Origin of the sequence: Variovorax sp. SPNA7, assembly GCF_033807855.1 — a bacterium.
GTDB classification, from domain to species: domain Bacteria; phylum Pseudomonadota; class Gammaproteobacteria; order Burkholderiales; family Burkholderiaceae_C; genus Variovorax; species Variovorax beijingensis.
This window is the reverse complement of sequence record NZ_CP138513.1, coordinates 4,037,134-4,143,951: the sequence shown is the minus strand read 5'-3', so window position 1 is coordinate 4,143,951 and position 106,818 is coordinate 4,037,134. Positions and strand designations below refer to the sequence as shown.

120 protein-coding genes (2 of these 120 cut by a window edge) are annotated in these 106,818 nt (G+C 68.1%); 58 read left to right on the top strand and 62 right to left on the bottom strand.

What is annotated here, in order from left to right; all coding sequences use genetic code 11:
• The 3 genes from RZE77_RS19495 to RZE77_RS19485 all read left to right on the top strand — a co-directional run.
• Positions 1-290: the end of an efflux transporter outer membrane subunit gene (locus RZE77_RS19495; protein WP_319438859.1), read on the top strand. Its footprint begins 1,084 nt before the window's first position; only the last 290 of its 1,374 coding nucleotides appear in the window; its start codon lies beyond the left edge, outside the window; its stop codon occupies positions 288-290.
• A 141-nt stretch (positions 291-431) separates the two neighbouring features.
• Complete coding sequence (locus RZE77_RS19490) at positions 432-671, top strand: hypothetical protein (protein ID WP_319438858.1); 240 nt, start codon at positions 432-434, stop codon at positions 669-671.
• Between the two features lie 29 nt (positions 672-700).
• Entirely contained in the window at positions 701-3,112 is a 2,412-nt protein-coding gene (locus tag RZE77_RS19485; protein ID WP_319438857.1) for a penicillin acylase family protein, read from the top strand.
• 10 nt (positions 3,113-3,122) lie between these two features.
• On the opposite strand, the gene RZE77_RS19480 is transcribed toward RZE77_RS19485, so the two are convergent.
• From RZE77_RS19480 to RZE77_RS19470, 3 genes are all read right to left on the bottom strand, one after another.
• The gene (locus RZE77_RS19480) at positions 3,123-3,827 is read right to left on the bottom strand and encodes a glutathione S-transferase N-terminal domain-containing protein (protein ID WP_319438856.1); all 705 of its coding nucleotides are present in this window, start codon (positions 3,825-3,827) and stop codon (positions 3,123-3,125) included.
• A 46-nt stretch (positions 3,828-3,873) separates the two neighbouring features.
• On the bottom strand, positions 3,874-4,761 hold the full coding sequence (locus tag RZE77_RS19475; RefSeq protein ID WP_319438855.1) for a phosphate/phosphite/phosphonate ABC transporter substrate-binding protein: 888 nt from the start codon (positions 4,759-4,761) through the stop codon (positions 3,874-3,876).
• A gap of 98 nt (positions 4,762-4,859) precedes the next feature.
• Complete coding sequence (locus tag RZE77_RS19470) at positions 4,860-5,699, bottom strand: hypothetical protein (RefSeq protein WP_319438854.1); 840 nt, start codon at positions 5,697-5,699, stop codon at positions 4,860-4,862.
• 218 nt (positions 5,700-5,917) lie between these two features.
• Between RZE77_RS19470 and RZE77_RS19465 the strand changes: the two genes are divergently transcribed.
• On the top strand, positions 5,918-6,571 hold the full coding sequence (locus RZE77_RS19465; protein ID WP_319438853.1) for a DUF1345 domain-containing protein: 654 nt from the start codon (positions 5,918-5,920) through the stop codon (positions 6,569-6,571).
• Here the strand turns inward: RZE77_RS19465 and RZE77_RS19460 are convergent.
• The 3 genes from RZE77_RS19460 to RZE77_RS19450 are packed head-to-tail and all read right to left on the bottom strand — an operon-like array spanning position 6,546 to position 9,654.
• A complete protein-coding gene (locus RZE77_RS19460) occupies positions 6,546-7,517 on the bottom strand; it encodes a DMT family transporter (protein WP_319438852.1) in 972 nt (323 codons plus the stop codon). The genes RZE77_RS19465 and RZE77_RS19460 overlap by 26 nt on opposite strands.
• 31 nt (positions 7,518-7,548) lie before the next feature.
• Positions 7,549-8,043 carry a methylated-DNA--[protein]-cysteine S-methyltransferase gene (locus tag RZE77_RS19455; protein WP_319427063.1) on the bottom strand — a complete coding sequence of 165 codons (495 nt, stop codon included), beginning with the start codon at positions 8,041-8,043 and terminating at the stop codon, positions 7,549-7,551.
• A gap of 6 nt (positions 8,044-8,049) precedes the next feature.
• Positions 8,050-9,654 (bottom strand): DNA-3-methyladenine glycosylase 2 family protein, encoded by a 1,605-nt coding sequence (locus RZE77_RS19450; protein ID WP_319438851.1) that lies wholly within the window; start codon positions 9,652-9,654, stop codon positions 8,050-8,052.
• Positions 9,655-9,766: 112 nt separating this feature from the next.
• Here RZE77_RS19450 and RZE77_RS19445 point away from each other — a divergent pair, with 112 nt between their 5' ends.
• Together RZE77_RS19445 and RZE77_RS19440 are read left to right on the top strand one after the other, a co-directional pair.
• On the top strand, positions 9,767-11,149 hold the full coding sequence (locus RZE77_RS19445) for a phosphomannomutase/phosphoglucomutase (protein ID WP_319438850.1): 1,383 nt from the start codon (positions 9,767-9,769) through the stop codon (positions 11,147-11,149).
• Positions 11,150-11,154: 5 nt separating this feature from the next.
• The gene (locus RZE77_RS19440; RefSeq protein WP_319438849.1) at positions 11,155-12,531 is read left to right on the top strand and encodes a 3-deoxy-D-manno-octulosonic acid transferase; all 1,377 of its coding nucleotides are present in this window, start codon (positions 11,155-11,157) and stop codon (positions 12,529-12,531) included.
• A 9-nt stretch (positions 12,532-12,540) separates the two neighbouring features.
• Here RZE77_RS19440 and RZE77_RS19435 read toward each other — a convergent pair whose 3' ends face one another.
• The 4 genes from RZE77_RS19435 to RZE77_RS19420 all read right to left on the bottom strand — a co-directional run bounded on the left by RZE77_RS19435 (position 12,541) and on the right by RZE77_RS19420 (position 15,898).
• Positions 12,541-14,079 (bottom strand): TolC family outer membrane protein, encoded by a 1,539-nt coding sequence (locus tag RZE77_RS19435; protein WP_319438848.1) that lies wholly within the window; start codon positions 14,077-14,079, stop codon positions 12,541-12,543.
• 21 nt (positions 14,080-14,100) lie between these two features.
• Entirely contained in the window at positions 14,101-14,439 is a 339-nt protein-coding gene (locus tag RZE77_RS19430; RefSeq protein WP_319438847.1) for a rhodanese-like domain-containing protein, read from the bottom strand.
• A gap of 13 nt (positions 14,440-14,452) precedes the next feature.
• Positions 14,453-15,130 carry a protein-L-isoaspartate O-methyltransferase family protein gene (locus RZE77_RS19425; RefSeq protein ID WP_319438846.1) on the bottom strand — a complete coding sequence of 226 codons (678 nt, stop codon included), beginning with the start codon at positions 15,128-15,130 and terminating at the stop codon, positions 14,453-14,455.
• Between the two features lie 90 nt (positions 15,131-15,220).
• On the bottom strand, positions 15,221-15,898 hold the full coding sequence (locus tag RZE77_RS19420) for a TetR/AcrR family transcriptional regulator (RefSeq protein ID WP_319427056.1): 678 nt from the start codon (positions 15,896-15,898) through the stop codon (positions 15,221-15,223).
• 100 nt (positions 15,899-15,998) lie between these two features.
• Here RZE77_RS19420 and msrA point away from each other — a divergent pair, with 100 nt between their 5' ends.
• The 4 genes from msrA (at position 15,999) to RZE77_RS19400 (ending at position 20,158) form a co-directional block, all read left to right on the top strand.
• Positions 15,999-16,550, top strand: coding sequence for a peptide-methionine (S)-S-oxide reductase MsrA (gene msrA, locus RZE77_RS19415; RefSeq protein WP_319438845.1), 552 nt, complete (start codon positions 15,999-16,001; stop codon positions 16,548-16,550).
• Between the two features lie 26 nt (positions 16,551-16,576).
• Positions 16,577-16,975 carry a hypothetical protein gene (locus RZE77_RS19410; protein ID WP_319438844.1) on the top strand — a complete coding sequence of 133 codons (399 nt, stop codon included), beginning with the start codon at positions 16,577-16,579 and terminating at the stop codon, positions 16,973-16,975.
• A gap of 77 nt (positions 16,976-17,052) precedes the next feature.
• Entirely contained in the window at positions 17,053-19,161 is a 2,109-nt protein-coding gene (locus RZE77_RS19405; RefSeq protein WP_319438843.1) for a TonB-dependent receptor, read from the top strand.
• A gap of 46 nt (positions 19,162-19,207) precedes the next feature.
• Positions 19,208-20,158, top strand: coding sequence for an AEC family transporter (locus RZE77_RS19400; RefSeq protein WP_319438842.1), 951 nt, complete (start codon positions 19,208-19,210; stop codon positions 20,156-20,158).
• Positions 20,159-20,247: 89 nt separating this feature from the next.
• On the opposite strand, the gene RZE77_RS19395 is transcribed toward RZE77_RS19400, so the two are convergent.
• Complete coding sequence (locus tag RZE77_RS19395) at positions 20,248-20,604, bottom strand: hypothetical protein (RefSeq protein WP_319438841.1); 357 nt, start codon at positions 20,602-20,604, stop codon at positions 20,248-20,250.
• An 18-nt stretch (positions 20,605-20,622) separates the two neighbouring features.
• On the opposite strand from RZE77_RS19395, the gene RZE77_RS19390 reads away from it, so the two are divergent.
• Positions 20,623-21,834, top strand: a complete 1,212-nt coding sequence (locus tag RZE77_RS19390) for an OmpA family protein (RefSeq protein WP_319438840.1) — start codon at positions 20,623-20,625, stop codon at positions 21,832-21,834.
• 6 nt (positions 21,835-21,840) lie between these two features.
• On the opposite strand, the gene pdxH is transcribed toward RZE77_RS19390, so the two are convergent.
• Positions 21,841-22,521, bottom strand: a complete 681-nt coding sequence (gene pdxH / locus RZE77_RS19385) for a pyridoxamine 5'-phosphate oxidase (protein ID WP_319438839.1) — start codon at positions 22,519-22,521, stop codon at positions 21,841-21,843.
• A gap of 46 nt (positions 22,522-22,567) precedes the next feature.
• Between pdxH and RZE77_RS19380 the strand changes: the two genes are divergently transcribed.
• Positions 22,568-23,125: a nucleotidyltransferase family protein gene (locus RZE77_RS19380; protein WP_319438838.1), complete on the top strand. Its 558-nt coding sequence runs from the start codon at positions 22,568-22,570 to the stop codon at positions 23,123-23,125.
• A gap of 13 nt (positions 23,126-23,138) precedes the next feature.
• Here the strand turns inward: RZE77_RS19380 and RZE77_RS19375 are convergent, their stop codons facing one another.
• Both RZE77_RS19375 and RZE77_RS19370 read right to left on the bottom strand, forming a co-directional pair.
• Complete coding sequence (locus RZE77_RS19375; RefSeq protein ID WP_124955956.1) at positions 23,139-23,681, bottom strand: superoxide dismutase family protein; 543 nt, start codon at positions 23,679-23,681, stop codon at positions 23,139-23,141.
• Positions 23,678-24,406 (bottom strand): gamma-glutamylcyclotransferase, encoded by a 729-nt coding sequence (locus RZE77_RS19370; protein ID WP_319442383.1) that lies wholly within the window; start codon positions 24,404-24,406, stop codon positions 23,678-23,680. The genes RZE77_RS19375 and RZE77_RS19370 overlap by 4 nt, the downstream gene beginning before the upstream one ends.
• A 126-nt stretch (positions 24,407-24,532) precedes the next feature.
• Here RZE77_RS19370 and RZE77_RS19365 point away from each other — a divergent pair, with 126 nt between their 5' ends.
• The 4 genes from RZE77_RS19365 (at position 24,533) to RZE77_RS19350 (ending at position 28,455) form a co-directional block, all read left to right on the top strand.
• Complete coding sequence (locus RZE77_RS19365; RefSeq protein WP_319438837.1) at positions 24,533-25,084, top strand: OmpA family protein; 552 nt, start codon at positions 24,533-24,535, stop codon at positions 25,082-25,084.
• Between the two features lie 156 nt (positions 25,085-25,240).
• Positions 25,241-27,067 (top strand): phosphogluconate dehydratase, encoded by a 1,827-nt coding sequence (edd, locus tag RZE77_RS19360; RefSeq protein WP_319438836.1) that lies wholly within the window; start codon positions 25,241-25,243, stop codon positions 27,065-27,067.
• A 16-nt stretch (positions 27,068-27,083) separates the two neighbouring features.
• Entirely contained in the window at positions 27,084-27,719 is a 636-nt protein-coding gene (gene eda / locus RZE77_RS19355) for a bifunctional 4-hydroxy-2-oxoglutarate aldolase/2-dehydro-3-deoxy-phosphogluconate aldolase (RefSeq protein ID WP_062366194.1), read from the top strand.
• A 7-nt stretch (positions 27,720-27,726) separates the two neighbouring features.
• On the top strand, positions 27,727-28,455 hold the full coding sequence (locus RZE77_RS19350; protein ID WP_319438835.1) for a haloacid dehalogenase type II: 729 nt from the start codon (positions 27,727-27,729) through the stop codon (positions 28,453-28,455).
• A 28-nt stretch (positions 28,456-28,483) separates the two neighbouring features.
• Here the strand turns inward: RZE77_RS19350 and RZE77_RS19345 are convergent, their stop codons facing one another.
• From RZE77_RS19345 to RZE77_RS19305, 9 genes are all read right to left on the bottom strand, one after another.
• Positions 28,484-29,545 carry an acyltransferase family protein gene (locus tag RZE77_RS19345; protein WP_319438834.1) on the bottom strand — a complete coding sequence of 354 codons (1,062 nt, stop codon included), beginning with the start codon at positions 29,543-29,545 and terminating at the stop codon, positions 28,484-28,486.
• Complete coding sequence (locus RZE77_RS19340; protein ID WP_319438833.1) at positions 29,542-30,699, bottom strand: hypothetical protein; 1,158 nt, start codon at positions 30,697-30,699, stop codon at positions 29,542-29,544. The genes RZE77_RS19345 and RZE77_RS19340 overlap by 4 nt, the downstream gene beginning before the upstream one ends.
• A gap of 278 nt (positions 30,700-30,977) precedes the next feature.
• Positions 30,978-31,418, bottom strand: coding sequence for a lactoylglutathione lyase (gloA, locus tag RZE77_RS19335; RefSeq protein ID WP_319438832.1), 441 nt, complete (start codon positions 31,416-31,418; stop codon positions 30,978-30,980).
• Between the two features lie 46 nt (positions 31,419-31,464).
• The gene (locus RZE77_RS19330) at positions 31,465-32,142 is read right to left on the bottom strand and encodes a glutathione S-transferase family protein (protein ID WP_319438831.1); all 678 of its coding nucleotides are present in this window, start codon (positions 32,140-32,142) and stop codon (positions 31,465-31,467) included.
• A gap of 103 nt (positions 32,143-32,245) precedes the next feature.
• Positions 32,246-32,929: an ABC transporter ATP-binding protein gene (locus tag RZE77_RS19325; RefSeq protein ID WP_319438830.1), complete on the bottom strand. Its 684-nt coding sequence runs from the start codon at positions 32,927-32,929 to the stop codon at positions 32,246-32,248.
• Complete coding sequence (locus tag RZE77_RS19320) at positions 32,926-34,578, bottom strand: ABC transporter permease (protein ID WP_319438829.1); 1,653 nt, start codon at positions 34,576-34,578, stop codon at positions 32,926-32,928. Before RZE77_RS19320 ends, RZE77_RS19325 begins: the two co-directional genes overlap by 4 nt.
• Positions 34,579-34,620: 42 nt before the next feature.
• Positions 34,621-35,679, bottom strand: a complete 1,059-nt coding sequence (locus RZE77_RS19315; RefSeq protein WP_319438828.1) for a Fe(3+) ABC transporter substrate-binding protein — start codon at positions 35,677-35,679, stop codon at positions 34,621-34,623.
• A gap of 116 nt (positions 35,680-35,795) precedes the next feature.
• On the bottom strand, positions 35,796-36,491 hold the full coding sequence (locus tag RZE77_RS19310; protein ID WP_319438827.1) for a nitroreductase: 696 nt from the start codon (positions 36,489-36,491) through the stop codon (positions 35,796-35,798).
• A gap of 17 nt (positions 36,492-36,508) precedes the next feature.
• Complete coding sequence (locus RZE77_RS19305; RefSeq protein WP_319438826.1) at positions 36,509-37,057, bottom strand: PaaI family thioesterase; 549 nt, start codon at positions 37,055-37,057, stop codon at positions 36,509-36,511.
• A gap of 53 nt (positions 37,058-37,110) precedes the next feature.
• Between RZE77_RS19305 and RZE77_RS19300 the strand changes: the two genes are divergently transcribed.
• Genes RZE77_RS19300 through RZE77_RS19290 form a run of 3 tightly spaced genes read left to right on the top strand, consistent with a single transcriptional unit; the run spans position 37,111 to position 40,239 of the window.
• On the top strand, positions 37,111-37,608 hold the full coding sequence (locus RZE77_RS19300; RefSeq protein ID WP_319427026.1) for a MarR family winged helix-turn-helix transcriptional regulator: 498 nt from the start codon (positions 37,111-37,113) through the stop codon (positions 37,606-37,608).
• Positions 37,601-38,836: an MFS transporter gene (locus RZE77_RS19295; RefSeq protein WP_319438825.1), complete on the top strand. Its 1,236-nt coding sequence runs from the start codon at positions 37,601-37,603 to the stop codon at positions 38,834-38,836. Before RZE77_RS19300 ends, RZE77_RS19295 begins: the two co-directional genes overlap by 8 nt.
• A complete protein-coding gene (locus RZE77_RS19290; RefSeq protein WP_319427023.1) occupies positions 38,833-40,239 on the top strand; it encodes an MATE family efflux transporter in 1,407 nt (468 codons plus the stop codon). The genes RZE77_RS19295 and RZE77_RS19290 overlap by 4 nt, the downstream gene beginning before the upstream one ends.
• Positions 40,240-40,306: 67 nt before the next feature.
• Here RZE77_RS19290 and RZE77_RS19285 read toward each other — a convergent pair whose 3' ends face one another.
• The 5 genes from RZE77_RS19285 to RZE77_RS19265 form a co-directional block, all read right to left on the bottom strand.
• Positions 40,307-40,630: a hypothetical protein gene (locus RZE77_RS19285; RefSeq protein WP_319427021.1), complete on the bottom strand. Its 324-nt coding sequence runs from the start codon at positions 40,628-40,630 to the stop codon at positions 40,307-40,309.
• Positions 40,631-40,799: 169 nt separating this feature from the next.
• Positions 40,800-41,537, bottom strand: coding sequence for an aldolase (locus RZE77_RS19280; protein ID WP_319427019.1), 738 nt, complete (start codon positions 41,535-41,537; stop codon positions 40,800-40,802).
• A gap of 37 nt (positions 41,538-41,574) precedes the next feature.
• The gene (locus tag RZE77_RS19275; protein ID WP_319438824.1) at positions 41,575-42,216 is read right to left on the bottom strand and encodes a 2-dehydro-3-deoxy-6-phosphogalactonate aldolase; all 642 of its coding nucleotides are present in this window, start codon (positions 42,214-42,216) and stop codon (positions 41,575-41,577) included.
• Positions 42,213-43,121: a 2-dehydro-3-deoxygalactonokinase gene (locus RZE77_RS19270; RefSeq protein ID WP_319438823.1), complete on the bottom strand. Its 909-nt coding sequence runs from the start codon at positions 43,119-43,121 to the stop codon at positions 42,213-42,215. The genes RZE77_RS19275 and RZE77_RS19270 overlap by 4 nt, the downstream gene beginning before the upstream one ends.
• 1 nt (position 43,122) lies before the next feature.
• Positions 43,123-44,859, bottom strand: coding sequence for an IlvD/Edd family dehydratase (locus RZE77_RS19265; RefSeq protein WP_319438822.1), 1,737 nt, complete (start codon positions 44,857-44,859; stop codon positions 43,123-43,125).
• Between the two features lie 151 nt (positions 44,860-45,010).
• Between RZE77_RS19265 and RZE77_RS19260 the strand changes: the two genes are divergently transcribed.
• The 5 genes from RZE77_RS19260 (at position 45,011) to RZE77_RS19240 (ending at position 50,088) form a co-directional block, all read left to right on the top strand.
• Complete coding sequence (locus tag RZE77_RS19260; protein WP_124955915.1) at positions 45,011-45,754, top strand: FadR/GntR family transcriptional regulator; 744 nt, start codon at positions 45,011-45,013, stop codon at positions 45,752-45,754.
• Positions 45,755-45,855: 101 nt separating this feature from the next.
• On the top strand, positions 45,856-47,241 hold the full coding sequence (locus RZE77_RS19255; protein ID WP_319438821.1) for an ABC transporter substrate-binding protein: 1,386 nt from the start codon (positions 45,856-45,858) through the stop codon (positions 47,239-47,241).
• Positions 47,242-47,277: 36 nt separating this feature from the next.
• Positions 47,278-48,153: a carbohydrate ABC transporter permease gene (locus RZE77_RS19250; protein WP_319438820.1), complete on the top strand. Its 876-nt coding sequence runs from the start codon at positions 47,278-47,280 to the stop codon at positions 48,151-48,153.
• Positions 48,150-49,001 (top strand): carbohydrate ABC transporter permease, encoded by an 852-nt coding sequence (locus RZE77_RS19245; RefSeq protein ID WP_319438819.1) that lies wholly within the window; start codon positions 48,150-48,152, stop codon positions 48,999-49,001. The genes RZE77_RS19250 and RZE77_RS19245 overlap by 4 nt, the downstream gene beginning before the upstream one ends.
• A 19-nt stretch (positions 49,002-49,020) precedes the next feature.
• Positions 49,021-50,088 carry an ABC transporter ATP-binding protein gene (locus tag RZE77_RS19240; RefSeq protein WP_319438818.1) on the top strand — a complete coding sequence of 356 codons (1,068 nt, stop codon included), beginning with the start codon at positions 49,021-49,023 and terminating at the stop codon, positions 50,086-50,088.
• A 9-nt stretch (positions 50,089-50,097) separates the two neighbouring features.
• Here RZE77_RS19240 and RZE77_RS19235 read toward each other — a convergent pair whose 3' ends face one another.
• Positions 50,098-51,111: an endonuclease/exonuclease/phosphatase family protein gene (locus RZE77_RS19235; RefSeq protein ID WP_319438817.1), complete on the bottom strand. Its 1,014-nt coding sequence runs from the start codon at positions 51,109-51,111 to the stop codon at positions 50,098-50,100.
• A 191-nt stretch (positions 51,112-51,302) separates the two neighbouring features.
• Here RZE77_RS19235 and RZE77_RS19230 point away from each other — a divergent pair, with 191 nt between their 5' ends.
• Both RZE77_RS19230 and RZE77_RS19225 read left to right on the top strand, forming a co-directional pair.
• Positions 51,303-51,734, top strand: a complete 432-nt coding sequence (locus RZE77_RS19230) for a hypothetical protein (protein WP_319427007.1) — start codon at positions 51,303-51,305, stop codon at positions 51,732-51,734.
• A 9-nt stretch (positions 51,735-51,743) separates the two neighbouring features.
• Positions 51,744-52,475: a hypothetical protein gene (locus RZE77_RS19225; protein ID WP_319438816.1), complete on the top strand. Its 732-nt coding sequence runs from the start codon at positions 51,744-51,746 to the stop codon at positions 52,473-52,475.
• 79 nt (positions 52,476-52,554) lie between these two features.
• Here RZE77_RS19225 and RZE77_RS19220 read toward each other — a convergent pair whose 3' ends face one another.
• Positions 52,555-54,354 carry a DEAD/DEAH box helicase gene (locus RZE77_RS19220; RefSeq protein WP_319427004.1) on the bottom strand — a complete coding sequence of 600 codons (1,800 nt, stop codon included), beginning with the start codon at positions 54,352-54,354 and terminating at the stop codon, positions 52,555-52,557.
• Positions 54,355-54,653: 299 nt separating this feature from the next.
• On the opposite strand from RZE77_RS19220, the gene ettA reads away from it, so the two are divergent.
• Positions 54,654-56,315, top strand: coding sequence for an energy-dependent translational throttle protein EttA (ettA, locus tag RZE77_RS19215; protein ID WP_319438815.1), 1,662 nt, complete (start codon positions 54,654-54,656; stop codon positions 56,313-56,315).
• A gap of 87 nt (positions 56,316-56,402) precedes the next feature.
• Here the strand turns inward: ettA and RZE77_RS19210 are convergent, their stop codons facing one another.
• From RZE77_RS19210 to RZE77_RS19190, 5 genes are read right to left on the bottom strand one after another with little or no spacing between them, the layout of a single operon-like run.
• Entirely contained in the window at positions 56,403-57,242 is an 840-nt protein-coding gene (locus RZE77_RS19210) for a Vgb family protein (RefSeq protein ID WP_319438814.1), read from the bottom strand.
• On the bottom strand, positions 57,239-57,664 hold the full coding sequence (locus tag RZE77_RS19205) for a carboxymuconolactone decarboxylase family protein (protein ID WP_319438813.1): 426 nt from the start codon (positions 57,662-57,664) through the stop codon (positions 57,239-57,241). Before RZE77_RS19205 ends, RZE77_RS19210 begins: the two co-directional genes overlap by 4 nt.
• Positions 57,576-58,073: a MerR family transcriptional regulator gene (locus RZE77_RS19200; protein WP_319438812.1), complete on the bottom strand. Its 498-nt coding sequence runs from the start codon at positions 58,071-58,073 to the stop codon at positions 57,576-57,578. Before RZE77_RS19200 ends, RZE77_RS19205 begins: the two co-directional genes overlap by 89 nt.
• Positions 58,074-58,107: 34 nt before the next feature.
• A complete protein-coding gene (locus tag RZE77_RS19195) occupies positions 58,108-59,502 on the bottom strand; it encodes a TAXI family TRAP transporter solute-binding subunit (protein ID WP_319438811.1) in 1,395 nt (464 codons plus the stop codon).
• Between the two features lie 7 nt (positions 59,503-59,509).
• Positions 59,510-60,562, bottom strand: a complete 1,053-nt coding sequence (locus tag RZE77_RS19190) for a P1 family peptidase (protein WP_319438810.1) — start codon at positions 60,560-60,562, stop codon at positions 59,510-59,512.
• A 40-nt stretch (positions 60,563-60,602) separates the two neighbouring features.
• Between RZE77_RS19190 and RZE77_RS19185 the strand changes: the two genes are divergently transcribed.
• Entirely contained in the window at positions 60,603-61,901 is a 1,299-nt protein-coding gene (locus RZE77_RS19185; protein WP_319438809.1) for an NAD(P)/FAD-dependent oxidoreductase, read from the top strand.
• Between the two features lie 18 nt (positions 61,902-61,919).
• Here the strand turns inward: RZE77_RS19185 and RZE77_RS19180 are convergent, their stop codons facing one another.
• Genes RZE77_RS19180 through RZE77_RS19165 form a run of 4 tightly spaced genes read right to left on the bottom strand, consistent with a single transcriptional unit; the run spans position 61,920 to position 64,234 of the window.
• Positions 61,920-62,387 (bottom strand): DUF411 domain-containing protein, encoded by a 468-nt coding sequence (locus RZE77_RS19180; protein WP_028256195.1) that lies wholly within the window; start codon positions 62,385-62,387, stop codon positions 61,920-61,922.
• Between the two features lie 13 nt (positions 62,388-62,400).
• The gene (locus RZE77_RS19175) at positions 62,401-62,679 is read right to left on the bottom strand and encodes a hypothetical protein (RefSeq protein ID WP_319438808.1); all 279 of its coding nucleotides are present in this window, start codon (positions 62,677-62,679) and stop codon (positions 62,401-62,403) included.
• Entirely contained in the window at positions 62,676-63,668 is a 993-nt protein-coding gene (locus RZE77_RS19170) for a glycerophosphodiester phosphodiesterase (protein ID WP_319438807.1), read from the bottom strand. Before RZE77_RS19170 ends, RZE77_RS19175 begins: the two co-directional genes overlap by 4 nt.
• Entirely contained in the window at positions 63,665-64,234 is a 570-nt protein-coding gene (locus RZE77_RS19165; protein ID WP_319438806.1) for a DUF1439 domain-containing protein, read from the bottom strand. The genes RZE77_RS19170 and RZE77_RS19165 overlap by 4 nt, the downstream gene beginning before the upstream one ends.
• Positions 64,235-64,407: 173 nt before the next feature.
• Between RZE77_RS19165 and RZE77_RS19160 the strand changes: the two genes are divergently transcribed.
• Complete coding sequence (locus RZE77_RS19160) at positions 64,408-65,373, top strand: DUF72 domain-containing protein (RefSeq protein ID WP_319438805.1); 966 nt, start codon at positions 64,408-64,410, stop codon at positions 65,371-65,373.
• 19 nt (positions 65,374-65,392) lie between these two features.
• Here RZE77_RS19160 and RZE77_RS19155 read toward each other — a convergent pair whose 3' ends face one another.
• The 6 genes from RZE77_RS19155 to RZE77_RS19130 all read right to left on the bottom strand — a co-directional run bounded on the left by RZE77_RS19155 (position 65,393) and on the right by RZE77_RS19130 (position 69,733).
• The gene (locus RZE77_RS19155) at positions 65,393-66,160 is read right to left on the bottom strand and encodes an amino acid ABC transporter ATP-binding protein (protein WP_319426987.1); all 768 of its coding nucleotides are present in this window, start codon (positions 66,158-66,160) and stop codon (positions 65,393-65,395) included.
• Positions 66,144-66,797 carry an amino acid ABC transporter permease gene (locus RZE77_RS19150; RefSeq protein ID WP_015866448.1) on the bottom strand — a complete coding sequence of 218 codons (654 nt, stop codon included), beginning with the start codon at positions 66,795-66,797 and terminating at the stop codon, positions 66,144-66,146. The genes RZE77_RS19155 and RZE77_RS19150 overlap by 17 nt, the downstream gene beginning before the upstream one ends.
• An 18-nt stretch (positions 66,798-66,815) precedes the next feature.
• Positions 66,816-67,472, bottom strand: coding sequence for an amino acid ABC transporter permease (locus RZE77_RS19145; RefSeq protein WP_309926567.1), 657 nt, complete (start codon positions 67,470-67,472; stop codon positions 66,816-66,818).
• Positions 67,473-67,507: 35 nt separating this feature from the next.
• A complete protein-coding gene (locus tag RZE77_RS19140) occupies positions 67,508-68,308 on the bottom strand; it encodes a transporter substrate-binding domain-containing protein (RefSeq protein ID WP_319438804.1) in 801 nt (266 codons plus the stop codon).
• Positions 68,305-69,084 carry a GntR family transcriptional regulator gene (locus RZE77_RS19135; protein WP_319438803.1) on the bottom strand — a complete coding sequence of 260 codons (780 nt, stop codon included), beginning with the start codon at positions 69,082-69,084 and terminating at the stop codon, positions 68,305-68,307. The genes RZE77_RS19140 and RZE77_RS19135 overlap by 4 nt, the downstream gene beginning before the upstream one ends.
• A 208-nt stretch (positions 69,085-69,292) precedes the next feature.
• Positions 69,293-69,733, bottom strand: a complete 441-nt coding sequence (locus tag RZE77_RS19130) for an OsmC family protein (protein WP_319438802.1) — start codon at positions 69,731-69,733, stop codon at positions 69,293-69,295.
• A 242-nt stretch (positions 69,734-69,975) separates the two neighbouring features.
• On the opposite strand from RZE77_RS19130, the gene RZE77_RS19125 reads away from it, so the two are divergent.
• Positions 69,976-71,673, top strand: a complete 1,698-nt coding sequence (locus RZE77_RS19125; RefSeq protein ID WP_319438801.1) for a long-chain fatty acid--CoA ligase — start codon at positions 69,976-69,978, stop codon at positions 71,671-71,673.
• A 77-nt stretch (positions 71,674-71,750) separates the two neighbouring features.
• A complete protein-coding gene (locus RZE77_RS19120) occupies positions 71,751-72,275 on the top strand; it encodes a thermonuclease family protein (RefSeq protein WP_319438800.1) in 525 nt (174 codons plus the stop codon).
• Positions 72,276-72,277: 2 nt separating this feature from the next.
• On the opposite strand, the gene RZE77_RS19115 is transcribed toward RZE77_RS19120, so the two are convergent.
• Positions 72,278-73,624, bottom strand: a complete 1,347-nt coding sequence (locus tag RZE77_RS19115) for an NAD(P)/FAD-dependent oxidoreductase (protein WP_319438799.1) — start codon at positions 73,622-73,624, stop codon at positions 72,278-72,280.
• Positions 73,625-73,802: 178 nt separating this feature from the next.
• On the opposite strand from RZE77_RS19115, the gene egtB reads away from it, so the two are divergent.
• The 5 genes from egtB (at position 73,803) to RZE77_RS19090 (ending at position 78,401) form a co-directional block, all read left to right on the top strand.
• Positions 73,803-75,062 (top strand): ergothioneine biosynthesis protein EgtB, encoded by a 1,260-nt coding sequence (gene egtB, locus RZE77_RS19110; RefSeq protein WP_319438798.1) that lies wholly within the window; start codon positions 73,803-73,805, stop codon positions 75,060-75,062.
• A 3-nt stretch (positions 75,063-75,065) separates the two neighbouring features.
• Positions 75,066-76,085, top strand: a complete 1,020-nt coding sequence (gene egtD, locus RZE77_RS19105) for an L-histidine N(alpha)-methyltransferase (protein ID WP_319438797.1) — start codon at positions 75,066-75,068, stop codon at positions 76,083-76,085.
• A 731-nt stretch (positions 76,086-76,816) separates the two neighbouring features.
• Complete coding sequence (locus RZE77_RS19100; protein WP_015866436.1) at positions 76,817-77,101, top strand: DUF427 domain-containing protein; 285 nt, start codon at positions 76,817-76,819, stop codon at positions 77,099-77,101.
• Positions 77,098-77,850, top strand: a complete 753-nt coding sequence (locus RZE77_RS19095) for a 2OG-Fe dioxygenase family protein (RefSeq protein WP_319438796.1) — start codon at positions 77,098-77,100, stop codon at positions 77,848-77,850. Before RZE77_RS19100 ends, RZE77_RS19095 begins: the two co-directional genes overlap by 4 nt.
• 107 nt (positions 77,851-77,957) lie before the next feature.
• Entirely contained in the window at positions 77,958-78,401 is a 444-nt protein-coding gene (locus tag RZE77_RS19090) for a universal stress protein (RefSeq protein WP_015866434.1), read from the top strand.
• Here RZE77_RS19090 and RZE77_RS19085 read toward each other — a convergent pair.
• Entirely contained in the window at positions 78,385-79,062 is a 678-nt protein-coding gene (locus RZE77_RS19085) for an RluA family pseudouridine synthase (RefSeq protein WP_319438795.1), read from the bottom strand. The genes RZE77_RS19090 and RZE77_RS19085 overlap by 17 nt on opposite strands.
• A 174-nt stretch (positions 79,063-79,236) precedes the next feature.
• Here RZE77_RS19085 and RZE77_RS19080 point away from each other — a divergent pair, with 174 nt between their 5' ends.
• A complete protein-coding gene (locus RZE77_RS19080) occupies positions 79,237-80,430 on the top strand; it encodes an MFS transporter (protein ID WP_319438794.1) in 1,194 nt (397 codons plus the stop codon).
• Positions 80,431-80,448: 18 nt separating this feature from the next.
• Here RZE77_RS19080 and RZE77_RS19075 read toward each other — a convergent pair whose 3' ends face one another.
• The 3 genes from RZE77_RS19075 to RZE77_RS19065 are packed head-to-tail and all read right to left on the bottom strand — an operon-like array spanning position 80,449 to position 81,178.
• On the bottom strand, positions 80,449-80,730 hold the full coding sequence (locus tag RZE77_RS19075) for a 2Fe-2S iron-sulfur cluster-binding protein (RefSeq protein WP_319438793.1): 282 nt from the start codon (positions 80,728-80,730) through the stop codon (positions 80,449-80,451).
• A complete protein-coding gene (locus tag RZE77_RS19070; RefSeq protein ID WP_319438792.1) occupies positions 80,727-81,032 on the bottom strand; it encodes a VF530 family protein in 306 nt (101 codons plus the stop codon). Before RZE77_RS19070 ends, RZE77_RS19075 begins: the two co-directional genes overlap by 4 nt.
• Positions 81,029-81,178 (bottom strand): hypothetical protein, encoded by a 150-nt coding sequence (locus tag RZE77_RS19065; protein WP_015866429.1) that lies wholly within the window; start codon positions 81,176-81,178, stop codon positions 81,029-81,031. Before RZE77_RS19065 ends, RZE77_RS19070 begins: the two co-directional genes overlap by 4 nt.
• Positions 81,179-81,271: 93 nt before the next feature.
• On the opposite strand from RZE77_RS19065, the gene RZE77_RS19060 reads away from it, so the two are divergent.
• Both RZE77_RS19060 and RZE77_RS19055 read left to right on the top strand, forming a co-directional pair.
• Positions 81,272-81,790, top strand: a complete 519-nt coding sequence (locus tag RZE77_RS19060; RefSeq protein WP_319438791.1) for a GNAT family N-acetyltransferase — start codon at positions 81,272-81,274, stop codon at positions 81,788-81,790.
• An 88-nt stretch (positions 81,791-81,878) separates the two neighbouring features.
• Positions 81,879-82,778 carry a DUF808 domain-containing protein gene (locus tag RZE77_RS19055; protein ID WP_319438790.1) on the top strand — a complete coding sequence of 300 codons (900 nt, stop codon included), beginning with the start codon at positions 81,879-81,881 and terminating at the stop codon, positions 82,776-82,778.
• A 24-nt stretch (positions 82,779-82,802) separates the two neighbouring features.
• On the opposite strand, the gene RZE77_RS19050 is transcribed toward RZE77_RS19055, so the two are convergent.
• Positions 82,803-83,009 carry a hypothetical protein gene (locus RZE77_RS19050; RefSeq protein WP_319438789.1) on the bottom strand — a complete coding sequence of 69 codons (207 nt, stop codon included), beginning with the start codon at positions 83,007-83,009 and terminating at the stop codon, positions 82,803-82,805.
• Positions 83,010-83,106: 97 nt separating this feature from the next.
• Here RZE77_RS19050 and RZE77_RS19045 point away from each other — a divergent pair, with 97 nt between their 5' ends.
• The 3 genes from RZE77_RS19045 (at position 83,107) to RZE77_RS19035 (ending at position 84,739) form a co-directional block, all read left to right on the top strand.
• A complete protein-coding gene (locus RZE77_RS19045; protein WP_319426962.1) occupies positions 83,107-83,379 on the top strand; it encodes a DUF2164 domain-containing protein in 273 nt (90 codons plus the stop codon).
• Between the two features lie 73 nt (positions 83,380-83,452).
• Positions 83,453-83,881, top strand: a complete 429-nt coding sequence (locus RZE77_RS19040) for a hypothetical protein (protein WP_319438788.1) — start codon at positions 83,453-83,455, stop codon at positions 83,879-83,881.
• Between the two features lie 60 nt (positions 83,882-83,941).
• The gene (locus tag RZE77_RS19035; RefSeq protein ID WP_319426959.1) at positions 83,942-84,739 is read left to right on the top strand and encodes an enoyl-CoA hydratase/isomerase family protein; all 798 of its coding nucleotides are present in this window, start codon (positions 83,942-83,944) and stop codon (positions 84,737-84,739) included.
• A 16-nt stretch (positions 84,740-84,755) separates the two neighbouring features.
• Here the strand turns inward: RZE77_RS19035 and RZE77_RS19030 are convergent, their stop codons facing one another.
• Both RZE77_RS19030 and RZE77_RS19025 read right to left on the bottom strand, forming a co-directional pair.
• Complete coding sequence (locus tag RZE77_RS19030) at positions 84,756-85,859, bottom strand: M14 family metallopeptidase (RefSeq protein WP_319438787.1); 1,104 nt, start codon at positions 85,857-85,859, stop codon at positions 84,756-84,758.
• 34 nt (positions 85,860-85,893) lie between these two features.
• Positions 85,894-86,559 carry a glutathione S-transferase gene (locus RZE77_RS19025; RefSeq protein WP_319438786.1) on the bottom strand — a complete coding sequence of 222 codons (666 nt, stop codon included), beginning with the start codon at positions 86,557-86,559 and terminating at the stop codon, positions 85,894-85,896.
• Between the two features lie 114 nt (positions 86,560-86,673).
• Between RZE77_RS19025 and zigA the strand changes: the two genes are divergently transcribed.
• The gene (gene zigA, locus RZE77_RS19020) at positions 86,674-87,867 is read left to right on the top strand and encodes a zinc metallochaperone GTPase ZigA (RefSeq protein ID WP_319438785.1); all 1,194 of its coding nucleotides are present in this window, start codon (positions 86,674-86,676) and stop codon (positions 87,865-87,867) included.
• 13 nt (positions 87,868-87,880) lie between these two features.
• On the opposite strand, the gene RZE77_RS19015 is transcribed toward zigA, so the two are convergent.
• Positions 87,881-88,348 carry a Fur family transcriptional regulator gene (locus RZE77_RS19015; protein ID WP_319438784.1) on the bottom strand — a complete coding sequence of 156 codons (468 nt, stop codon included), beginning with the start codon at positions 88,346-88,348 and terminating at the stop codon, positions 87,881-87,883.
• Positions 88,349-88,457: 109 nt separating this feature from the next.
• Between RZE77_RS19015 and RZE77_RS19010 the strand changes: the two genes are divergently transcribed.
• The 7 genes from RZE77_RS19010 (at position 88,458) to RZE77_RS18980 (ending at position 93,664) form a co-directional block, all read left to right on the top strand.
• Positions 88,458-89,129, top strand: coding sequence for an alpha/beta hydrolase (locus tag RZE77_RS19010; RefSeq protein WP_319438783.1), 672 nt, complete (start codon positions 88,458-88,460; stop codon positions 89,127-89,129).
• Positions 89,126-89,425: a putative quinol monooxygenase gene (locus RZE77_RS19005; RefSeq protein ID WP_319438782.1), complete on the top strand. Its 300-nt coding sequence runs from the start codon at positions 89,126-89,128 to the stop codon at positions 89,423-89,425. The genes RZE77_RS19010 and RZE77_RS19005 overlap by 4 nt, the downstream gene beginning before the upstream one ends.
• A 120-nt stretch (positions 89,426-89,545) precedes the next feature.
• Positions 89,546-91,102, top strand: a complete 1,557-nt coding sequence (gshA, locus tag RZE77_RS19000; protein WP_319438781.1) for a glutamate--cysteine ligase — start codon at positions 89,546-89,548, stop codon at positions 91,100-91,102.
• A gap of 180 nt (positions 91,103-91,282) precedes the next feature.
• The gene (locus RZE77_RS18995) at positions 91,283-91,663 is read left to right on the top strand and encodes a response regulator transcription factor (RefSeq protein WP_018906274.1); all 381 of its coding nucleotides are present in this window, start codon (positions 91,283-91,285) and stop codon (positions 91,661-91,663) included.
• 106 nt (positions 91,664-91,769) lie between these two features.
• Positions 91,770-92,693, top strand: a complete 924-nt coding sequence (locus RZE77_RS18990) for an SDR family NAD(P)-dependent oxidoreductase (protein ID WP_319438780.1) — start codon at positions 91,770-91,772, stop codon at positions 92,691-92,693.
• 103 nt (positions 92,694-92,796) lie between these two features.
• Entirely contained in the window at positions 92,797-93,228 is a 432-nt protein-coding gene (locus RZE77_RS18985) for a nuclear transport factor 2 family protein (RefSeq protein ID WP_319438779.1), read from the top strand.
• Positions 93,218-93,664, top strand: a complete 447-nt coding sequence (locus RZE77_RS18980) for a MerR family transcriptional regulator (RefSeq protein WP_319426947.1) — start codon at positions 93,218-93,220, stop codon at positions 93,662-93,664. The genes RZE77_RS18985 and RZE77_RS18980 overlap by 11 nt, the downstream gene beginning before the upstream one ends.
• A 16-nt stretch (positions 93,665-93,680) precedes the next feature.
• On the opposite strand, the gene RZE77_RS18975 is transcribed toward RZE77_RS18980, so the two are convergent.
• From RZE77_RS18975 to bamE, 3 genes are all read right to left on the bottom strand, one after another.
• Entirely contained in the window at positions 93,681-94,040 is a 360-nt protein-coding gene (locus RZE77_RS18975; protein ID WP_145746170.1) for an HPF/RaiA family ribosome-associated protein, read from the bottom strand.
• A gap of 100 nt (positions 94,041-94,140) precedes the next feature.
• Entirely contained in the window at positions 94,141-94,569 is a 429-nt protein-coding gene (locus tag RZE77_RS18970) for a CBS domain-containing protein (protein ID WP_015866410.1), read from the bottom strand.
• Positions 94,570-94,714: 145 nt separating this feature from the next.
• Positions 94,715-95,314, bottom strand: coding sequence for an outer membrane protein assembly factor BamE domain-containing protein (bamE, locus tag RZE77_RS18965; protein WP_319438778.1), 600 nt, complete (start codon positions 95,312-95,314; stop codon positions 94,715-94,717).
• 205 nt (positions 95,315-95,519) lie between these two features.
• Here bamE and ylqF point away from each other — a divergent pair, with 205 nt between their 5' ends.
• Both ylqF and RZE77_RS18955 read left to right on the top strand, forming a co-directional pair.
• Positions 95,520-96,491, top strand: a complete 972-nt coding sequence (gene ylqF, locus RZE77_RS18960; protein WP_319438777.1) for a ribosome biogenesis GTPase YlqF — start codon at positions 95,520-95,522, stop codon at positions 96,489-96,491.
• Positions 96,492-96,526: 35 nt separating this feature from the next.
• Positions 96,527-96,976, top strand: a complete 450-nt coding sequence (locus tag RZE77_RS18955; RefSeq protein ID WP_319438776.1) for a Fur family transcriptional regulator — start codon at positions 96,527-96,529, stop codon at positions 96,974-96,976.
• Positions 96,977-96,989: 13 nt separating this feature from the next.
• Here RZE77_RS18955 and RZE77_RS18950 read toward each other — a convergent pair whose 3' ends face one another.
• Entirely contained in the window at positions 96,990-98,615 is a 1,626-nt protein-coding gene (locus RZE77_RS18950; protein ID WP_319438775.1) for a DUF4139 domain-containing protein, read from the bottom strand.
• Positions 98,616-98,836: 221 nt separating this feature from the next.
• Here RZE77_RS18950 and RZE77_RS18945 point away from each other — a divergent pair, with 221 nt between their 5' ends.
• On the top strand, positions 98,837-99,256 hold the full coding sequence (locus RZE77_RS18945) for a PaaI family thioesterase (protein ID WP_319438774.1): 420 nt from the start codon (positions 98,837-98,839) through the stop codon (positions 99,254-99,256).
• On the opposite strand, the gene RZE77_RS18940 is transcribed toward RZE77_RS18945, so the two are convergent.
• Positions 99,192-100,433, bottom strand: a complete 1,242-nt coding sequence (locus RZE77_RS18940) for an acyltransferase family protein (protein WP_319438773.1) — start codon at positions 100,431-100,433, stop codon at positions 99,192-99,194. The genes RZE77_RS18945 and RZE77_RS18940 overlap by 65 nt on opposite strands.
• Positions 100,434-100,563: 130 nt before the next feature.
• Here RZE77_RS18940 and RZE77_RS18935 point away from each other — a divergent pair, with 130 nt between their 5' ends.
• From RZE77_RS18935 to RZE77_RS18920, 4 genes are all read left to right on the top strand, one after another.
• A complete protein-coding gene (locus RZE77_RS18935; protein WP_319438772.1) occupies positions 100,564-101,469 on the top strand; it encodes a LytTR family DNA-binding domain-containing protein in 906 nt (301 codons plus the stop codon).
• Positions 101,470-101,646: 177 nt separating this feature from the next.
• Positions 101,647-102,849, top strand: a complete 1,203-nt coding sequence (locus RZE77_RS18930; protein ID WP_319438771.1) for an ammonium transporter — start codon at positions 101,647-101,649, stop codon at positions 102,847-102,849.
• Between the two features lie 24 nt (positions 102,850-102,873).
• Positions 102,874-104,055, top strand: a complete 1,182-nt coding sequence (locus tag RZE77_RS18925) for a Fic family protein (RefSeq protein ID WP_319438770.1) — start codon at positions 102,874-102,876, stop codon at positions 104,053-104,055.
• Between the two features lie 84 nt (positions 104,056-104,139).
• Complete coding sequence (locus tag RZE77_RS18920) at positions 104,140-105,075, top strand: M14 family metallopeptidase (protein WP_319438769.1); 936 nt, start codon at positions 104,140-104,142, stop codon at positions 105,073-105,075.
• A 16-nt stretch (positions 105,076-105,091) separates the two neighbouring features.
• Here the strand turns inward: RZE77_RS18920 and RZE77_RS18915 are convergent, their stop codons facing one another.
• The 3 genes from RZE77_RS18915 to RZE77_RS18905 are packed head-to-tail and all read right to left on the bottom strand — an operon-like array spanning position 105,092 to position 106,664.
• Positions 105,092-105,448 (bottom strand): HepT-like ribonuclease domain-containing protein, encoded by a 357-nt coding sequence (locus RZE77_RS18915; RefSeq protein ID WP_319438768.1) that lies wholly within the window; start codon positions 105,446-105,448, stop codon positions 105,092-105,094.
• Positions 105,445-105,735 carry a nucleotidyltransferase family protein gene (locus tag RZE77_RS18910; protein WP_319438767.1) on the bottom strand — a complete coding sequence of 97 codons (291 nt, stop codon included), beginning with the start codon at positions 105,733-105,735 and terminating at the stop codon, positions 105,445-105,447. Before RZE77_RS18910 ends, RZE77_RS18915 begins: the two co-directional genes overlap by 4 nt.
• A 32-nt stretch (positions 105,736-105,767) precedes the next feature.
• Positions 105,768-106,664 carry a peptidoglycan DD-metalloendopeptidase family protein gene (locus RZE77_RS18905; protein WP_319438766.1) on the bottom strand — a complete coding sequence of 299 codons (897 nt, stop codon included), beginning with the start codon at positions 106,662-106,664 and terminating at the stop codon, positions 105,768-105,770.
• Between the two features lie 64 nt (positions 106,665-106,728).
• Here RZE77_RS18905 and RZE77_RS18900 point away from each other — a divergent pair, with 64 nt between their 5' ends.
• On the top strand, positions 106,729-106,818 hold the beginning of the coding sequence (locus tag RZE77_RS18900; RefSeq protein ID WP_319438765.1) for a hypothetical protein. Its footprint extends 213 nt past the window's final position; the window shows 90 of its 303 coding nt (coding positions 1-90); its start codon is at positions 106,729-106,731; its stop codon lies beyond the right edge, outside the window.

Here is a 106,818-nt window from a genome sequence, read left to right as displayed (position 1 = left end):
CCGATGCGCAAACGGCGCTCCATGCGATTGCGGGCATCGATGCGCAGGCACTGGCGCAGGCCAGCGAGCTGCGGGAGGCGCGCCGGGCGGCGGAGCTTTCGGAGCTGCGCTACAAGGCGGGCGCCGAGACGTTGCTGGCCCTGCTCGATGCGCAGCGCGTGCTGTATGCCGCGCAGGACCTGGAGATCCAGCTGCGGCAGGCCCGGCTGCAGGCGCGCGTTGTGCTGTACCGCGCGCTGGGTGGCGGATGGCGCGACGACGACCGCGTGCTCGCGCAGGGCGAGCGCTGAAACCTCTCATCCGATGCCGCCCTCATCGCACGCCACGTGAGCGCCTGCTTCTTCGGAACTGGCCGGAATGAACATATGCGTGGGTGCTGCGTCAATACCAAAGACGAAGCCAACCCCGGCACAGATTCAACGCAGTCGACGATGGCCACCAAAACTTCCGTTATCCACGAGGCAGCCGTCGACCGGGCCTGGGAGCTTTTTTGCCGGCTGCACGATGCGCCTTCGTGCATCCATGCGGACCAGCTCGTCCATTGGCTCGGCGAAGACCTTCGGCACGTGCGGGCGTTCGACGAGGCGCTCACCCTGTGGGCGCTTGCGGGCGCCGCCCTGCTGGGGCCCGTGCTCGAAGAAGCGCAGCACAACGACTCCGATCTGCAATAGCCCACGAGGCAACTCTGTTCAATCAACACGTGAAAACAACCATCAAACCCCGCGCCGTTGCGGTGGGCCGCCGCATCGCCGCCATCGCTGCCGTGGCCACCGGCCTGTTCGCTGGCACCGCCCCGGCATGGGCCAGGCCTGAAGGCCCGGTGGCGCCGGTCGAGATACGCCGCACCGGCGACGGCATCCCCCACGTGCGGGCCACCACCTGGCGAGGGCTGGGCATCGGCTACGGCCAGGTACAGGCCGAGGACGCGCTGTGTACGCTGGCCGACGCCTTCGCGACCTACAGCGGACAGCGCTCCCTGTACTTCGGCGCCGCCAGCAAGCCGGCCACGCGCTCGACCTTCGGCGAGCCGGTCAATCTCGATCTCGACTTTTTCTTCAAGGCCTTTGCAGGGCAGGATGCGGTCGAGGCGCTGAAGCGGGAGCAGCCGGCCGAGCTCGTCGAACTCATCGAGGGCTACGCCGAGGGCTACAACCGCCATGTGCGCTCGCTCCGGCAGGGCGGCAAGGACGCACGGCATGCCTGCACCGGCGAGCCCTGGGTGCAGACCATCGAACCCGACGATGTCTACCGCCGCATGATCGCTGCCGCGCTGGCGGGCGGGTACGCGCGTTTCGTCTCCGAGATCGCGAATGCGAAGCCCGCCGCGGCCGCACCGCCTTCGCCGTCGGACAAGCTCTCGCTGTCGTCCCGCCTCGATATTCCGGTGGGCGATGCACGCGGCATCGGCAGCAACGTGCTGGCCTTCGGCCAGGCCGCCACCGGCGAGCGCGGCGGCAGCGTGCTGTTCGGCAATCCGCACTGGTATTGGGGTGGTCCCGACCGCTTCTACCAGGCGCACCTCACGCTGCCGGGCAAGATGGACGTGGCGGGCGTGTCCTTCCTCGGCATTCCGGTGATCATGATCGGCTTCAACAACGACGTGGCCTGGAGCCACACGGTGTCGGCCGCGCGCCGTTTCGGGCTGTTCGACCTGACGCTGGATCCTGCCGATCCCACCCGCTACATGGTCGATGGCCGTTCCGAGGCCATGCAGTCCCGGACGCTCGCCGTGGCCGTGCGCAAGCCCGACGGAACCGTGGACCTGGTCCAGCGCACGCTCTACCGCACGCGTTTCGGTCCGGTGGTCGACCTGGGTGCGCGCAATGCCGCGCTCGGCTGGAGCGACCGCAAGGCGCTGGCGATGCGCGACGTCAATGCCGGCAATCCGCGCATCTTCCGCAACTTCCTGCGCTGGAACCAGGCGCGTTCGCTCGACGAGTTCATCGGAATTCAGCGCGAAGAGGTGGCGATGCCCTGGGTCAACACGGCGGCCATCGGCCGCGGCGACGGCCGGGTCTGGTACGCCGATATCGGCGCGGTGCCCGGCGTTCCCGATGATCTGCGCTCGGCCTGCGCCACGCCGCTGTCGAAGGCGTTTGCCGCACTCGATCCGGCAACGCCCTTGCTCGACGGCAGCCGTTCGGCCTGCGAGTGGCAGTCCGCGAAGAACGCCGTGCAGCCGGGCGCACTTGCCGCCGACCGGATGCCCAGCCTTCTGCGTGAGGACTATGTCGCCAACATGAACGACAGCTACTGGCTCACGAACCCGGCGCAGCCATTGACGGGATTCGCATCGATCCTTGGTGGCGAAGGTCGGGCGCTCTCGATGCGCGGCAGGGAAGGGCATCGCATCGCGGGTGAGCTCGCGAGGGCGGGCGCCACGTCGGCCACGCAGCTGGCGGACCGGTTGATGAGCAAGACGCAGGAAGCTCGTTCATATACCGCGGATCAGTTCAAGCGACCCTTGCTCGACATGGCGTGTGCATCCTCGGGCGAAGGGGCGCCGGCACTCGACCTGCAGCAGGCCTGCCAGGTGCTTCGCAACTGGTCGAACCGCGCCGGTGCGCAGGACCGCGGTGCGCTGCTGTGGGACGCCTTCTGGACCCGGCTGCAGAAGATCCCGGCGGCGGAGTTCTACACGAAGGCATTCTCGGCCGAAGCGCCGTTGCAGACACCGGGCGGTGTCAATGCCGCGGACCCGCGCGTGGCGCGCGCGCTGGCCGGTGCGGTCGAAGACATGCAGCAGAAGGGCTGGGCGCTGGACGCGCCGCTTGGCAAGCTTCGCTTCGTCCGCAGCGAAGGCCGCCAAGTGCCGCTGTTCGGCGGCTGCGACGCCGAGGGCTACTTCACCGTCTCCTGCGCCAACGAGGGCGACTACACCATGGGCGATCGCTCCCACGGCAACACCTATCTCCAGGTCGTGTACTTCGACCGACATGGCGTGCAGGCGCGCACGCTGCTCGCGCATGGCGAGCGCGAGACCGCGGTGAGGAACGGCAAGGGTGCGGCGCCGGTGGCGCGCTATGCAAGGAAGGACTGGCTGCGCTTTCCGTTCCGCGAGCAAGATATTGCGCGCGACCCCCTGCTTCAGCGGCGCGCGCTTCGCCCTTGAGCCGCCGAGATCAGCCGCGCTTCGGGATGCCCAGGCCCCGGACGACAGCCGGCCGCGCGACGAAGGTTTCGAGCACCCGCGCCACATTCTTGAACTCGCTGAAACCCACCAGATCGCCCGCTTCGTAGAAGCCGATCAGGTTGCGGATCCACGGGAACGAGGCGATGTCGGCGATGGTGTAGTCGTCGCCCATGATCCATGCGCGGCTCGCCAGGTGCTTGTCGAGCACGCCGAGCAGCCGCTTCGATTCGGCCGCGTAGCGGTCGCGCGGGCGCTTGTCCTCGTAGTCCTTGCCGGCAAACTTGTTGAAGAAGCCGAGCTGGCCGAACATCGGCCCGATGCCGCCCATCTGGAACATCAGCCACTGGATGGTTTCGTAGCGGCCCGCCGCGTCCTGCGGAATGAACTTGCCGGTCTTGTCGGCCAGGTACAGAAGAATGGCGCCCGATTCGAACAGCGCGAGCGGCTTGCCGCCGGGACCGTCGGGGTCGAGGATCGCGGGGATCTTGTTGTTCGGATTGAGCGAGAGGAATTCCGGCGACATCTGGTCTTGCGTCTCGAAGCTCACCAGGTGCGGCTCGTACGCGAGGCCGGTTTCCTCCAGCATGATCGATACCTTCACGCCGTTGGGCGTGGGCAGCGAATACAGCTGCAGACGGTCAGGATGCTGTGCGGGCCATTTCTGGGTGATGGGAAAGCGGGAGAGGTCGGTCATGGGCAATTCATGAAAAGCGGAGTTGGAACGCCGCGCCCGCAGGGGGTCAGATGCCCAGCCAGCTCATCAGGGCCGTCTCGACCTCGGCCGAGGGTGCGACAAAGCCAGTGTAGGTCGATGTGGCGAGAGCGCGCTTGCCGGCATCGCTTTGCGCGAGGCCGAGCAGGGTGTCGCGCGCTGCGCCGGCCGTGGCGGCATCGAGCTTGCGCGACACCAGCCATTGCTTGATGGGCACCGCGCGCGATTGCGCACACACATTGCCGCCGCCATCCTTCCAGCTCTTGACCACGCCCGATGCCGCCGTGGCGCCGTAGGCGGCAAAGCCGTTCTGCACGTAGAAGGGCACAGCGTCTTGGTAGCGCGTGTTGGTGAGCTTGAGCGCGGTGGGCTGCAGGCCCTGTTCGCGCAGCATCGCGCGCGTGATCACCGCGGTGATCGAATCCGCGTCGGGCATGACCAGGCCCTTGCCCGCGATGCTCTTCCAGTCGGAGATGGGCTGCGGCTCCTTGCACAGCAGCGACACCTTGTAGGCGGTAAAGCCGCTGGTCCAGGCCAGCGCCTGGTAGCGGCCGCCCTTGATGGCTTCGAGCGCCACGTGGGCCGGATGAATGAAGGCCAGGTCGACCTGCTGCTCCTTCAAGGCTTCGCGCGCGCTGGTGTAGGAGATCAGCACCTTGATGGTCACGGGCTGCTTCAGCGCCTTGCTCAGCGCCTCGGCAATGGGCTCGAAGCGGGGCGCGATCTGGCTTTCGGCGGCCTGGTAGCTCACGCCCTCGGTCACGCCGATGACCAGCGCGTGCGCCGGCGCGCCTGCTGCCAGCAGCAACGCCGATGCCGGGGCGGCAAGGCGAAGCGGGTTCGGACGGCGGGTGCGGCGTGCGCTGGCGGCGCTCCCGTCGAGTTGGCCGGAGCGGATGGGGGCTGGGATGTACATCAAAAGATCATAGGTGGCCGCCGCCCGGCCGCCGATGATCGCAAGCACCTATGCACGCAGCCGCCTGCCCATGGCATGGCAGCCGCGCCGAGCGGGCCTCAGAACCGCGCCTTGACGAAGGCCGAAGGCCCGTGCAGCTTGACCTTGACGCGGGTCTCCGCCGTGCTGCTCTCGCGCGCCAGGTCGATGTTGGTGACGCCATAGGCCAGCACCACGCCGACGTTCTTCACCGGGAACCACTCCACGCCGGCGCTGGCGTTGTAGATGTTGCCGTGGAAGCGGCCGCCGCCCTTGCGCACGCCGGAGAGGTCGGCAAACAGTCGCAGGTCCGGACTGATGGCATGCCGCACGCCGACCTCCAGCAGCGGCGCGATGGCATCGTCGCTCGAGTCTTCGTTCAGCGTGCCGATCCGGCCGTTCACCGCGACGTTGGCGTTCGCGCCCACGTCGATGCGGTAGTAGGCGGCGCCGGCGCCCAGGCCGAACACCGTGTTGCCCGATCCGAGCCACCACTTGTACGAGAGCTTCGCGAAGTCGAGCTTGACGTTGAGGCTGGCATTGCCCAGCGCGGTCACGCTGCCGAAGCCGCCGAAGGAATCGCTGCCCGCGGCCTGGCCGAAGTAGTCGCGCTTGTAGCGGTAGTAGTCGAACGAGAGGCCATGGCTGTCGCCGATCAGCAGGTCGGCCGTGACGCGCGGCATGGTCACGCGGCCGGGCTCGAGGTCGCGCGTGCGCAGCGCGCCATACGGCGAACTGACCGAGGCGTTGAATTTGGGATCGGCGCTGAAGGCCCCCACCGAGAAGCTGAAACGGTCCAGCGCGGGCGACGGCTCGGCCCAGGCCAGTGCGGGCGCGAAGAGAAATCCGGCGCTGGCCAATGCGCCCAGCTTCGTCAACCTTGCGGGACTGGCAAGCGGGCAGGTGCGGAGCAACAGCATGGAGAGATCCTTAAGAGGAGAAGACAAAAAAATACGCCTCGGGATCGACACGCAATTTGTGTGCGCGCCAGTCTTCCGGGCGGTTGCTCCCTGTTGATGACCGCCAAGTTAATAGCTCCGCCGCGCAGCGCCCATGCGCCGATTGCCGCTGTGCGTGTAGGACGGCGGCGACGCAAGCGCAGGCGCGCGTGACAAAGTACTAAAGCTAAGCTTCGGCCATGCGCAAACATCTTTCTGCAACCACCGGCCCCCAGCGTCTTTTCTACGGCGCCGTGGCGGGCGCCTTCGTCGCGGCCACCTCCTGGCCGCTCGATGCCGTGGCGCGCGGGCTCGCGGGCTGGTGCGCTGCGGTCGCGGTCTACCAGGTGCTCACGTGGTGGCTGGCCGACACCTTCGATGCGCAGCGCACCCGCGAGCGCGCCCAGTCGCTGGACCAGCCCAACGTGCTGATCCTGGTGTCGATGCTGGTGGCCATTTGCGCGAGCGTGGTGGCCATCGCGATGCTGCTGCAGCAGGTCAAGCTGATGAGCGGGCCGGCGCGCGCGGGCCACATCGCGCTGGGGCTGGTGGCGCTGGTGGGCTCGTGGCTCATGATGCACACGATCTACGCCTTTCACTATGCGCACCGCTACTACATCGACCAGCGCGACGGCTCGCCCGACGGCGGGCTGGATTTTCCGGGCAAGGAAGAGCCCGACTATTTCGATTTTCTGTACTACGCCTACGTGGTCGGCATGACCACGCAGGTGTCCGACGTGCAGGCCACCTCGCGCGAGATGCGGCGCATCACGCTGGTGCACAGCGTGCTCGCCTTCGCCTTCAACATGCTGGTGCTCGCGCTGTCGGTCAACGTGGTCGCGGGGGCGATGTAGCGGCCGTGCCGCCCGCGCGCGGCCACAGCTTCACGATGCCGGTGGACAGCGCCACGCCGCAGACGATCACGGCCGCGCAGATCAGCATCCATTGCGTGATGTTCTCGCCCAGGAACACGGCGCCGTAGAACACCGCGAACACCGGCACCAGGAAAGTCACCGTGAGCGCGCGCGCCGGTCCCGCATTGGCGATGAGGCGGAAGAACAGGATGTACGCGAGGCCGGTGCATGCGATGCCCAGGGCCAGCAACGCCAGCCACGCGCGCAGGCTCGGCATCTGCGCGGGCCAGAACCACAGCGCCGGAAGCGCGAGGAACAGCGTGGCGCCGATCTGGCTGCCGGTGGCGGTGGCCAGTGCGGGCACGCCGCTCAGGTAGCGCCGCGTGGCGCTGGCCGCCACGCCGTAGCTGGCGCAGGCGCCGAGGCAGGCCAGCACGGCCCACAGCGCGGCACTGTCGTCGGCATTGGCGTGCAGGCCCGCGCTGCGGCTCGCCAGCATGGCGACGCCCGCGAAGCCGATGACCAGGCCCACGATGCGCGAGCCATCGGGCCGGTCGCGAAACCAGGCCCATGCCACCAGCGCGCCGAACATCGGCACCGTGGCATTGATCACCGCGGCCAGGCCGCTGTTGATGGTCAAGAGCGCAAAGCAGAACAGCGCGAACGGAATGCCCGAATTCAGCACGCCGATGGCCATCGATGCCTTCCAGTTCTGTGCCAGGGCCGCGCCGTGGCCGCGCATGAACAGGAGCGGCAGCAGGAACAGCGTGGCCACCGCCACGCGCACCGCAGCCGCCGGCAAGGCGCCGAACTCGGCCGCGCCGATGCGCATGAAAAGAAAGGACGCTCCCCAGAGCGCGCCGAGCAGCACCAGGTCGATGAGCCAGGGCTTGGACTTGGGCGAGGGGAGGACGGTGGTGCTGTTGTCGTTTGTTGTCGTGCTCATAAGGTCTTCGCAGCCCTGGGGCGGGCTCTCTCTATTTCGCTTCGAGTTCCAGCAGCGCGGTCTTGCGGTGGAGCCCGCCAGCGTAACCGGTCAGCGAGCCGTCGGCACCCAGCACGCGGTGGCAGGGCACGATCACGCTGATCGGGTTGCGCCCGACGGCCGCGCCCACCGCGCGCACCGCGGCCGGGTTGCCCACGTTCGCGCTCAGCGCGCCGTAGGTCATGGTCTTGCCCGCCGGAATGGCGAGCAGCGCCTGCCACACGCTCTGCTGGAACGCGGTGCCGTGCGAGAGGTCCAGCTTCACGTCGAAGGTGTCGCGCCTGCCCGCGAAGTAGTCGCGCAACTGGGCGCCGGCCTCGACCAGCGCGGGATGGTCGTCCTTGGTCTGCCAGCCCGTGGTGTCGGGCCAGTGGCGCTGCTGGTCGAACCAGACGCCCGCCAGGCCTTCGTCGGTGGCCGCCATCGTGATGCCGCCGAGCGGCGTGTCGATGTGCGAGGTGTAGATGACTTTGCTCTTGAACTTCATGGCATTTCAGGCGGAGACGCCTGCCGTAGTGAGGTTGTTGAAAGGCTCTGCCGCCGCCAAGGGATTTGCCGCGGCGGCAGCGGGAGAGGAGGGCGTCGGCGCATGCCAGGCGCGCAGCACCGCATAGCTGCGCCAGGGCCGCCAGGCCTGCGACGCCTGGCTGGCCGCGCGCTCGGTGCTCACGCCCAGCGCCTTCTGCAGTGCCACGTCGCCTGCGGGAAAGGCGTCGGGCCAGCGCAGCGCGCGCATCGCGATGTACTGCGCGGTCCAGGAGCCGATGCCGGGCAGCTCCTGCAGCGCGGCGATGGTCGAAGGCACGTCGGCGCCCGCATGCAGCGCGAGCTTGCCGCTGGCGACCTCGCGCGCGATGGCCTGCAGCGCGGCCTGCCGCTGCCGCACGATGCCGAGTTTGCCGAGTGCATCGCCGCTCGCGGCCGCCAGTGCCGCGGGCGTCGGAAACAGGCGATTCAGGCCTTCGATCGGCGTGGCGATGGGCTCACCGAAAGCCTCCACCAGCCGCGAGCCCAGCGTGCGTGCCGCGGCCACGGTGACCTGCTGGCCCAGCACCGCGCGTACCGCGAGCTCGAAGCCATCGACCGTGCCGGGCACGCGCAAGCCGTCGCCGTGCGGAAAGGCCTCGTGCAGCGCGGCGTTGATGGCCATCGGCTCGGCATCGAGGTCGAGCATGGCGCGTGCGCGGCTGATCACGATCGGCAGCACCGCGGCGAGCGAGTCGCTGACCGAGAGCAGCATCTGCTCCCGCTCCATGTCGAAGCGCAGCTGCAGCCAGCCGGCGTGCACCTGTCCGCCCTGCTGCACCCGCAGCGTGCGGGCCAGGCGAACGAAGACCGGCGTGCTGCCCTTGGCGGGCTCCTTGCCGTCGGCCGTGGTGGCCAGTTCGACGCCGCGCAGCGCGCGCCGCGCGAAGAAGCCGAGCATCGCGCCCACGTCGTAGGGCGGCCGAAAACCCAGCCGCACCTCGATGGCCTTTCCCTCGCCGCCCTCGGCACCGCCGGCACGCCGCAGCGCGCTCGGGTTGAGGCCGTAGTGCTCCAGGAACGCGGCGTTGAAGCGGCGCACGCTCGCAAAGCCGCTGGCCAGCGCCACCTGCGTCATCGGCAGGCGCGTGTCGGCGATCAGCTGCTTGGCGGCCAGCAGGCGGCGCGTCTGCAGGTATTGCAGCGGCGAGACGCCGAACTGCGCCTCGAAGATGCGCCGCAGGTGGCGGTCGCTCACGCCGAGCCGTGCGGCAATCTGCGCGGCGCCCGGGCCGTCCTCGGACCACGCATCGGGCTCGTCGATGAGCCGCGCGGCCTGCAGCGCGAGGATGCGCGAGGCATCTTCGGTCGACCAGCTCGCCGCCCGCGGCGCGAGTTCGGGCCGGCAGCGCAGGCAGGGGCGAAAGCCCTCGGCCTCGGCTTGCGCCGCGTGGCGGAAGAAGCGGCAGTTCTCGCGCCGCGGCAGCTTCACGCGGCAGACCGGCCGGCAGTAGATGCCGGTGGAGGTCACCGCGGTGAAGAACGAGCCGTCGAAGCGCGCATCGTGCGTCTTCATCGCCAGGTAGCAGGCGTCGCTCTCGAGTGCTTCGGTGGATGCGTGTGAGGTAGGCATGGGCAAATGATACGGTTTCGACTCGTTTCAACTGGCCGTTTTCGGACATGTGGGCACCCAGGCGCTTGCCTACAATGGCCCGTTCTCCAGAACCTACAGGGAATGCCTCTTCATGCAACTCAGTGCGTCGATTTTCAAGGCCTATGACATCCGAGGCGTGGTGCCCGTCACGCTCGATGCCGAGGTCGCGGAAGCGCTCGGCCGGGCCTTCGGCAGCGCTGCCCGCGCCGCCGGTGAAAAGACCGTGGCCGTGGGCCGCGATGGCCGCCTCTCGGGGCCCGCGCTCGCCGAAGCACTGATCAGCGGCCTGGTGGCCACCGGCATCGAGGTGATCGACGTGGGTGCGGTGACCACGCCGATGCTCTACTTTGCGGCCCACACGCTGTGCACGAGCGGCATCCAGGTCACGGGCAGCCACAATCCCAAGGACTACAACGGCTTCAAGATGGTGCTGGCCGGGCGCGCCATCTACGGCGACGAGATCCAGGGCCTGCGCAGGGTGATGGAAGAAGGCACCGCCAGGCTCGCCCCCGGCGGCAGCGTGCGCAAGGTCGACGTGACCGACGCCTACACGAAGCGCATCGTCGGCGACATCCAGCTGGCCCGTCCGCTGAAGATCGTGGTCGATTCCGGCAACGGCATTGCGGGCGCCTCGGCGCCGGCCATCTTCCGTGCCATCGGCTGCGAAGTGACCGAGCTGTTCAGCGAGGTCGACGGCGACTTTCCCAACCACCACCCCGATCCGAGCAAGCCCGAGAACCTCAGGGACCTGATGGCCGCGTTGGCCTCGGGCGACGCCGAACTGGGCCTGGCCTTCGACGGCGACGGCGACCGGCTGGGCATCGTCACGAAAGACGGCCAGAACATCTTCCCCGACCGCCAGATGCAGCTCTTTGCGCAGGACGTGCTCTCGCGCGTGCCGGGCGGCACCATCGTGTACGACGTGAAGTGCTCGCAGCGCCTGGCGCCGGCCATCGAAGCCGCGGGCGGCAAGCCGATGATCTTCAAGACCGGCCATTCGCTCATCAAGGCCAAGATGAAGGAAATCGATTCGCCGCTGGGCGGCGAGATGAGCGGCCACATCTTCTTCAAGGAGCGCTGGTTCGGCTTCGACGATGGCACCTACGCGGGCTGCCGCCTGCTCGAGATCCTGAGCAAGACGCCCAATGCGAGCGACACGCTCAACGCGCTGCCCACGAGCTTCTCGACACCCGAGCTCAACGTGAAGTGCGCCGAGGGCGAACCGCACGCGGTGGTCGACAAGCTCGTCGCAGGCGCGAGCTTCGCGGCACCCGCGGTGGTCTCGACCATCGACGGCCTGCGCGTCGACTGGCCCGATGGCTTTGGGCTCATTCGCGCTTCCAACACCACGCCGGTGCTGGTGCTGCGCTTCGAGGGCCAGACCGATGCGGCGCTCAAGCGCATTGAGGCCGAGATGCTCGCGCTCCTCAAAACCGTCAAGGCCGACGCGACGCTGGCCGAAGCGTCGCACTGAGCACCGTGCGTTCGCTGCTGCTGCGCCTCTACGGCGCCTTCACCACCGCCGTGCAACCGCTGGTTCGCCGCAAGCTGCGGCGCAGGGCGCAGGCCGAGCCCGGCTACGGCGTGGCCGTGGAGGAGCGCTTCGGCTACTACGACGATGCAACCACCGGCGAGGGCCAGTGCTGGGTGCATGCGGTCTCGCTCGGCGAAACGCGTGCCGCCGCCATCCTGATCGCGGAGCTGCGCAGGCAGTACCCGGGCATACCGATCCTGCTCACGCACGGCACCGCCACCGGCCGCGAGGAGGGCGCCAAGCTGCTCGAACCCGGCGACACGCAGGTCTGGCAGCCCTGGGACATGCCCAGCGCGGTGCAGCGCTTTCTCGACCGTTTCCAGCCGCGCATCGGCGTGCTGATGGAAACCGAGGTCTGGCCCGAGATGGCCGCCGCCTGCGCCGAGCGCCGCATCCCGCTGGTGCTGGCCAATGCGCGGCTCAACGAAAAATCGCTGGCCGCGGCCGAACGCCTCGGCTGGCTCGCGCGGCCCGCGTACTCGGCGCTGGCCGCCGTGTGGGCGCAGACCGAGGCCGACGCGCACCGGCTGGTGTCGCTGGGCGCCAAGGTGGCCGGCATCTACGGCAACCTCAAGTTCGACGCCTCGCCCGATGCGCGCCAGCTGGCCGCGGCCGGGACGCTGCGCGAGCGGCTGCCCAAGCCGATGGTGGTGCTCGCGAGTTCGCGCGACGGCGAGGAGCGCATGCTGCTCGACGTGCTCAGGCGCTTCGGCGCCACGGCGCCGGTGCCGCCCGAGCAGGGCGCCATCCGCTCCATCGCCAAGCGTGTGCACGACGTGCAGTGGATGATCGTGCCGCGCCATCCGCAGCGTTTCGACGAGGTGGCCGCGCTGATCGAAGCCGAAGGCTTTGCCGTGGCGCGCCGCAGCGCCGCGGGCGAGCCGTCGGACGCCGAGATCTGGCTGGGCGATTCGCTCGGCGAAATGGCGCTGTACTACGGCCTGGCCGACGTCGCACTGCTCGGCGGGAGCTTCGAACCGCTGGGCGGGCAGAACCTGATCGAGCCGGCCGCCTGCGGCTGCCCGGTGGTCATGGGCCCCTCGACCTTCAACTTTGCCGAAGCGGCGCAGCTCTCGCTGGCGGCCGGTGCCTCGCTGCGCGTGGAGAACATGGAGCAGGCGGTCACTGCGGCGCTCAAGCTGGTCGAGAACCCCGAGCGGCGCGCCGCCATGGCCGAGGCCGCGCTGGCTTTCTCGTCATCGAACCGCGGCGCCGCCGAACGCACCGCAGCGGCGGTGCTGGCGATTGCGCAGGCTGCCGACCCGGTGGCGACCGAAGCCGCGCCGCTCGAGGATTCGCGGGCGGAACCCACGCTCGAGTAGCCGGGAACCCTAGCGTACCGGAGGGTTCAGGATGACCGGCGGCGGCGGTGCCGAAGGCATCGTCGGTGCCGGCGGGTTGAACGGCTGCACCGGCACCGGCGGCACCACGGGAATGGGCGGCGGTGTCACGGGAACCGAAGGCGCGGCCTGCGGCCGTTCGCCGGGCGCAGGCGATGCCGCCGTGCTGCCGTTCTTCGCCAGCGTCGCGTTGATCGCGTTCATGTCCTCGACCGTCAGCGTGCCGTTGGCCTGGCGCAGCTTCAGGTTGCCCAGCAGCACGTTGTAGCGCGCCTGCGCGAGATCGCGCTTGGTCTGGTAGAGCTGGCTCTGCGAATTGAGCACGTCGATGTTGATGCGCACGCCCACCTGGTAGCCGAGCCGGTTGGCGTCGAGCGCGCTCTGGCTCGATGCCTCGGCCGCCTCGAGCGCCTTGACCTGGCCTGCACCCGAGACCAGCCCGAGGTAGGCCGCGCGCGTGGCCTGCGCGACGCTGCGGCGGGTGCCGTCGAGCACGCTGCGCGACTGGTCCTCGAGCGCGAGCGTTTCCTTGATGCGGTTCTCGGTGGCAAAGCCCGCGAAAAGCGGCAGGTTGAACACCACGCCGACCGAGGCGGCATCGATGCGCGTGCCCACGGTGCTGGTGCTGGTGCCCTGCGGGTTGCGCGTGATGTTGTAGCCCAGGTTGGCGTCGAGCGTGGGCTTGTGGCCGGCTTCGGCCTTGCGGATTTCGAGCCCGGCCACGTCGAGCCCGAGCTGCGCCTGGCGGATGGCCGGGTGCGCTTCCTCGGCCTGCGCCACCCAGGCTTCGATGTTGGCCGGCGTGGCGGTCGGCAGCACCACCGGCTGCGCCAGCGGCACCGGCACGCTGCCCGGGCGGCCGACCAGCTGGTCGAGCACCACCTTCTTGACCTGCAGGTCGTTCTCGGCGGCAATCTCCTGCGCAATGACGAGGTCGTAGCGGGCCTGGGCCTCGCGCGTGTCGGTGATGGTGGAGGTGCCGACCTCGAAGTTGCGCTTGGCCGACGCGAGCTGCTCGGCCACCGCCACCTTCTGCGCGCGCACCAGCGTCAGGCTGTCCTGGCTTGCGAGCACGTCGAAGTAGGCCTGGCTCACGCGCACGATCAGGTCCTGCTCGGCAATGGTCAGCACCGACTGGGCGATCTCGGCCTGGCGCTTGCCCTGCTCGTAGGTGGCCCAGTTGGCGGGCCGGTACAGCGGCTGCGTGGCGTTGATGCCGATGTTCTGCGTGGTGAAGTCGCGCGGCGTGGTGGTTCCGCGGCCGGCACCGGTGAGCGTGTCGATGTCCAGGTTGTTGCGCGTGGCGCCGGCCGTGAGCCCCACGGCCGGAAGAATGCCGGCCTTGGCCTGCGCGGCGCGCGCCACGCTCGCGTCGTACTGGGCCCGCGCGCCCTGGTAGGTGGCGTCGAAGCCGCGTGCGGATTCGTAGAGTTCGTTCAGTGTCTGGCCTTGGGCCGGCAGCGCGAGCAGGGTGGCAAAGAGACTTGCGAGCGCTGCGGAAAGAGGCAAAAGCCTGGGCCTGAAAGGCATTGAACGTCCTTGAAGAAAGAATCAGTAGCGCGGCACGGAGGGATCGTGCTGTGCGGACCAGGCGTCGATGCCGCCGGCCACGTTGGCCAGCTCGGCAAAGCCGTTCTGGCTCAGGAAGGCCGCCACGCGCTGGCTGCGCGCACCGTGGTGGCACAGGCATGCGATGCGCTGGCCCTCGTCGAGTTCGGCAAGACGCGCCGGAATCTCGTTCATCGGGATGGCCACGAGCGTGAAGCCCTGCGGCGCAACGCTGGCCGTCTGCAGCTCCCAGGGTTCGCGCACGTCGAGCAGCACGGGCGCCGCCTCGGGGTGCTGCGCAAACCAGGCGACAAGATCGGCGGGGCGGACTTGATCGATCATTCGGTGAACCCGTTCAGAACGAGAAGCGCGAGGGCTCGGGGAAGTTGAGCAACCGCGGCGCCACGGTGTCCCAGGGCTGGATGGTGTCCCACTTGCTTTCGCTGCTGCGGGTGACGAAGTGGGCGCGCATCATCGGCTCCTCGCCCACGACGGCGGCAAGGCGGCCGCCCACCTTGAGCGAGCCGAGCAGGTTCTGCGGAATGCGCGCCACCGAGCCGCTGAGCACGATCACGTCGAAGCTCGGGCCGCTCGGCAGCGGCACGGCACCGTCGGCATTGCGCACCTCGACATTGGCCACGCCGTTCTGGCGCAGCGTTTCGGCGGCGCGGGCGGCCAGCGCGGGATCGATCTCGAGCGACAGCACCTGGGCCGCGCGATGGGCGAGCAGGGCCGCCATGAAGCCCGACCCGGTGCCGATCTCGAGCACCGATTCGTGCTTTTGCACATGCAGGTCCTGCAGCATGCGCGCCTCGACCTTGGGCGAGAGCATCACCTGGCCGGGAACGGAGCTGTCGCCCAGGGGGAGTTCCATGTCGAAGAAGGCCAGCGCGCGGTGGGCGGGCGGCACGTAGTCTTCGCGCCGGATGGCGGCCAGCAGGTCGAGGATTTCCAGATCGAGCACATCCCAGGGCCGGATCTGCTGTTCGATCATGTTGAAGCGCAGGCGCTCGAGGGAGGGGGTGGGGTTCATGGGAGGCTTTTCCTTGTGGGGCTCAGGACAAACCTTCAATTTTAGGTTGCGCGGCGCGGGCCCGCGGCTGGCCGGCGATGCATTTGCGCGTCATGCGGCGGCTCCGGGCTGCCGGGTGAGGCCGTAAAGCACGGTCTCGGCCTGCGTGGCGAGGTATTTTTCAGGGTCGAGCGAGGTTTCCGCGTCGACGCAGACCATGGCCGAGTGCTTCCAGAGCATCAGGAAGACCATGGGCGCCACCACCGCGTAGATGGCGTGGTCGATGTCGACCGGCGCGAACTCGCCGCGGTCGATGCCGCGCTGCAGGATGCGCCGCAGCAGCGTGTGGCCCGGGCGCACCACCTCCTTGCGGTAGAACTCGGCCAGATCGGGAAAATTGGTGCCTTCGCTCATCATGAGCTTGGTCAGGCCCGAGGCCTTGGTCATGCCCACGCGCTCCCACCAGACGCGCATGCAGTAGCGCAGCATGTCGGCTGTGGTGCCCTCGAAGGCCTCGAACTCGTCGTTCCACTCGGCAAACCGGCCCCCGAGGTTCTCGACCACCACGGCCTTGAAGAGCTCTTCCTTGCTCGGGAAGTAAAGAAAGAGCGTGCCCTTGGAGACGCCCGCGCGCGCCGCCACTTCTTCGGCGCGGGTGGCGGCAAAGCCTTTTTCGACGAACAGGTCGAGCGCCGCCGCCAGCAGTTCGCCCGGACGCGCCTCCTTGCGGCGCTCGCGCTTGGCGCGCACCGGGCAGATCTTGTCGGCAAAGAATCGGGGGGTGGGCATGATTTTAATGACTCGCGGGTTAGTAATGTAGTGACCAGCATCCGGCCCGTCAAGCCGCGACAATATCGGGTTCGCTTTTTTCCCACCTGCCGGAGCAGCCATGTCCTCTTCATCGTCGCCCACTGAAACCATCGTGCTCGGCGGAGGCTGCTTCTGGTGCACCGAGGCCGTGTTCGACCGGGTGCAGGGCGTGGTGGACGTCGAATCGGGCTACTGCAACGGCCAGACCGTCAACCCGAGCTACGAGCAGGTCTGCACCGGCCGCACCGGGTATGCGGAGGTGGTGAAGGTGGAATTCGACCCCGCGGCCATCAGCCTGCGCGAGATTCTCGAGATCTTCTTCGTGGTGCACGACCCCACGAGCCTGAACCGCCAGGGCAACGACGTGGGCACGCAGTACCGCAGCGGCATCTATTTCACGAGCGATGCGCAAAAGCAGGTGGCCGAGGAGGTCATCCGCGAGATCGAGGCAAGCAAGACCTACGGCTCTCCCATCGTCACCGAGGTGGCGCCGCTCGCCAACTATTCGGCGGCCGAGGCTTACCACCAGGACTACTTCCTGAACAACCCGAACCAGGGCTACTGCGCCTTCGTGGTCGGGCCCAAGGTCGAGAAATTCCAGAAAACCTTCGCGTCGCGCGTCAAGGCCTGATCGTTCCCTTTCCAGGCCCTGTTTCCGTGCACATCGCCAGCCCCGCCCCGAACCGGTCGATCCTCTCGACCCGCGCGATCGCCGTCGCGCTGGTGGTCGCGCTGTGGTTCGCGGGAACGCTGGGGCTGATCCACCGGACGCTGCACGTGCCCGGCCTCGCGCAGGCCCACGCGGCTGCGCTGGCGGCGCAGCCGGAGGGCGCGCACGAGCATGCGGCCCACGGCATCGGCGACCTGTTCGGCCACCACTCCGACGCCGAATGCCGGCTCTACGACCAGCTCTCGCATGGTTCGGGCGCACCCGGCGTGCCGATGGTGGTGCTGCCGGTGCTGCTGCCCTCGGCCACCTTCGCCTATCTGCAGGGCGAGGCCATCGCCCGCTGGGTTGCGCTGTTCGACGCGCGCGGCCCGCCTTCCACTCGCTGATCCCCCTGTGTTCCGGTTGCTGCATCCGCGCCTTTGCGGATGGCGGCGATCGCCCCTTGGTTCAACGAGTGTTCATCATGATTCCCAATTTCCGTCGCAACGCCATCGGCGCTGCCGTTCTTTCGCTGGCCTCCTTCGCAGCCATCGCCCAGGCTCAGCCCCAACCGGTCATCCAGGTGCAGCCCGCCGAAGCAGCTGCGCCGGTCCTGCCGGAGATCGCCGTCACCGGCAATCCGCTGGGCGCGAGCGAACTGATCGCACCCACCACCACGCTGTCGGGCGACAGGCTCCTGATGCGCTCCGAATCGACGCTGGGCCAAACGCTCGACAACCTGCCCGGCGTGAGCAGCAGCTACTTCGGCCCCAACGCCAGCCGGCCGATCATCCGCGGGCTGGACGGCGACCGCATCCGCATCCTGCAGAACGGCGGCGGCGCGCCCGACGCATCGTCGCTGAGCTACGACCACGCGGTGCCGATGGACGCGCTGGTCACCGAACGCGTCGAGGTGCTGCGCGGCCCGTCGGCGCTGCAGTACGGCGGCAGCGCGGTGGGCGGCGTGGTCAACGTGATCGACAACCGCATTCCGAGCGAGCCGATCAACGGCTTCGGCGGCCGTGCCGACCTGGGCTTTTCCACCGGCAACAAGGAGAAGAACGGCGGCGTGGTGCTCGAAGGCGGCAACGACCGCTTCGCGCTGCACGTCGATGCCTTCAACCGCGACTCCAAGGATGTCTCGGTGCCCATCGACCTGGAATGCAGCAAGCCCGGCCGGCCCTGGCTCGCGCGCAAGATCTGCAATTCGGCCAACGAGGCGCATGGCGGCGCGGTGGGCGGCACGCTGTTCTTCGACCAGGGCTGGATCGGCGCCTCGGCCAGCACCTATCGCAGCACCTACGGCACGGTGGCCGAGGACGACGTGACCATCGGCATGAAGTCCGACCGCCAGGCCATCGAAGGCGAGTGGCGCCCGGGCGGCTTCATCAGCAGCATCCACGCCAAGGCCAGCCACACCAACTACCGCCACACCGAGTACGAAGGCGCCGAGGCCGGCACCACCTTCTCGAACATGAGCAACGACCTGCGCATCGAGGCGCGCCACCAGAAGATCGGCAACTTCGAGGGCCTGGTCGGCTTTGCGAGCGAGAGCAACCGTTTTGCCGCGGACGGCGCGGAAGCCTTTGCGCCGCACAGCCGCACGCGCTCGAATGCGCTGTTCCTGTACGAGGAACTCGGCACCTCCTGGGGCCGGCTGAGCTTTGGCGCGCGCACCGAGAAGGTCCGCGTCACGTCGCTCGGCTACCCCGACGATCCGACCGTGACGCGCTTTGCCATCGGCGAACGCACGTTCAACCCGCACAGCGCGGCCGTGGGCGCGCTGGTCAACCTGACGCCGCAGTGGCAGCTCACCTCGAACCTGGCCTACACCGAGCGGGCACCGAAGGACTACGAGCTGCTCGCCAACGGCCCGCACGTGGCAACGGCGGCCTGGGAGGTCGGCAATCCGAACCTCGGCAAGGAAAAGTCGGTCGGCTTCGACGTCGGCGCGCAATGGAAGTCGGGCGCCAACACGGCCCGCGTCAATGCCTACGTCACGCGCTTTCGCAACTACATCGGCCTGACGGCATCGGGCCGCACGCTCGACGAAGAAGGCCAGGTGGTGACCGACCCCGAAGCCACCGACACGCTGGCCGAGTACCTCTACAGCGGCGTGCGCGCGCGCTTCACCGGCATCGAGGCGAGCGGCAACCTGCGCCTGCTGGGCACCGACGGCTTCGCGCGGCTGGCCGATGCCGCGACGCTCGACCTGGAATGGCGCGGCGACGTGGTGCGTGCCAAGAACCTCGACACCGGCGAACCGCTGCCGCGGATCGCACCCTTCCGCGCGGGCGCGACACTGGCCTACGGCAACGGCCCCTGGAGCGCACGCTTCGGCTTCGACTACAACGCGGCGCAGCGCCACGTGCCGAGCGTCGGCGCGCGCGAGACCGACGCCTACACGCTGTGGAATGCCTCCATCGCCTACCGCATGAAGGTGCAGCGCGCCAACCTCACCTGGTATGCGCGCATCGACAACATCACGAACAAGCTGGCCTACAGCCCGACCTCGATCCTGACGACGACGGTGTACCCGAACGCGCCGCTGCCGGGGCGTTCGCTGAAGGTCGGCCTGCGCGTGACCTTCTGAACGAACCCGCCGGCGTTGCCTGCAGGCATGAGGCTATCCTCGGCGGGTGAATTCGTTCGTCATCTCTTCGCTGCTGCCGGTCGTCGTCCTGATCGCGGCCGGCTACCTGGCCGGCCGGCGCCGCTGGATCGGCGGCAACGCCGTCAAGGACCTTTCCAACCTGATCTTCCTGCTGCTTGCGCCGGCGCTGCTTTTCCGTGCGATGAGCACGGTGCACGTGCAGGAGCTGAGCCTGAAGCCCGTGGCGGCGTATTTCATCGCCTCGGGCCTGCTGTTCGCGGGCACGCTGGCGCTGCGCGGCTTCAACCGCACGGCAGCCGTCATTGCGCTGGCCAACACCTACAGCAACACGGTGATGATCGGCATCGTCCTGGTCGGCCTTGCCTATGGCGAGCAGGGCATGGTGGTGCTGCTCACGTTGATCTCGCTGCATTCGCTGGTGCTCCTGACCAGCGCCACGGTCGTGCTCGAACTGGCCGTGGCGCGCGAGCATGCGGCGCGGGACGGGCACGAGAAGCGGCCCATGGCGCGCACCGTGCTGCGCGCACTGCGCAACGCCATCATCCATCCGGTGCCGATGCCGATCATCGCGGGGCTGCTGTTCGCGCAGACCGGGCTTGCGATGCCCGATTTCCTCGACAAGCCGATCCTGCTGCTCGGCCAGGCCTTCGGCCCGGTCGCGCTGGTGATGGTGGGCATCACGCTCGCGCTGACGCCCGTCGGGCGGCACTGGCGCGAAGCGACGGTGCAGGCGCTGGTGAAGAACCTGCTGCATCCGCTGCTGGTGGCCGGCATCGGCTGGCTGCTGGGCGTGCGCGGCATACCGCTCACCGTGATGGTGGTGGCGGCGGCGCTGCCGATCGGCGCCAACGTCTTTCTCTTTTCGCAGCGCTACCGCACATCGGAAGACCTGGTCACGGCCAGCGTCGCGGTGTCGACGGTGCTTGCGCTCGCGACGCTGACGCTGGTCATGACCCTGGTGCAATGGCTGCCTTGAGGCTCTTCCCGGCCTAGGCCATTCGGCAGGGTGGCCATTTGGCGAGATGGCGAGCGGCGCCTCTGGCTCTACATTTGCCCGCTGATGATTTACCAGCCGCGGTCTTCGCCGTTTTCCGCCATGGCGCCGATTGCGATGGTGATCGCGCTGTGCGGCGGCGCCATCCCGGCGGCCGCCGATACGAAGCCGTGCCGGACGCCCTGCCTTTCGGCCGCTGTGCCGCGCGAGTCGGCACCCGTGGCCAGCCCGGTGCAGCCGAAGCCGCTGCCCGCTCCGGCTTCGAAGCCGAGCGCCAGGCCGAAGCCGCAGGCGGTTGCCGTGGCCGCGCCGCCGACGGCAGCGGAGCCAGAGAAGGCCCCGGCCCCGAAAAGGCCGCCGCCCCCCAGGCGCTGCAGCGAAATCAACATGCGCGCAGCGGTGGGGGAGCCGCTGTCGGACGAAGACATGAAGATCTTGAGGAGCCAATGCTGATGACGAAGACCACCCACCCGATCCGCACGGCCATGCGCGCACTGGCGCTGTCGTGCGCCGCGCTGCTTTGCGCCGCCTGCGCGCACCGGCCGGCGCCGGGCAATGCCATGCCTTTCGAGCAGGCCGTCAACCAGGCGGTGGACGACCTGATCGTGCAGACGCAGAAGCTGCCGGCCTTCCTGGCCAAGGTGGAGTCGTCGATCAAGCAGAGCCGCATCGTGATCGACCCGCTGCTCGAGGGCGCGAGCGGCCAGCAGACCGAGGTCACGCGCGTGGCCGAGCAGCGCATCGTGCAGCGCATGCAGTCGCAGTTCAAGCAGTTCACCGTCACGCCCTTCAACAACACCGAGATCGAGCGTGCGCAGTACGTGCTCAACGGCACGCTGGTGCGCGACAAGGATTCGGCCGACGGGCGCTACCGGCTGAACCTGGCGCTGACCGAGATCAAGAGCGGCATGGTCATTGCGCAGTCGGTGGCGCGCATCAGCGACGCGACGCTCGACACGCGGCCCACGGCCTTCTTTCGCGACAGCCCGGTGAGCGGCAAGGACCGCGGCGTGGAAGGCTACATCCGCACCGCCGAGACGCAGCCCGGGCAGGCCGCCGATGCGCTCTACCTGGAGCGCCTGCCCACGTCGACCGTGCTGCAGGAAGCCACCGCCGCCTACGAGGCCGGCCGCATGAGCGAGGCGCTCAGCCGCTACGAGGCCGCTTCGCGCCGGCCAGACGGCCAGCAGCTGCGCATCTACAGCGGCCTGTATCTCACGCAGGCCCAGCTCGGTCGGACGGCCGATGCGGAGAAGACCTTCGGCACCCTGGCGCGGCTCGGGCTCGAAACCAACAACCTGAGCGTGAAGTTCCTGTTCAAGCCCGGCTCGACCGATTTCCTTGCCGACCCGAAGATCAGCGCCGCCTATCCGATGTGGCTGCGGCAGATCGCGCGCCAGGCGGCGCAGATCGACTCCTGCGTGGTGGTCACCGGCCACACGAGCCGCACCGGTTCGGAGTCGGTCAACGAGCGCCTGTCGCTGCAGCGCGCGCTCAGCGTGAAGACCCGGCTGGTGGGTGAGGCGCCGCCGCTGTCGAAGAAGCTGCGCGAGTCCGGCATGGGCTTCCGCGAGAACATCGTGGGCACGGGCGCCGACGACGCCAGCGATGCGCTCGACCGCCGGGTCGAGTTCAAGGTCGCGTCCTGCGAGGCCTGACCGCGCTCAGGGCGCCAGCCGCTCGCGCACCCAGCCGGCGCCTTCGAGCCGGTAGCGCAGCCGGTCGTGCAGGCGGCTCTTGCGGCCCTGCCAGAATTCCCAGCGGTCCGGCACGAGCCGGTAGCCGCCCCAGTGCGGCGGGCGCGGCGGCGAGAGCAGGTGCCTGGCGGCGGCCACGGCCGCGTTCTTGACCAGCACGTCGCGTCCGCTGATCACCTCGCTCTGCGGGCTGGCCCAGGCGCCGATGCGCGAATCGAGCGGGCGGCTCGCAAAGTAGGCGTCGCTTTCCTGCGCGCTCGCCTTTTCCACGCGGCCCTCGATGCGCACCACGCGTTCGAGCTCGACCCAGTGGAACTGCAAGGCCGCGTACGGATTGCCCGAGAGCTCGCGCCCCTTGCGGCTTTCGTAGTTGGTGTACCAGACGATGCCGCGCGCGTCATAGCCTTTGATGAGCACGATGCGGCTCGAAGGCCGCAGGTCGCCGCCCACGGTGCACAGCGTCATGGCGTTGGGTTCGGGCACCTGCGCGTCGATGGCTTCGCCGAGCCAGCGCTCGAACTGCCTGAGGGGATCGTCGGTGCTGTGGGTTTCGCCGAGTTCGGCGCGCTCGTAGCTCTTGCGCAGCGCGGCCAGCGTTTCGCTGGTGGGAGAGGAAGAGGAAGAACTCATGCCGGCATTGTTGCGCATGCGCTGCCGCAAGGCACCGCGGGCATTCCGCGCACATACTCGCCGCATGGCGACAAAGGCGAATTCCCCGTGCGTGATCGTGCTGGCCTCGGGCCGCGGCGAGCGCTTCATCGCGGCCGGGGGCACCGGCCCCAAGCTGCAGGCGCCGCTGGCGGGCAAGCCGCTGCTCGAACGTACGCTGGATGCGGTGCGCGCGAGCGGCCTGCCATGGCGGCTCGAAGACGCCGGCCACCCGGGCATGGGCGACTCGATTGCCGCCGCGGTGCGCGCCACGCCGGATGCCGCCGGCTGGCTCATTCTTCCGGGCGACCTGCCGCTGGTGCGCCCCGAGACGCTGCGCGCCGTGGCTGGCGCACTGGCCGGCCGCGTGCGCGCGGTGCAGCCGCAATACAGGGGCGAGCGCGGCCATCCGGTGGGCTTTTCGGCCGGCTGCGGCGCGCAACTCGCGGCGCTGAAGGGGCCGCTGGGCGCATCCTCGATCCTGAAGGCGATGCGCGCCATCGATGCGGTGGCCGACCTCGTGGTGGACGACGTCGGCATCGTGACCGACATCGATACGCCCGAGGCCCTGGCCGCTGCCGAGGCGCTCTGGCTGGCGCGTTAACAGGCCCTACCGCTCAGCGCCGCGCGATCACCGCGCAGGCGGTGCGCGGGCCGGAGTTGCCGGCCGGCTGGGTGGTGAAATCGTCGCGGTCGCGGTGCACCACGAGCGCGCGGCCCACCACGTTGTTGGCGGCGCCTTCGGTCAGCGAGATCGTGTGCACGTCGACGCTGAAACGCGCCACGCCGTTCGCATCGGCCACCAGGCTCGGCAGTTCGCCGGCATGGCTGCCCGGTGCGCTGAACTTGCCGTGCGTGCCGCCGGCGGGGTTGAAGTGGCCGCCCGAGGCGTTGCCGTTGTCGCCGCAGTCGCCCTTTTCATGGATGTGGAAACCGTGCTCGCTGCCTGGTGCGAAGCCGCGCACCTCGCCGGCCACGCGCACGCCGTGGTCCAGCGCGGTGAAGGTCACCGTGCCGCGCGTCGGGTTGGGCGAGATCGCCGCGGTGGGCATCAGTTCGGCGGCTGCCTTCGGCTTGCCGCCCATCATGCTGCCGCAGGCCGAAAGCAGGGCGCTGGCGAGAAGGGCGGTGCCGGTGGCGGCGAGAAGGCGATGGTTCATGGTTTTTCCTTGGACGGTCCGGAGGATTGTTGGGGAAGGGAAGAAGAAGGAGATTTGTCCGGAGACTCCGGAACATATACCGGAGCCGGCGGCATCCCGCAATCGGCCGCCGCCGCGGCCTCTGCCTGGCGTTCCTCTTCCTCCTGCCGCTCCTGGGCCAGCGCAACCAGCCGGGCCAGGGCCGCATCGTGGATCGAGTGGCGGCGCAGCTCCAGCAAGGTCTGGCGCGCGTAGTCGAGCGAGCTGCCGTAGCGGCCGACGGCATGCGTGAAGATGTGGCGGTAGCGCTCGTCGCTGAGCTCGCCGGTGAAGTTGGGGCTGCGCCTGGAAAGCGTGAAGGCGAGCGCGCGCACGGGACCTTCGGGCGTGGTGCAGTTGAGCCACCTGGGGTCGTACACGCCGGTGGGCATTTCGCGCAGCCAGAGCCTGCGGAGCGTTTCGAGCCCGTGCGCCGACGGCACCCGGAACACCATGCCGCGGCAGCTGCCGCCCGACAGCAGGCCGAAGACGAGGCCGGGCGTCTGGACGCTGCCGCGGTTGATGCGGCTCCACATCTTGAGCGCGCGATGCCAGCCGTGCACCCAGGCCGGCCGGCGCTCCGCAAAATCGAACTCGGGGCGCCAGATCAGCGAGCCGTAGCCGAAGAGCCACAGGTCGTCGCGCCCGCCCCAGTCGGCAATGGCCTGCTCGAGCATGGGCTGCGGGTCGCGCAGCGGCCTGGGCAGCGGGTCCAGGCCCGGCGGTCCGGGATCGGGTGCGGGGCCGAAGGGGCCGCCGCCTACAATTTCGCGATCATGGTTCACCGCACCATTATTTACCGACCTCTTTCTTCCTACGGAGTACGACCCCTCATGAGCGACGACGACAGCCAGCAAAACTTCATCCTCGGATTTCTCCTGGCACTGATCGCGCTGGTGATTTTCCTCGTGCTGGGCATCGTGCTCTGGCACAAGAGCCACGGTGCGGCGCCGGCTGCCATGCCTGCTGTCGCCGTGGCTGCGGTGGCCGCAGGGCCGGCCACCCACACCACGGTGGCCGAAGTGACCGAGACGGTGACGGTCGTCATTCCCGACGGTGCCAGCATCCGCGTGGCCGACGGCGTGGTGAACTTCTATTTCGCCACCGGCAGCGCCGACCTGGCGCCCGGCGCGGCGGAGGCGCTGGCCGCCGTCATCAAGGGCGTGGAGAGCGGCCGCAAGGCCGTGGTCTCGGGCTTCCATGACACCACGGGCGACGCGGCCGTCAACGAGCAGCTCGCGAAGAAACGTGCCGAAACAGTCCGTGACGTGCTGGTGGGCCTGGGCGTGCCGGCCGACAAGGTCGACCTGCAGCGGCCCGCCATCACCGCGGGCTCGGGCAACGACGCCCAGGCGCGGCGCGTGGAAGTCAAGCTGGTCGATTGAGCCGGCGGCGGGCCGGACCGGATCCGCCAATCCGTATTGCCGGGGTGCGGATTTCCATCGGCCTCGGTCGCAGGGTCTTGGTACCATTGACTTCCACGTCGAAGGTCGCAAAAGCGACAGTGGCCAGATGCCGACAGCGCGACCGAAACCATCCCCATGAGCACACATCCCACCGTCCTTGACGTTACCGATCGCATTCGCGAGCGCAGCCGGGGGCCGCGCAGCGCGTACCTCCAGCGGCTGGCGGAAATCCGCAACCGCGACCGGGGCTCCGACCGCATGGGCTGCGCCAACGTCGCGCACGCCGTGGCCGGCATCCCGGCCAACGACAAGTTCAAGGTGGTGACGGAGCGCGCGCCCAACATCGGCATCGTCACCGCCTACAACGACATGCTCTCGGCCCACGCGCCGTACCAGGGCTACCCCGACATCATCAAACAGGAGGCGCGCAGCCTCGGCGCCACCGCGCAAGTGGCCGGCGGCGTGCCCGCCATGTGCGACGGCGTGACCCAGGGCACGCCCGGCATGGAGCTGAGCCTGTTCAGCCGCGACGTGATCGCCATGGGCACCGCGATCGCGCTCACGCACGACATGTTCGACGGCGCGCTGCTGCTGGGCGTGTGCGACAAGATCGTGCCGGGCCTCCTGATCGGCGCGCTGCATTTCGGGCACCTGCCCACGGTGTTCGTGCCGGCCGGCCCCATGCCCTCGGGCCTGTCGAACGGCGAGAAGTCGAAGGTGCGAGAGCAGGCGGCGCAGGGCCTGGTCGGCCGGCAGGGCCTGCTCGACGCCGAGATGGCGGCCTACCACACCATGGGCACCTGCACCTTCTACGGCACCGCCAACAGCAACCAGATGCTGCTCGAGGCCATGGGCCTGCACGTGCCGGGCACCGCCTTCATCCAGCCCGGCGACGCCATGCGCGAGACGCTCACGCGCGAGGCGGTGCGTACCGTGCTGGGCCGCGCGAGCGAGGCGAAATTCAATTGCCCGCCCATCGGCGAAATGGTCGACGAGCGCTGCATCGTCAATGCCATGGTGGCGCTGCTGGCCACCGGCGGCTCCACCAACCACCTGATCCACTGGGTGGCCGTGGCGCGCTCGGCCGGCATCGTGATCGACTGGGACGACTTCTCCCGGCTCTCCGACGTGATTCCTCTGCTGACGCGCGTCTATCCCAACGGCAGCGCGGACGTGAACGCGTTCCAGGCCGCAGGCGGCCCGGGCTTCGTGATCGGCGAGCTGCTCGACGCCGGCCTGATGCACGCCGACGTGCTGACCGTGCGTGCCGGCGGCATCCGCGAGTTCGCGAGCATTCCGTCCCTTGCGGACGACAAGCGCCTGGTCTGGACCTCCGCCGCGCCTTCCAAGGATGAAGCCGTCGCGCGGCCCGTGGAGAATCCCTTCAGCGCCACCGGCGGCCTGAAGCTGCTCAACGGCAACCTGGGGCGCAGCGTGATCAAGGTGTCCTCGGTGCCCGACGACCGCCACGTGATCGAGGCGCCGGTGCGCGTCTTCGATTCGCAGGCCGCGCTGCACCAGGCCTTCACCGCCGGCGAGCTGGAGCGCGACGTGGTGTGCGTGGTGCGCTGGCAGGGACCGCAGGCCAATGGCATGCCCGAGCTGCACAAGCTCACGCCGCCGCTGTCGGTGCTGCAGGGCAAGGGCTTTCGCGTGGCGCTGGTCACCGACGGCCGCATGAGCGGCGCCTCGGGCAAGGTCCCGGCCGCCATCCATGTTTCTCCGGAAGCCGCCGCGGGCGGCCCGCTCGCCAAGGTGCGCGATGGCGACGTCGTGCGCCTGGACGCCGTGGCGGGCACACTGGCGGTGCTGGTGCCCGACGACGAATGGGCCGAACGCGAGATCGCCAAGCTGCCCGAGGCCAAGCGCATCGCCGACGGCCACGGCCTGGGCCGCGAGCTGTTCGCGGGCATGCGGCGCAATGCGCTGACGGCGGAAGAGGGCGCATGCTCGTGGCTGTGAACAATGGAGCAATGAAATGACAGACAAACTCACCGCACTCGAGGTCATGCGCGATGCACCGGTCATTCCGGTGATCGTGCTGCACGACGTGAAACATGCCATTCCACTGGCGCGCGCGCTGGTGGCCGGCGGCATCCGCATGCTCGAGGTCACCCTGCGCACGCCGCAGGCGCTCGAATGCATCGAGGCCATTGCCAGGGATGTGCCCGAGGCCGTGGCCGGCGCCGGCACCATCCGCAGCGCGGCCGATGCGCAGGCCTCGGCGCTGGCCGGCGCGAAGTTCGGCGTGAGCCCGGGCTATACGCGCGCAGTCGGCAAGGCCTGCCACGACCTCGGCCTGCCGCTTTTGCCCGGCGTTGCCACCGGCAGCGAGATCATGACGGCGCAGGAAGACGGCTACACCGAACTCAAGTTCTTTCCCGCGCTGCAGGCGGGCGGCATTCCCATGCTGAAGGCGTGGCAGGGCCCGTTCGGCGACGTGACCTTCTGCCCGACCGGCGGCATCCATGCCGACAACGCGGCCGAATTCCTGGCGCTCTCGAACGTGGCCTGCGTGGGCGGCTCGTGGATCGTGCCGGCCGACGCCATCCGCAACGGCGACTGGGCGCGCATCGAACAGCTCGCGCGCGCGGCGAGCCAGCTCTCACGCTGAGCCGGTCATGCGTGCGGATTTCGATGCCAGTGACCTGAAGGTCATTGCCTTCGACGTTTTCGGCACCGTGGTCGACTGGCACAGCGGCATCGCCGCCGAGGCCGAGCGCGCATTGCCGGGCGTCGACGGCGCCGCCTTTGCGCTGGCCTGGCGCGCGGGCTACCAGCCCGCCATGAAATCCGTGATGGAGCGCATCGCGGCGGGCGAGGGCGGCTTCACGCTGCTCGACGAACTGCACCTGAGCATGCTCGAACAGGTGCTGCACGACTTCAGCCTGGCCGACCGGCTCGATACCGCCGCCAAGCGCGACCTGAGCCGCGCCTGGCACCGCCTGCCCGCGTGGCCCGATGCGGTGGAGGGGCTGACGCGCCTCAAGAAGAAATTCACCATCTGCACGCTCTCCAACGGCAACATCGGCCTGCTGACCGAAATGGCCAAGCGCGCCGGCCTGCCCTGGGACTGCGTGCTGTCGGCCGAAGTGTTCAAGGCCTACAAGCCCGATCCGCGCACCTACCTTGGCGTGGCGGGCGTGTTCGATGCGACGCCGGGTCAAGTGATGCTCGCCGCGGCGCACCACGACGACCTGGCGGCGGCGCGCACCTGCGGCCTCAAGACCGCCTACATCGAGCGGCCCCATGAATTCGGCCGCGCCCAGCCGAAGGACGTTTCGCCGAACCCGGACAACAACCTGCACGCGCGCGACATCAGGCAGCTGGCCGACCTGCTGGGCTGCTGAACCTTCGGCATCTGGGCGCGCGGCCCAATCACCTCGCCCTGGCCGCGCCGAAGGACTTCGCGGACTTGATCATCCCCCGCATCATCTGCGTGAGCGGGAATTCCACGAACCTGTAGACCATGTGCGAAGCCCAGATCGACGCGATACAGATCGCAACGGAAATGGCAAGGATCTGAGGCGTCGACGTAAAGCCGAGCAGTTTGACCGTGAGAGGGATGGCCACCAGGATGAACGGGTGAAACAGGTACAGCGAGTAGGAGCTGTCCCCGATGGCCAGGATCACGCGCAGCCTGGCCCAGAACGATCCGAGCGATATCAACCCGAAGAAGATCATTGCGGAAGGAATTGCCAGCGCAAATCCCCGGAGTTCGCTGCTGCCAAGGCCTTCCGAAATTGCCAGGTGCGCAAGAAAGGCCCCGGCGGCGATCAGGAGGAGGGACACCGGCGTGCTCTGCCGGATCAGCCCTTTCTTGAATGCGACGCCAATGGCCACGCCGAATGCAAATTCCAGGAACAAGGAAAAATTCATGACCTTGTAGTCGATGCCGGAAAGCAATCCAATGAACGATGCCGCGGCCAATACCAGGCACGCGAGATAGGCGTTCTTCGGCTTTGCGGTGGGCAGCGCAACCAGCGCCCACAAGCCGTAGAAAATGATTTCATAGGTGAGCGTCCACCCGTTGTTGACCAGGTACGGGGCGGACGTGGGCCACAGGAAGAACGACGCGGCAATGTCGGTGGGTTCCTGGGCATTGCTGTTGATCAGCTTCGGCGCAAGCATGAAAACCACCAACGCCAGCAAGGACAGTCCCCAATAAAGGGGAAACACCCGGATGATCCGCTTCTCCATGAATTCCACGTGGGTCATGGTCTTGTTGGCCGTGACAAAGTAGATGATGAAGCCGCTGATCATGAAGAAGATATCGACCCCGATGATCCCGAAATCGAACAGCGGAATGGCACCGCCGGAAAGCGCATGGGCTTTCTGCGCCGCGTGATGAATCACCACCAGCAGCGCAGCAATGCCTCTGCCTGCCTGAATGGATTCGACGTACTGTGGCTGGTCCACCGCAATGGATTGGGATTTCACGAAATTCGATCCTGACGGGTGGGACGGACAAAAAGCGGATTGCGCGAAATGGCGGCGGCCTGCCGGCGCCGCAGCAGCCTTTTTTCGGCCAGCTCGGTCTTCTGCGCCAGCGCCATGGCCGAAAAGACGAGCGGACTCACGATGGCGAAGTGGCGGGCAAACGAGCCGAAGTCGGGCTCGAACACCCCCTCGATGATGAGGAAGGACAAGGGCGCAAGGGCCACCTTGCCGGCCTGGATCAGGTTCTTGTTGCCCGACTTCGCGCCCTCGACGACAACCTTCACCATCCATATGAACGTGAAAGGCATGATCGAGATGAACGCCAATTGGCTGACCGAGCCAAAGCGCAGGAGCTCGAGCGGAAAAGCCAGGCGGAAGAACGTGATCGTGGCGTTGAGCGCCTGCAGCAGGGCATTGTCGGAAGCAATGACCGCCTCGATGACCGTGCGCGATCCTTCGGCGCCGACTTCCCGGTTCTCGTTGACCGTTGCGCGGGCAAAGTCCAGGGTGACGCCAAGTGCGATCTGGAAGGTCAGCGCGAGCGCGATATAGACCAGGACGATGATGACCAGGAGCCTGAATACGGTGAGCTGCTTTCTTATCAAGCGCAGCCCGAGCCAGACGGCGCTGACCAGCAGCCAGTACTTTCTGACCACCCAGCCGTAGATCGTCGACGAAAGGAACCAAGTCAGCCCGAACCCGCTGTGCTGCGCTGCCATGACCGAGAGCAGCACCACGCAGGCCGACAGCATGTCCTTCGAAAGAACCGAAAGAAAAATGGCCCTGATGAATCCCCATCCGAGCGATACGAAAAACACGCCAAGGGGAATTCGGCTGAATTGCAGTATGGGGATGATGGTCAGCGTGACGCTCAGAAAAGCGCCGGCAATAGGTGCCGTCTTGGCGCTGAGCCCGGCCGACTCCAGCAGGAATGCACTGCAGGCGTAGGAGTTTCTTTCCTCGATCGTGGTGGAGGTGAGCTGGCACAAATCGGCGCCGAAGAAACTCAATAGCGTTTCTTCATCCGGAAAATTCTGGGCCGCCGTGTCGTGGTAGAGAAAAGGAATGACGCCGACGATCAGGGCGGAAAAGAAAAAGATGATCAGCGATATGGCCGGATCAATAGGCTTGCCGCGTATGCTCAGAATCGTCAATTTTCATTCCGCTTGGAAAGAAGCGCCCATGTAGAAGATAGTTCAAGGAGTAGGGAGCATTCGGCGCCGCGTCCGAATGGACGATCTTGCTGAACTGTGAAGCTCTTTGATCGCGATTCCGGGTATCAGAATGTGATGCGTCCTGCATCAGCACTACCCCTTGAAAATACCAGCAAAGAATATGCCGATCGCCTTTAAAAGGTGATCATTTGTATCCTCAATTCAGCGGCCGCGAAGCGCTGGTGGCGGCGCCGGGTGCCGGCGCCGCGGTGGCCCGGCTAGGACGCGCGCAGGGCGTCCGAACTGGCGGGGCTGCCGTCGCCGGAAGCCTTTGCCTTGTCCTGGATGAGCTCGATCTTGTAGCCGTCGGGATCGGTCACGAAGGCGATCACCGTGGTGCCGCCTTTCACGGGGCCGGCTTCGCGCGTGACGTTGCCGCCGGCGGCCTTGATCTTTTCGCAGGCCGCGTAGGCGTCGGGCACGCCGAGCGCGATGTGGCCGTAGGCCGTGCCGAGTTCGTAGCTTTCGGTGCCCCAGTTGTAGGTGAGCTCGATCTCGGCCTGCCCGGGGTTGCCGCCGCCGTAGCCGACGAAGGCGAGGCTGTACTTGTATTCGGGGTTCTCCGAGGTGCGCAGCAGGCTCATGCCCAGCACCTGGGTGTAGAAGTCGATCGAACGCTGGAGGTTGCCGACGCGCAGCATGGTGTGGAGAAGTCGCATCTCGTGGGATCTCTGTTGTTGCGGGGGAGGAATTCCATTGTCGGCGCTAGGCGAGCGCGAGCAAGTGCGCCTCGTGCTTGCGCAGGAATTCGCGCAGGTGCTGCGGATATTCCGGCACCACCGCGCTCTGCACGCTCGGCCGCGCCGCCAGTGCCTTGCGCCACGCATTCACCTTGGGCAGGGCATCGAAGATGTGCGAATTGCTGATTTCGTCGAACACCTCGAAGTAGCGAAAGATCGGCGCGAACACCGCGTCGACCAGGCTGAAGTCCTTGCCGGCGAAGTAAGGGCCGGTGCCGAGCGCGGCTTCCACGCGCTCGAACTTGGCGGCAAGGGCCAGGCGCTTCTGCTCGAACACTTCGGCGTCGCGCGTGGTTTCGTAGCCCCACAGGTCGCCCAGGATGGCCGAGCCGAACTCCATCCACGCGCGATGCTCGGCGCGGGTGAGCGGATCTTCGGGATGCAGGCGCGGGCCGGGCTGGGTTTCTTCGAGGTACTCGCAGATCACGTTGCTCTCGAACAGCACCGCCTCGCTGCCATCGGGGCGCTGAAGCCGCAGCAGCGGCACCTTGCCCAGCGGCGAGATGGCAATGAACCAGTCCGGCTTGTTCGCAAGATCGATCACCACGCGCTCGAAGGGCACGTTCTTTTCGGCCAGCGCGATGGCGGCGCGCTGCACATAGGGGCACAGCAGGTGGCTGACGAGCGTGAGGGGCTTGGACATGGCGTTGGGCTCTCCGGAAAGTTTGAAAGTGGGACCGCGGCAATTCTTGCGGCCTCGAACAACCTTTTCCCGAAAAGCCCATTCGCCGAAAGGGCACCCTGTGCTATTTGGCGGTGTCCAGCCAATGCGTGATGCGGCCGCCGTGCATCACGCCGATGCGGTCGGCCATGGCATGGGCCTCGGCCTCGTTGTGGGTGACCAGGATCGCGGTCTGCCCGGCGCGCCGGAGAATGCCGCGCACCTCGGCCGTGAGGCGCTCGCGCGTGCCGCCATCGAGGTTGGAGAACGGCTCGTCGAGCAGCAGCAGCTCGGGCGAAGGCGCCAGTGCGCGGGCGAGCGCAATGCGCTGCTGCTGGCCGCCCGAGAGTTCATGCGGAAAGCGCTCGCCGGCATCGGCCAGGCCCACCAGTGCCAGCATCTCGGCCACGCGGGCCTGCTGCTGCGCACGGCTCGAGCGGCGCAGGCCGAAGGCCACGTTCCGACTGGCCGACAGATGGGGGAACAGCGCGTACTCCTGGAACATCATGCCCACGCGCCGCTGCTCGGGCGGCAGGTGCACCTGGGTGGAGGAGAGCAGCACGTCGCCGAGCCGGATGGCGCCGGCGCGCAGCGGCTCGAAGCCCGCGATCGCCCGCAGCACCGTGGTCTTGCCGCAGCCCGAGGGGCCGAACAGGCAGGCGATCTCGCCGGCGCACAGCGAAAGCGAGAAGTCGTTGACCACGGCATGCAGGCCGCGCGGCGTTTCGTAGGCGAGCTGGATCGATTCGATGGAAAGGGGGGAACTCATCGTGTCTCTGCGGCTGGCGTGCCCAGTTGGTTGCGCGCCAGCAGCACCACCGGCAGCAGGCCGGCCGCCACGATGGCGAGCGCCGCGATCGCGCCTTCTTCATACGTGCCGCGTGCGGCCTCGGCATAGAGCCAGGTGGCCAGCGTGTCGAAATTGGCCGGCCGCAGCAGCAGCGTGGCCGGCAGTTCCTTCATGGCGTCGACGAAGACCAGCAGCGCACCCGTGGCAATGGCGGGCTGCAGCAGCGGCAGGTGCACGCGCCTGAGCGTGCCGCCGCTGGTTTCGCCCAACAGCCGCGAAGCCTGCTCGATGGCGGGCGGAATGCGGGCGAGCCCGGCTTCGATGCCGCCGACCGGCATGGCGAGGAAGCGGATCGCGCAGGCCGCCACCAGCACGATGCCCGCGCCCATGAGCGGCAGGCCCTGCAGGCCGAGCATGCCGGCCAGCGCGGCATCGAACGCGAGCGCCGGCGTGAGCAGGCCGATGGCGAGCACCGTGCCGGGCAGCGCATAGCCCAGCGTGGCCGCGCGCGCCTGCCACCGTGCGCGGTTCGGGCGCGATCCCTGGCTGCGCGTGGCCCACGCCACCACCAGCCCCGCGGCCACGGCCGCGACGGTCACGCCGGCGGCCAGCGTGATGGTGTTGCCGAGGCTTGCGAGCAAGCCTTGCGACACGCCGCCTCCCTGGCGCAGCCGCTTGGCGCTTTCCCAGACCAGGTAGAGGGCGGGCGCCACGAAGCCGATCAGCACCGGCAACGACGCAGTGGCGGTGGCGAGCCATGCGGCGCCGCCGTGCAGGCGCCGCGGCTGCATGGCGCGCATGCGCTGCGCCGAGCCGAAGCGTTGGTGCCGGCGCCCGTTGCGCTCGAGCCAGACCAGCGCGACCACCACGAACAGCATGGCGCAGGCGATCTGCGCCGCACCGGCCAGGTCGGAGCGCGTGATCCAGGTGGTGTAGACCGCCACCGTGAGCGTGTTCACGCCCAGGAATTCAGAGGCGCCGATGTCGTTGAGCGTTTCGAGCAGCGCCAGGCTCAGGCCTACTGCGAGCGCCGGCCGCGCCAGCGGCAGCGCCACGCGAAAGAAAGCGCCGCGCCGGCTTTCGCCCAGCGTGCGCGCCGCTTCCATCAGGTGCGCGGGCTGCGTCATGAACATGGCGCGCGCCGTCATGTAGACATAGGGGTAGAGCACGAAGCCGAGCACGAAGATCGCGCCCGGCATCGAGCGCAGGTCAGGCAGGCGGAACTGGCGCGGGCTGTCGAAGCCCAGCGCCCAGCGGATCGCACCCTGCACCGGCCCGATCGGATGCAGCAGGTCCAGGTAGGCAAAGGCGACGATGTAGGTCGGCATTGCAAGCGGCAGCAGCAGCGCCCAGTTCAGCACGCGGCGTCCCGGAAAGTCGCAGGCTGTCACGAGCCATGCGCAGCCGGTGCCGATCAGCAGCACCAGTGCGCCCACGCCCGTGAGCAGCAAGGCCGTGTTGAGCGCGGCCTGCGGCAGCACGTGGGCGAACAGCGGCCCCCAGTGCGCGACGCCCGAGCCGAAGGCGAGCCAGGCGAGCATGAGCACCGGCGCGAGCACACCGATGGCAATGCCGAACGAGGCCCAGCGCCAGATCGGCCCCGCAGCCTGCAAGCCTCCGAAGCTCATGCGGACCACAGGCCTTTCATTGCTCCCTGGGGGCGAGCAACATTACAGGTCGAATCCGACCTTGTCGACCAGCGCGCTGGCCTGCTTGCGGTACTTGGCAATCTCGGTGAGCGGCAGCGGATCGACCTTCAGCTCGCCGATGGTTTCCCCGATGATCGGATCGAGCGCCACGCCCTTGCGCACCGGATATTCGTAGTTGGCCTGCGCGTAGAGCGACTGCGCCGATTCCGACACCAGGAACTCGAGCAGCTTGACTGCATTGGCGCGCTGCGGCGCATTCTTGGCCACGGCCGCGCCGCTGATGTTGACGTGCGTGCCGCCCTTGGCACCGGCAAAGGTCGGGCGGACCACCTTGATGGCGTCGCCCCACTTGCGCGCGTCGCTGCCTTCCTTGGCGCTCTTCATCTGGCCGACGTAGTAGGAGTTGGCCAGGCCGATGTCGCAGATGCCGCCCAGGATGTCGCGCGCCACGTCGCGGTCGCCGCCGGTGGCCTTGCGGGCCAGGTTGGCCTTGACGCCGCGCAGCCACTGCTCGGTCTTGGCCTCGCCGTCGTGCGCGATCATGGCCGCGATCAGCGCCGTGTTGTAGGGATGCTGGCCCGCGCGGATGCAGACCTTGCCCTTCCACTTGGGGTTGGCCAGGTCTTCGTAGCGGAAGCTGGTGATCGGCTGGTCTCTGTCGGCGTAGAGCACGCGCGCGCGCAGCGAGAGCGCGAACCACTGGCCGTCGGTGCCGCGCAGGTTGGCGGGCACGGCCGATTCGAGCGCGGCCGATTTCACCGGCTGCGTCACGCCGCCGTCGACCAGGTCCATCAGGTTGCCGATGTCCACCGTCATCAGCACGTCGGCCGGCGAGCGCGCGCCTTCGGCCTTGACCCGTTCGAGCAGGCCGTCCTTCACGAACACGGTGTTCACCTTGATCTTGCTCTGCGCGCTGAAGGCCGAGATCAGGGGCTGGATCAGCGCGGCTTCGCGCGTGGTGTAGAGCGTGAGCTCATCGTTGGCAGCGTACGCGGGCAGGGCAGCGGCAGCCAGCCAGGCGGCGGTGACGCCGATCAGTGCGCGGGCGGCGCGGCCTTGGACGCCGGGGCGGTCGGTCATGGGGATCCTCCAGGTGCAGAGACGTGTTGTGGAAAGTCATCGCAACCGTGACGGTGACGATGAGAATCATTATCACTGCCCTTGGGGCGGTTTTTTACGTCCTTGCACTTACATTGCTAATCCACCCATCGGCAAACCTGCGCCAGCGGCGCGCGAGACGTGCGGAACCGGTTGGCCGGGTGCGACGGATCCTCGTAGCCGAACGCGATGCCGCAGACCACCTGGCGATCGTCCGGAATGTCGAACCAGCGATGCAGGAACTTCGAGCGCGAGGCCACGGCCGCCTGGGCGATGCTGGCCACGCCCAGGCTGCGTGCCGCCAGCATGAAGTTGTTGACATAGGCGCCGCAGTCGAGCGCGCCATAGGTGCCGAGCAGCGCCTCGGTGGTGACGAGGGCCACATGCGGTGCCCCGAAGAACCTGAAGTTCTCCTGCGCCTGCCGCTGCGAGGCCTCGCGGTCGCCGCGCGCCACGCCCACGCTTTCATACAGCTGGAAGCCGCATTCGCGGCGGCGCTCGCGGTACACGCCGCGGTATTCCGCCGGCGGCGCAATGTCGAATGCGGCATCGGCCGCGGCTTCGTCCGAATCGAAGGCCTGGCGCAGCCGTTCGGTGGCTGCGGCACTGGCCACGATCAGCTGCCAGGGCTGCGAGTTGCACCACGAGGCGGTGCGCTGCGCCAGTTGCAGGATGGCATCGATCGTCTCGCGCGCGACGGGGTCGGCAAGGTAGCCGCGGCAGCTGTACCGCTCGGCGAGCAGGGCCTTGAAGGCTGGCGCGAGCGCGGGGTCGTGGGGCGTGGAGGAGGGCATGGGCTGCGGCCGATCGTTCAGCGTGGCGAAGGGGCCTCGAACACCAGGCAGGTGGTGGTGGCGTGCGCATACAGCGTGCCGTCGGGTCCCACGAGCCGCGCCTCGGCGGTGGCGAGCTGCCGGCCGCAATGGATCACCTTGCCCTCGGCGCGCACCCGCTGCACCTTGGGCATGAGGCCCTTCACGTAGTTCACGCTGAGTTCGGCGGTGGTGTAGGCGCGCCCGGGCGGCATCATGGTGTGGACCGAGCAGCCCAGTGCCGAATCCAGCAGCGTGGCGGCCCAACCGCCGTGCACCGTGCCCAGCGGGTTCATGTGCTGCGCGAGCGGCGTGCCCTGGAACAGGGCCCGGCCCGGGCCGACTTCCAGCAGGACGAAGTCGAGGGTCTTGGCGATGGCGGCATAGGGGATTTCGGCGCGCAGCATCGCTTGCATCATTTCGAGCCCGGTCTTGCCGGCGATCTGCTCGGGGCGTGCCAGGCCAGGGCCCGGCCCCGCGTCCAGGCGCTGGACGATCTCGGCCTCCTGGGCGATCCAGGCGTCGAGGGTGGCATGCGGCTCGGTCATGAAAAAATTCCTTGATAGTTGCATATACAATCATTGTAGCTACAATGAACGGCATGAACACCGCTCTGAAGCCGCCTCAGCTGAGGCCCCAAGGATGTACCAATTTCCGCCTGCGCCGGCTCTCCAGGCTGGCCTCGCGCTTCTATGACACGCATGTCGCGCCCAGCGGGCTCAAGACGACGCAGTATTCGCTGCTCTCGCACGTGCTGCATTTCGGGCCGCTGCGCCCGGTCGACCTGGCGCGCGAGATGAACGTCGACGCCTCCACGCTCACGCGCAACCTCAAGCCGCTGCTGGCCGCCGGCTTCCTGGTGCAGACGGAGGGGCCCGATGCGCGCAGCCGCATGCTGGCGATCACCGACGCAGGCCGCGCCAAGCGGGCCGAGGCGCAGCGCCTGTGGCACGGCGCGCAGCTGGCGCTCAACGACATCCTCGGCACGGAGCGCGTGCTGGCGCTGCATGCCCTGCTCGACGAGAGCCTGGAGCTGCTGCAGCGCGCCGGGCTGGGCGATGGACAGCCGGAAGACGAAACGGGAGCCCGCGATGAATGAAACCTCTTTGCGGCGCCATGCGCTCTGGCTCGTGCTGCTGGCGGCCGCGGGCGCCTTCGCACTCACGATGGGGGTGCGCCAGACGATGGGCCTGTTTCTCTCGGCGCTCAACACCTCGACCGCGCTCGGCATCGGCAGCATCAGCCTGGCGTTCGCATTCGGGCAGCTCTGGTGGGGGCTCACGCAGCCCTTCGCGGGCGCGGTGGCCGACCGCATCGGCACCGGGCGCGTGGTGTTGCTCGGCGTGCTGCTGGTCGCCATCGGCACCTTGATCACGCCGCTGATGACGAGCACGGCCGGCCTGATCTTCGCGATCGGCGTGCTGGCGGCCGGTGGCGCCGGCATGGCGGGCCCTTCGGTGCTGATGGCCGCGACCACGCGCCTGGTGCCGGCTGAGAAACGCGGCCTGGCCACCGGCCTGGTCAACGCCGGCGGCTCCTTCGGCCAGTTCGCGATGGCGCCGATCGCCGTCGGCCTGACGGCCGCCGTGGGCTGGGCCGGCGCGATGCAATGGCTCGGCGTGCTGGTGCTGCTGGCACTGCCGGCCGCATGGGTGCTCAAGGGCAATTCGAACGCAATGGCCGCGGCCTCGGCGGCTGCATCGGGCACGAAGCCGCTGAGTGCGCGCCAGGCCATCGGCCAGGCGCTCGCGACACCCAGCTACCGCTACCTGAGCCTGGGCTTCCTGGTGTGTGGCTTCCACGTCGCCTTCCTCGCCACGCACCTGCCCGGCGTCGTCGCGGCCTGCGGGCTGCCGGCCGAGGTCGGCGGCTGGGCGCTCGCGATGATCGGTCTCTTCAACATCGTCGGCAGCCTGGCCATGGGCTGGGCCGTGGGGCGCTGGCGCATGAAGTCGCTGCTGTCGCTGGTCTATGCCACGCGCGGCATCGCCGTGCTGGTGTTCCTGCTGGCGCCGAAGACGACCGTGGTCATGCTGGTGTTCGCCGCCGTGATGGGCGTGACCTTCCTGTCGACCGTGCCGCCGACCGCCGGCCTCGTCGCCAAGATGTTCGGGCCGGCCAACATGGCGATGCTGTTCGGCATCGTGATGCTGGCGCACCAGGTCGGCGGCTTCCTGGGCGCGTACCTGGGCGGCTACGTCTTCCAGGCCACGGGCAGCTACGACATCGTCTGGTACATCGACATCGCGCTCGCCGCGGGCGCGGCGCTGGTGCACCTGCCGATCCGCGAAGCGCGGCTGGCGCGAGCGAAGCTGGTGACAGCATGAGCGGTGGACTCGATCCGCGAACACGGATGCTGCTCGAGGCGCCGATCGTGCCGACCCTGCTGCGCCTGGCCGTTCCCAACGTGCTGGTGATGGTGGCCCAGGCCGCCGCGGGCCTGATCGAGACCTACTTCGTCGGCAAGCTGGGCACCGATGCGCTCGCGGGCATGGCACTGGTGTTTCCGATCGTCATGCTGATGCAGATGACCTCGGCCGGCGCCATGGGCGGCGGCATCGCCTCGGCCATCGCGCGGGCGCTGGGCGCGCGCCGGCGCGCCGACGCGGATGCGCTGGTGTGGCATGCCATCGTCATCGCGCTCGGCTTCGGGGTGGTCTTCACGCTCGCCCTGTGGCTCGGCGGACGCTGGCTCTACACGCTGATGGGCGGCACGGGGGCGGCGCTCGATGCGGCCATGGTGTATTCGAACTGGGTGTTCGCGGGCGCCGTGCTGGTCTGGCTCTTCAACTCGCTCGCCGCGGTGATCCGCGGCACCGGCAACATGGCGGTGCCGGCCAACGTCACCGTGATCGGCGTGCTGATGCTGGTGCCGCTGTCGCCGCTCTTGATCTTCGGCTGGGGCCCGGTGCCCGGCATGGGCATCGCGGGCGGTGCGCTCGCGCTGCTGGTCTACTACGCCGGTGGCACGCTGGCGCTGTGGCTGTACCTGCGTTCGCCGCGCAGCCTGCTGCGGCCCGTGCTCGCGACGCTGCAACTTCGCTGGCCGCTGTTCCGCGACATCCTGCGCGTCGGCGTGGTGGGGGCGGTGTCGACGGTCGCGACCAACCTCAGCATCGGCATCGCCACCGCGCTCTCGGGCCACTTCGGCGCAGGTGCGATCGCGGGCTACGGCACCGCCGCGCGGCTCGAATACCTGCTCGTTCCGCTCGTGTTCGGGCTCGGCGCGCCGCTGATCGCGATGGTGGGCACCTGCATGGGCGCGGGCCAGCGCGAGCGTGCATTGCGCGCGACCTGGGCCGGCGCGGCCATCGCCTTCGTGCTGAGCGAAGCCGTCGGGCTCGCCGCGGCGCTGTTCCCGCGGCCGTGGTTGCTGCTGTTCGGCAGCGACCCGGCCATGCTCGAGGCCGGGACGCAGTATCTGCACGTGGTGGGGCCGCTCTATGGCTTCTTCGGCGTGGGCCTGGTGCTGTACTTTGCCTCGCAGGGCGCGGGGCGCCTTCTGTGGCCGGTGCTCGGCAACATCGCGCGGCTCGCCGTGGCCGGCGTGGGCGGCTGGCTGGCCTTGCGCTGGGGCGGCGGGCTGGCCGGCGTGTTCGCGGCGCAGGGCGTGGCGCTGGTGGTGTACGGCATCGTCATCGCCTCGGCGATTGCCGGCGGCGCCTGGTTCGGCCGCGTGGGCTGGCCGCGCACCACCCGCAGCCTGCTGCAGCGCGTGGCGCAGGCCTGAACCGCTTCAGGTCGATGCGCCCGCCTGTGCGGCGGCAGCGGCCGCTGCACAGGTCGGGACGGCCCGGTCAGTAGCGGTAGGGGTTCCCGGGCCGGCGGTCGTAGCGGTTGGGCACGCCGTCGCCGTCGTAGTCCCTGCGGCCGTAGCGGCGCTCTTCCCAGTGGCGATGCCGGCGCTCGTAGCGGTCATGCCCATGGTGGTAGCCCGGGCCGTAGTAGTGATGCCGCGGAGGCGGCGGCGCGTAGTAGTGGTGGCGCGGCGGCGGCGGTGCGGGCACCACGTAGACCTGGGCCTGGATGAAGCGGCCGCCGGTCTGTGCCTGTGCCGGGGCGGTGAGTGCAGCCAGCGACAGCAGGGCCGCGGCGCCGATGGCGAATGTGAGCTTTTTCATGGCAACTCCAATGGAGTGGTTGGAAGCCCTATCGTCGTGGCCCCATGTGAACGCTTTGTAAGGCTGGAGCGAAATCGGATGAAGAGCTGTAAGCCGCTGCGCGGCCATTTCGCGGCCATTCCGCCATTCTGCGCGGCTCTTTCGCGATCCGGAATCGGCCGAACGGACGTCAGCCGCGTGGCGGAGGCAGCAGCCGCCGCAGCGCCTCGAAGAACAGATCCGACTGCTCGCGTTCGCCCTGAATCTGCGCTGCCACATGCGCGGCCATCCTGGCGTCCACCGGGACCAGCGGGCGCCCGGTCGATTGCGCAATCACCTGGTGCAGGCTCGCGCGCTCCAGGTAGTAGAGGTCGTCGTAGGCATGCGCAATGCAGGCGCCCGCCACGATCACGCCGTGGTTCGCGAGAAAGGCAATGTCCTTGCCCGCCATGGCGCGCGCGATGCGCTCGCCTTCGGCATCGTCGAGCGCCAGGCCGTTGTAGACCGCGTCGATGGCGATGCGGTTCATGTAGCGCATGGCGTTCTGGCTCAGCGTGGGATCGAGCGCGCGCTCGGCCGTGAGCGTGAGCGCCGTGGCGTAGGGCATGTGGCAGTGCAGCACGACCGCGTGGCCCGTGATGCGGTGCACCGCGCCATGGATGAAGAGGGCGGTCGGCTCCACCCGGTGGCGGCCCGCGAGCACTTCGCCGTGCACGTCGATCAGCACGATGTCGTCGGCGCCGATCTCGCTCCAGTGCAGGCCGCGCGGATTGATCAGGTAGCGGTCCTGTGCGCCCGGCAGCAGCACGCTGAAATGGTTGCAGACCCCTTCGGACAAGCCGTGGTGGGCGGCTGCGCGCAGCGCGAGTGCAAGGTCTTCGCGCAGCTTGCGCACGGCCGGGCTGGCGTAATCTGAATCGGCGGACATCGACGCTCCCTCGTGGACGTTGGAAAGAAGAAGATCTTCAGATGGCGGTCGCGCCCGTGAAGGCCGCGACGAATCTTTGCGCGTCGGCGCGCACGGCCGAAGCCTGCTTGCCCGGCTTGTAGAGCGCGGAGCCGATGCCGAAGCCCGCGGCGCCGGCCGCACGCCATTCGGCCATGTTGGCAGGCGTGATGCCGCCCACGGGCATCAGCGGCGTGCCTTGGGGCAGCACCGCGAGCAGGGCCTTCACCACCGCGGGCGATGCGAGCTCGGCCGGAAACAGCTTGAGCCCGGTCGCGCCCGCGGCCAGCGCGCCGAAGGCCTCGGTCGGTGTCATCACGCCGGGCAGGCAGACCATGCCGAGCCGCACGGCTTCGGCGATCACCTCGGCATTGCAGTTGGGCGACACGACCAGCTCGCCGCCGGCCGCATGCACGTAGCGCACCTGCTGCACGTCGAGCACCGTGCCGGCGCCCACCAGGGCCTGCGGAAAGCGCGTGCGCATCAGCGTGATGCTGGCGTAGGGCTTGGGCGAATTGAGCGGCACCTCGAGCAGCCGGAAGCCCGATTCGACGATGGCATCGCCCACGTCGGCGGCCTCGGCAGGCGTGAGCCCGCGCAGGATGGCGACCAATGGCAGTTCGCGCATCGCGGCTTCGAATTTTTGTTGCGGTGTGGTCATGGCGGATTCCGGTCTGCGTCGAGAAAGCCGGACAGCGCATGCAGTCCGGCCCAGGTGGCTTCGGCGCCGAGCGTGCGGGTGGCGGTGCCGGTGGCGCGCAGCGCCAGGGCATAGCGTTGGGTGAGGGCGGAGGAGCCGATCAGCACGACTTCGCCGGCCCCCTGCAGCGACTGCGTGCGCAGTTCCTCGCCGATGAGAAGGCCTGAGAGATAGCTGGAGAGTTCCTGCGTGGCCATGCGCTCGAACAGCGCCAGCGTGCGCGCACCGAATGCGTTGTGCAGCAGGCCGTGGCCGTTCTCGGAGCGCGTCACGCCATCGAGGAAGGCCGCTTCGTCGAGCGGTGCATCGGCATCGAGCGTGCGCGCAAGGATCGAATGCTGGCTCAGCAGCGCGTAGAACTCGCCGGTCATGAAGGTGCGAAAACCCGTGACACGGCCTTTCTTGACCGTGGCCCACTTGTTGTGCGTGCCCGGCAGCACGAAGACGCCCTCGTCGACGTCCATCAACGCCATGGCGCCGAAGATCTGCACCTCTTCACCGCGCATGACATCGGGAACGCCGTCATGCTCGTCGCTGAGGCCCGGCACGATGGAGATGCGCGAGCCCGGCCGCACGTCGATGTCGATGATGCTGCGGCCCGCTTCGACGCGGCCGGCGGGGCAGGCGCAGTACGGCGCCTCGACCCAGCCCTGCTTGCTGCCGGCCATGCCGGAGATCAGGCAGCGCGTGCCTTCGAGGCGCATCCAGTCGCCGAACAAGGATTCAAAGACCGCGGGGAACCCGCCTTGCGGCACCTTGAGGATGCCGCGCGCATCGCTGCGCTCTTCGAGCACCTTGCCGCCGGCATCGAGCAGTGCGCCGCGCAGTGAACTCGTGCCCCAATCGATGGCGACCAGTCTTGTCATGTCAGTGATTGTCGCGCGGCACGAAGGCCCCGCGGCGACCACGCAGGAAGGCCAGGTCGGCGCCCTGGTCGGCCTGCAGCACCGTGTCGACGTACAGCTTCCAGTAGCCCGAGTCGAGCGGCGGCTTGGGTGCGACCCACTTCTCGAGCCGCCTTGCGAGCTCTTCGTCGCTCACATGCAGGTGCAGCTTGCGGTTGGGCACGTCGAGCTCGACGATGTCGCCGTCCTGCACCAGCGCGAGCGGTCCGCCCGCGGCCGCCTCGGGCGCCGTGTGCAGCACCACCGTGCCGTAGGCCGTGCCGCTCATGCGCGCGTCGCTGATGCGGACCATGTCCGTGATGCCCTTGCGCAGCACCTTCGGCGGCAGCGGCATGTTGCCCGACTCGGCCATGCCCGGATAGCCGCGCGGGCCGCAGTTCTTCAGCACCATGACGCAGTGCTCGTCGATGTCGAGGTTCTCGTCGTCGATGCGCTTGTGCAGGTCGTCCGCGCTTTCGAACACCACCGCGCGGCCCTTGTGCACCAGCAGCTCGGGCGTGGCGGCGCTGGGCTTGATGATGGCGCCGTTGGGCGCGAGGTTGCCGCGCAGCACGCAGATGCCGGCCTTGTCCTTGAAGGGCTCGGCCAGCGGGCGGATCACCTGCGGGTTGTAGTTCTCGGCGTCCTTCACGTTGTCCCACAGCGTCTGGCCGTTGGCCGTGATGGCGTCCTTGTGCAGATGCTGCGCGATCTCCTTGATGACCACCGGCAGCCCGCCCGCATAGCAGAAGTCTTCCATCAGGAAGCGGCCCGAAGGCTGCAGGTCGACCAGGCAGGGCAGGTCGGAGGCCAGCCGGTCGAAGTCGTCCAGCGAGAGATCCACGCCGATGCGCCCCGCAATGGCCAGCAGGTGGATGACCAGGTTGGTGGAGCCGCCGATGGCCGCATTGACCTTGATGGCGTTCTCGATGGCCTGGCGCGTGAGGATCTTCGACATGTGGAGGTCTTCATGGACCATGTCGACGATGCGCCGGCCGGCCATGCGCGCCAGCACGTTGCGCCGGCCGTCCACGGCCGGATAGGCGGCATTGCCGGGCAGGCCGATGCCCAGCGACTCGACCATGCACGCCATGGTGCTCGCGGTGCCCATGGTCATGCAGTGGCCGTGGCTGCGGTGCATGCAGCTCTCGGCCTCGAAAAATTCCTGCAGCTTGAGCGTGCCGGCGCGCACCTGCTCGCTCATCTGCCACACGCCGGTGCCCGAGCCCAGCTCCTGGCCGCGCCACTTGCCCGAAAGCATCGGGCCGCCGGAGACGCCGATGGTCGGCAGGTCGACGCTGGCCGCACCCATCATGAGCGCGGGCGTGGTCTTGTCGCAGCCCATGAGCAGCACCACGCCGTCGAGCGGATTGCCGCGGATGCTTTCTTCCACGTCCATGCTCGCGAGGTTGCGGTACAGCATGGCGGTGGGGCGCAGCAGCGTCTCGCCGAGCGACATCACCGGGAACTCGAGCGGAAAGCCGCCCGCCTCGTAGACGCCGATCTTCACCTGCTCGGCGAGCGTGCGGAAGTGCGAGTTGCAGGGCGTGAGTTCGCTGAAGGTGTTGCAGATGCCGATGACGGGACGCCCGTCGAACTGGTCGTGCGGCACGCCCTTGCCCTTGACCCAGCTTCGGTAGATGAAGCCGTCGCGGTCATTGCGGCCGAACCATTGCTGGCTGCGCAGGTCTTCGGGTTTTTTCTTGGGGGAAGTGCTCATCGGGTTGTCTCCGTTTACGACCGCTTACGGCCCCAAACCTCAGGGTTTGTCCTGCCGATCGATCATTTCAATCATCATATGATAAGTGCGAAGAACTTGCCGGACCCTTAGTGTTTTCGAGCGTCGGCATATCAAATTCCACATCACGCACATGATCAAGAACATCCACGGTCGCACGCTCGAGCTGCTCGGCGAAGCTGTCGTGGCCGGCCGCTATGCGATCGGTGCGTCGATCCCGGCCGAGCCCATTCTGGGCGAGGAGCTCGGCGTGAGCCGCACCGTGGTGCGGGAGGCCATCAAGTCGCTGGCGGCCAAGGGCCTGATCGTGACGGGCCCCAAGGTGGGCACGCGGGTGCTGCCGCAGGACAAGTGGAACTGGTTCGATCCCGACGTCATCACCTGGCAGTCGCGTGCCGGGCTCACGCCCGAGTTCCTGCGCGACCTGCAGGACCTGCGGCGGGTGGTCGAGCCGGCGGCTGTGCGCCTCGCGGCCGAACGGGCCAGCCCGCAGGACATCGAGGAAATAGAGCGCGCCTACGCCGGCATGAAGGAAGCCGTGGAGAACGGCGGCGACTACGTCACCTTCGACCTGCGCTTTCATACCGGCCTCCTGAGCGCAGCGCGCAACCGCATGCTCGCGCAGATGAGCAAGGCGCTCAACGCACTGCTTCGCACCAGTTTCGAAATCTCGACCAGCAAGCCCGACGGTCCCGCGCTTTCGCTGCCGCTGCATCGCGCGGTGCTCGACGCGGTGATTGCGCACGATCCGGCCAAGGCCGAGCAGGCAGTCATCCGCCTCATCGACGGCGCGCGGCAGGACATCGAAGACGTGCTCGGCTCGCGCCGCCGGCTGCCGCGGCTGAGCCGCCCACCGCCGCGGCTGAAGGCGAACTAGCCGGGCAGCCCGGGTCCGGGCGCGAGCCGGCGCAGGTTGCAACAGATTTTTTCACCCACGCTCGTGTTCGAGCATTTCCACCGAAAAAAGAAGGAGACACCATGAAAGTCGTCAAGTCGCTGATAGCGCCGACGTTGTTCGCGCTGGGGTTGTTGGCGGCGGCAGGTCCCGCTGCCGCGCAGGAAAAGCTCACCGTCTGGTGGGTGAAGGGCTTCTACAAGGCCGAGGACGATGCGTTGTTCGCCGCCATCAAGAAGTTCGAGGACAAGAACAAGAGCGTGAAGATCGAGCTGTCGCAGTACCCGATCCAGGACATGATTCCCAAGACCGTGTCCGCGCTCGACTCCGGCAGCCCGCCCGACGTGGCCTACGCCGACGTGTACGACTTCCAGGTCACGGGCAAGTGGGCCTACGACGGCAAGCTCGAAGACCTCAGCAGCGTGCTCACGCCCATGAAGGACCGCTTCGCGCCGAACACGCTCGAGACCACGTACCTCTACAACGAGCAGAGCAAGAACAAGGCGTACTACGCCTTCCCGATCAAGCAGCAGACGATGCACATCGAATACTGGCTCGACATGCTCACCGAGGCCGGGCTCAAGGAAAGCGACATTCCCGCCACCTGGAAGGAATACTGGACCTTCTGGTGCGAGAAGGCGCAGACCGCCAGCCGCCAGAAGAGCGGCAAGCGCACCTTCGGCATCGGCATGCCCATGGGCGTGGATTCGAGCGACTCGTTCTATTCGTTCCTGACCTTCATGGACGCGCACAACGTCAAGCTGGTGGACGACAACGGCAAGCTGCTGGTCGACGACCCGAAGGTCCGCACCGGCCTGATCGGCGCGCTGACCGACTACACCACGCCCTACACCAAGGGCTGCACGCCGCCGTCGGCGACGAGCTGGAAGGACCCAGACAACAACGTCGCGTTCCACAACAAGACGACGCTGATGACGCACAACGCGACCATCTCCATCGCCGCCAAGTGGCTCGACGATTCGAACAACGCGTCGCTCACGCCCGAGCAGCGCGAGGAAGCCCGCAAGAACTACACCGAGCGCATCCGCACGGCGGGCTTCCCGAGCAAGCCTGACGGCAGCAAGATGGTCTACCGCAGCGCGGTGAAGACCGGCGTGGTGTTCAAGGACGCCAAGAACAAGGCCCGTGCCAAGGAGTTCGTCGCCTTCCTGCTGCAGGAAGAAAACCTCACGCCGTACGTGGAGGGTTCGCTGGGCCGCTGGTTCCCGGTGACCAAGGCCGCGCAGCAGCGCGACTTCTGGAAGGCCGATCCGCACCGCCTCTCGGTCTTCAACCAGTACGCCGCCGGCACCGTGACCTTCGAGTTCACCAAGAACTACAAGTTCACCGTGCTCAACAACGAGAACGTCTGGGCCAAGGCCATGAGCCGCGTCGTCACCGACAAGATGCCGGTGGACAAGGCGGTCGACGAGATGATCGCGCGCATCAAGACGGTCGCGGCGCAGTAAGCCGCATCCGGAAACACCTTCACCGGGCCGACTCGCATGAGCTCCACTGCCACCGCCGCGCCATCCCCGGCGCCTGTTGTCAATCTCGGGGCGCGGCACGCGCGCTGGCAGTTCTGGGGCGCGGTCATGGTCGTGCCCTACCTGCTGGTGTTCGTGGTGTTCGTGCTCTATCCGGTGGGGTACGGGCTGTGGCTCGCGCGCCATCCGCAAAGCTACGTCAAGCTGGTCGATGATCCGATCTTCTTCCGCTCGGTGATCAACACGGCCATCTTCCTGGTCGTGGCGATCAACATCAAGATGCTCGTGGCCCTGGTGCTCTCGGGCTTCTTCGTGACATCGCGCTGGTGGATCAAGATCGTTTCGGCGATCTTCATCCTGCCGTGGGCGATGCCCTCGATTCCCACCATCCTGTCGATCCGCTTCATGCTCAACCCCGAGTGGGGCGTGATCAACAGCACCATCTTCCGCCTCACCGGCGCGGATGGTCCCAACTGGCTCAACGATCCTTCGCTGGCTCTGGCCCTGGCGATGGTGGTGCACATATGGAAGTCGCTGCCGTTCTGGACGCTGATCCTGGTGGCGGGGCGGCTGGCCATTCCTACCGAACAATATGAAGCGGCTTCGGTCGACGGCGCCTCGTCGTGGCAGAAGTTCCGCTTCGTGAGCTGGCCCGCGCTGAAGACGCTCTACGTCACGTCCCTCATTCTTTCGATGATCTGGACACTGGGCGACTTCAACAGCGTCTACCTGCTGACCGGCGGCGGACCTGCCGACCTGACGCATGTGCTCGCAACCTTGGGCATCCGCTATCTGCGGTTGGACCAGGTCGACCTGTCGATGGCATCGATCGTGGTGGCGCTCCCTCTGGTGCTGCCCCTCGTCTACTTCATGATGAAAAGGCTCTCGAAATGAAGCGCTGGACCCCCAAGGCCATAGCGACCGAGGCCAAGCTGCTGCTGATCGGCATTCCGGTGCTGCTCTGGACGCTGATTCCGGTCTATCACATGGTGCTGTTCGCGATCTCGTCGAAGGACTCCGCGACCTCGGGCCTCCTGTGGCCCAAGAACCCGACGCTGGACAACTTCCGCATCGTGTTCCAGCAGAAGCACTTCTACCTCGACCACTTCTGGCTGCAGCTGGGGAACTCGCTGCTGATCGCGCTGACGGTCGGGGCGCTGACGCTGTTCGTCGCGACCACGGCCGCGTTCGCGATCAGCCGGCTGCGCGTGCGGGGCGGGCGCACGGTGATGAACATGGCGCTCTTCACCTACTTCATTCCCGCGGCCTTTCTTGCGGTGCCCATGTACAAGACCATGGGCAACTACGGCCTGCTCAACAGCCAGTGGGCGCTGATCCTTGCCATGGTGACCATCGCCTCGCCGTACTGCATCTGGGTGCTCAAGCAGGCCTCCGACAAGCTGCCCTACGAGCTCGACGAGGCCGCGCGCATGGACGGCGCCTCGCCGCTGCAGCTGTTCCGGCTGGTGTACCTGCCGCTGATGGTGCCATCGCTGGTGGCGGTGGGCACCTATTCGCTGCTGCTGGCCTGGAACGAATACCTCTACGCCTTCCTGCTGCTGTCGAACGACAGGAGCGTGACCTTGGCGGTGGCGCTGGGCAACTTCCTTTCGGCCGACGATTCGCCGTGGGAGCTGCTGATGGCCACCGGCCTCATCTATGCATTGCCGCCCGCGGCGATCTACTACGCCTTCAAGCGCTACATGGTGGGCGGCCTCACGGCAGGCGCCGTCAAGAGCTGAGCGAACCCTGGAAATAAAAATGGCATCCGTATCCTTTCGCAATATCCAGAAATCCTTCGGCAAGGTCCAGATCATCCAGGGCCTGAGCTTCGACATCACCGACGGCGAGTTCGTGGTGCTGGTCGGGCCTTCGGGCTGCGGCAAGTCGACCTTGCTGCGCATGCTTGCGGGCCTGGAGGACATCAGCGGCGGCGAGATCATGATCGACAGCCGCGTGGTCAACGACCTCGAGTCGAAGGACCGCGACATCGCCATGGTGTTCCAGAGCTACGCGCTCTATCCGCACATGACGGTCGGCGAGAACATGGGCTTCAGCCTGCGGCTGCGCAATGCCGAGAAGTCGGTGACCGACGAGCGCGTGGCGCGCGCCGCGAAGATCCTCAACCTCGATGCACTGCTCGGGCGATATCCGCGCGAGCTGTCGGGCGGCCAGCGCCAGCGCGTGGCCATGGGGCGTGCCATCGTGCGCGACCCCAAGGTGTTCCTGTTCGACGAGCCGCTCTCCAACCTCGACGCCAAGCTGCGCGTGGCGATGCGTGCCGAGATCAAAGCGCTGCACCAGCGCCTGAAGACCACCACCGTCTACGTGACGCACGACCAGATCGAGGCCATGACCATGGCCGACCGCATCGTGGTGATGCACGACGGCATCGTCGAGCAGATCGGCACGCCGCTCGACCTGTACGACCGCCCCGACAACCTGTTCGTCGCGCAGTTCATCGGCTCGCCGTCGATGAACGTGATCGAAGGCACGGTGCGGCGCTCGGGCGGCGAATGCCACGTCGAGGCGCATGGCGCGCGCTGGCCCGTGCCGCCGGACACCTCGGCGCCCGATGGCCAGCCGGTGCACTACGGCATCCGTCCCGGCGACATCACGCTGGGCGGCGGCAGCGGCGTCGATGCGCAGGTGATCGTGGTCGAGCCCACGGGCGCCGAAACCGAACTGCTGGTGCAGGTCGGCGAAGCGAAGCTGGTGCTGGCGGTGCATGGCCGCGTCGACGCGCAGCCCGACCAGACCGTGGGCCTGGCGATCGATGCCAACCGCGTGCACCTGTTCGACCGCCAGAGCGGCCGGCGCACGCCCTGAGCTTTCGGCTCAGTCGGTGCGCAGCCGCAGCAGCGCGCGCACGAAGCCGTGGTCCGAGCGCGAGCGGTCCCGGCCTTCGTGCAGGTGGTCGTTGAAGTAGTCGACCCGGCGCACGTCGCCCAGGCTGCGCCGGCTCGTCGCAACGAACTCCTCGCTCACGAAGATCTGGTCGAGAACCGCCGGAAAGCCCTGGTGGATGTGCGAATAGGCCACGTCCTTCTTGAGCGCTGACTCGCCCTGCATCTCGTAGGCGTTGAACAGCGCCACGTCGCGCGCGGCCTTGTCGTAGGCCACCTCGGAGGTGGCGGCCACCAGCTGCGTGGTGACGCTGTGCGGGTCGTCGTTGAAGTCGCCCATCACCACCAGCGGCGTGTTGGTGCCCTGCAGCAGGTCGATCACGATGCAGCGCAGGGCTGCCGCCTCGACGCCGCGCATGACGAGCGAGCGCAGCGAAGCCATGGCGCCGACCTTGCGGTCCTCCCGGTCTTCCAGGGCATTGCCCTGCGCGTCCTGCAGGAACTTCGGCCGCTTGGACTTGAGGTGCACCGTGAGCACGTGCACCTGCTGCCCGTGCTTCATGCGCAGCGTGGCCAGAAGAGGCGGGCGCTCGAAGCGCGTGTGCGGGCCCAGGCCCGGCACCTCGACCCCGAAGCCGGGCGGAAAGTCGACGAAGGACCGGACCTGGTCGACCTGAAGCCGCGCGGCAATGCCGACCCGTGGGGTGCCCTGCGCGCCGTTGTACGGCGGCGTGTTCTCCGCGCCGGGGACCGAGACGAAGTCGTAGCGCAGGCCGCTGCTTGCAATGGCGGCCTTCAGCGCGCTCTCGTCCCAGACCTCCTGCACCGCGAGCACGTCGGCATTGAGCGCATGGAAGCGCTCGCCGGTCCAGGCGATCTTGCGTTCGTATTCGCGCTCGTCGTAGGCGTCCTGGTTCTCGTAATACACCCGGTGCGGGTTCGCGAGATTCAGCAGGTTGCAGGTGGCGACGAAGAGCGTGGCGTAGTTGGGCGGGATGTCTTGCATGGCAAGAGATTGTGTCCGCACCGGCCGGCGCACGGGATGACGCCTTTCGCATTAATGAACGAAAGAGCGTGGCTTCGCGGGTGTTGCCTGGCTGACAAAAAGCGCGGAAAACGTGCTGGATTTGTGATCTTCCAGCGTTGGTGCAGGCACTTGCAAGCCGACAATCCGGCGTCCTTCCTGGAAGAGAAAAAATGCAAATTCGATCGAGCTGTTCCGTTCTCCTGGCCTGCGTCGTGCTCGCCGCTTGCCAATCGGCCCCTTTGTACGAGCCCGGCCGGCGCGCGCTGGTTGCGGCGCAGGAAGACGAGGAGCGCACCGTCGTCGGCCAGCCGGTGCCCGGTACAGCATTCGCGCAGCTTCGGCCCAGCATGAGCTATGCGGAAGCGGTCAGGATCGCGGGCAAGCCGAATGCCGAAACCGTCAGGAACACAGGCAAGGCCTGGATCCCTACCTACAACGGAACGGACCGGTGGCGCCACTACCTTGCCTACAAAGGGCAGGGCGTGCTGGTCTTTGCGGGTACCGCAGGAGGAGAGATCGCCGAGATCTCGCGCACCAGGGCCTATACGCCCGACGTGCTGATCCAGATCGTGCACAACCCGGCCGACAGCGGAAAGTTCTGAGGCAAGCCGGTGAAAGCCATCGATCGCAGCCTGCCGTCCCGCCGCATTCTTCTGGCCCTGGTCCTCATTACAGGCACCTTGGTTCTCGCGGCCTGCGGCTCCAGGCCCGCCACCGTGGCGGAACTCCCCACTGTCGCCCGCGTCATGGTGATCCCCGTGGCACCCATCAAGAAGCTGCACACCGAGAACAAGGGCATTCCGCTCGGCGTGCTGTGGCAGTCGATTGCCGATCGCGTCAAGGGCTCCGAATTCAACGAGCGCATGGAGGCCGTCCGCAAGGACATGGGACCGAAGATGACGGCGGCGCTGGTTGCCCAGTTGAATGCGCAGGGCTACCAGGCCCAGGCACTCGAGGGTGTTTCCAGGCCGGCGGCTTCACCCGACAACATCGACTACGGATTGCTGCCGACCTCGGAGCCGGTGCTGCATGTCTACTTCAACGAGGTCGGCATGTATTCGGCGCGCTTCTCGACCGACTACGTGCCACGCGTGAACCTGAGCGCCTACCTGATGACCGCCAAGGATGGCGACACCGTGTACTCCGAGACCATCTACTACGGCGCCGATGCCAGCGGCGATTCTTCCGGCAGCGTGCCTGCGAATGCGCGCGACCGCTGGGGCAGCTTTGGCGAGCTGGTGGCGCAACCGCAGGAGGTGGCGCGCAGCTATGACGACGCGGTGACCGCGCTCGCGACCCGGATCGCAAAGAACATCCGGGCGAACACGGCGCCGCCGCGCTGACGATCCAAAAAGACAAAGGGCACCGAAGTGCCCTTTGTCTTTCTTGCGGAGCAGATGTTCCATCTACTCGCGGTGTCGGTCAGCGCCCGAACGAACGGCCGCCACCGCCGCCGCCGGAGCGGTTGCCACCGCCGCCGTAGCCGCCGCCACCACCCGAACGGCCACCGCCGCCCGAGCGATTGCCGCCGTAGCCGCCACCGCCGCCGCCCGGACGGCCGCGACCGCGGCCGCCACCCATGTGGTCGACGCTCGTGCGCAGCGGATCCGGCTGGCCGTCGCCGCCGGCGACCGCTTCGGCGCGCAGGTGCGCGACCTGGTTGGCCTGCGTCGGGCTGTGGCTGTTGCCGTGATGGCGAGGCTGGCGCTCGTCATGCGGCAGATGGTTCTGCGGCGCATGGTGCGGCGCACGTGCCGGGCCTTGCGGTCCGCGGCCTTGTGCCGGACGGGCGCCCTGGCCGCGCGGGCCCTGGCCTTGTCCCTGGCCGCCGCCATTGGCATTGCGCCCTTGGCCGCCGCCCTGGCCGCCACCGCGGCGTTGACCGCCGCCGTTGCCGCCACCACCACCGCCGGCGCGCTCGCCGCCGCCCTGGCCGGCCTTGTTCTCGCGGATGCGCTGCAGCATCTCGGTGCGGGCAGCCTTGGCAGCTGCCTGCATCACGTCGCGGCTCGGCGGACGGCCGGCGCCGCCCCAGATCGTCTGGCGGCCCATGGCGATCGGCTCGGCGCGTTCGCCTTCCTCGGGACCGAAGCCTTCGACGAATTGCACCGGAATCGTCTGCTTGGTGAAGCGTTCGATTTCCTGCATGAAGCCTTCTTCGTCCATGCAGACGAAGCTCACGGCCTCGCCGCTCGAACCGGCGCGGCCGGTGCGGCCGATGCGGTGCACGTAGTCTTCGCTGACGTTCGGGATCTCGTAGTTCACGACGTGCGGCAGCTCGTCGATGTCGATGCCGCGGGCCGCGATGTCGGTGGCCACCAGCGCGCGGATGTCGCCGCTCTTGAAGCCGGCCAGCGCCTGGGTGCGCGCGCTCTGGCTCTTGTTGCCGTGCAGCGCCATCGCCTCGATGCCGTTTTTGGTGAGGAACTCGGCCACGCTGTTGGCACCGAACTTGGTGCGCGTGAACACGAGCACCTGGCTCCACTTGTTCTCGTTGATGATGTGCGCGAGCAGCGCCTTCTTCTTGCCGCGGCCCACCGGGTGGATCACCTGGGTGATGCGCTGCACGGTGGTGTTGCGCGGCGTGACCTGGATGCTCTGCGGGTTCTTGAGCAGCGTGGCGGCCAGGTCGCGGATTTCGTCGCTGAAGGTGGCCGAGAACAGCAGGCTCTGCTTTTCCCGGGGCACCAGCGCCAGGATCTTCTTCACGTCATGGATGAAGCCCATGTCGAGCATGCGGTCGGCTTCGTCGAGGATCAGCATCTGGACCTGGCTCAGGTCGAGCATGCCCTGCTGCTGCAGGTCGAGCAGGCGGCCGGGGGTGGCCACGAGGATGTCGACGCCCTTCTTGAGCTTGCTGATCTGCGGGTTCATGCCCACGCCGCCGAAGATCACGGTGGAGTCGAGCTCCAGGTACTTGCCGTAGGTGCGCACCGACTCCTCGACCTGGGCCGCGAGTTCGCGCGTGGGCGTGAGCACCAGCGCGCGGATGCCGATGCCGCCGAACTTGTTGGTGGCGCTCGTGCCGACGCTGAGCTTGTGCAGCATCGGCAGGGTGAACGCAGCGGTCTTGCCGGTGCCGGTCTGGGCGCCGCCCAGGAGGTCGTGGCCTTCGAGGACCGCGGGAATGGCTTGCGCCTGGATGGGGGTGGGGGTGTCGTAACCGTGCTCGTGCACAGCCTTCAAGATGGCGGGAGCCAGCTTCAGTTCGTCAAAATTCATTGGAAACAATAAGCGCCATACACGGCGCAGTGGCATCGGCCCGCTTGGCGTCTTTTGTGACGCCGAGCCAGTCAAGGCTGATGAAGGTCAGGGGTGGGAGCCGGAAAGTCCGCCCTCGCAAGAGGGTTGAAAGGCGCTTTCTTCGTCCCCGGCAGAGAGCCGGTGTTGCGGGCAACTGGACCCGGCAACGGTGTGTATTGTCGCATGAGTCGATAATCCATGGTTTGCCGCGTTCGATTGCTTCTTCGGGCGCCCGCAGTTTTCCCCCAATTTCCGCTACCCAAGGTAACTATCCACAGATGGCTCAATACGTCTATTCGATGAACCGCGTCAGCAAGACCGTGCCGCCCAAGCGGCAGCTCTTGAAGGACATTTCGCTCTCATTCTTCCCCGGCGCCAAGATCGGCGTGCTCGGCCTGAACGGCTCGGGCAAGTCCACGCTGCTCAAGATCATGGCGGGTGTGGACAAGGAGTTCGAGGGCGAGGCGCTGCCCATGCCGGGCATGACGATCGGCTACCTGGAGCAGGAACCCAAGCTCAACACCGAGCACACGGTGCGCGAATCGGTCGAAGAGTCCATGGGCGCGGTGTTTGCGGCCAAGGCGCGCCTCGAAGAGGTGTACATCGCCTATGGCGCCGAAGACGCCGACTTCGACGCGCTGGCGGCCGAGCAGGCCCAGCTCGAAGCCATCATCGCCACCGCCGGCACCGATTCCGAACATCAACTGGAAATCGCCGCCGATGCCCTTCGCCTCCCGCCATGGGACGCGAAGATCGGCCTGCTGTCGGGCGGCGAAAAGCGGCGCGTGGCGCTGTGCCGCCTCTTGCTGTCCAAGCCCGACATGCTGCTGCTCGACGAGCCGACCAACCACCTGGACGCCGAATCGGTGGAATGGCTCGAAGTGTTCCTGCAGCGCTTCACGGGCACCGTGGTGGCCATCACCCACGATCGCTACTTCCTCGACAACGCGGCCGAGTGGATCCTGGAAATGGACCGCGGCCGCGGCATTCCCTGGAAGGGCAACTACAGCACCTGGCTCGAGCAGAAGGGCGAACGCCTGGCGCAGGAGCAGAAGAGCGAAGAAGCCCACGCCAAGGCGCTGAAGAAGGAACTGGAGTGGTCGCGCCAGAACCCGAAGGCACGCCAGGCCAAGAGCAAATCGCGCCTCGCCCGCTTCGAAGAGCTGAGCGACATGGAATACCAGAAGCGCAACGAGACGCAGGAAATCTTCATTCCTGTGGCGGAGCGGCTGGGCCAGCAGGTGTTCGAGTTCCACGGCGTCAGCAAGTCCTTCGGCGACCGCATGCTGATCGACAACCTGAGCTTCACCGTGCCGCCGGGCGCGATCGTCGGCATCATCGGCCCGAACGGCGCCGGCAAGTCGACGCTGTTCAAGCTGCTCGCGGGCAAGGAAAAGCCGGATTCGGGCGAGGTCATCATCGGCTCGACGGTCAAGATGGCCTTCGTCGACCAGCACCGCGACGAGCTCGCCAACAACAAGACCGTGTGGGAAGACATCTCGAACGGCCTGGACATCATCAACGTCGGCAAGTTCCAGATGGCGAGTCGCGCCTATGCGGGCCGCTTCAACTTCAACGGCGCCGACCAGCAGAAGAAGGTCGGCACGCTGTCGGGCGGCGAGCGCGGCCGGCTGCACCTGGCCAAGACGCTCATCGCGGGCGGCAACGTGCTGCTGCTGGACGAACCCTCGAACGACCTCGACGTGGAAACGCTGCGCGCGCTCGAAGACGCGCTGCTCGAATTCGCCGGCACGGTCATGGTCATCAGCCATGACCGCTGGTTCCTCGACCGCATTGCCACGCACATCCTCGCGGCCGAAGGCGACAGCCAGTGGACCTTCTTCGACGGCAACTACCAGGAGTACGAGGCGGACAAGAAAAAGCGCCTGGGCGAAGAAGGCGCGAAGCCGAAACGCATGCGCTACAAGGCCCTCAAGTAAGCCTCGACCGGTTTTTCCGGAGCGCGAACGGCGCGCCGACCCTGGGAGGGCGGCGCGCTTTTTTCATGAGGCAGGCAAGCCGGCGTCTCAGCGCGTCCGCACCAGCCGAAAGGCCGCATTCGCACCCCAGGTGGCAACCAGCAGGTTTCCGTCTGGCATGCGGGTGAGCCCGACCGGGCTTGAGAGACCATCGGCGACCACGACGCGGCCTCCTTCGCGGTCGATGCGGCTGACCGTCGTGCCGCCATAGTCGACCACATAGGCGGCAGCGCCCTCGGCATCCGCGACGATGCCGGGGCCCGGGCTGCGCAGCCCGTCGTGGATGCTTCGCGCGCGTCGGTCCGGCCCGACCAGCGAGATGCCGCCCGCGATGTTGCTGACCATCAGCTCGCCGCCCGGCAGTTCGACCGCGCCGACCGGTGTTTGCAGTCCCTCTGCAGCGACTTCGATCCTGCCGTCGGGATGCGCCGCGAGGATCTCGTTGGTTTGGCGGTTGGCGATCAGCAGCCGGCCCCTGCGGTCGAAGCCCAGGCCCGCCGGCGTTGCCAGGCCGCGCACGAACACGCTCTGCCTGCCGCCGGGCGTGAAGCGCCACACCAGGTCCTGGCTGTAGGACGCGACGAAGATGTCGCCAGAAGGACCGATTGCCAGCCCGCTGGGGCCGCTCAAGCCTGACGCGAACACCGAGCGGGCACCGTCGGGCGCAAAGCGCAGCACGGTCCCGGCCGACCAGTTGGCGACATAGAGATGGCCTGCCGCGTCGTAGGCCATGCCGACCGGCGAGGAGAGCTCGTCATGCGCGGGGCGTTTCTCCAGCGTCCAGCCCGGCAGGGCGGGCGTTCGCGCCGAGGCCGGCACATGGGTTGCGCTCGCAAGCAGCGCAAGGCCGAGCAGCGGCAGGTGGATGCGAAAACCGCGGTGCTTCATGCGGGCTCCCCCACCGGGGCATCCACGGCAAACACCTCGCGCGCTGCCGCCAGGCCGTTGAGCGCGGCCGGAAAGCCCGCGTACACCGCCATCTGCATGATGGTCTCGACGACCTCGGTGCGCGTGACGCCGACGTTGAGCGCGCCCTGGATATGCACCTTGAGCTGCGGCGCGGCATTGCCCATGGCCGTGAGCGCGGCCACCACCGCGATCTCGCGCGAGCGCAGGTCGAGGCCGGGGCGCGAGTAGATGTCGCCGAACGGAAACTCGATCAGGAGGCGCGCGAAATCAGGTGCGATGCCGGCCAGGCTTTCGACGACCTTGACGCCGCCTTCACCGTCGATCTGCTGGAGCTTGGCCAGCCCGCGCTCGTAGCGCAGGTTGTTGTCGTTGCCGTTGTGGCTTGCTTGTGCGTGGGTCATCGCTCGTCTTTCCTTCGGGGGCTGTGCCCGGTGACGAGGGACGCTTCTTGTCGATGGCTCGGTAGTGCGCGATCTTCAGCGACAGCGCCTGCATCGATTGCTGCAGCGCCGCCACCTTGGCCTGGACCTCGGCAAGATGCTGTTCGAGCATCTCGCGCCGCGCTCCGACACTGGCGTCCCCCTGGCTTCGAAGCCTGGCGAAGGCCTGCATGCCCTGGATGGGCATGCCGGTCTCTCGCAGGCGCAACAGGAAGGCCAGCCAGTCCATGTCGGCGCTCGCATAGCGGCGCTGGCCACCCGGTGCACGGGGCACCGCGGCGATCAGTCCGATGCGCTCGTAGTAGCGCAGCGTGTGGGCCGTGAGGCCGGTGCGCTGCGCGACTTCCGCAATGGTCAAGTGGGCTTCCATGGCGGGAATTCTCGAAGTTGGAGCGCGCTCGAAGTCAAGCGCTTTTTGCGCCTTCCGCGGGCGGCGGCGTCCGGGGCGCGAAATCGCCGGGCTGCGGCCAGCGCATCTGCACGCGCTTTTGCACCGTGTGGATGTTGTTGCGCAGCGCATAGAGTTCGTCGGCATACGAGAGCGGAACGGCCACCTTGTTGACCACGCGGTCGAGTTCCTCGAGTTCGTCGAGCAATTCGTCGCGCCCGCCCTGGCGGGAATCGACCTTGGCCTCGATGTCGCGCAGCCGCGCATACCAGCGGAACACGCGGCGCCGCACGCGGAACTGGTAGAGCGGCGGCACCACGCGGCTCAGCGGCAGCATCAGCACCAGCAAGCCGCCAAGCACCAGCCACATGCGCTCGATCAGGTTGCTGGCCCAGAACGGCAGGTAGCGCTGCCAGAACGGCGGCGTGCCGTTGATGGCGCGGTCGCCCTCGGGGCTCACGGGCAGTTCGCTGGTGCGCGTGTTGGGAAAGTCGCGCGCGCGGTTGAACCAGCCGGCGTCGCTGTGCACGCCTTGCGCGGCCTGCGCGAAGAGCTGGCGCAGCGCGGAGTGGGTCTCGTCGCGCGAAAGCAGCGAGGTGGTGGCCGCGAGCAGCGAGACGTCCGTGGGCGGCAGGTCCTTCGACAGGTCGACCACGCCGCGCGGCAGCGTGACCGCCGAGAGAAACGGAAAGCGCCGCGTGTACGCATCGGCCTGGCCGAAGTCCATGAGCTTGATGTCGGGCGCGCGCAGCAGCCGCTGCACCTGCGGCGACTGCGGCGCCGAGGCCAGCACGATGGCGTCGAGCAGGCCGGCCTGCAGCGCTTCGGCTGCGGCCGCCTGTTCGAGGTTGGAAAGCAGCAGCGCATCGGGCTCGAGGTGGTTGGCCTTGAAGAGCCTGTCCATGATCTCGGGCAGGCCGCTGCCCGCCAGGTCGACGTTCACGCGCAGGCCGCGCAATTGGGCGAGCGAGGTCAGCGTGGCTGTCTTGCGGTCGATCTTCTGCGCGCTGTCGGCACGGTAGAAGAGCCAGATCGGCTCGAAGAACAGGCTGCCGAGCGAGGTGAGGCCGGCTTCCTCGTCGGCCACCGGATCGGCGCTGCCGCCGCGCACGAAGCCCACGTCGGCGCCGCCGCTGCGCAGCAGTTCGAGGTTCTCGGAAGACCCGGTGGTGGCCTTGAGCTCCACCTCGATGCCGCTGCTCTTGAGCAGCTCGGCATAGCGCTTGCCGAACTGCGAATAGGCGCTGCCGGTCGGCCCGGTCGCCAGCGTCACGTGCTTGGGCGGCTGCGGCTGCAGCCACCAGTAGGCGGCAATCAGGAGGCCGATCACGAGGAACACGACGGGACCGGCCGAGGCGATCAGGTCGCGGATCGACAGCAGGATCAGCTTCAGTGTCTTGGGCATGGCCATGGGGTACTCAACCTTTCGTTGCGGCGAGATCGGCCGCGCACGGAACGTGCAGCTCGTCAACGGTGACGGAGCGCGCCGCCAGCACCGCGCGCAAGGTGGCGCGCGCCACCGCTTCGGCCGCCATGGTGCCGAGCACGGTCATGCCGGGGCGGGATTCGGCACCGGGGCCTTCGAGCGGAACGCGGCCGGTGGCCAGCGCGAACAGCGTGTCGCCGTCGCTCATCGTGTGCACCGGGTTGATGGCGCGCGCAAGGCCGTCGTGCGCCACGCTGGCAAGGCGGTTGGCCTGCACCTTCGTCAGCACCGCGTCGGTCGCGATCACGCCGAGCGTGGTGTTGGTGCCCGCGAGCAGGGGCTTGGGGAGCTCGCCGCGCAAGAGCGCGCGGCGGGTGTCGAGCAGCGCGCGGCCGTCCTCGGTGCGCGCGCCGGCCACGGGCTGCGCGGTGTCGGGGTCGATCACGTCGCCCAGCGCGTTGACCGCGATGAGCGCGCCCACCGTCACGCCGCCCACGGTGACCGAGGCGGTGCCGATGCCGCCCTTCATCGCGCGGTGCACGCCAAAGAGCTTGCCCACGAGCGCGCCGCTGCCGGCGCCCACGTTGCCTTCTTCCGGCGCATCGCAGGTGGCTGCCTCGCAGGCCGCATAGCCGGCGGCGGCGTCGGGGCGGATGCGCGCGTCGCCCATGGGCAGGTCGAACAGCACCGCGGCCGGCACGATGGGCAGGGTGCCGAAGCGCACGTCCATGCCGATGTTGCGCTCCTCGAGCCAGCGCATCGCGCCCTCGGCCGCGGCCAGGCCCCAGGCGCTGCCGCCCGCGAGCATCACGCCGTGCACCTGCTGCACCAGGTTGCCGGGCGAGAGCAGGTCGGTCTCGCGCGTGCCCGGCGCGGCGCCGCGCACGTCGACGCCGGCCACCGCCCCTTCGCGCGCGAGGATCACGGTGCAGCCGGTGGGCCGGCGCGTGTCGGAGAAATGGCCGACTTCGATGCCGGCCACATCGGTGATGGCGCCGGAAGAAGAAGCAGCGGAAGAAGGCGAAGCGGATGACGGAGCAGGCATGGCGGCCGATTATGGGACCGCCCCTCTACGATAGGCCCCCATGACAGTTGCAAGAAGTTTCTCCGTACAGGGCGCGGGTCGCCATGTGGTCGTGATCGGTGCGGGCGCCGTGGGCAGCGCGACCGCCATCGAGGCCTTGCGCGCCGGCCTGCGCGTGACGGTGGTGGAGCCTGGCGAGGCGGGCGGCCCGCAGGCCACGAGCTACGGCAATGCGGGCTGGTTGTCGTCGCATTCCGTGGTGCCGCCCGCGCTGCCCGGTGCCTGGCGCAAGGTGCCGGGCTGGCTGGCCGATCCGCTGGGGCCGCTCGCGCTGCGCTGGCGCCATCTGCCGCGGGCCTTGCCCTGGCTGCTGCGCTACCTGGCCTCGGGCTGGACCGAGGCGCGCGTGCAGCGCACCGCCGACGCACTGCGCACGCTGCTGGCCGATGCGCCGGCGCTGCACGCCCGGCTCGCCACCGAAGCCGGCGTGCCGCAGCTCATCGAGCGGCGCGGCCTGCTGCATGCGTACCGGTCGCGCGAGGAATTCGAGGGCGACGCGCTCGGCTGGCGCGTGCGCGGGCGCACCGGCGTGCAATGGGAGGAATGGCCGGCGGCTGAATTGCGCCGGCGCGAGCCCGACCTCGATGCGCGCTACACGCTCGGCATCTTCGTGCCCGAGGCCGGGCACTGCCGCAATCCGGGGGCCTACGTGGCGGCGCTGGCGCGGCATGCGCAGGAGGCCGGCGCGCAGCGCGTGGCGGCGCGCGCCACCGGCTTTCGCATCGAGGGCGGGCGGCTGCACGCGGTGCGCACCGAGGCCGGAGAGATCGCCTGCGACGCGGCCGCCATCTGCGCCGGTGCGCGCTCGGGCCCGCTGGCCGCGGCGGCCGGATCGCCGGTGCCGCTCGAATCCGAACGCGGCTATCACGTGGTCGTCGAAGGCGCTTCGGTCGGGCCGCGCACGCCGACGATGGTGGCCGACGGCAAGCTCATCGCGCACTGGATGGACGGCGGCCTGCGCGCGGCCGGCCAGGTCGAGATCGGCGGGCTCGACGCCCCGCCCGACTGGCGGCGCGCCGAGATCCTGCACCGGCACCTGCTGTCGATGTTTCCGGCGCTTGACGCCGAGGCGCCGGAGGCGGTGGCCGTGAAGCACTGGCTCGGCCACCGGCCCAGCCTGCCCGACGGCTTGCCCTGCATCGGCGCATCCGCGGCCAGCGCGGACATCGTGCTGGCCTTCGGGCATGGGCACGTCGGCCTGTGCGGCTCGGCGCGCACTGGCAGGCTCGCGGCGCAATTGCTTGCGGGCATCGCGCCAGAGACGGCGCTGGCTCCTTTCGATCCCGCCCGCTTCGGCTGACTGGCGGCGCGGTCGTCCTCAGCGGTAGCCCTGGTAGACGCGGCTGCCGCCATCGGCCAGCACCAGCAGCACGTCGTACGGGTCGCGCCGATCGCCGTAGGCGGCGCCGTCCATGCCCGGCGATCCCACCGGCATGCCCGGCACGGCAAGGCCGATGGCCTTGGGCTTTTCGCGCAGCAGCCGGTGCACTTCGCGCGCGGGCACGTGGCCTTCGAGCGCATAGCCGCCGACCAGGCCGGTGTGGCACGAGCCCAGCCTGGCGGGAACGCCGAGCCGGGTGCGCGCGGCGCTGTTGCCATCGTCGTGCACGCGGGTGGCGAAGCCGTTCGAATTGAGGTGCTTCACCCAGTCCTGGCAGCACCCGCAGTTCGGGTCTTTCCAGATCTCGACCATCGGCGCGGCGGCCGATGCGGCCAGCGGCCATGCCGCGGTGGATGCGAGCGCGAGCAGCGGGGCGGCGCGCAGAAGAAGGGTGCGTCTTTGCATGGTTTTTTTCTCCTCAGGACGGCAGCTGCGCGCGGGCCTTGTCGGCCCACGCCTGCAGGTTGTCGAGCAGGTCTTTCTGGCTGAAGGAACAGCTCTCCTCGCTGAACAGCGCGCTCGATTCGAGCCGGTCGAGCAGGTTCAGCAGCACCTCGCCATAGCGCGGCGGCAGGGCAGCGAGCAGTTCGCTGCTCGCACGCGCCTCGTTCGAGAGCGTGGCGACCGATCCGCCACCGCCCTGCAGCGCCGCGATGCCACTGCCGATGGTTTCGAGTTGCCGTGCGGCGGTGTTCATGACGAGGCCTTTCCAGGTGGCGGCAGCGAGAGGCCGCGTTCGCGCATCAGGTCGCGCAGCACGTCGGGGTAGTCGGTGATGATGCCGTCCACGCCCCAGTCCATCAGCCGCAGCATGTCGGCGCGCTGGTTCACGGTCCAGGGCAGCACCTTGAAGCCGAGTCCTTGCGCTTCCTTGATGGCCGCACGCGTCAGGTCGCCATACGCCGGCGACCAGGTCACGGGCGCGCCGGGCTTGCCGGCGGCGGCCTTGACCAGCTGCGGCGTCGAAGCGAAGCCGGCCGCGTCGAGGCCGGCTGTCCAGCGGCTGTCCTTGAGCGTGCGCGGAGAGCTCAGGTAGGCGCGCGGCAATTGCGGTGCAAGCTGGCCGACCAGCGCGAGCGTGCGCCAGTCGAAGCTCTGGATGGTCACGCGGCCGCCCATCTGCGCCTTGTCGATCTCGGCGAGCAGGGCGCGCACCATCGGCTCGGGCTCGGCGGTCTCGTCGGGCTTGGACGGATCGATCTTGGTCTCGATGTTGAAGCGTACCGTGGCGGCCGCGGCGCCGCGTGCGCGCACTTGGTCGAACAGCGCGGCCAGGGTCGGAATGCGCTCGCCGTCGCGCGGCAGCTGCAGCGCGAACTGCTTGCCGTAGTTGCTCGCGGGGTTCAGCCGGCCGACGTCGTAGCGCTGCAGTTGCGCCAAGGTGAGAGAACGGACGGTGGGACCGGTCTTCGATGCGAGCCAAGCACCGTTGGCGTCGCGCGTGTGGTCGGCATTGAGCGCGGTGTCGTGCGAGATCACGACCACGCCGTCGGCCGTGAGCCCGATGTCGAGTTCGAGCGTGCTCACGCCCAGGTCGATGGCATTGGAGAAGGCCGCCAGCGTGTTCTCCGGTGCGAGCCCGCGCCCGCCGCGGTGCGCCTGCAGGTCGAAGTGCTGCCTGGCCGTGGGGAGAATGGCCGCGCAGCCCGCGATGAGCAATGCGGCGGCAAGCAGTGGGTATTTCATTTCAGCTGCACCTTGATGCCGTCGTCCTGCACCGTGATGTCGCCGATCTCGTAGGTCTTGCGCCCCACCGTGAGCTCCTCGGCCGTGAAGCTGCGCAGCACCTGCCCCTGCAGCAGCTCCTGCGCCACCACCGCGCCCACCTGCTGCAGCCGTTGCGCATCGCGGCCCTGCACGCCCTGCAGCTCGAGGCGTTCGGCCTTGGGCTGGTCCAGGCGCAGCGCGCGCGCGGCGGCGTCGTAGCGCAGCGCGCTGCTGACCGAGACCACGCCCTGCACCGGCGAGGCGGCCAGCAGGGGGCTGGCAATGGTCAGCGTGGCCGTGATGGCCGCGCGGTTGCCGCGCGCGTCGAGGCCCAGCTGCGGGTCGCGCAGCCCGACCATGAAGATCTCGGCATAGCGCTCGGCCACCGGAAAGCGCTTGGCGATCTGCGCCTGCAGTTCGTCGCGCGTGGCGGTGTATTCGCTGGTGAAGAAGTTGAAGCCGGCCAGCGCGGAAAGCGGCACTTGCAGGGCCGCGGCGCCGCACAGCGCGCGCAGCAGCATCCAGCGGCGGGAGGGGAAGGGCAAGGGGCGGATTTGCATACTTCTCGGAGCTTGCCACAGCCCGCGAGGTTCCGGCGAGTCCGGGCCTCCGGCCGGCACGCTCGGCCCATGCTGCTATGAGGACAGGAAAATCTCCTACGCCGCGGCGGCGCCCGGCAGGCCACGTTCGAGGCCTCGGCAGGAAAAAAAGACGAACGATGCAGGGCGCCACGCGAATCGGGATTTCTGGCTGGCGCTATGCGCCATGGCGGGGCCGCTTCTATCCGAAAGGGCTGGCGCAGCGGCTCGAACTCGACTTTGCATCGCGCATGCTGCCCACCATCGAGATCAACGGCTCGTTCTATTCGTTGCAGCGCCCCGTGTCCTACCAGGCGTGGCACGACGCGACGCCCGACGATTTCGTGTTTGCGGTGAAGGGCCCGCGCTACATCACCCACAACCTGCGGCTCAAGGAACCGCGCGGCGCGCTGGCCAACTTCTTTGCGTCGGGCGTGTTCGCGCTGGGCGCCAAGCTGGGGCCCATCCTCTGGCAGCTGCCGCCGTCGTTCGCCTACGACGCCGATCGCCTCGAGGATTTCCTGGCGCTGCTGCCTCGGGACGGCAGGGCCGCGCTCAAGCTCGCGCGGCAGCACAACGAGAAGCTCAGCGACGACCGTGCGTTGCTGAAGGCGCCTGCGAGGCTGCGCATCCGGCATGCAGTGGAAGTGCGCCATGCGAGCTTCGCGAATCCGGACTTCATCGCGATGCTGCGCCGCCATGGCGTCGCGCTGGTGGTTGCCGACACGGCGGGCCGCTGGCCGCTGCTCGAAGACCTGTGCGCCGACTTCGTCTACATGCGGCTGCATGGCGACAAGGAGCTCTACGCGAGCGGCTACGACGATGCCGCGCTCGAACGCTGGGCCGAGCGCATCGACGCCTGGCGCCATGGACGCCAGGTGAAGGACGCAAGGCTGGCCGTGCCTTCGCGCCGGCTTTCCGGGCGCAAGGGGCGCGACGTGTTCTGCTACTTCGACAACGACGTCAAGGTGCACGCGCCCTACGACGCCGCGCACCTGGCGGCCCGGCTCGGCGTGGCCACCGGGCTGGGGGAGGACGACAACTTCAGTCTGCCGCCCGACATGGCTGCGCGAAAGCCAGCGCGTGCGCGGGCAGGCCGGAAGTAGCGCGGCGCTGCGTACCGCCTCAGTCGTGCAGCGACGAAAGGAATTGCTTCAGCTCGGCCGTCTGCGGATTGCCGAACATGTCCGCCGGCGGCCCCATCTCGTGCACGCGGCCTTGGTGCATGAAGATGACGCGATCGCTCACCTTGCGCGCAAAGCTCATCTCGTGCGTGACCATCAGGAGCGTCATGCCTTCGTCGGCCAGCGATTCCACGACGCGCAGCACCTCGCCCACCAGCTCGGGGTCGAGCGCCGAGGTGATCTCGTCGCACAGCAGCACGGCCGGCTCCATCGCCAGCGCGCGGGCGATGGCCACGCGCTGCTGCTGGCCGCCCGAGAGCTGCTCGGGCATGGCGTCGAATTTTTCGGCCAGGCCCACGCGCTCGAGCAGCTTGCGCGCCTGCGAGGCCGCCTCCATGCCGCTGCGCTTCTTCACCAGCGTGGGCGCGAGCATCACGTTCTTGCCGACCGTGAGATGCGGAAACAGGTTGAAGCTCTGGAAGATCATGCCGACGCGCTGGCGCAGCTCGCGCATGGCCATGGCGCTCTCGTGCAGCAGGGGCTTGCCATCGACCGTGAGCGAGCCTTCCTGGAACACCTCGAGCCCGTTGATGCAGCGCAGCAGCGTGCTCTTGCCCGAGCCGCTCTTGCCGATGATGGCAATGACTTCGCCGCGCTTCACGTCGAGGTCGATGCCCTTGAGCACCTCGTTGGCGCCGTACGACTTGCGCAGCGCGGTCACGCGCACGATCGGCGCGGCAAAGGTCTGGGGTTCAAGCACGGCGGCCATGGGATTTCCTCTCGAGATTCTTGGCGTACAGGCTCACCGGGAAGCACAGCACGAAGTAAAGCAGCGCCACGCAGCTGAACACCACGAAGGGCTGGAAGGTGGCGTTCGAAATCATGCTGCCGGCCTTGGTGAGTTCGACGAAACCGATCACCGAGGCGAGCGCCGTGCCCTTGATCACCTGCACCAGGAAGCCCACCGTCGGCGCGATCGCGATCTTCACCGCCTGCGGCAGGATCACGTGGCGCATCTGCTCGCTGAAGCTCAGCGCCAGGCTGCCCGAGGCTTCCCACTGGCCCTTGGGAATGGCGGCCACGCAGCCGCGCCAGATCTCGGTGAGGAAGGCGCTGGTGTAGAGCGTGAGCGCCACGCTGGCCGCGGTCCACGCCGACACGTCGATGCCGAACAGCGCAATGCCGAAGTAGGCGAGGAACAGCTGCATCAGCAGCGGCGTGCCCTGGAACAGCTGCACGTAGAGGCCGACGGCGCGGCCCATGGCGCTGCCGCCGCGCAGCCGCAGGAACAGCAGCAGGGCGCCCACTAGCCCGCCGCCGATGAAGGCGATGAGCGAGAGCACGACGGTCCAGCGCAGCGCCATCAGCAGGTTGCGCAGGATGTCCCAGAGAGAAAAATCGACCATGGTGGTGGCGTCCTGCGTTCAGCGGCCGAAGAAGAATCTCGGCCCGGCCCAGTTGAGCAGCCTGCGCAGCGCAACCGCCAGCGCCAGGTAGAGCAGGGTGGCGACGATGAAGGCCTCGAAGGCGCGGAAGTTGCGGCTCTGGATGAGGTTGGCCGCGTAGCTGAGCTCCTCGGTGGAGATCTGTCCGCACACGGCCGAGCCCAGCATCACGATGATGATCTGGCTCACCATGGCGGGCCACACCTTCTTGAGCGCCGGCGGCAGCACCACGCGGGTGAACACCTGCACCTTGTCCAGCGCCAGGCTCACGGCCGCCTCGATCTGCCCCTTGGGCGTGGCCTCGATGCCGGCGCGGATGATCTCGGTGGCGTAGGCCCCGAGGTTCATCACCATCGCGATCACCGACGCCACCTCCGGCGTGAGCTTGACGCCCGCCGCAGGCAGCCCGAAGAAGATGAAGAACAGCTGCACGATGAAGGGCGTGTTGCGGATCAGCTCCACATAGCTGCCGACCACCCAGCGCAGCCACGCCGGCCCGCTGGCGCGCGCCCAGGCGCAGGCCACGCCCACGGCCATGCCGATGACGGTGGCGATGGCCGTCAGGCCGACCGTCCACGCGATGCCCTTGGCGAGCAGCCGCCAGTCGACGAGAACTGCACCGAAGTCGAATTCCATGGCCGCGCCTTTGTTCAGAGTTCAGCGAGCGAGGCTCAGACCGGCAGGTCGCCGGCTGCCTTGCCGAGCCACTTCTTCGACATGGCGTCCAGCGTGCCGTCCTTCTTGGCGGCGGCAATGATCTCGTTGACCTTGGTCTTCAATGCGGTCTCGCCCTTGGCCACGCCGACGAAGCAGGGGCTGTCTTTCAGCAGCAGCTTGAATTCGGCGCTCACCTTCGGGTTCTTGGCGAGCATGTCGCCGGCCACGGCCGCGCTGGTGGCAAGGGTCTGCGTCTGGCCGGCCACGAAGGCCGCGATGGTGGCGTTGTTGTCCTCGAAGCGGCGGTAGTCGACGTTCGGCGGCGCCACCTTGTTCAGTTCCTGGTCTTCCATTGCGCCGCGCGTCACGGCGACGGTCTTGCCGGCCATGTCGGCAAAGCTCGTGAGCTTCATGCTCTTGGCGGCATACACGGCCTGGAAGAAGGGTGCGTAGGCGGCGGAGAAGTCGATCACCTTCTCGCGCTCGGCGTTCTTGCCGAGCGTGGAGATCACGAGGTCGGCTTTGCGGGTCTGCAGGTAGGGAATGCGGTTGGCGCTGGTCACGGGCACCAGCTCGACCTTGACGCCCAGCTTGGCGGCGATCAGCTCGGCCATTTCCACGTCCAGGCCCTGGGGCTTCATGTTCCTGTCGACCGAGCCGTAGGGCGGATAGTCGGTGGGCACGGCGATCTTGATGGTCTTGGCCTTCAGGACGTTGTCCAGGGCGTTCTGGGCCTGTGCGCCGCCGGCGGCGGCCAGCATGGCAACGGATGCAAGCGCGAGCGAGAGGTGGCGTTTGGACGAAGAGAAAGTCATAGCAGGGCTCCTAGGTAAGTCGATGAATCGGTGTCGTCGGGGGAGGGCGTGGCGGCCTTGCGCCGCGTGGGCTTGGCCGCGGTGGTTTTCTTCTGCGGCTGCAGCGGCGCCAGCGCGTCGCGCAGCTGTGCGAGCGGATCGGTGGGCGCCTGCACGCGCAGCGCCGACTGCACCGTGCCGATGTGCGCGGCCATCAGCGCCTCGGCGGCGGCGTGGTCGCCCCGCTCGAGGGCGGCGACGATCTGCACGTGGTCCTCGCAGGACTGCACGGCGTCGTGCGTGGACTGGTAGAGCATGGCGATCAGCGTGGTGCGCGCGGTGAAGTCGCGCAGCGTGTCGGCCAGCAGCGTGTTGCCCAGGCATTCCGCCAGGCACACGTGGAAGTCGCCGAGCAGGAAGCTGCGGTTGCCGACGTCGCTCTCTTTCAGTGCGGCCTTTTCACGCTGCAGGTGCGCCTTCAGCTGGCGCAGCGCGGCCTTGTCGATCTTGCCGGTGCTGCCCGTACTGCGGATCAGGCCGAGCTCGATGACGCGGCGTGCCTCGAAGGCTTCGCGCGCCTCGTCCTGCGAGGGCTCGATCACGAACCAGCCGCGCCGCGCACTCACCGTGACGATGCCGCGCGCCGCCAGCCGGGTGAGCGCCTCGCGCACGATGGTGCGGCTGCAGTCGAACAGCATGGCCAGCGGCTGCTCGCCCAGGCGCGAGCCCGGCGCGAGCTTCTGCGCCATCACCGCTTCGACGATGCGTGCACTGATTTCGGATGCGGATGTAGACATTGGCATGCATACCAGCAGCTTTTGTGCCAACTGGTATGCAAGATCTGTGCACCGAAATGGGTTGGCGCTGTGTGCTGGTGGTGCACGGCGCTGCTGTTCAGGGCGCGCTCCCGCCGACGGGGGACATTCGCGGAGGGGAGTACCCGGTGGCCTGTGCACCCGCCCTGAACACGACGTGCCCTGAACAAGAACCGCCCAATGCTGCGGCTCAGCCCGCGAGCGTCGCCTTCAGCGTGATTTCCGGCACGCTGGCCAGCGCCTTCGACAGCGGGCAGCCGGCCTTGGCGGCGGCCGCGATCTGCTGGAACTTCGCTTCCTCCAGCTTGGGCACGGCGGCGTCGAGCTCGAGCGCGATGCGGTCGATCTTGAAGCCTTCGCCGTCCTTGGCCAGCCGCACCGCGGCCTTGGTGTCGATGCGGGTGGCGGTGAAGCCCTCTTTCTCCAGCGCGAAGGCAAAGGCCATCGTGAAGCAGGCCGCATGGGCCGCACCGACGATCTCCTCGGGGTTGGTGCCGCGCTTGTCGTCCTCGAAGCGGCTGGCGAAGCCGTAGGGGTAGTCCTTGAGGGCGCCGGTCTCGGTGCTGACCTGGCCCTTGCCGGTCTTGCCGGCGCCTTCCCAATGAACGCTTGCGTGCTTGTCTGCTGCCATGAAATCTCTCCTTCGGTCGGGGTGATGGGTGATGGGAGACGCAGGTATGGCGCGGAACGCTGCGCTTGTCTGTAGTCGCAGGGCGCATGCGATGAAGATCGCGAAGATCGCGAAGACTGCGCAATGGCGGGCCGGGCGTCGCCAAGGTGACGCGTCCGGGGGCTTCCCCGATGGGAGCGGCGTACGGCTCGGCTTAGGCTGCGGCCTGTCTTGTTTCTCTCTCTCCTCCGCCCGCCTTGACCATGCAACCACGCCCGCACCACAAGTTCTGGCCCAAGCGCCTTCCGTATTCGATTACCGTTCCCGCCACCTCGCTGTGGCACAACCTCGCAACGTCGGCGGCGCGCTATCCGGACAAGGCCGCGCTGGTTTTCTTCGGCCGGGTGCTGAGCTATCGCGGCTTCGCGGACCAGGTCGAGCGGCTGGCCGGCACGCTGCATGCCCTGGGCGTGAAGCGCGGCGACCGCGTGGTGCTGGACATGCAGAACTGCCCGCAACTCGTGGTTGCGCATTTCGCGATCCTGCGCGCCAATGCGGTGGTGGTGCCCGTCAACCCGATGAACCGGGCCGAGGAGCTCAAGCACTACATCGTCGACCCCGACGCCAAGATCGCCATCACCACCGGCGACCTCGCCGGCGAGCTCGCCAAGGCCAGCAACGCGCTGCCGGCCGCGCAGCAGCTGGCCCACATGATCGTGACCCAGTTCACCGATGCCTTCGACGCCGATGCGAGCGGCGACGACGCTCCGGCGCCGGCCTGGAAGGAGTGGCTCGCCACGCGCCATCCGCTGCCCGAGCTCGCGGGCGGCAAGGCCATGGCCTGGACCGAGGCTCTCGAAGCCGGCCATGCCGCACCCGAGCACGTGGTGGGCGCCAACGACATGGCGCTGCTGCCCTACACCAGCGGCACCACCGGCCTGCCCAAGGGCTGCGTGCACCACCATTCGAGCCTCATGCACAACGCGGTGGCCGGCCAGCTCTGGGGCCAGGCCACCTCGGAAGCGGTGGTGCTGGCGGTGGTGCCCATGTTCCACATCACCGGCGTGGTGAGCATGATGCACACCTCCATCCTCGCGGCGGCCACGCTGGTCATCATGCCGCGCTGGGACCGCGAGGTGGCGGGCCGGCTCATCTCGCGCTGGAAGGTCACGAGCTGGACCAACATCCCCACCATGGTGATCGACCTCATGGCGAGCCCCAACTTCGCGAGCTACGACCTGTCGAGCATCACGCACATCGGCGGCGGCGGCGCGGCCATGCCGCAGGCCGTGGCGCAGCGCCTCTTCGAGCAGTACGGCCTCAAGTACCAGGAGGGCTATGGCCTCACCGAAACCGCCGCGCCTTCGCACACCAATCCATCGGACCATCCCAAGCAGCAGTGCCTCGGCATTCCGTTCATGAGCACCGATGCGCGCGTGGTCGATCCCGACACGCTCAAGGAAATGCCCGTCGGCGAATCGGGCGAGATCATCATCCACGGCCCCGAGGTGTTCCAGGGCTACTGGAAGCGCCCCGACGCCACCCAGGCGGCCTTCGTCGAGTTCGAGGGCAAGCGCTTCTTCCGCTCGGGCGACATGGGCCGCATGGACGAGGACGGCTACTTCTTCATGACCGACCGCCTGAAGCGCATGATCAACGCGAGCGGCTTCAAGGTGTGGCCGGCCGAGGTCGAGCTGCTGATGTTCCGCCATCCCGCAATCCAGGAGGCCTGCGTCATTTCCACCCGGGACGACTACCGCGGCGAATCGGTCAAGGCCGTGGTGGTGCTGCGCGCCACGCACAAGGACACCACCGAGCAGCAGATCATCGACTGGTGCCGCGAGAACATGGCGGTCTACAAGATCCCGCGCAAGGTGCAGTTCGTCGACGCGCTGCCCAAGAGCGGCAGCGGCAAGGTGATGTGGCGGCTGCTGCAGGAAGACGAGAACGGCGCGCAGTAACAGCCGGTTCATGCGCCTGGCTCGGAGGCTTTTCGCATCGAGAATCCAAGGCTTCGACCGCTCCGATTTTCCTGCCCATGCGCCTGCGCTTCCCGTTCGCCGTTTGTCTTGCGCTGTTGCCGCTGCTGTCGCAGGCCGCTCCTTCGTCCCGCACCTGCCTGGTGGTCGGCATCAGCGACGGCGACACGCTCACCGCGCGTTGCGGGCGCCTCGGTGACTACGAGGAGGTCAAGGTGCGCATTGCCGCGATCGACGCGCCGGAGCGGGCGCAGCCCTACGGCCAGCGCAGCAGGCAGGCGCTGAGCCGCATCTGCTATTTCGAGCAGGCGGTCATCACCGAGCGCGACACCGACCGCTACGGCCGCACCGTGGCCGACGTGCGCTGCAACGGCGAAGACGCGGGCACCCGCATGGTGGCCGAAGGCTGGGCCTGGGTGTATGACTTCAACGGCATCGCCACGCGCCGCGGCGGCGAGCTGTTCAAGCTGCAGGACAGCGCGCGTGCGCAACGGCTGGGGCTGTGGGCCGGTGCCAGGCCGCAGCCGCCCTGGGAATGGCGGCGCCGCCAGCGCGAAGACCAGTCGGACGGCTTCCTGTTCTGAGCCTAGGACTCGCTCTTGCCCTGCACGTCCGCCACCACGCGCGCATTGCGCTGGAAGCTCCAGTAGGCGCTGGCCCAATCCATCAGCACCACGATGCGGTTGCGGAACCCGATCAGGAAGTACGCGTGCGCGAACAGCCAGAACAGCCATGCGAGCCGGCCGCTGAAGCGCAGCGGGCCGAAGGGCGTTTCCAGGTCGACCACCGCCGAATTGCGGCCGATGGTGGCCAGGTTGCCGTAGTCCCGGTAGCGGAAAGGCACGGTCGGCACGCTCGCGATGCGGCGAAGAATGTTGGCGGCCGCCGCGCGGCCCATCTGCTTGGCGCCGGGCGACACGCCGGGCACCGGCTTGGGCGGCTTGCCGGGTGCATGGCTCAGGGCCGCGGCCAGGTCGCCCACCACGCTGATCTCGGGATGGCCGGGCAGGCTCAGGTCGGGCTCGACCTTGATGCGGCCCGCGCGGTCGCATTCGGCGCCGGTCGCCTCGCCCAGCATGCGCCCGAGCGGCGAGGCCGCCACGCCCGCCGCCCACACCACGCAGTTGCTGTCGATGCGGTAGCTGGGGGCCGAAGCGCCGCCGGGGCCGCCGCCGGCCTCCACTTCGAGACCGTTGGCGTCGATGGCGGTCACGCGCGCATTGAGCCGCACCTCGACGCCGAGCCGCTGGAGCTGCTCCAGCGCCTTCTGGCTCAGGCTCTCGGGCATCGCCTGCAGCACGCGCGGCCCGCCCTCGATCAACAGCACCTGCGCGCTCCCGGGGTCGATGCGGCGGAACTCGCCGGCCAGCGTGTGCTTGGCGATCTCGGCCAGCGTGCCGGCCATCTCGACTCCCGTGGGGCCGGCGCCGATCACCACGAAGGTGAGCAGGGCGCGGCGGCGCTCGGGGTCGGTGGCGGTTTCGGCCGCCTCGTAGGACATCAGCACGCGGCGGCGGATCTCGAAGGCATCCGACAGCGTCTTGAGGCCCGGCGCCAGGGGCGCCCATTCGTCGTGCCCGAAATAGCTGTGGGCCGCGCCGGCCGCGACCACCAGGTGGTCATAGCTCACGAGGCTGCCGTTGGCCAGCCGGACCGCGCGCGCGGCCGGATCGATGGCGCTCACTTCGCCGAGCAGCGTGGTAATGCGCGGCTGCGCGCGGAACAGGGCGCGCACCGGCGCCGCGATCGACGGCGCGGCCAGCCCGGCGGTCGCCACCTGGTAGAGCAGGGGCTGGAACAGGTGGTGGTTGGTCTTTTCGATCACCGTCACGTCCACGTCGGCGCTTTCGAGCCGGCGGGCGGCTTCGAGGCCGCCGAATCCGCAGCCGACAATGACGACATGGGGGCGGGCGGAGGCGTTGGTCGTTTGCATCGAACAGATGATACGCAGCCGCCCTGCACGCCGGCCGATCTTGTGCCAAAGTGGCTCCCCCCACCGATGCCTGCACTGCGGCGCGGCGTGACACGGCGCTTCAAGGGCGCGAACTTGTCCTACGCGCTGCTGCAACGGCCATCGGCTACAAATTGCGGTTGACCCGACTGGAGACACCATGACGCTTTCCCGGCCGATCACCCAGGCGGCGAGCGCATTGCGCGGCAAGTTCCGCGAAGTGCGCGCCGCCAGCCTGGCACTCGCCGCGCCGCTCTCCGCCGAAGACCAGTGCATCCAGTCGATGCCCGACGCGAGCCCGACCAAATGGCATCTCGCGCACACGACCTGGTTCTTCGAGACCGTGCTGCTGCAGCCGCATGCGGCGGGCTACCGGCCTTTCGACGAGCGGTTCCATTACCTTTTCAACTCGTACTACGAAGCGCTCGGCCCGCGCCATCCGCGCCCGCAGCGGGGGCTGCTCACGCGCCCTTCGGTGGACGAGGTGCACGCCTACCGCGCCCATGTCGACGAGACGGTACTGGCCTTGCTCGACGGCGGCGGCGACGGCGAGCGCGACTGGGCGGCCATCGAGCCCATCGTCACGCTCGGGCTGCACCACGAACAGCAGCACCAGGAGCTGCTGCTCACCGACATCCTGCACGCCTTGTCGTGCAACCCGCTGTTGCCCGCCTACAGGCCCGCGGCAGGGCCCGCGCTGCGGCTGGCCGCCGTGCCGCCGGCCATGCGCTGGCTGCCGCAGCCCGGCGGCACGGTGCAGGTGGGCCATGAGGGGCCGCAGCAGGGCTTTGCCTTCGACAACGAAACGCCCCGCCATGCGGCCCTGCTGCAGCCCTATGCCATTGCCGACCGGCTGGTGAGCTGCGGCGACTATGTGCAGTTCATTGCCGACGGCGGCTACCAGCGCCCCGAGCTCTGGCTTTCCGACGGCTGGGCGGCGGTGCAGGCGCAGGGCTGGCGCCATCCGGCCTATTGGCTGGCCGCCGACGATCCGCGGCTGCAAGCCCAGCAGCCACAGGGCGGCTGGCAGGTGTTCGGCCTGCATGGCGTGCGGCCGATGGAGGCCGACGCGCCCGTGTCGCAACTGAGCTTCTACGAGGCCGCCGCGTACGCCGAATGGGCCGGTGCGCGCCTGCCGACCGAATTCGAATGGGAAGCCGCCTTCGATGCGCCCGGCATCTTGCAGATGAGCGGCCACGTCTGGCAGTGGACGCGCTCCTCCTACGACCCGTACCCGGGCTTCAGGCCCATGCCCGGCATCGCGGCCGAATACAACGGCAAGTTCATGGTGGGTCAACTGGTGCTGCGTGGCGGCAGCGTGGCCACCCCGGCCGGGCACACGCGGCCCAGCTACCGCAATTTCTTTCCGCCGGCGGCGCGCTGGCAGTTCTCGGGGCTGCGGCTCGCGAAAGACATCTGAATCATGCGCAATCCAAGCTCCTCGTCCTCTTTTTCGTTTGCCACTGCCCAGCAGCAGCAGCAGCAGCGCCAGCCTGTCGCGCCCGCCGCCCCGGAAAGTGCGGGGCTCTCCGAGTTCGGCCGCGAGATGCAGGCGGGCCTTGCGCGCAGGCCGCGCAGCATATCGCCCAAGTATTTTTACGACGCCGCGGGTTCGCAGCTGTTCGACCGCATCTGCGAACTGCCCGAGTACTACCCCACGCGCACCGAGCTGCGCATCCTCGGCGAATGCGCGGGCGAGATCGCCGCGCAGGTGGGGCCGGGCGCCGAGATCGTCGAGTTCGGCGCCGGCTCGCTCACCAAGGTGCGGCTGCTGCTCGATGCACTCGAGACGCCCAGGCGCTACCTGCCGATCGACATTTCCGGCGAGCACCTGGCCGCCGCCGCCGAGCGGCTCAGGGCCGACTACCCGCAGCTGGCGGTGCAGCCGATTGCGGCGGACTACACGATGCCGCTGGTGCTGCCCGCACCGCTCTCCGGTGCGGGCAAGCGCGTGGGTTTTTTCCCCGGCTCGACGATCGGAAATTTCGAGCCCGACGAGGCGCTGGCCTTCCTGCAGCTCGCGGCGCGCATGCTGCGCGGCGGCGGGCTGCTGATCGGCGTCGACCTGGTGAAGGACCCGGCCCGCCTGCATGCCGCCTACAACGACGCGCAGGGCGTGACCGCGGCGTTCAACCTCAACCTGCTGCGGCGCGCCAACGCCGAGCTCGACGCGAATTTCGACCTCGACGGCTTTGCGCACGCGGCCTTCTACAACGCGCCGAAGCAGCGCATCGAGATGCACCTGGTGAGCCGGCGGGACCAGATCGTTTCGCTGAACGGCGAGCGGTTCGCGTTCGAGGAAGGGGAGACTATTCACACCGAGTACTCGCACAAGTTCACCGTGGAAGGATTGCGGGCGCTGGCGGTGAAGGCGGGGTTCCGGCCGGGGGCGGTGTGGACGGATCCGGAGAGGCTCTTCAGCGTGCATTGGCTCGGGGCTTGATTTTTGGTCCGGGGCCGGGTCTCGCCCCGGCGGGCGACTCACTTTCTTTGCTTCGCCAAAGAAAGTAAGCAAAGAAAGGCGACCCCTACTGTCTGCGTCCCTCCGCTTCGCTGCGGGCAACCTGCGGTGCTCGATTACGGCGGGGGTCCGCAGAACTCGCTCCACTGCGTTTCGCTCAGACAGCTGCGGCCCTGATCCCGCCTCCATCTGCGCTCCTCGGCGCATACAGAAGGGGTGGGAGCGGGTGGCCTTCGCTTCGCTCGGCCCCAAGACCAACAGCCCAACTCAATACCAAGCCACCGCGGCGCTGCGCGCCGCGGTGGCTTGGTGGCCGAGCGAAGCAAAGGCCCGTTCGGGTCCCAATCCCCTCTGTATGCGCCGAGGAGCGGAGGGTTTCGCGGATCAGGGCTCGCAGCTGTTTGAGCGAAGCGAGTTCTGCGAGACCCCGCGAAACGCGAGCACCGCAGGTTGCCCGCAGCGAAGCGGAGGGACGCAGACAGTGGGGTCGCCTTTCTTTTGCCTACGTTTCTTTGGCGAAGCAAAGAAAAGTAGGTCGCCCGCCGGGGCGAGACCCGGCCCCGAAACTCAAACAAGCTCAGGAACCCAACCATAAGCCGGCAATACCGCCCCATGGATTCGCCCCCCAAAAGCAACGGGCACAATATCCCTTCCCCGCGCGGCAGCGCACCGCCAACTGCGCCCCGCGCCACCTCCCCCTTGGAGTGCAAGACATGAAAGCAACCTGGAACGGCGTCACCATCGCCGAAAGCGACGACACCGTGCTCGTCGAAGGCAACCACTATTTCCCGATGAGCTCGCTCAATCGCGACCACGTGACCTTCAGCAACCACAAGACCACCTGCCCCTGGAAGGGCACGGCCAGCTACTACTCGCTGCTGGTCAACGGCGAGCTCCACACCGACGCCGCCTGGTACTACGCCGACCCGAAGCCCGAGGCCGAGGAAATCCGCGACCGCGTGGCGTTCTGGAAGGACGTGAAAGTCACCGCGTCGTGACCACGGCCGCATTCGCCCCACCATTCATCCAGCCCGCCGAGCTGCAGGCCGCGCTGCGCGAACAGGGCTATGCCGTGCTGAGCCCGCAAGGCGTGAGCGACTGGCTGGGCGTGCCGCTCGAACAACTCGAAGCGCTGCATGCCGACTGGAACGATCTCCCGCCGGACGAATACCTGAAGGACGGCGGCCGCTATCGCACGCGGCGCCACGCCTGCTTCACGGTCGAGGGCGATTCGATCGCGCAGGCGCCGCACCGCGCGCACTGGCAGCCGGTCGAATACAACGCGCTGCATGGCGGCATGCAGCGCTGGTTCGCGCCCATGCACGAAGCCACCGTGGCGCAGCCGGCCTGGCAGCGTCTGCTGCAGCGCCTGGGCGAAGCCGCGAGCGGCATGCGCGGCGCGGCGGCGGCGCAGCCGTGGTTCGTCGAGGCGCATCAGTTCCGCATCGACACCGCGGGCGGCATCGGCCGGCCCACGCCCGAGGGCGCGCACCGCGACGGCGTCGACCTGGTGGCGGTGGCACTGGTTGGGCGCAGCGGCATCAAGGGCGGCGAAACGCGCGTGTTCGAAGCCAGCGGGCGCCGCGGCGAGCGCTTCACCATGACCGAGCCCTGGACGCTGCTCCTGCTCGACGACGCGCGCGTGATCCACGAGTCCACGCCGATCCAGCCGCTCGAGGAGGGCGGCGCCGGATGGCGCGACACGCTGGTCGTCACCTGCCGCGCCGAGGGTTTCCAGGGGGATTGATCCCGCTGGCTTGAGTCCTACAGCCGCTGCCCGGCGCAGAGGTTAAATTCGGGGCCCGGCTCGGTTGCGAGCCGCGCCTGTCCGCGAACGAAAAAGTGAGGTCCGCCATGTTCAATCACATCCTGGTTCCGATCGACGGCTCCGAAACTTCCATGCTCGCGGTCAGCAAGGCCAGCGGCCTGGCGCTGGCGTTCGGAAGCCGCATCACGTTGATCCACGTGATCGACAACTATCCCTTCATCGGCGTGGGTGCGGACTATGCGCTGGGCCAGAACGAATACCTGGCCGCGGCCACCGCGAGCGCGAATGCGGCGCTCGCACGCGGCGTGGCGGCACTCGCCGCCGAGGGCCTGCACAGCGACCAGCGCGTGATCGACGGCCACGTGGTGCACGAAGGCATCGTCGACACCGCCATTGCCATTGCGGCCGACCTGATCGTGATGGGCTCGCACGGGCGCAGTGGCATCGAGAAGCTGCTGCTGGGCAGCGTCACGCAGCGCGTGCTGCAGGACGCGCCGATGCCGGTGCTCGTGGTCAAGGGCGGGCTGTAAGGGAAGAGAAATCGAAACCGGGCGGGCTCTGCAAGCAAAGGGCCTGCTGCGTGACCGGGTGCACGAAGCCCAGTTCGCTGGCGTGCAGCAGCAGGCGCGGCGCACGCGCCCGGACATCGGCGCTGCCGTAGAGCGCATCTCCCAGAATCGGATGGCCGATCGACAGCAGGTGCACGCGCAACTGATGCGAGCGCCCGGTGAGCGGCTCCAGCAGCAGGTGCGTGGCCTGCATCTTTCCATCCGGTGCTGAAGACGAAGACGACAGCGCACGCCAGCGCGTGAGGCTGGGCTTGCCGGCCGGGTCCACCTTCTGCAGCGGACGGTTCGGCCAGTCGGCCATCAGCGGCGCATCGATGACCGACCATTCGGCCTGCACCGGCATCGCGCCGTCCACGATGGCCTCGTAGCGCTTGTGCACACGGCGCTCGGCAAAGGCATCGCCGAGCGCACGCTGCATTGCGGCGCCGCGCGCCATCAGCACCAGGCCGCTGGTCGCCATGTCGAGCCGGTGCACGATCAGCGCATCGGGCCAGCGCCGCATGGCGCGCGCGCTCAGGCAGTCCTGCTTGTCTTCGCCGCGCCCGGGCACGCAGAGCAGGCCGGCGGGCTTGTTCAGCACCAGCAGGTGGGCGTCTTCGTGGATGAGGTCGATGTCCGGCATGGGTAGCCCCGGAGTGTAGAGAGCAGAGCCCGCGCTCGCTGCTGCACCTTGGCGCTGAACTCATGCGAAGCTCATGAAGCCTCGGCTATCCTCGAACAGATGTCCGGCCCTGCTTCCCCCGCCCCCGCTCCCGTTTCCCCGGGCTTTACCGAACTCCGGCGCGAGCGAGCGTTCATGCAGATGTGGGTGGCACGGCTCTTCGGCACCGCGGCCTCGCAGATGCTGCTGGTGGCCATCGGCTGGCACATGTACGAGCTCACCGGCAGCGCCTGGGACCTCGGGCTGGTGGGCCTCTACCAGTTCGTGCCCGCCTTGCTGCTCGCGCTGCTGGCCGGCCACGTGGTCGACCGCCACCACCGCGGCCGCATCGTGGCGGCCTGCTTTGCGGTGCAGGGGCTGGTGGCGCTGGTGCTGCTGCTCGCGGTGGTGCAGCGCTTCGACACGCGCGGCCTGCTGCTGGGGCTGTCGCTGGTGCTGGGCGCGGTGCGGGCCTTCCAGATGCCGGCGCAGCAGGCGCTCACGCCGCTGCTGGTGCCGCCCGCCATGCTGCCGCGCGCCATGGCTTTCAGCTCGGCCGGCATGCAGGGCGCGATCATCGGCGGGCCGGCGCTCGGCGGCCTGCTGTTCGTGGCGGGCATGGCGGTGGTGTACGGCGCGAGCGTGCTGTGCTTCGCGGTGGCCTGCGTGCTGGTGCTGCGGCTGCGCTATGCCTACACGCCGGCGGCACGCGAGCCGGTCACGCTGGCCACGGTGTTCGCGGGCGTCGATTTCATCTGGAAGCGCAAGCCGGTGCTCGGCGCCGTCTCGCTCGATCTCTTCGCGGTGCTGCTGGGCGGCGCGGTGGCGCTGCTGCCGATCTACGCCAAGGACATCCTGCACACCGGGCCCTGGGGGCTCGGCCTGCTGCGCGGCGCGCCGGCGGTGGGCGCGCTGGTGATGTCGATCGCCCTCACGCGGCGGCCCATCGAGCGCAACATCGGCCGCACGCTGCTGATGGCCGTCGGGCTCTTCGGGCTCTGCATGGTGGTGTTCGGCATTTCGCGCAGCTTCGTCGTCTCGCTGATTGCGCTGGCGGTGTCCGGCGGGGCCGACATGGTCAACGTGGTGATCCGCCAGACCCTGGTCCAGCTCGAAACGCCCGACGCCATGCGCGGGCGGGTGAGCGCGGTCAACTCGATCTTCATCGGCGCCAGCAACCAGTTGGGCGAGTTCGAATCGGGGGCCACGGCGGCGCTGCTCGGGCCGGTGGGCTCGGTGGTGGTGGGCGGCGTCGGAACCATGATGGTGGCGCTGGGCTGGTTCAAGCTGTTCCCGTCGCTGGCGCAGCGCGACCGGCTGGTGGTCGCGATGCCCGCGGCGGCCAAGTAGGGCGCAGCGCCGCGGTCTTCAGAAGACCGAAAACGCTTGGGGCGCATCGATCGTGAGGTCGCTCTGCGCCTCGGCCACGCAGGGCAGGATCCAGCCCTCGGCCTTTTCCTCGGCGCTCAGGCCGGGCCACTCGACGATGTGGCGGATGGAGCCTGCCACCAGCTGGCAGATGCAGGTGCGGCAGGTGCCGTTGCGGCAGGAACTCGGCATGTCGATGCCGGCCGCCTCGGCCGATTTCAGCAGCGTGGTGCCGGCCTCGGCGTCGAAGCCGAGGCCCGACGGTTCGAGCCGGACCCTCATCGCTGCGGAGGCTGTTGTTGCTGTTGCTGCTGCTCACGGCGCTGTTCGCGCAGCATGAAGAGATAGAGGCTTTCGACCTTCTCGCGTGCCCACGGCGTCTTGCGCAGGAACTTGAGGCTGGAGCCCACGCTCGGGTCGATGGCGAAGCAGCGGATCGGAACGAGTTCGCCGAGCTGCTCCCAGCCGTAGTGGTCGGCCAGCGCCGTGACGATGGCCTCCAGCGTGAGCCCGTGCAGCGGGTTGCGGGGCTGGGCCGGCTTGGCGGGTGCCGGGGCCGGCCCGGCGGGGGCCTCGTCGGTCACTTGTTCTTGAGCTTGCCGCGCGGGATCACCGCCGTGGTGATCGTGCGGACGGGTTCGATGCCGCCGGTGCCCACCGGCTTGGGCGGCGAAGTGTCCTTCTTCGGTTTCTTGGCTTCCTTGTTTGCGCGCTGTTGACCCTTGGCCATATCGACTCCTTTTGATGCTGTGTATGCGGCGTAGTAGCGGGCAGTTTAGCGGTGCGGCGACAATACGCAGTTCCTTTTGATTTCCCCGCATTCATGTCAGATTACGAAGTTCGCCCCGCCACCATGCGCGACGCCAAGGCCGTCGCCGAAGTCCATGCCCTGGCCGCCAAGGCTGCCTACGAAGGCATCCTGCCCGAAGAAGAGCTGCGCGTGCTGGCGCCCGCCTCCCGCGAGGCCAAATGGCGCGAGGCCATCGAGTTCAGCGAGCCGCAGGTGCAGGTGGCGGTGCAGGACGGCGAAATCGTCGGCTTCGTCGGCTTCGACCGCTCGCGCGACCCCAAGACGCCGTCCACCACGGGCGAGATCTGGGCCCTGTACGTCAAGCCCGAGCATTGGGGCAAGGGCATCGGCGTCGCCCTCTGGGACGCCGCGCGCGAAGGCCTCGAGGAAGAGGGCTGCACCACGGTCACGGCCTGGGTGCCGATTCGCAACGACCGCGCCATGCGCTTCTTCGAGCTCGCCGGTTTCAAGCGCGAAATGAAGACCGCCAAGACCACCGCGCTGGGCACCGTGCGGGTCGAAGAGATCCGCCTCAAGCGCAGCGTCGCCTGACGCCGCGCCGCCCGCGTACGGGTATTGCCGGCGGGCGCCGCGGTTGCGGCTAAGCTCGCCGCTTCTTTTTTCCACACCGACCCTTGCCATGGCCACCAGCCTGCTTCTGCTGCTCGACGACATCGCGACCGTCCTGGACGACGTCTCGATCCTCACCAAGGTCGCCGCCAAGAAGACGGCCGGCGTGCTCGGCGACGATCTTGCGCTCAATGCGCAGCAGGTCTCGGGCGTCAAGGCCGACCGCGAACTGCCGGTGGTCTGGGCGGTGTGCAAGGGCTCGTTCGTCAACAAGCTCATCCTGGTGCCCGCTGCGCTGGCCATCGGCACCTGGCTGCCCTGGCTGGTCACGCCGCTCCTGATGGTGGGCGGCGCCTTCCTTTGCTTCGAAGGCTGCGAGAAGCTCGCCCACAAGTTCCTGCACAAGCAGGAGCACGAGGCCGACACAGCGCGCCACGAGCGCGCCGTGGCCGACGAGGCCGTCGACGTGGTCGCGGTCGAAAAGGACAAGATCAAGGGCGCGGTGCGCACCGACTTCATTCTTTCGGCCGAGATCATCGCCATCACGCTGGGCACCGTGCAGGGCCAGCCCTTTCTCACGCAGTTCACCGTGCTGGCGGGCATTGCGCTGATCATGACCATCGGCGTCTACGGCCTGGTGGCCGGCATCGTGAAGCTCGACGACGCGGGCCTCTACCTGAGCCAGCAGGCGAGCAAGGCCGCGCAGGCCTTTGGGCGCGGCATTCTCGCAGCGGCGCCCTGGCTCATGAAGGGGCTGTCGATCGCGGGCACCGCGGCCATGTTCCTGGTGGGCGGCGGCATCCTGGTGCACGGCGTGCCGGCCCTCGGCCATGCCGTCGAAGACTGGGCTGCGGCCACCGGCGGCGTGTTCGGCGCGCTGGGGTCGATGGGGGTGAATGCGGGCATCGGCCTTGTGGCCGGTGCCGTGGTGCTGGCGGTGGTCGAACTCGTCAAGAAGCTCCGCCGCTGAGCGCGGCGAGAGGCGCGGCCTGCTTCAGCGCCGCGCCTTGGCGCGCTGCACCAGGTCGACCACGATCAGCGCCGCCCCCAGGACCAGGGCGAACCAGCCGACGACCGATGCGCCGGCCACCATCTCGAACCAGCGCGTGCCTTGCAGGAAGCGCGGCCCCAGCAGCACGGCGGCGCCGATCAATACGCAGAGGATGCCGCGTTCGAGCGTGCGGAGTTGTCTTGAAGCCATGGGTCTTGGTTGAATCTGGTGCGGGTCTGCAGGAGCGACATTGTCGCAAGACGGATGCACCGCAGAATCGAGGCGCAAAAAAACCGGAAGGACCCGCATGAGCATCGAGATCGCCAAGGAAGCACGCCAGCAGGCCATCGCGTCGATCGAGCGCTATTTCAACGAAAACATGGACGAGAAGATCGGCAACATCGCGGCCGGCGCGCTGCTCGGCTTCTTTCTTGAAGAGATCGGCCCGATCGTCTACAACAAGGCCGTGGCCGACGTGCAGGAGCGGCTGCAGTCGCGCATCTCGGAGGTCGATCTCGAAGTGCACGAGGACGAGTTCCAGTACTGGCGCAAGTTCGATCGGCAGAAAAAGAGCCGATAGCCGGCGCCTGGCGTCGCGTACACGCATCGCCCGCCGTTCAAAGATGCTTCCAAACGTTGCAAAATCCCAAGCCATGCAACCACACCGTCCCATTTCGCGTTTTGCGCCTTCTTCTTCACTGCTGCGCACCCTTGCCGCCTTGCCGCTCGTCCTGGCCGCTTCCCTCGCAGCCGCCCAGCAGGACCCCGCGTCGTTCCCGCTGGATTCGGTCGGTTACCTGAACGAGGAGCTGCCGCGCATGGAGGCCGCCATTGCGGCCAGGGACCGCAGCTTCTTCCACGGCGCAATGGCCCGCACGGTGGAGTTCTCCGATCGCTGGGGCTTCAAGGCGCAGGCCAATCCGGACCTGGCCAAGTACCCGATGTGCACCGAGGCGGTGATGGACTACGTGGTCGTCGGCATGTGCAGGCTCAATCCCGCGAGCGAAGGGTGCGAGCCCGGACTGGCGCCGCGCTTCGAGGCGAATGTGCAGCGCTGCCGCGAGGTGGCGGCGCGAAAATAGGCGTCCCGTCCGTCGACGCAAAAGAAAGTCCCCGCAGGCAATGCGGGGCGGAGACACGCCATGGAATACACACGCTACCAGACCCTTGCCATCACGCGCCGCGGCGCCCATGGCGCGGTGCTCGACATCCAGATGCGCGCGGCCAACGGCAAGCTGCCCACGGCCGGCCACGACGGCCACCGCGAACTGGCCGAGATCTGGCGCGACGTGGCGGCCGACGACACGGTGCGCTGCGCGGTGCTGCGGGGCGAAGGACTGGGCTTCTCGGGCGGCGGCGACCTGGCGATGGTGCAGGACATGACCACCGACGACGCGGTGCGCCAGCGCGTCTGGAAAGAGGCGCGCGACCTCGTCTACAACATCATCAACTGCGACAAGCCCATCGTCAGCGCAATGCACGGTCCGGCCGTGGGGGCGGGCCTGGTGGCGGGGCTCTTGGCCGACATTTCGATTGCCGCCAGGGACGCGAAGATCGTCGACGGCCACACGCGCCTGGGCGTGGCGGCGGGCGACCATGCGGCCATCGTCTGGCCGCTGCTATGCGGCATGGCCAAGGCCAAGTACCACCTGCTGCTGTGCGAGCCGGTGAGCGGCGCGGAGGCCGAGCGCATCGGCCTGGTGTCGCTCGCGGTGGACGAGGCCGATCTGCTGGCGCGCGCCTACGAAGTGGCCGACCGGCTCGCGGTCGGCAGCCAGAGCGCGATCCGCCTGACCAAGTACGCGCTCAACAACTGGCTGCGCCAGGCCGGCCCGACCTTCGACGCCTCGCTGGCGCTCGAATTCATGGGCTTTGCGGGCGCCGACGTGCGCGAGGGCGTGGCCTCGCTGCGCGAGCGGCGCGCGCCGAACTTCGGCTGAAGCCCGGCCCGTTGGATCAGGCCTTCTTCAGGCCCTGCAGCGTCTGCAGCAGCACCACGCGCGTCTGCCCCAGCACCATGCCCTTCCATTCGTCGTTGTCGCAGTAGAACGCGTCGCGCAGTTGCTGGCGGATCTCGCGCTTCTGCGCCTCGGGCGCCTCGGGGTGGCGGCGCAGCCAGGTGTCGGCGCGCAGGCGGGTCAGCACCTGGCCGTCGGGCAGGGTGCCGAACTCCAGGCCCATGGGCGCGATGCTTGCATCGGGGCACTCGTCGTAGGCGATGGAGACCACCGGCCCCGAGACGTCGGCCGAGGCCGAGTCGCCGGCAAAGGGCGCGAACACGTCGGCGCCCCACCAGGCATGCGCCTGCGCAAGATCGGCCGGCGCGTTGCGGCCCGGGTAGATCTTCTCGCCATGGCCGTAGGGACCAAGGCCGGTGTGGATGTCGATCCAGCCGATGTGCGTGGCCGACGCGGCATAGCTGCGCAGGATCGCGCGCATCGTGCGGTTGCTCCACGAGGGCGCGGTGCCGCCGTAGAACAGGCCGTCGGACGAGCTGTACTGGCCCCGGGTGACGGCTGCGCGGAAAGCGCGCATGCCGTGCTTCTCGACATAGGCGGCCATGGCGGCTTCGTCGGCGGGCGTCGGCGGCCAGCTGTCGGGCAACACCAGCGGCTCGACCTCGGCGTACTCCGCATTCGCCGGCAGCGGCACACCGAAGTCGATGTGGTTGCGGTTCAGGTCGATGTTGTCTTCGTTGGTGCGGTGCAGGTGCGAAAAGCCGTGCGGGTTGACCGCATGCACCAGCAGCAGCGCCACGCCCGCCTGTTCGAGCCGGCCCAGCAGGTCGGTGTCGTGGAGCGTGGCCACCTGCGCGCCCGAGCCGCAGAAGCCCTCGGGGCCGTGCGTGCCCGAGGTGACGAGCAGCAGCTTCTTCGCATCCCTGGCGCCGATCAGCGCCGCGTCGGTCGCCAGTTCCTCGCCGAGTGCGCCGCGGTGCGTCGGCAGCACGAAGGATTCGATCGCGGCGCCGCGCATGGCCGCGGCATCGAGGAACTTGGCGCGCGCTTCGGCGTAGGTGCCCGAGAAATGGCGGGTGGCGGCAGTGGAGGGGGTGTGCATGGGTGGGGGGCTGTGCGTGGATGTAGGGGTGTTGTCAGTCCGGCGGATAGGCGGCGCCCGCTTCGCCCGAGGTCCAGGGCGCGTACTTGTGCATCGCACGCTCGAACAGCGGCGAGGTGGTCCAGCCCGCGAGCCAGGCGCGCAGCAGCGGCCAGGGCTGGCTTTCGAACCACGCGGGCTCGACCATCGCGAACTGCCGCACGAAGGGCATGACGGCGGCATCGGCCAGCACCGCCCGCGCGCCGAAGAGTTGTTGCCCAGAGCCACTGGCGAGCCGTGCTTCCAGCTGCAGCAGGAATTGCGCACCCAGCTCGCGTGCGCCGCCGGCGGGCGCGTCCGCGAATCGGCCCGGGTACTTGTAGCGGTCGAGCTGCGGCTTGAAGCGGTTGTCGCACGCGTCCACGAGCGCGAGCATGTCGTCGAGCGTGCCCGCCTCGGGCGCGAGCCAGTGCAGCGGATCGTTGCGGCCCAGCGTCCACAGCATGATGTCGAGGCTTTGCTCCAGCACGGTGGCGCCGGGCAGCACCAGCACCGGCACCGTGCCCTTGGGCGAGGCGGCGAGCATTTCTCGCGGCTTGTTCTTCAGCACCACTTCGCGCAGTTCGCAACGCTCGCCGCTGGCGGCCAAGGCCAGCCGGGCGCGCATCGCGTAGGGGCAGCGGCGAAAGCTGTAGAGGACAGGAAGGCTTGTGGCTTGCATCGAGCGCAGGAGTCTATGCGCGCGGCAGCGCCGGCGGAAGCCCGGCTGCATTCAAATGCAACTGCGTTGCACTGGTTCATATAATGCAATTCTGTTGCATATAGGACCATCCCCATGACCGACCGCCTCCCCGTCACCGTGCTGTCCGGCTTTCTCGGCGCCGGCAAGACCACGCTGCTCAACCACATCCTGCACAACCGCGAGGGCCGCCGCGTGGCGGTCATCGTCAACGACATGAGCGAGGTCAACATCGACGCGGCCCTGGTGCGAAACGGCGGTGCCGAGCTTTCGCGCACCGACGAGAAGCTGGTCGAGATGAGCAACGGCTGCATCTGCTGCACGCTGCGCGAAGACCTGCTGCTCGAAGTGGGCCGGCTCGCGAGGGAAGGGCGCTTCGACCAGCTGGTGATCGAATCGACCGGCATCTCGGAGCCCTTGCCGGTGGCCGAGACCTTCACCTTTGCCGGCGAGGACGGCAAGAGCCTGGCCGACGTGGCGCGCCTGGACACCATGGTGACGGTGGTCGATGCCTTCAACTTCCTGCGCGACTACGGCTCGCCCGACAGCCTGGGCCAGCGCGGCCAGTCGCTGGGCGACGAGGACACGCGCACCGTGGTCGACCTGCTGATCGAGCAGATCGAGTTCTGCGACGTGCTGGTGGTCAACAAGACCGATCTCGTGAGCGCCGACGAGCGCGAGCGGCTCGTGGCCATTCTGCGCAGCCTCAATCCGCGTGCGCGCATCGAGATTGCGGCGTTCGGCCGCGTCGGGCTCGACCGCGTGCTCGGCACCGGCCTGTTCGATTTCGCGCAGGCCGAACGCGCGCCCGGCTGGCTGGCCGAACTGCGCGGCGAGCACCAGCCCGAGAGCGAGGCCTACGGCATCCGCAGCTTCGTCTACCGCGCGCGCCTGCCGTTCCATCCGCAGCGCTTCTGGGCGCTGGTGCAAAGCGAGTGGGAGGGCGTGGTGCGCTCCAAGGGATTCTTCTGGCTCGCGAGCCGCGCCACGCGGGCCGGGTCATGGTCGCAGGCGGGCGGTGCCTGCCGCTACGGCGTGGCGGGCCTGTGGTGGGCCGCCGTGCCGCGCGAGCACTGGCCGGCCGACGAGGAGGCGCTGGCGGTCATCCGCAAGAACTGGGACGCGGCCACCGGCGATGCCCGCCAGGAACTGGTGCTGATCGGTATCGGCATGGACGAGGCGGCCCTGCGCGCGCGGCTCGATGCCTGCCTGCTGACCGAAAGCGAAATGCGGCGCGGCGCTTCGTCGTGGGCAGACCTGCCCGATCCTTTTCCGGCCTGGAACGCGTAGCCGGCCCGAGAGCTCAGCCCCTGCATTCCCCGCAGGTGCCATGCAGCGTGAGCGCGGTGTGGCGGGTGTCGATGCCCTGCTTGCGCAGCTCGCGGCCGAGCCGGCTCATCACCTTGGGCAGTTCGGGATCGGAGGGGAGCGCGAGCACCTTGTGGCATTGGTCGCATTCGAAGGTGTTGCCCGAGGCGGTTTCCACATGGCGCGAAAAGCGGTTGACGCGGTCCGCGCCCACGCGCCGGTCGCACAGGCCGGCGTCGACCAGGCGGTCGAGCACGCGGTACACCGTGACGCGGTCGGGCGCCTCGCCGGCGGCGGCGGTGTAGGCAGCCACCACGTCGTCGTGCGTGAGCGGCTGGGAGGCGTGCTCCAGCAGTTCGAGCACGGTCTGCGCGGCGCGCGTCACGCGCAGCCCGCTGCTGCGCAGCAGGGTTTCGCTGTCGGGCGCCGTCGCGGCGATGGGGGGCTTCGGATGCGGGCTCATTGGTTTTCCGTGGAACCGACATTGTGTTGCATTCCGTGAGCCCGCGCCCCCGGCGGCCCGAATGCGCTAAGGTCTGGTTTTTCGCGTTTCTGAATACCTTCTACCGACCATGTCCAGTTCCCCGATCGAAATCGAGACCGCTCCCCATCCCACCGCCACGGTGATCGTGATGCACGGCCTGGGCGCCGACGGAAACGATTTCGTGCCGATTGCCAACGAGCTCGACCTGTCGAGCGTGGGCCCGGTGCGCTTCGTGTTTCCCAACGCGCCGGTGATCCCCGTCACCATCAACGGCGGCTACCGGATGCCGGCCTGGTACGACATTGCCGTGGCCGACCTGGTGGCGCGCGAGGACGAGGCGGGCCTGCGCCGCTCGCAGGCCACCATCGAGGCGCTGATCGCCAACGAGAAGGCCCGCGGCATTGCGGCCAACCGCATCGTGGTGGCAGGTTTCTCGCAAGGCTGCGCCATGGCGCTCCTGACCGGGCTGCGCCACACCGAGCGGCTGGCCGGCATCGTCGGTCTCTCGGGCTACCTGCCGATCGCCGCCACCACCGCGGCCGAACGGCATGCGGCCAACCACGACACGCCGGTTTTCCTGGCGCATGGCCGGCAGGACCCGGTGGTGCCGCTCGATCGGGCGCTGCAGTCGCGCGACGCGCTCACCGCGCTGGGCCATCCCGTCGAGTGGCATGAGTACACGATGGCGCACTCGGTCTGCATGGATGAGATCGCCGACCTGAACCAGTTTCTTCTGCGCGTGCTGGAGACGAAAAAATGATCCTCGTCATCGGACACGCCATGGCGAAGCCCGAAACCCTGCACGCGATGCTCGCCATCAGCGTGGAGCACGTGCTGCGCTCGCGCACCGAGCCCGGCTGCATCTCGCACGAGGTCAGCGCCGACGTGCAGCAGCCGCTGCGGCTCAGCTTCGTGGAGCGCTGGAGCGACATGGCGGCGCTGAAGGCGCATTTCCGCGATGAGGCGTCGCGCGCCTTCGGCAAGGCGCTGGCCGCCATGGCGGACGGCACGCCGCAGATCTCCATCTACCAGTCCGAAGAGATCGAGCCCGCATGAGCCCAGCTATCAAAACAATAGCGGCGCGCAGCATAGCGGATGCCGGGATTCCTTGCACAAGCAACGCCCGCGCGGCCGTGCTACCTTCCAGCCCCTCAGAGATTGACGGGTCATAACAATATGAGCAGCAGATTGCAGGAGAGGCTGGGTGCGCTCTCAGCCGCGCGGTTGAAGGGCATGCGGCGCGGCATCGAGAAGGAAAGCCTGCGCGCGCTGCCGGACGGCAAGCTCGCGCTCACGCCGCACCCGCTGGCCCTGGGATCGGCGCTGACCCATCCGCACATCACCACCGACTTCAGCGAATCGCAGCTCGAGCTCATCACGGGCGTGCATGCCAGCGCCGAGTCGGCGCTGGAGGAGCTCACGCGCGTCCACCAGTTCACCTACCGCGTGCTCGCCTCGCTCGGCGACGAGCGCCTCTGGGTGTCGAGCATGCCCTGCGGCCTGCCGACCGACGAGACCATTCCCATCGGGCGCTACGGCTCCTCGAACGTCGGGCGCGCCAAGAGCGTCTACCGCATGGGCCTGAGCCACCGCTACGGGCGGCGCATGCAGACCATCTCGGGCATTCACTACAACTGGTCGCTGCCCGACGTGTCCAGCGAACAGTATTTCGCGCTCATCCGCAACTTCCGGCGCCATGCCTTCCTGCTGCTGTACCTGTTCGGCGCCTCGCCCGCGCTGTGCTCCAGCTTTGTCGCGGGGCGCCCGCACGAGCTGCAGCCGCTGGGCGACGGCAGCATGTTCATGCCGCACGGCACCTCGCTGCGCATGGGACGCCTGGGCTACCAGAGCGACGCCCAGGCCTCGCTGGCCGTGAGCTACAACAGCCTCGAGGGCTACGGCGCCTCGCTGCAGGACGCGCTCACGCGGCCCTGGCCGGCCTACGAGGCCATCGGCATCCGCAACCTCGGCGGCGACTACAACCAGTTGGGCACCAGCCTGCTGCAGATCGAGAACGAGTTCTACGGCACCATCCGGCCCAAGCGCGTGATCCACCCCGGCGAGCGCCCGCTGCATGCGCTGCGCGAGCGCGGCGTCGAGTACGTCGAGGTGCGGCTGATGGACCTCGACCCCTTCGAGCCGGTGGGCATCAACGCGCAGACCATGCGCTTTCTCGACGTGTTCCTGCTGCAGTGCCTCTTGAGCGACAGCCCGGCCGACACGCCCCAGGAAATCGCCGAACTGGCCCACAACCAGCACCTCACGGCGGCGCGCGGACGCGAGCCGGGCCTGCAGCTCTTGCGCGGCGGCCGCGAAGTGGGCCTGGCCGACTGGGGCATCGAACTCGTCGAGCAATGCCGGCCCATCGCCGCCGCGCTCGACGCCGCGAGCGGCGGCACGCAGCATGCCGATGCGGTGCGCGCCGCAATGGCCGCTTTGCAGACTCCCGGCAGCCTGCCTTCGGCGCGGGTGCTGGCCGCGGTCGAAGAGCAGCACGGCAATTCCTTCATCGGCTTCGTGCGCGCGCAGTCGGAGCAGACCCGCGCCACGCTGCTGGCCCTGCCGTTCTCGGCCGAGCAGCAGGCCGGGTTCGAGCGCATGACCGAGGAATCGATCCAGGAGCAAAAGCGCATCGAGGCCGCCGACACCATGCCTTTCGAGATCTACCGGGAGCAGTACGTGTCCCCCGCGCGCCTGGGAATCGGGCGCGGGCGGGTGGCCGTTGCGGCCTGAGCGTCCGGCGCGTCCCACTGCCACATCGCCCGCCTGACGACAGGCGCGAAGCGCGTTGGCCTACAGGCATTGGCCGGCATGGCCCACCATGGCAGCCGCTGCCGCAGCGACCATGGGCGGCATGCAACCCGCCAGCTTCAGATCTCGACTCCGGCCCCTGGTTCGGCCGGAGATTGCGGCATGACTTTCAAGGCCTACCTTGTCGAGGACAGCCCCCTCATTCGCGAAAACCTTGTCGGCTTCCTGCACGACGTGGCTGACGCGGACGTGGTGGCCTGCGCCAGCAGCGAGGAAGAAGCCGTGCACTGGCTCGACCATCACCGCGACGACTGGGACCTGACCATCGTCGATCTTTTCCTGGAGCACGGCAACGGCCTGGGCGTGGTCCGGGCCTGCCGCCACCGCGCGGCCAAGCAGAAGGTCGTGGTGCTGAGCAACTACGCCACCTCCGAGATGCGCCAGCGCTCCGCGCAACTGGGCGCCGATGCCTTCTTCGACAAGTCGGCCGAGCTCGATCAGCTGGTGGCCTACTGCGAAACGCTGCGTCACGCGCGCGACTGAGCCTGCTTCCGGGCGGCGCTGCCCGGGCGCCTTTCTGGGGTAAAACGCCACGCGGCCGCCGCGGCGGCCATCGGCACACCCATTCCCAAGGAAAGAAAGCAGCGAGATGAGCAACAGCACCATCGACTTCAAGGGCCGCGTGGCCATCGTGACCGGCGCGGGCGGCGGCCTGGGCCGCCAGCATGCGCTGGCCCTGGCGGCGCGCGGCGCCAGGGTGGTGGTCAACGACCTGGGCGGCGCCCGCGACGGCTCCGGCGCCTCGGTGAGCGCGGCGCAGGCGGTGGTGGACGAGATCGAGGCCGCGGGCGGCCAGGCCATGGCCAACGGCGCCTCCGTCACCGACTTCGAGGCGGTGCAGGCCATGGTGAAGCAGGCGGTCGACGCCTGGGGCCGCGTCGACATCCTGGTCAACAACGCCGGCATCCTGCGCGACAAGAGCTTTGCCAAGATGGAGCTCGCCGATTTCCAGCTGGTGGTCGACGTGCACCTGATGGGCGCGGTGAACTGCACCAAGGCCGTCTGGGCGCTCATGAACGAGCAGAAGTACGGCCGCATCGTCATGACCACCTCGTCTTCCGGCCTCTACGGCAACTTCGGCCAGAGCAACTACGGCGCCGCCAAGCTCGCGCTGGTGGGGCTCATGCAGACGCTGAGCATCGAAGGCGCAAAGAACGACATCCGCGTCAATTGCCTGGCGCCGACCGCGGCCACCCGCATGACCGAGGGGCTGATGCCGCAGGAAGTGCTGGACGCGCTCAAGCCCGAGGCCGTGGTGCCCGCCATGCTGGTGCTGGCGGCCGAGAACGCGCCGAACCGCACCATCCTCTGCGCCGGTGCCGGCACCTTCGAGGCCGCGCACATCACGCTGACGCAGGGCGCCTGGCTCGGCATTGGCGCGGACACGCCCGAGCAGCTGGCCGCGCGGCTCGCCGAGGTGACTTCGCGCGAGGGCGAGATCGTGCCGCAGAGCGGCTCGGCCCAGGGCAGCAACGAGGTCGGCAAGGCGATGGCGAGCGCCGGCAAAGGCTGATCCGCCATCCGGTCCATGGCCGCTTGACCTCGAGTGCACTCGAGCATTTCCAATGGATTGACCGGGCCTTCCGGTTTCATTCATCCATCCGGGGAAAGCAGCCATGAACACGACAGACGACAGCAGGGCGCTGGTGCAGCGCATCCATTCCGAGCTGGACAAGGGCAACGGCCAGCTCTTCATCGACAGCCTGGCCGACGACGCCCGCTGGACGCTGGAAGGCAGCACGCCGTGGTCGCGCACCTACGCGGGCAAGGCCGCGATCCGCGAAGAGCTGCTCAAGCCGCTGTTCGCGCAGTTCGCGGGCCCCTATGTGAGCAGGACCGAGCGCATCATTGCCGAGGGCGACCGCGTGGTGGTGCTGTTCAGCGGCGACGTGCCCACCCGGGCTGGCAAGCGCTACAACAACCGCTACTGCTACATCTACCGCATCGAAGGAGGCAAGGTGAAAGAGCTGACCGAGTACTTCGACACCGCACTGGTCGAGCAGGCGCTCGAGGCGCCGCCGGCTGCGGTTCCTGCCCATGCCGGCTGACGGCGGCGCGCCTTTTCACATCGGCGAGCTGGCCCAGCGCACCGGCCGCACCGTGCATGCCATCCGCTGGTACGAGACGCAGGGCCTGGTGCCGGGCGTCGTGCGCGACGAAGGCGGTCGGCGCCTCTACGGCGAACTGCACGTCGGCTGGCTCGACCTGATGGATCGGCTGCGCCGCACCGGCATGTCGATTGCCGAGATGCGCGAATACACCGCGCTCGCGCTGCAGGGCAAGGCCACGCTGCGCCAGCGCCGCGACCTGCTTGCCGCGCACCGCGCGCGCGTGGCCGAAACCATTGCGGATTGGAACCAGGCGCTGTCGCTGGTCGAGCGCAAGATCGATTTCTACGACGACTGGATGCAAAGCGGCCACAGGCCGCCCCTGCTGCCCGCCGAAGCGCCGCGCGCGCCGCCGCCCAGGCGAAAGGCGCGGTAGCCGGTGCGGTGCCCGCCTACTCCGCGATGAAGCCCGTGTCCTTGCGGATCGAATCGCGGTCGCGGTGGTTGTTCAGGCGGCCGAGCGTGTTGTCGAGCAGGCGCTTGAGCTTGTCGGCCGCGCCGCGAAAGGCCTCGTCGAGGGTGGTGGCGTGCTGGGTGACGGCCAGCGGCTGGTGGTGGGCCAGGCGTGCTTCCATCACGCAGCACTTGTCTCCGGCACCGGCCTTGTCGTGGTTCTCGTCGCTCAGATGCACTTCGACGCGGGTGACATCGTCGACGAAGCGGCCGAGCTGCTGCTTGATTTCCGCATCGGCCCAGCGCTCCAGCGCGTCCTTGTTGTTGACACCGTTGCTCGTGTTGACCTGAATCTGCATTGTCTTGTCCCTGATGATGGATGAACGAGCCTCTACTGTGCGCCCTAAACGGCCCAGGTCCGCGTAGGCATGTTCCCCAACCCCCGGGACGGGGCGGGATTCAGCTCTGGATATAGGTCGTGAGCTGCGCGATGGTTTCCTCGTGGTCGGCAATGATGTCGTCCATCAGGTCCTGGATGGAGATCATGCCCACCACCTTGGCGCCATCGACCACCGGCAGGTGGCGGAACTTGCGCTGGCTCATCAGCGCCATGCAGGCGCGCGTGCGGGTCTGCGGGGTCACGGTCATCACGTCGGGCGTCATGATCTCGGAGACCTTCATCTCCTTGGAGTTCTTGCCCTGCAGCGCCACCTTGCGGGTGTAGTCGCGCTCGGACAGAAAGCCCACCAGCCGGTCGCCGTCCATCACCATCAGCGCGCCGACCTCGAAGCGCGCCAGGGTGGCCAGCGCATCGAACACGCTGGTGTCGGGCGAGGTGCGCCAGGCCGCGGAATCGTGGCGCTTGAGCAGTTCGGAGACGGGTTTCATCGCGGTAACTCCATCAAAAAAGTTCTGATTCGACCGACGCGTCCATGCGCCGCACTCGGCCAAATGATAGGGGCGGAACCAACCCCGCGATGCAAAAACCTCTAGGGGATTGCGCGCGCCACCCAAGGACGCACGCCGACGCGAACTAAGGTGTTGCTGCGAGCACGCGGCTGAGCGCCACCGGGTCGCCCACCACGGTCTTGACCAGGCCCTTGTCGTCGAAGCTCACCTGGTACTCCGACCAGCTGTCGCGCCAGTAGCGCCAGGTGGGCGCATCGAGGCTGGGGTTCTCGCTGGCCACCGGGTAGCCGATGGCCATCAGCACCTGTGCGCGCGTCATGCCGGGCGCCACTTTTCCGGCCACGATGGCGTCGCGCACGGCGGGTGCGAAGGCCGCCATCTTCTGCTTCGGGTCTTCGGTCACCACGTAGCGCTGCGCGAAGTCGATGAGGGTGATGTTGCGGCTGTAGTCGTTCTTGATGCGCTGGGGCTTGCCCGCGAGATCGAGGTTGAACCAGCGGAAGTCGTAGCCCGTGATGCGCGCCGGCGTGCCCACGGCCACGATGCTGGTGCCCTGCTCGTCGTAGTTGATGTCGCTGATCGAATTGCCGTAGGTGCGCATGTTGCAGCACAGGTAGCCGCTGACCAGCGGGCCCGGCGGCGGCGAGGGACGCTGGGCATGGACGACGGTCGCGGGAACGACGGTGGCTGCCAGCAAGGCGGCAGCGGCAAGGCGCTTGAACATGGATTTCCCTCGTATTTATTGAAAATGGCTGCGCATGCAGCGCGCGGATTCTAGAGGGCGCGGTGCGCGCAGGCACAGGCAAAATGGGCCTGTGCAGCTACAGAAAGCGTAGCGGCGTGATTTGCCGCACATCGCGGTCCACAATGCGCACCCGGCCTTCGGGCCCGCACCTTCCCCCACAGAGCGAAAGAAAGAACATCCATCGATGGCGATCCAGTGGTTCCCCGGGCACATGTACACGACCCAGAAGGCCATCACCGAGCGGGTGAAGGACATCGACGTGGTCATCGAGCTGCTCGACGCGCGCCTGCCCGGCTCCAGCGCCAACCCGATGCTGGCCGAACTCACCTCCGGCCGGCCCACGCTCAAGGTGCTCAACAAGCAGGACCTGGCCGACCCGGCGCGCACGGCGCTCTGGCTTGCGCACTACAACGCGCTGCCGGCCACGCGCGCCATTGCGCTCGACGCGAGCCTGACCACGCCCGCGCAGGCCATCGTGCGCGCCTGCCACGAGCTCTCGCCCAACCGCGGCGGCATGGCCAAGCCGATGCGCGTGCTGATCTGCGGCATTCCGAACGTCGGCAAGTCGACCCTCATCAACACCCTCACCGGCAGCCGCAAGGCCAAGACCGGCGACGAGGCCGGCATCACCAAGCTGGAGCAGCGCATCACGCTGGCCGACGACTTCTACCTGTGGGACACGCCCGGCATGCTGTGGCCGCGCATCGTGGTGCCCAAGAGCGGCTACAACCTGGCGGCCAGCGGCGCCGTCGGGCGCAACGCCTTCGACGAGGAAGAAGTGGCGCTGGAGTTGCTCAACTACCTGAAGACGCACTACGCGGCGGGCATCACCGAGCGCTTCAAGCTGGCCGAGCACGACGCCGCGGCCATTGCCGCCATGAAGGACGAGGAAGTGCTCGACGCCATCGGGCGCAAGCGCGGCGCGCTGCTGGGCAAGGGCCGCGTCAACCTGCAGAAGGCGGCCGAGATCGTGATGCACGAGTTCCGCGCGGGCAACCTCGGGCGCATCACGCTCGAAACGCCCGAAGAGTTTGCGCAGTGGCTCGCCGAGGGGCTGCGCGCCGATGCGGAGCGTGCGGCAAAGAAGGCGGCGCGCGGAAAGAAGCGCAAGCCGGCCGACGAGTCCGCCGAGGGCGAAGGGCCACGGCCGGACTGACCGGCCGGAGGCCGCCCGCCCACTATCATCGAAACATGCAACGCCTCACGCGCCAACGCAACGCGGTCTTCTCCGCCTTCAGCGACACCGGCCTGGTGCTGACCGCGCCGGAAATCCTCGAGCGCGCCCGCGCCATCGTGCCCGAGATCAGCCTCTCCACCGTGTACCGCCAGGTCTCCATGCTGCTGGCCGACGGCGAGATCGCCAAGGTCGAGCTGCCCGGCGAGCCGGCGCGCTACGAAGTGGCCTGCAAGCCCGATGCGCACCACCATTCGCACCATCACGGCGAAGAGGCCGACCACCACCATCACTACTTCCACTGCGGCAGCTGCGGGCAGGTCTTCATGCTGCATGCATGCCCCGGGCCCATGACCGATCTGGTGCCCAAGGGCTTCCAGGTGAAGAGCCACGAAGTGACGCTGCATGGCGTGTGCGCGGCCTGCGCCGGTGCCGCCCGCAAGGCGCGGTCGCCGAAGGCGCACTGACTCCCGTGGCGGGTCAGCGCACCTGCAGGCGCGCGTCCTTCGGATAGCTGATGGTGTAGTCGGCCGCGACGCGCGCGGTCTTGCCGGGCTCCAGGTCGAAGCGCCACATGGCGAGCCCGGGCTGCTTGTTCCAGGCCAGCTCGCCGGGCTGCGGCGAGAACTGCGCGGCCACGCGCACCTGCTCGTCGACCGAGACGGGCGCGGCCTCGAGCACCTGCACCGCAATCGGCGTGCGGTGGCGGTTTTCCACCACGTAGGCGCGCTGCACCTTGCGCTCAGCGCGCGAGCCGGCAAAGCCGCCCGTGCCCTGGCTGTCGCTCTCGGGCTCGGCCTGCACGCGCACCAGTTCGTCGCGGCCGAAGGAGAGCGTGAGCCTGGCGTCGCTCGGCGCGCTCCACCGGCCGCTGCCGACGAAGTTGCCGTCGCGGTAGAGCTGCAGCGCACCGGCCGGCCATACGCCCGCCGGCTGCGCGAGCTCGGCCACCAGGAAGGCGCTGGCATCCACGCGCGGGCTGGTGCGCGCGGCGAGCTTGGCCGTGTCTTCGTGCTGGCCCAGCGCCAGCGTCACGCGCTGGCCGCTGGAGGGCACGTCGATGCCCTGGGGCACCGCGAATTCGGTGGCAAAGCTGTTGTCGAACACGTTCACGTCGAACAGGGGCTCCGTGGCTTCGGCCATGGCGCGCCGGTCGGCGGATGCGGCGGGCGCGGCGGGCGCCGGCGCCATCATCGCGGCCATGCCCCCCTGGACACGCGGCGGCGGCTCGATGCCGATGCGCCACGCCGTGGGCGTGCGGCCCGCGGTTTCGCGGCGCGGCTGGCCGGTGGAGAGCACCAGCTTCACGCCGCGCCAGTCTTCGCCCGTGGCCTGCGCCACCAGTGCCTGGCGCTCGATGCGCACCTTGCTCGTGGCGGTGTCGAGCAGCGCGCGGTAGGTGGGCGTCCAGCCGGGGCCGGCGACCTGGTAGCTCAGCTTCACGTCGGCATCGGTGCTGGCGGCCAGCGTCACGGTCACGGCCATCACCTGCGCGCCGTGGCCCTGCGAGCGCTTGCGTTCGGCCAGCAGCGGATTGAGCTGCCGGTCGATGTCGGCCTGCCTGCGCTGGATCTGGTGCTGCTTGAGCAATGAGTCCTGCCCGGTGCGGCGCATCGCCTCCGCCATGGCGGCGAGGTTGCGCGCATCCATCGGCGCGCGGGCGCCCTGGACCGAGTCGCCGGTGCCGCCCGAGAGGCCCTTGAGGTAACCCGTCACCATGCCCAGCGCGTCGTTCTCGGCCTGCAGTGCGGCCTTCTGGTCTTCCAGTTCGCGGATGCGGCCGTCGAGCGCGCTGGTGGCGCAGCGGGGCGACAGTTCGCGCGCCTCGCTGAGCACCGAGGTCTCGCCCACGCGCACCGATGCGCCGGCCGACACCTGCAGGCTCTGCACGTCGAGGCCCGCGGGCAGGCAGGCGAAGGTGACCGACCGGCTGCCGGCCGCAACGCGCGCGACGCGCTCCACCGTGGCGCTGCCGGGATAAACCTTGACCTGGGTGATGCGCGAATTGTCGGCTGCGGCTTGCGCGTGGACGCCGGTGCTCGCCGCCAGCCAGGTGGTGGCGGCGAAGCTGGCACGGAGAAGAAAGGCGCAGGAGGGTGCTTGCATGGAGAACCTTCGGAAGTGGATGGATGGCTTGTCTCCACTCATACGGCCGGGCTCGTCCAACGGGGTCAAGTCATTGCAAATTTTTTCGATGCGGGCGTTGCTGTCGCCAATGCAACCGCAACAGCGCCGCCGGTCACGCGCGCGACGACGCGTGGCGGCAGCGCTTCGTAGAGTGGGGCCGTCCGCTACGCCAACGCATTTCCGTTCCAAGGAGATCTTCCATGCTCGACACCATCCAGGCCGTCAACAAGACCGCTGCCTTCAACCGCTGGGCCGGCTTCGAAGTCACCCGCGCCGCCGCCGGCGAAGCCGAACTGCGCATGGAATGGCGCGAGGAAGACATGGGCCAGTACGCCGGCTTCCTGCATGCGGGGCTGATCGGCGCCATGCTCGACACCGCCTGCGGCTTCGCGGCCGCCACGGTGGCCGGCCGCGTGCTGGCCTCGCATTTCTCGGTGAACTGCTTGTCGCCCGCGCTCGGCCGAGCCTTCATCGCGCGCGGCAAGGTGGTGAAGGCGGGGCGCAAGCAGGTGTTCACCACCGCCGAACTCTATGGCCAGGGCGATGGCGGCAGTCTCAAGCTCGTGGCGACGGGGAGTGCCATCCTGGTTCCGGTGGAAGAGCCTCCGTTGGCAAGGTGACTGCCGCCTTGGCGCCGGCGCGCCGGGGCTTGAGCCCGAACAGCGGGCGCAGCCAGTTGAAGCGGCGGATCAACCCGTCGGTGAGCAGCCAGCAGCCCGCGATGGTCAGTGCGACCAGCAAGGCCGGCTCCAGCACCGGCCCCAGCGCGAGCGGAGCCAGCAGCGCAATGCCCGCGATGATCAGCGTCTGGTGCAGCACGTACCACGGGTACACCGACTCGTTGGCCCAGCGCAGCCAGGGCCACGGACGGTTCAGGTGGCGATGGCCGTGGCCCAGGATCGTGGCGACCGCCAGCCACAGGTAGAGCATGCGCAAGGCGTCCATCGGTACGCCGGAGGGCGGTCCCTTGGCGCCGAGCCGCAGCACGATGAAGGTGGTGATCGCCGCCGCCGCCAGCGCCAGCGACATCCGCCGCAGGCGTTCCAGCTCGCGCCACACGCCCGTGTCCACGCCCATCCAGTAGCCGTAGAGAAACACGGTGAAGTAGATGCTGTGCAGGTGAAAGTCGCGGACCAGGTTGTGCGTGGGCGGAAAGTGCCGGGCCAGCAGCATCGTCCAGACCAGCAGCGGAAGCGCCGGCAGCAACAGCAGCTTCCAGCCGCGCAGTCCGTTGAATCGGCGGCGCATCCACTGGCCGGCGGATGACCGCCACAGCGGCAACGTCAGCGCAATGAGCGCCGTGTAGGTGAACAGGTAGGGCAGGTACCAGAGGTGGTTCCAGGTGATGCCGAACTCCGCGCCGGCAAAGGCCTCCTTCGGCCACGGATCGCTCATGGAAAGATAGCGCAGCAGGAAGGCGCCGAAGCCCGGCGCCACCAGGCCGCTGGCCACGCCTTGCGCATAGGCCTGGTAGGGCACGACCACCGCCATGCCGAAGGCCAGCGGCAGCATCAGCCGCACGCCGCGGCTGCGCAGCAGGCTCCAGGTGCCCTGGCTGCGGCTCAGGAAGCCCAGCGACACGCCCGAGACCAGGAACACCAGGTCCATGCGCCAGAGGTTGAGCACGCGCATCGGCCACTGCAGCCATTCGGCCGCGTGCGGGCTCTTGAGGTGCCAGGGCCAGTCGGCCACGTAGTACATCGCCACGTGGTACAGGATGACCAGCAGGAAGGCCAGCGCGCGCAGCGCGTCGATGTCGTGCCGCCGGTCGGGCAGGGTGGATGCGGTTGTGTTCATCGGTCGATGGTTGCGCCCACCCGCCGCGCGCGGCCTGCCCAGGGGACGGATCGCGGGCCTTTTGTGACGAGCGGTGCCCTCCAGGGACGAAATTCGCCCGCCCGGCCCGCGGATCGCGAGAATCCCGGGCATGGGAGATTCCCGAAAGAACCTGTACGAGCGCTACGAACCCATCCGCCGCCGCGTGGAAGTGGGCTTCTGGATCGTCTTCATGGCGCTGCAGGCGGTGTTCAACACCACCGTGGCGCTGGTCGACGCGCGCGACCGCGCCGTGCCCCGCGCTGCCTGGGAAATCATCACCTGGGAGGTGTCGAGCCACCTCGTGCTGCTGGCGCTGGTGCCGGCCGTCGTGGCCATCCAGCACCGGCTGTCGCCGCTCGCGCGCACCCACCTGCTGCGCTACCTGGGCTGGCACCTGGCTGCCAGCGTGGTCTTCAGCGTGGTGCACGTGGCGGCGATGTTCGCGCTGCGCGCCATGGTCTACGCGGCGGTTGGCGAGCGCTACGACTTCGCGGGCTGGACCGGGCGCTGGGGCTACGAATACCTGAAGGACGTGCGCGCCTACCTGTCGATGGTGTTCGGCATCTGGGTCTACGGCGTGTTCATGCTGCGGCTGCAGGGCGAGGCGCGCGTGCTCGACCAGCCCGAGGCGGCGGCAGCAGCGCCGGCCGAGCCCGCCGAAGCCCATCAGGCAGCCGCGCCGCCCGCGCGCCCCGAGCGCTTCCTGGTGCGCAAGCTGCGGCGCGAGTTCCTGATTGCCGCCAGCGACATCGACTGGCTCCAGGCCGAAGGCAACTACGTCGGCCTGCACGTCAACGGCCACGACTACCTGCTGCGCGCCACGCTCACCGATTTTCTGGCCCAGCTCGACCCCGCCCATTTCGTACGCGTGCACCGCAGCCACGCCGTCAACCTGGGCCGCATCAAGGAAATCGAGCCGCTCGACGGCGGCGATGCCCGGCTGCACATGCACGACGGCAGCACGGTGCCCTGCAGCCGGCGCTATCGCGATGCCCTGCGCGCCGGGGCGGGCTGACCCGGGCTGCGCGCCGATCCGTCCTGTTCCGGTGCGGCCGCCGCACTGCTAACGCCCATTTCCGGCGATGACGCACCATGAGAGAGCTTTCAGGCACCATTTTTGCTTTCTTGCGGCGCTGCCCCGAGCAATTCGGGTGCATGCACCAATTCAAACCAAAAACTGCAAGAAGCTCCAATGGACGCACTCAAACAGGGCGCAGACGCGCTGTTCATTCTTCTCGGCGCGATCATGGTGCTGGCCATGCATGCCGGTTTCGCCTTCCTGGAACTGGGCACCGTGCGCAAGAAGAACCAGGTCAATGCGCTGGTCAAGATCCTGGTCGACTTCTCGGTCTCGACCATCGTGTACTTTCTCGTGGGCTATGGCGTGGCCTATGGCACGCACTTCTTCGTGGGCGCCACGGAACTCGCAGCCAAGAGCGGCTACGAGCTCGTGAAGTTCTTCTTCCTGCTCACTTTCGCAGCGGCGATTCCGGCGATCATTTCGGGCGGCATCGCCGAACGCGCCAAGTTCTGGCCTCAACTGATCGCTACGGCGGTTATCGTCGGCTTCGTCTATCCGCTGTACGAGGGCATTGCCTGGAACAAGGCCTTCGGCATCCAGGCGTGGATCGCCTCTGTCACGGGCAGCGAGTTCCACGACTTTGCCGGCTCGGTGGTGGTGCACGCGGTGGGCGGCTGGCTCGCGCTGCCGGCCGTGCTGCTGCTGGGAGCGCGCCGCAACCGCTACCGCGGCGACGGTTCGCTGAGTGCGCATCCGCCTTCGAACATTCCTTTCCTGGCGCTGGGCGCCTGGGTGCTGTGCGTCGGCTGGTTCGGCTTCAACGTGATGAGCGCGCAGAGCATCGACAAGATCTCCGGCCTCGTGGCCGTCAACTCGCTCATGGCGATGGTGGGCGGCACGCTGGTGGCGCTCGCCATGGGCAAGAACGATCCCGGCTTTGTCTACAACGGCCCGCTCGCCGGACTGGTGGCCGTGTGCGCGGGCTCCGACCTGATGCACCCGCTGGGCGCGCTGGTGGTGGGCGGCGTGGCTGGCGCCATCTTCGTGGCCATGTTCACGCTCACGCAGAACAAGTGGAAGATCGACGACGTGCTCGGCGTCTGGCCGCTGCACGGCCTGTGCGGCACCTGGGGCGGCGTCGCGGCCGGCATCTTCGGCACCCAGGCGCTGGGCGGCATCGGCGGCGTGAGCGTCTGGGCGCAGCTCATCGGCACCTTGATGGGCGTGGCGTGGGCGGCGCTGGCGGGGGCGCTGGTGTACGGCGCGCTCAAGGCGACGATGGGGCTGCGCCTCACGCAGGAAGAGGAATACGACGGCGCCGACCTGTCGATCCACCACATCTCGGCAACGCCGGAGCGTGAGGTGAACTGGTAGCGAGTCTCCATTGCTGAAGCGCATTTGCTTCGAATACGCTTCATTTTTGAAGCGTATTTGCCTAAAATGCGCTTCATGTGGATCTGGCAAACCAGGAAATGGCCGCACTTTGAAGTCGACGCGCAGGCGCTGCAGCCTGCGCTGTCGGCCGCGCGCTTGGCGCAAGGGCGCATGCTGGGCGTGGCCGGCAATCTTCAACTCGTCGACCTGAGCGAGCTCCAACTCGGGGAATGGACACAGGAAGCCATTGCCACCGCGCAGATCGAGGGCGAAACGCTGCAGGTCAATTCGGTGCGTGCCTCGGCGGCCCGGCGGCTCGGGCTCACGCCGGCCGGTCGCTTGCCAAGGGATGCGCGCACGGAAGCCACGCTCGACATCGTCGAAGCAGCCATTGCGCGTTGGAACGAGCCACTCGCAGAAGAGAGGCTCCTCGACTGGCATGCTGCGCTTTTTCCGAATGGACGCAGCGGCATCACGCGCATCGTCACTGGCGGCTACCGCGTCCACGAAGACCCCATGCAGATCGTCACGCCGCGCATCGGCAAGCCTGACACAGTGCACTATGAGGCACCGCCTTCGCGCGATGTGCCAACGCAGATGAAGACATTGCTCGAATGGTTCGAGGAAGGGCGCGGGCATCCGTCGACGGATGGCATCGTGCGCAGCGCCATCGCTCATTTGTGGTTCGAATCCATTCACCCGTTCGAGGACGGCAACGGCCGCATCGGCCGCGCATTGAGCGACCTGGCGCTGGCGCAGGACCTGCGCAGCAACCAGCGGCTCTTCAGCATGTCCCAGCAACTATGGCTCGACCGCGCGGGTTACTACAGTCAATTGCAGGCGGCCAGTGCCCAGGAGAGCATGGATGTGACGCCGTGGGTGCGCTGGTTTGTCGGCTGCGTTGAAAAGGCGTGTCTGTCGACGCTGGCGCACATCCAGGCCGCAGGCGCCAAGGCGGGCTTCTGGGCCCAACTGAACACCGCGCACCCGCAACTCACGCCGAGTCAGCGCAAGGTATTGAACAAGCTCTACGACGCTGGTCCCGATGGATTTCTGGGCGGCATGAGTACGGAGAAATACGTGGCCATTGCGGGGGTGTCGCGTGCCACCGCATACCGGGAGCTGACGGAGATGGTGGTATCCGGCTTGCTCGAAAGAACGGGGCAGGGCAAGGCAACCCGGTATGCGCTCATCCGCTCCGCGTAGCCGCGAGCGAGCCGCCCAGAGCGCAAAAGCGCGGCCTGTAGCAAACTCGCCCGACCACTTCGCTTTCAATTTCAACCGACGCCCATGACCCAAACGCCCCCCGCCCTCGAAGTCCTCCCCCGCGATCTCTCCGCCTACCGCAAGGGCAATGTCGGCATCGACTACGTGCATCGCTTCGAGTCCGGCAAGCCGGGGCCCCACGTGCTGATCAACGCGCTCACGCACGGCAACGAAATCTGCGGCATGACCGCTGCCACGCACCTGCTCGACACCAACGTACGCCCGAAGATCGGCACGCTCACCGTGAGCTTTGCCAATGTGGAAGCCTACGAGTCCTTCGACCAGGCGCTGCCTTTCGACAGCCGCCAGCTGGTGCACAACCTCAACCGCATCTGGTCGCCCGAATGGCTCGACGGCACCGAGGACAGTCCCGAGCTGCGCCGCGCCCGCGCGCTGCGGCCGGTGGTGAGCGCGGCCGACCACATCCTGGACATCCACTCCACCAGCCAGCCGGTGATCCCGTTCTGGGTGTATCCCGCCTATGACCGCAATGCCGAGGCGGCGCTGGCCATCGGCCGTCCGTCGGTGCACCTGGTGATGCCCGACGGCCTGGGCTCCGGCACGCCGCTGATCCAGCATGGCCGCCACGGCCAGCCCGATGGCAAGGGCGTGGCGCTGGTGGCCGAGTGCGGCCAGCACTTCCTGCGCTCGGCCTCCGAGCTGGCCACCGCCATCTCGTTCGACTTCCTGGCGCACTTCGGCCTCATCGACAAGGACCCCGCCGCGCCGGCGCCCGGCCCGCAGCGCCGCTTCGAGCTGCTGCAGACGCACGTCATCAAGTCGGAAGACTTCGCGTTCGTGCGTCCGTTGATCGGCTTCGAGACCTTTGCCAAGGGCGAGCTGATCGCCACCAACGGCCCGGACGAGATCCGCGCGCCGTGCGACGAGTGCACGATCTTCATGCCCGCGCAGCGGGTGATCGTGGGGCGCGAGGCGGTTTATTTGACGAAGCCGATCTGAGTCGGCGATGGAGTCCTCAAGGCTCCGTGAATCTCGAAATCTGTTCGCGAAGTGATGGCAGATCGTGCTGAATGGTTTGCCAGACGATCGCATGATCGACAGTGAAATAGCCGTGGGAAAGCGCGTTGCGCATCTCATAGGCAAAGCGCCACGGGACCTCGGGATGAGCCGCGGCAAACTCTGCGTGGTGCTTCACGACGTTGTTGCTGGCTTCGCCGATCACCTCGAGGTTGCGCACAACCGCATCCTGTGTTTTCCGATCGATCAGATAGCTGTCGAGCGTGGCATCGCTCGTGTAGTCGCGAATGCTGTCGATGGCTTGCAGGATATGACCCAAGTAATCCGCAAGACGCTGCGGATCCCCTCGGCTCATACCGGCACCGCCTCGCGTAGCACCTGATCGCGGAACTTCGGCGGCAAGCCGTTGGGCGTGAGCACGTCGACTTCCATGCCAAGAAGGGCCTTCAACTCGTGCCTGATGGCTCCGATGTCCATGAGAGTAGTCTGTTCCGTAGGTTCGACCAGCAGATCGAGATCGCTGTCGGGGCCGTCTTCTCCACGCGAAGCCGAGCCGAACACGCTCACGCTGCTGACGTGGTGACGCAGTGCGATCTCGCGGATGCGCACGCGGTGCTGTGACAGGGCTTCGGAAGGACGCATGGGGCGCAGTGTAGTGCGGCTGTGGGTTCAATTCACGCCGCAACGAACAACGCCGGATCCACCATCGCCCGATTGAGCATCACCGACCAATGCAGATGCGGCCCCGTCACGCGCCCGGTGGCGCCCACGGCCGCGAGCTGCTCGCCGGTCTTCAGCACATCGCCCACCTTTGAATCGATGCGGCTCAGGTGGCAATACATCGTGAGCAGGCCGCCACCGTGGTCGAGCCACACCGTGCCGCCGTTGAAGAAGTAGTCGCCGGTGTCGATCACGCGCCCCGGCAGCGGCGCCAGCACGGGCGTGCCGGTGCCGGCGGCGATGTCCATGCCGCTGTGCGGATTGCGCGACTGGCCGTTGAACACGCGGCGCAGGCCGAACGAACTGGAGCGGCGGCCTGGTACGGGGACGCGCATCTGCAGCGCGGCGTCGGGCCGCAGCTCGGTGAAGGTGGCCATCACGGTGGCGAGGTGCGCGCGTTCGCGTTCGTAGCGCGCTTCGTCTTCGGGCGACAGATCGACGGTGCGCGGCGGCACCGTCAGGCGCTGCTCGCGGTATTGCTTGGGGCTCACGGTGTAGGCGATCTGCTTTTCATTGCTGCCCTCGGTGCGCACGACGATGCTCGCCTCGCCCGGCTCGGCCGCGAGCGGAATGCCCACGAGCGCGGTCCACTCGATGGGATCACCCACCACCAGCAGCGGCAAGTCGCCGGAGAAGGCCTGCGGGCGCCTGGCCGCCGGACCTAGCGACAGGCGGGCCACGCCGCCCGGCACCTGGGATGCATGCGGCCAGACCTCGGGCTGCTTCTTTTTGGCCGAGGGAGCCGCTGCCACGGCGCGCGCCGAGGCCAATGCCATGAGGCCGAAGGTGCCGAGCAGGGCAGAGCGGCGGTCGAGGCCGGACGAAGCGGAATCGGGAAGCGAGGGATGCATGGCGTTGAACTCAAGGCTTGCGAAGCGAACAAACAAGGGCGCAGCGAACACAAAGGAACCGGAAATGAACATCCGAGCACTGGGTCGGTGGGTCTTGATGGTAAGCGCGGCCGCGGCGGCTGCCGGGTGCAACAGCACCGCGATCCGTGTAGGC

What these genes read in the sequence shown, in the direction of transcription:
- RZE77_RS19490 (WP_319438858.1), top strand. Translation starts at nt 432, where the DNA reads ATGGCCACCAAAACTTCCGTTATCCACGAGGCAGCCGTCGACCGGGCC.
- RZE77_RS19480 (WP_319438856.1), bottom strand. Translation starts at nt 3,827, where the DNA reads ATGACCGACCTCTCCCGCTTTCCCATCACCCAGAAATGGCCCGCACAG.
- RZE77_RS19475 (WP_319438855.1), bottom strand. Translation starts at nt 4,761, where the DNA reads ATGTACATCCCAGCCCCCATCCGCTCCGGCCAACTCGACGGGAGCGCC.
- RZE77_RS19470 (WP_319438854.1), bottom strand. Translation starts at nt 5,699, where the DNA reads ATGCTGTTGCTCCGCACCTGCCCGCTTGCCAGTCCCGCAAGGTTGACG.
- RZE77_RS19465 (WP_319438853.1), top strand. Translation starts at nt 5,918, where the DNA reads ATGCGCAAACATCTTTCTGCAACCACCGGCCCCCAGCGTCTTTTCTAC.
- RZE77_RS19460 (WP_319438852.1), bottom strand. Translation starts at nt 7,517, where the DNA reads ATGAGCACGACAACAAACGACAACAGCACCACCGTCCTCCCCTCGCCC.
- RZE77_RS19455 (WP_319427063.1), bottom strand. Translation starts at nt 8,043, where the DNA reads ATGAAGTTCAAGAGCAAAGTCATCTACACCTCGCACATCGACACGCCG.
- RZE77_RS19450 (WP_319438851.1), bottom strand. Translation starts at nt 9,654, where the DNA reads ATGCCTACCTCACACGCATCCACCGAAGCACTCGAGAGCGACGCCTGC.
- RZE77_RS19445 (WP_319438850.1), top strand. Translation starts at nt 9,767, where the DNA reads ATGCAACTCAGTGCGTCGATTTTCAAGGCCTATGACATCCGAGGCGTG.
- RZE77_RS19435 (WP_319438848.1), bottom strand. Translation starts at nt 14,079, where the DNA reads ATGCCTTTCAGGCCCAGGCTTTTGCCTCTTTCCGCAGCGCTCGCAAGT.
- RZE77_RS19430 (WP_319438847.1), bottom strand. Translation starts at nt 14,439, where the DNA reads ATGATCGATCAAGTCCGCCCCGCCGATCTTGTCGCCTGGTTTGCGCAG.
- RZE77_RS19425 (WP_319438846.1), bottom strand. Translation starts at nt 15,130, where the DNA reads ATGAACCCCACCCCCTCCCTCGAGCGCCTGCGCTTCAACATGATCGAA.
- RZE77_RS19420 (WP_319427056.1), bottom strand. Translation starts at nt 15,898, where the DNA reads ATGCCCACCCCCCGATTCTTTGCCGACAAGATCTGCCCGGTGCGCGCC.
- msrA (WP_319438845.1), top strand. Translation starts at nt 15,999, where the DNA reads ATGTCCTCTTCATCGTCGCCCACTGAAACCATCGTGCTCGGCGGAGGC.
- RZE77_RS19405 (WP_319438843.1), top strand. Translation starts at nt 17,053, where the DNA reads ATGATTCCCAATTTCCGTCGCAACGCCATCGGCGCTGCCGTTCTTTCG.
- RZE77_RS19395 (WP_319438841.1), bottom strand. Translation starts at nt 20,604, where the DNA reads ATGTCTTCGTCCGACAGCGGCTCCCCCACCGCTGCGCGCATGTTGATT.
- RZE77_RS19390 (WP_319438840.1), top strand. Translation starts at nt 20,623, where the DNA reads ATGCTGATGACGAAGACCACCCACCCGATCCGCACGGCCATGCGCGCA.
- pdxH (WP_319438839.1), bottom strand. Translation starts at nt 22,521, where the DNA reads ATGCGCAACAATGCCGGCATGAGTTCTTCCTCTTCCTCTCCCACCAGC.
- RZE77_RS19380 (WP_319438838.1), top strand. Translation starts at nt 22,568, where the DNA reads ATGGCGACAAAGGCGAATTCCCCGTGCGTGATCGTGCTGGCCTCGGGC.
- RZE77_RS19375 (WP_124955956.1), bottom strand. Translation starts at nt 23,681, where the DNA reads ATGAACCATCGCCTTCTCGCCGCCACCGGCACCGCCCTTCTCGCCAGC.
- RZE77_RS19365 (WP_319438837.1), top strand. Translation starts at nt 24,533, where the DNA reads ATGAGCGACGACGACAGCCAGCAAAACTTCATCCTCGGATTTCTCCTG.
- edd (WP_319438836.1), top strand. Translation starts at nt 25,241, where the DNA reads ATGAGCACACATCCCACCGTCCTTGACGTTACCGATCGCATTCGCGAG.
- eda (WP_062366194.1), top strand. Translation starts at nt 27,084, where the DNA reads ATGACAGACAAACTCACCGCACTCGAGGTCATGCGCGATGCACCGGTC.
- RZE77_RS19350 (WP_319438835.1), top strand. Translation starts at nt 27,727, where the DNA reads ATGCGTGCGGATTTCGATGCCAGTGACCTGAAGGTCATTGCCTTCGAC.
- gloA (WP_319438832.1), bottom strand. Translation starts at nt 31,418, where the DNA reads ATGCGACTTCTCCACACCATGCTGCGCGTCGGCAACCTCCAGCGTTCG.
- RZE77_RS19330 (WP_319438831.1), bottom strand. Translation starts at nt 32,142, where the DNA reads ATGTCCAAGCCCCTCACGCTCGTCAGCCACCTGCTGTGCCCCTATGTG.
- RZE77_RS19325 (WP_319438830.1), bottom strand. Translation starts at nt 32,929, where the DNA reads ATGAGTTCCCCCCTTTCCATCGAATCGATCCAGCTCGCCTACGAAACG.
- RZE77_RS19320 (WP_319438829.1), bottom strand. Translation starts at nt 34,578, where the DNA reads ATGAGCTTCGGAGGCTTGCAGGCTGCGGGGCCGATCTGGCGCTGGGCC.
- RZE77_RS19315 (WP_319438828.1), bottom strand. Translation starts at nt 35,679, where the DNA reads ATGACCGACCGCCCCGGCGTCCAAGGCCGCGCCGCCCGCGCACTGATC.
- RZE77_RS19310 (WP_319438827.1), bottom strand. Translation starts at nt 36,491, where the DNA reads ATGCCCTCCTCCACGCCCCACGACCCCGCGCTCGCGCCAGCCTTCAAG.
- RZE77_RS19305 (WP_319438826.1), bottom strand. Translation starts at nt 37,057, where the DNA reads ATGACCGAGCCGCATGCCACCCTCGACGCCTGGATCGCCCAGGAGGCC.
- RZE77_RS19300 (WP_319427026.1), top strand. Translation starts at nt 37,111, where the DNA reads ATGAACACCGCTCTGAAGCCGCCTCAGCTGAGGCCCCAAGGATGTACC.
- RZE77_RS19295 (WP_319438825.1), top strand. Translation starts at nt 37,601, where the DNA reads ATGAATGAAACCTCTTTGCGGCGCCATGCGCTCTGGCTCGTGCTGCTG.
- RZE77_RS19290 (WP_319427023.1), top strand. Translation starts at nt 38,833, where the DNA reads ATGAGCGGTGGACTCGATCCGCGAACACGGATGCTGCTCGAGGCGCCG.
- RZE77_RS19285 (WP_319427021.1), bottom strand. Translation starts at nt 40,630, where the DNA reads ATGAAAAAGCTCACATTCGCCATCGGCGCCGCGGCCCTGCTGTCGCTG.
- RZE77_RS19280 (WP_319427019.1), bottom strand. Translation starts at nt 41,537, where the DNA reads ATGTCCGCCGATTCAGATTACGCCAGCCCGGCCGTGCGCAAGCTGCGC.
- RZE77_RS19275 (WP_319438824.1), bottom strand. Translation starts at nt 42,216, where the DNA reads ATGACCACACCGCAACAAAAATTCGAAGCCGCGATGCGCGAACTGCCA.
- RZE77_RS19270 (WP_319438823.1), bottom strand. Translation starts at nt 43,121, where the DNA reads ATGACAAGACTGGTCGCCATCGATTGGGGCACGAGTTCACTGCGCGGC.
- RZE77_RS19265 (WP_319438822.1), bottom strand. Translation starts at nt 44,859, where the DNA reads ATGAGCACTTCCCCCAAGAAAAAACCCGAAGACCTGCGCAGCCAGCAA.
- RZE77_RS19260 (WP_124955915.1), top strand. Translation starts at nt 45,011, where the DNA reads ATGATCAAGAACATCCACGGTCGCACGCTCGAGCTGCTCGGCGAAGCT.
- RZE77_RS19255 (WP_319438821.1), top strand. Translation starts at nt 45,856, where the DNA reads ATGAAAGTCGTCAAGTCGCTGATAGCGCCGACGTTGTTCGCGCTGGGG.
- RZE77_RS19250 (WP_319438820.1), top strand. Translation starts at nt 47,278, where the DNA reads ATGAGCTCCACTGCCACCGCCGCGCCATCCCCGGCGCCTGTTGTCAAT.
- RZE77_RS19245 (WP_319438819.1), top strand. Translation starts at nt 48,150, where the DNA reads ATGAAGCGCTGGACCCCCAAGGCCATAGCGACCGAGGCCAAGCTGCTG.
- RZE77_RS19240 (WP_319438818.1), top strand. Translation starts at nt 49,021, where the DNA reads ATGGCATCCGTATCCTTTCGCAATATCCAGAAATCCTTCGGCAAGGTC.
- RZE77_RS19235 (WP_319438817.1), bottom strand. Translation starts at nt 51,111, where the DNA reads ATGCAAGACATCCCGCCCAACTACGCCACGCTCTTCGTCGCCACCTGC.
- RZE77_RS19230 (WP_319427007.1), top strand. Translation starts at nt 51,303, where the DNA reads ATGCAAATTCGATCGAGCTGTTCCGTTCTCCTGGCCTGCGTCGTGCTC.
- RZE77_RS19220 (WP_319427004.1), bottom strand. Translation starts at nt 54,354, where the DNA reads ATGAATTTTGACGAACTGAAGCTGGCTCCCGCCATCTTGAAGGCTGTG.
- ettA (WP_319438815.1), top strand. Translation starts at nt 54,654, where the DNA reads ATGGCTCAATACGTCTATTCGATGAACCGCGTCAGCAAGACCGTGCCG.
- RZE77_RS19210 (WP_319438814.1), bottom strand. Translation starts at nt 57,242, where the DNA reads ATGAAGCACCGCGGTTTTCGCATCCACCTGCCGCTGCTCGGCCTTGCG.
- RZE77_RS19205 (WP_319438813.1), bottom strand. Translation starts at nt 57,664, where the DNA reads ATGACCCACGCACAAGCAAGCCACAACGGCAACGACAACAACCTGCGC.
- RZE77_RS19200 (WP_319438812.1), bottom strand. Translation starts at nt 58,073, where the DNA reads ATGGAAGCCCACTTGACCATTGCGGAAGTCGCGCAGCGCACCGGCCTC.
- RZE77_RS19195 (WP_319438811.1), bottom strand. Translation starts at nt 59,502, where the DNA reads ATGGCCATGCCCAAGACACTGAAGCTGATCCTGCTGTCGATCCGCGAC.
- RZE77_RS19190 (WP_319438810.1), bottom strand. Translation starts at nt 60,562, where the DNA reads ATGCCTGCTCCGTCATCCGCTTCGCCTTCTTCCGCTGCTTCTTCTTCC.
- RZE77_RS19185 (WP_319438809.1), top strand. Translation starts at nt 60,603, where the DNA reads ATGACAGTTGCAAGAAGTTTCTCCGTACAGGGCGCGGGTCGCCATGTG.
- RZE77_RS19180 (WP_028256195.1), bottom strand. Translation starts at nt 62,387, where the DNA reads ATGCAAAGACGCACCCTTCTTCTGCGCGCCGCCCCGCTGCTCGCGCTC.
- RZE77_RS19175 (WP_319438808.1), bottom strand. Translation starts at nt 62,679, where the DNA reads ATGAACACCGCCGCACGGCAACTCGAAACCATCGGCAGTGGCATCGCG.
- RZE77_RS19170 (WP_319438807.1), bottom strand. Translation starts at nt 63,668, where the DNA reads ATGAAATACCCACTGCTTGCCGCCGCATTGCTCATCGCGGGCTGCGCG.
- RZE77_RS19160 (WP_319438805.1), top strand. Translation starts at nt 64,408, where the DNA reads ATGCAGGGCGCCACGCGAATCGGGATTTCTGGCTGGCGCTATGCGCCA.
- RZE77_RS19155 (WP_319426987.1), bottom strand. Translation starts at nt 66,160, where the DNA reads ATGGCCGCCGTGCTTGAACCCCAGACCTTTGCCGCGCCGATCGTGCGC.
- RZE77_RS19150 (WP_015866448.1), bottom strand. Translation starts at nt 66,797, where the DNA reads ATGGTCGATTTTTCTCTCTGGGACATCCTGCGCAACCTGCTGATGGCG.
- RZE77_RS19145 (WP_309926567.1), bottom strand. Translation starts at nt 67,472, where the DNA reads ATGGAATTCGACTTCGGTGCAGTTCTCGTCGACTGGCGGCTGCTCGCC.
- RZE77_RS19140 (WP_319438804.1), bottom strand. Translation starts at nt 68,308, where the DNA reads ATGACTTTCTCTTCGTCCAAACGCCACCTCTCGCTCGCGCTTGCATCC.
- RZE77_RS19135 (WP_319438803.1), bottom strand. Translation starts at nt 69,084, where the DNA reads ATGTCTACATCCGCATCCGAAATCAGTGCACGCATCGTCGAAGCGGTG.
- RZE77_RS19130 (WP_319438802.1), bottom strand. Translation starts at nt 69,733, where the DNA reads ATGGCAGCAGACAAGCACGCAAGCGTTCATTGGGAAGGCGCCGGCAAG.
- RZE77_RS19125 (WP_319438801.1), top strand. Translation starts at nt 69,976, where the DNA reads ATGCAACCACGCCCGCACCACAAGTTCTGGCCCAAGCGCCTTCCGTAT.
- RZE77_RS19120 (WP_319438800.1), top strand. Translation starts at nt 71,751, where the DNA reads ATGCGCCTGCGCTTCCCGTTCGCCGTTTGTCTTGCGCTGTTGCCGCTG.
- RZE77_RS19115 (WP_319438799.1), bottom strand. Translation starts at nt 73,624, where the DNA reads ATGCAAACGACCAACGCCTCCGCCCGCCCCCATGTCGTCATTGTCGGC.
- egtB (WP_319438798.1), top strand. Translation starts at nt 73,803, where the DNA reads ATGACGCTTTCCCGGCCGATCACCCAGGCGGCGAGCGCATTGCGCGGC.
- egtD (WP_319438797.1), top strand. Translation starts at nt 75,066, where the DNA reads ATGCGCAATCCAAGCTCCTCGTCCTCTTTTTCGTTTGCCACTGCCCAG.
- RZE77_RS19100 (WP_015866436.1), top strand. Translation starts at nt 76,817, where the DNA reads ATGAAAGCAACCTGGAACGGCGTCACCATCGCCGAAAGCGACGACACC.
- RZE77_RS19090 (WP_015866434.1), top strand. Translation starts at nt 77,958, where the DNA reads ATGTTCAATCACATCCTGGTTCCGATCGACGGCTCCGAAACTTCCATG.
- RZE77_RS19085 (WP_319438795.1), bottom strand. Translation starts at nt 79,062, where the DNA reads ATGCCGGACATCGACCTCATCCACGAAGACGCCCACCTGCTGGTGCTG.
- RZE77_RS19080 (WP_319438794.1), top strand. Translation starts at nt 79,237, where the DNA reads ATGCAGATGTGGGTGGCACGGCTCTTCGGCACCGCGGCCTCGCAGATG.
- RZE77_RS19075 (WP_319438793.1), bottom strand. Translation starts at nt 80,730, where the DNA reads ATGAGGGTCCGGCTCGAACCGTCGGGCCTCGGCTTCGACGCCGAGGCC.
- RZE77_RS19065 (WP_015866429.1), bottom strand. Translation starts at nt 81,178, where the DNA reads ATGGCCAAGGGTCAACAGCGCGCAAACAAGGAAGCCAAGAAACCGAAG.
- RZE77_RS19060 (WP_319438791.1), top strand. Translation starts at nt 81,272, where the DNA reads ATGTCAGATTACGAAGTTCGCCCCGCCACCATGCGCGACGCCAAGGCC.
- RZE77_RS19055 (WP_319438790.1), top strand. Translation starts at nt 81,879, where the DNA reads ATGGCCACCAGCCTGCTTCTGCTGCTCGACGACATCGCGACCGTCCTG.
- RZE77_RS19050 (WP_319438789.1), bottom strand. Translation starts at nt 83,009, where the DNA reads ATGGCTTCAAGACAACTCCGCACGCTCGAACGCGGCATCCTCTGCGTA.
- RZE77_RS19045 (WP_319426962.1), top strand. Translation starts at nt 83,107, where the DNA reads ATGAGCATCGAGATCGCCAAGGAAGCACGCCAGCAGGCCATCGCGTCG.
- RZE77_RS19040 (WP_319438788.1), top strand. Translation starts at nt 83,453, where the DNA reads ATGCAACCACACCGTCCCATTTCGCGTTTTGCGCCTTCTTCTTCACTG.
- RZE77_RS19035 (WP_319426959.1), top strand. Translation starts at nt 83,942, where the DNA reads ATGGAATACACACGCTACCAGACCCTTGCCATCACGCGCCGCGGCGCC.
- RZE77_RS19030 (WP_319438787.1), bottom strand. Translation starts at nt 85,859, where the DNA reads ATGCACACCCCCTCCACTGCCGCCACCCGCCATTTCTCGGGCACCTAC.
- RZE77_RS19025 (WP_319438786.1), bottom strand. Translation starts at nt 86,559, where the DNA reads ATGCAAGCCACAAGCCTTCCTGTCCTCTACAGCTTTCGCCGCTGCCCC.
- zigA (WP_319438785.1), top strand. Translation starts at nt 86,674, where the DNA reads ATGACCGACCGCCTCCCCGTCACCGTGCTGTCCGGCTTTCTCGGCGCC.
- RZE77_RS19015 (WP_319438784.1), bottom strand. Translation starts at nt 88,348, where the DNA reads ATGAGCCCGCATCCGAAGCCCCCCATCGCCGCGACGGCGCCCGACAGC.
- RZE77_RS19010 (WP_319438783.1), top strand. Translation starts at nt 88,458, where the DNA reads ATGTCCAGTTCCCCGATCGAAATCGAGACCGCTCCCCATCCCACCGCC.
- RZE77_RS19005 (WP_319438782.1), top strand. Translation starts at nt 89,126, where the DNA reads ATGATCCTCGTCATCGGACACGCCATGGCGAAGCCCGAAACCCTGCAC.
- gshA (WP_319438781.1), top strand. Translation starts at nt 89,546, where the DNA reads ATGAGCAGCAGATTGCAGGAGAGGCTGGGTGCGCTCTCAGCCGCGCGG.
- RZE77_RS18995 (WP_018906274.1), top strand. Translation starts at nt 91,283, where the DNA reads ATGACTTTCAAGGCCTACCTTGTCGAGGACAGCCCCCTCATTCGCGAA.
- RZE77_RS18990 (WP_319438780.1), top strand. Translation starts at nt 91,770, where the DNA reads ATGAGCAACAGCACCATCGACTTCAAGGGCCGCGTGGCCATCGTGACC.
- RZE77_RS18985 (WP_319438779.1), top strand. Translation starts at nt 92,797, where the DNA reads ATGAACACGACAGACGACAGCAGGGCGCTGGTGCAGCGCATCCATTCC.
- RZE77_RS18980 (WP_319426947.1), top strand. Translation starts at nt 93,218, where the DNA reads ATGCCGGCTGACGGCGGCGCGCCTTTTCACATCGGCGAGCTGGCCCAG.
- RZE77_RS18975 (WP_145746170.1), bottom strand. Translation starts at nt 94,040, where the DNA reads ATGCAGATTCAGGTCAACACGAGCAACGGTGTCAACAACAAGGACGCG.
- RZE77_RS18970 (WP_015866410.1), bottom strand. Translation starts at nt 94,569, where the DNA reads ATGAAACCCGTCTCCGAACTGCTCAAGCGCCACGATTCCGCGGCCTGG.
- bamE (WP_319438778.1), bottom strand. Translation starts at nt 95,314, where the DNA reads ATGTTCAAGCGCCTTGCCGCTGCCGCCTTGCTGGCAGCCACCGTCGTT.
- ylqF (WP_319438777.1), top strand. Translation starts at nt 95,520, where the DNA reads ATGGCGATCCAGTGGTTCCCCGGGCACATGTACACGACCCAGAAGGCC.
- RZE77_RS18955 (WP_319438776.1), top strand. Translation starts at nt 96,527, where the DNA reads ATGCAACGCCTCACGCGCCAACGCAACGCGGTCTTCTCCGCCTTCAGC.
- RZE77_RS18950 (WP_319438775.1), bottom strand. Translation starts at nt 98,615, where the DNA reads ATGCAAGCACCCTCCTGCGCCTTTCTTCTCCGTGCCAGCTTCGCCGCC.
- RZE77_RS18945 (WP_319438774.1), top strand. Translation starts at nt 98,837, where the DNA reads ATGCTCGACACCATCCAGGCCGTCAACAAGACCGCTGCCTTCAACCGC.
- RZE77_RS18940 (WP_319438773.1), bottom strand. Translation starts at nt 100,433, where the DNA reads ATGAACACAACCGCATCCACCCTGCCCGACCGGCGGCACGACATCGAC.
- RZE77_RS18935 (WP_319438772.1), top strand. Translation starts at nt 100,564, where the DNA reads ATGGGAGATTCCCGAAAGAACCTGTACGAGCGCTACGAACCCATCCGC.
- RZE77_RS18930 (WP_319438771.1), top strand. Translation starts at nt 101,647, where the DNA reads ATGGACGCACTCAAACAGGGCGCAGACGCGCTGTTCATTCTTCTCGGC.
- RZE77_RS18920 (WP_319438769.1), top strand. Translation starts at nt 104,140, where the DNA reads ATGACCCAAACGCCCCCCGCCCTCGAAGTCCTCCCCCGCGATCTCTCC.
- RZE77_RS18915 (WP_319438768.1), bottom strand. Translation starts at nt 105,448, where the DNA reads ATGAGCCGAGGGGATCCGCAGCGTCTTGCGGATTACTTGGGTCATATC.
- RZE77_RS18910 (WP_319438767.1), bottom strand. Translation starts at nt 105,735, where the DNA reads ATGCGTCCTTCCGAAGCCCTGTCACAGCACCGCGTGCGCATCCGCGAG.
- RZE77_RS18905 (WP_319438766.1), bottom strand. Translation starts at nt 106,664, where the DNA reads ATGCATCCCTCGCTTCCCGATTCCGCTTCGTCCGGCCTCGACCGCCGC.